Source organism: Paenibacillus sp. JJ-223, assembly GCF_927798175.1.
Lineage (GTDB): Bacteria > Bacillota > Bacilli > Paenibacillales > Paenibacillaceae > Paenibacillus > Paenibacillus hubeiensis.
On sequence record NZ_CAKMMP010000002.1, the window covers coordinates 1 to 115343 of the forward strand.

A 115343-nucleotide genomic window follows, 5' to 3' on the forward strand; every position below is an offset into this window, starting at 1 on the left:
GCTTTTAGACCGCTTCGCTTCTCCAGATTCTTTCTGCCCTCTCCGTTATCGTGTAAATGTCTAGTTCAACCTATATACTATAAATATCCCAGTTTATTCAGCACACGTTTCAGCATCACTGCTGCCTGTGCCCGGGTCGCATTGCCTTGCGGTTGGAAGGTCGTCGAAGTCATGCCCTGAATGATGCCCTCCTGTACGGCTTTGGCGACCGAATCCTTGGACTGAATCTTTTTGTTGTCTTTGAATTTGGCCAGCGTTGCGGTCGTGGAAGACTGCAATCTTACCGTGTTTCCGCCATATTCAAGGGCACGCACCATCATGATCGCCATCTGCTCCCGCGTGATCAGGCTGTCCGGCTTAAACGTGCCGTCCGTATTCCCGGTAATGATTCCGGCATCCGCAGCTGCGCCAATGTAGGCGCTGGCGGCATTTCCTCCGCGAATATCACGGAAACGCATCGCTCCCGTATCATTGCCTTTCAACCCTAATCCTTTGGCAACCAATTCAGCAAACTCCGCACGGGTAATTTTCTGATCCGGTCCATAATAAGAACCGTTGGAAGTACCGATGATCCACTTGGAAGCCAGCTCCTTGATGACTGCACTTGCCCAATGATAGTTGATGTCCTGGTACACGACCTCATGCGTCACGGGCACGATCATTTGATTTCCATTCAATTGGCCCTTTATGATCATTCCACCATTGTAGGTCGTAAACGTACTCGGAACGTAAGACAGCAGAAATGTCATCGGATCGATCGTAGTGAATGTCGATGCATTGGTTAGCGTATTTCCGGACAACTGCTCCGCTAACTGGCTCGTGTTGTTTTGCTCCACTCTTTGATTGCTTACACTGTTATAAGCATATTGATACACGTCCGTTACATTCGCAAGCTTTTGCGCACCCGCGCTTGCCAGCATGCTATCCATGATCCCCGTACCCGACACCGGGACAGGTTCGATCTGCACGTAGTAGTAAGGACCGGTTGAACCGGATGTGGTGCTCGCCCCAGTTCCTACGCTTTGCAGCATGGAAGTCAAATTCAGATCGGATAAAGACACCATCCATAGACGTTCACCATATTTGATGCCGATCTTGCCTGTTCGATGGCTTGACGCGATCTGGACCAGCGTATTTATCGGAAAACCGACATAAGCGGAAGATTCGGTCGCCGGAACTTCGAATACAACAGGTTGTGCCGACTTTCCGACTGCTGCCGCGTATTCAAACGCCTGAATCAATTTGGCCGCATCTACGTTGAACTGACGTGTATTGCGATTATTTCTTGTCATGGCCGACACCGAAGTCGCCGTATCGCTGCTCATCGCAAGCAAAGCCTGGCCGAAGCCCGAATCGGCAGCCCCTGCTTCTGTAAGCCAACTTGGACGGCTGTTCGTTGGCGTCGATGTATTGCTTCCGCCTTGTTGCAGCGTCAATGGGCCGAAGGCCGCTACGGTTGTATTGAGCGAATCCCTTAATGGAACAGCTCCCGGTGTATAGCTGACTGTTCCGGTCTGTCCTGCAGAAGCGGCATTGGACAGCTTCAAGGTCACTACCGAACCAGATGCCGATGCCGAAAGAACACTCGCCGTAGCACCGGCAATCTGCACGTTGAACTGTGTTACCGTTAACGCCGACTGCGCTTGAAGCGGATTGCGGAAGTTGATCTGCACCGTATCTCCTTGCAGCGTCGCGGACAGAATTGTTCCGTTACCATAAGTATAAGTGACAGGTGTAAGGTTAAGGTATCCTGCGGGATTGCCGTTCAGGTCCGTCAACCGCAGCGCACCCGGTACATACGACAATGTCACATTCTGTGTACTTGAGACGGAAGAAGCCAGTGTCAGGGTGACCACGTCGTCTTCGATTTCGCTATCGTTAACAAATATGGCTTTGCCGTCTACCAATACGGAATACTGGCTCTTAAGCGGTTTGTTCGTGCGGCTCAGCGGCTCGTTGTAACGTATCCATAATTTGTTCCCGCTAACCTCAGCGCTTTGGAATTCAGGGGCTTTATTATCGACGCTGTTGCGAACGTAGAAGCTACTGAACCCTGCCAACGCCTGACCTCGACTGTCTTTCACGGGCCAGCTTCCGGGTTGATAGGATACGCGAACCACTTCGCCATTCTGGATGGAACGGCTCAGATTAAGCGTAACGAGAGAATTGCTGCCGGTTGAAATACTGCTAATGCCGACGTCCGATCCATCTGCTGTAACACTGAATTGTCTAGATGTGTCACTCGATGAAATATACACAGTCTCAGGATAATAGAGGCTGATCGTATTATAGTAAGCTGTACCTTCTCTCGGCTTCGACATAATAGAGTCCAGACCGTTTTCCACATCTCTGGCACTGAAGGCTGCCGCTGGATTGGACGATAGATCCTGAATCTTGCGCGCACTTGTTCCAGGAGCATATGAAATGCGGACGACTTGTCCTACAGCAACGCCGGTATCCAGAACAACATACACGCTATCGCCAGATACATATGAAGTGCTCACATTTCGTGTCTCTCCGTTAACCGTTACGGTGAAACTGGACCCATACGGATCTGTGCTGGACAGGAATTTGTCATACGTCAGACGGATGATCGTATTGCTGTACATTTTGGCTGTTTTGAGAACCGGAGCCGTCGTATCCGGGCTGAGCGTTCTGAATGTCCATGATGCTGCGCCATTTAATCCTGCGAACAAGTTCCCCGATTTATCGCGCAGCACCCCGCCGGGAATATCTACGGTGTAAGCCGTATTGCTTGTAAGGCTGCTTAACGGAATAATGCGCAGCTGTCGTGGATTGGAGCTGTTGATTTCAACCTTTGTCGAAACGACGCTTCCGCTGGAGTTTTTCAGCGTGACCGAACCTGAGTAGCTTGGGTCCAGCTCTTTGCTGAAGGTCACGATCAGTTCCGGATTCAATGCAATGCCGGTCGCTCCATTTGCCGGTGATACGGAGGACATCGTCAGTGCTGTGGGATCGGACTGAAACGCTGTAAACATCCACTCATTGGCATTGATGCCGGCAATGTCGTTGTCCGAGGCATCCCGTAATGCCCCCGTCGGAATCACAACGTTGTATGTAGCATTATTGGCAAATTTGCTAGAAGGCGTTACCGTAAGCGTACTACCGCTCACACTGACGCGAGAGGAAGTTGAAACGTCGAATTCTTCAACGGTATTTGCTCCCTGCATAATCTGAATTTTTCCCGTTCCTTTACGGATTGCATCATTATAAATAATTTGTAGTTGCGAATTGACAGGTACATTCGTCGCCATTTTAGCCGGTAAAAAAGTTGCTGGCTTGATCGCACTCATCCCAATGGTCTTGAATACCCATGTCGTATTCCCAGTAATGGCTTGCACTTTCTGCGGAGATGTACCTTCTGGCTCCACGGTTTCAAATGAATCCGCATCGACCTCAATGTAATACGAAGTATCTTTCTCCAGCGTGTTATGCATGATTCGCAACACATTTCCCGTTGCGGAGCCACTGCCCGCAGCTGTGAGATCAGAATGAAGCGTAACTTTCTGATTATCCGAAATATTGATTTTCTCCGCTAATGTCCCGTTGCCGGACAAACGCATAATTCGAATTTCCCCCTGCGTTCCCTCAATCTTGCGAATTTCTTTCGAAAATTGAATATATAGCGGTGCTGAACGATCTACGTTGGTATCGTTCGTTTTAGGCAAGAATGTTAAGTCAAGTGCACTCGTGTCACCATCGGCAGCATGCGCCGTATTTAAGGGACTGAGCGGAATGCCTGACCAACCTGCAGCGGTTATTATAAGTACAAGCAAAACGATCATGCCCTTTTGAGCCCATTTTTTTACGCTCACGTTCTTTCCTCCTCCTTAACTAGATATCAACCGTCTGATACACAGACTTCATGATGTATATCGGTTTCGGTGGAAAATTTAATTAGCCATATGTAAATGATTAGGAATGAAACTCTGTGAAAATGTGGATACGAAAATAGCCCCGATTCCTCGTTAAAGGATCGGGGCTTCAACACATTCGAACGGTGCAGCCGAGCTTACAGGCCCGCTTGGGATTTCAACGTATCCGCTTTGTCCACGCGTTCCCAAGGTACATCCAGGTCTGTACGGCCGAAGTGGCCGTATGCAGCCGTTTGTTTGTAGATCGGGCGACGCAGGTCCAGCATGCGGATGATGCCTGCAGGACGAAGGTCAAAGTTGTTGCGAACGAGTTCAACCAGCTTCTCTTCGCTGACTTTGCCTGTGCCGTATGTATCGACGTTGATCGATACCGGGTTGGCTACGCCGATCGCATAAGCAAGCTGAATTTCCACCTTGTCCGCCAGACCGGCAGCCACAAGGTTTTTAGCCACATAACGAGCTGCATACGCTGCGGAACGGTCTACTTTCGTCGGATCTTTACCGGAGAAGGCACCGCCGCCATGACGGGCATAACCGCCATACGTATCAACGATGATTTTGCGTCCGGTCAAACCGGCATCGCCTTGAGGTCCGCCAATCACGAAACGGCCGGTCGGGTTGATGAAATATTTGGTCTGCTCGTCCAGCAATTCAGCCGGAACGACAGGAAGGATCACATGCTCCTTGATATCTTTCTGGATTTGCTCCAGGGTTATTTCTTCGGCATGCTGCGTGGACACGACGATGGTATCGACGCGTACAGGCTTGTCGCCATCGTATTCAATGGTGACTTGCGTTTTGCCGTCCGGACGAAGGTACTCCAACGTACCGTTTTTGCGGACTTCAGCAAGACGACGCGCGATCCGGTGGGACAAAGCAATTGGCAATGGCATAAGTTCAGGTGTTTCGTTTGTGGCAAAACCAAACATCAAACCTTGGTCGCCTGCACCGATATTTTCGGTTTCACGAGCCATTTGCTCTGGATCACGATTCTCCAGCGCAGCGTTTACGCCTTGGGCAATATCCGCAGACTGCTCATTCAGGGAAGTCAGGACTGCGCAAGTGTTGTAATCGAAACCGTATTTGGCACGAGTATATCCGATCTCCTTCACCGTGTTGCGTACGATGGACGGAATGTCCACGTATTCCGATGCAGAGCTGATTTCACCGATAACAAGCACAAGGCCTGTAGCCACCGAAACCTCGCACGCCACGCGCGCATTGGGGTCATTCGCCAGGAATGCGTCCAATACGGCGTCAGAGATCTGGTCACAGATTTTATCCGGATGTCCTTCGGTCACAGACTCCGATGTGAATAAATGCCGGCCTTTCACAGACATTGAAGCTCAACCTCCCATAACTTGTAGTATGGCTATTGCCCGAATAAAACATTTACGGTAATTTCGTTAGTTGTACGCGCATTCTGGTTTTCACGAGAAACCAAAGAATGACCTACGTTGGCGAAAATGAAATTGTTCAGGTAATTGCCTCGAGATTCCAATAAAAAATCAACCTTTTCCGCTCGGGAAAAGGTTGCATACCTCAAATGCCATCTTATCGCATTTGTCAAACGGTGTCAATTATAGCAGTAGGGAATAAAACCTTGGAAAATGCCTATAAAGACTGCTCTGCCTGACGGATGAGCCGCTTGGTGATCTCCCCGCCAACCGATCCGTTTTCACGCGAGGTGAGATGCCCCCACCCTTTGTATTGACCGTAAGAATGATTGCCGATTTCCCCCAGCTCGGAACCGAATTCCGTATCTGCCCCAGCCGATCCTCTGCTGCCATACCCAACGTTCAAACCGAATTCAGCCGCGATTTCGTACTTCATTTGATCCAACATCTGCCGGCTCTCCGGCACGACCTTACGATTGCTTCTCGCCACGATAAACTGCACCTCCGAATGATGGTTTAGTACAGTTATAGGGTAAACCGCCTGGTCATGGGTTAGCCGTATTAATGTTTGTTAGAACTGGTTAATCTGGACAAGGCATGATTTTCATGAATGTATAATTACCGTCAACACTGCACAACTTATTTCAGAGTATAACCGCCGCGAACCATGACAGTCAGGCTGTATTTGTTGCCTTCCACGACCTGAATGCCCCGTCCTTCCTTCGGAATCGTAAGCAAATGGTTCATTGGCGCCGCTTGACCATTGATCAAATCAACGCCATCCGTCAGGTCGGCCACGCCGTTGGTGCCTTCGCTGATGATGACCGCTTTCCCGCTGCGAACGACGAATTCCGTTCCTGTTGATCCGATCAACTGTTGTCCAGGCTTCACAGTGACGATCTCCAAAGCCTCGGAAGCGCCGGAAGCAAGAGGAGGAAGCTCGGTTGCACTACCGGCACTACCCGCATTTGCAGAAGAGGACGCATTGTTGCCAGTACTGGCTGCATTTCCTGCATTCCCGGTATTTCCGGCATTCCCCGTTCCTGAACTAATACCGCCCCCAAGCGCCTTCTGAATCTGCTGATCCACATAGCTTTTCGTAACGACAGGATCATCCGCCGTTCCCGGCTGAATGGTTCCCGCGCCCGTAGCCGTATTGCTGTATACGGACCCGATCCACACACCTGCGCCTATGGTCAGTGCAGCCAGGGACACTTTCATATAAGATTTCATTAAACTACCTTCCTTTCTAATTCCATATAGACTTTCTATCACTCTATCATAGCTTAGTAGGAAGATTCTACATTTTCTCGCAACTTACTCCCCGCCTGGTAGGTTGCCTACTGCCGGGGCAAATCCCATCGCTTGCGTGGCCAACTTAATCCGTTGCCCTTGAAACTCATCATAGACAGCGATCGTGTAAGCACCGCTTCGTCTATCATCAAAAACAACGTCCTGGATGGTCCAATTAATGAACTGGTTATTGCCTTCTTTTAAATCCTTGTCCAATATAATTTCTTTATCAAAAGATTTTCCTGTCGGCTCGATGATTTGCAATATTAACTTATGCTCATTTTCAGGCAGGTTTAAATCGTTAATTCGGGATGCATCATAATTCCAAGAAAGATTAACCGTTGTTCCGCCACTTAACGTAGCTTTGAAATCCTTGGTTTCTAATGTATATGGATAAATATTTATATGTTTGATCGTCTCTTGCGCCGATTCCTGGTCAGGTTTGAGCGCAAAAGATACTGCATCGACATAACCTTTTCCCGACGTTCCTTGGGTTCCTTGAGTTCCTGTCGTGCTTTCACCTGCCACGGTTTGGCCAACCAGCAGTTTCATGTCTGACACAATCGTTTTTCGCGGAATTTTTGCCCATACGGTTACTAATGCAGAGTTGCCCGGCCCGGCAGGATAATCAATCTGCTTCACGGTTGTTTTATAATACTCGCCATTTTTGGATTCATAGTACCCCGTTAACTTAGCCAAATCAACTTGACGGTCTTCTACGTTTTTAACCTCCAGCTCGGTATACACGATATCGGAAGATGTTCCCGGATAGATCAAAGTTCGTTTCACTTTCATTTCGGCTTTCTTCCCGGAGGCGTTAATCGCATAGTTATTCCCTACGTCAATTGTCGGAATCGCAGGCAGCTGTCCAATATGCGTAAGCCGGATCAACTCGGAGGAGTTTTCACCAGTAACTTCTGATAATGCTACCTGCAGTTGAGTTACGTCCAGATTGGTAGGGAGTGTAGTCAACAAATGGATATCAACGGACATCCCTGGTCCCAGAAGAGCAGAGCTCTGGCTCGTTAACAATTGCGTATCCGGAATATCGGCAGAATCAATAGACAACATTCCCTTTAGCTCAGGAAGTTTAAGCGTGTTGGTTGAGATGTTGCGTAAAGTAACTCTCGCAGACAAAACATCAGCATTTTCCCATGGCAGACGCTGAATCGAATTCCATGTAACCCCTAATGTCCCATTCTGTAATTGGAGGGTATTTTCAGCACCGATTGATTTTTGCAAAGAAGTAGCTTCTGGCAGAATATAAACTCCCGCAGGGTAGGAGAATTTAATTTCCTTGCTTTCAGCATTTTCAGCTTTAGGTGTGTTCATAACCAGCCTTAATGTTCCACTGGCCTCCTCATACGGAAGCTTAAAGGTCAAACGAATTAAACGCTCCTCATCGGGCTTCAATTTCATATCGTCCAGCGCTTTCGTTGTTAAAGGATAATCATTTCCCTTGGCGTTCTGCACCGAAAATTCGTACTTGGGTACGGCAACTTCACGGGAGCCGATATTTTTAAGCCTGAAGCTGACCGTATAATAGTTATTCCAGTGAACCTGACTATAGCTAACGTCCTTGACCTGTGTCTCGATCTTTCCTTTGTTATCTTCAAGCGTAATGACATTCTTTTTACCCACTGCGATCTCAGAATTTTTGATCGTAGAAGCTTTGGGCATCTGCATGGTCGCTAGCGGAATAACCGATTTTTCGGCTTCATTCTCCTGCACCATAATGAGCTCTGCTCCATCCAATTTAACCTTTTTGGGAATGGTAGTAATGTAGTTAATGCTTTTGGACTCCTGAGGCTGGAGACTATACGTCGCTTCATTGGCATTTATGTTCAATGGATAACTACTGCCGCCAGCTGTCCTCAGTATCCATTTCACTCCCGGATTCTCTAAACCTTTATAACCGACGTTGTGCAAATTGATTTTGACGCTTGCATAATTGTTGGTGTCAGAAGCAGCGAACGTTTGCAGGCTTTGGACTTTGATTTTTACAGGTACATCATTGATACGAACCTTTTTGGACGTGTTCATTGGAGTTGCCACCACATAGGATGATGGAATATTAATTTTGCCGAGCACATTCTCATAATTCGGTTTGCTGAAATCCCATTTCACGATTTCGAAATTCAGATTGCTCAACTGGACGTTTTTACCGACAGTAGTCACATATGTAACGGATAACGTCGATCCAGCCGCAACACTTTTTTTCTCTGCATCCTGAGCCAACAATTTGGAAGTATAACTTGTTCCACCCTTACTGCGAACCTTTGTCCAATAATCAACCAGCTGCAAGCTTTTTTTCTCATTGTTCGTATATGTGAGGGTATATGTAACAAGCTTGCCTTCATCCTGTGTCAGTACATTCACATCCGAAATTTTAACACTGCTTTTGTTCGATAGCTTGACACCCGGAACATTGGCCAGCGTTTTTAAGGTTGTTTTCGTTTGGGATATGGATTTCGAAGCATTTGCAGCTTGTACAGCTGGCAGATCATGTACCCAAACGGTTTGAGTGATTCCCAGCACGACACTTGCGATCATGACTTTCCTCAGGTTATTTTTCACTTGAAACCTCCATTTGATTTGATTCCAGAATCTATCTTCATTATAGACGTTTTACAGGAAGAGGAAGTTTCAAAGAAATTACTATATAAACCAAAAGGCCTTGCAAATGAATGCAAGGCCTTTTGTGTACTACATATAAACTTTTGAATTAGAACGTTTCACCGTATGTGAGGTTAGCAAGTGCATTTCCATTCTCATCGGCAATAGCTTTAACAGCTTTATTTTTGTCAGCATCCAAAGTTACTTGCACGAGCTTGCCGGCAGTAGCTTTGTCATAGCTAGCAGTAATTACGATTACATTGTTGTTATCAAGCTCAACTTTGTTAATTGTCGCTTTATCAGTTCCTACATCAAGAGTAAACAATCCATTAAGGATTCCCGCAAAAGCAGGATCAACTTTCAACGCTTCGCTTGCAGTTGCTCTTACAACAAAGCCAGTTCCAGTCTTAGTGATGGAAGTAGCAGTGATAGTTGGAGCAATACCATCTTTCACATTTTTAACATCAGCACCAGTAAGAGGTTTAATTTTGTTACCAAATGCATCTTGGGAATTAGTGGAAACTGTCTCAAGAGTTACATTAAGTACTTCTTGAGGGATAACATCATCCGAGAATTTCAGGATAAGTGTTTTGTTACCATCCTCTTGGCTGTAGCTAGTTGGAGCATAAGATGTTCCGTTTACTTTCACACGGAAGTCATTAACAGATACATTTGTCAATGCATTGTTGAATTTCACTTTAACTTCTTTTTTGCTTGTAGCGTAAACATCACCAGTAACGGAGATTACGGAAGCTCCAAGATCTTCTCCAAGAGTGTAAGTTCCGTTATTGAAGTATTTACCTTCGGAATCTTTGATATAGCTTGCAGTTACTTTAGCAGTACTCCAGTCAAAGTTAGATGGAACGTTACCAGTAACGGCAAGACGTACAGTGTTGGTAGAGATCAAGTTGATATCATTGTTCTCTTTGGAAATTTGGAAAGTGCGATATGCAGCATCAGTCACTGTATATTTCGCTGCTTCCAATGCATTTCCTTCACCAGTTGTTGCCAAAGTTTTGTTGAATTGAACGTAGATGTAGTTCGGTTTACCGTTTGTTACATCAGACCATACACGTGTAATTTTACCGTTTTGAGCTGTGTTAGCGTTCAGGGTAGCAGTGTAAGGCAACAATACGTTACCAACATAAGCTGTATCAACTACACCAGATACTGTAAGAGTGTAAGTTGCATCTGGATTCAAGCTGCTTCCAAGGTTAACCTCTACAGTTTTGTTAGTGTCGTTATATTTAGGTGCGATAACTGGATGTCCATCTTTATCAATACCTGCTACAGAAGGCACTTTACCTTCAGAGTTTTTCAGAACATAGTTATCACGGTTTTCTGCAGATGCAATTTTCAGCGATTTACTGAATTGCAGTTTAGCATAGTAGTTACCGTTTTCCATGTAGAATTCTGTGCTTACAACAGTAGGACGAACAGTGTCCAGAGTTGGAGTCACTTTAGCGTCTACAGAAGCAGAGTTGTTGCTGTAGTCACTTACGTTTGTCAAATGAATTGTGTTTTCGCTGTAGTTCAATGGGCTATCGAACTTCAGTGTCACTTTGTTATCATTGATTTCGATCGATTTCGCAGCGTTACCTGTTACGTTTGCATATGCACTTGCAACGCTTTTGATTGTTTCGTCGAATTCAACAGTTACTTCTTTCAAGTCATTGGACTTAGTAGAAACAACTTGTGGTGCAGCCGTATCTACAGCTGCAGTGAATTTGCTTTCTACTGGAACGATTGTCAGACCAGAGAAGTCTTTAACATCGCTCACACGCAGAGTGTGTTCACCAGCAGTCAGTTCTGTAGTAACGATTGCCGTGTTAGGGTAAACGTATTTTACAGAAGCTGCAATTACGTTGTTATCTACACGGAACGAAGTTGCGTTCACAGAATCGGATCTAACTGGCTCGCTGAATACCACTTTGAATGCTTTTGTTCCCAAAGCTTTAACTTCTTTCACTTCTGGAACTGCAACATCAAGTGGAGTGAACTCTACTTTTTGTGTGAATGTTTTTGTACCATCAGCATTTTTAACGTTGTTGATTTGCAGGCTTGTTGCTCTTTGGTTAGTCAGAGCAGAAGATCCTTCAGCAATCAACAAAGTTACAGTTGTTTTATCGTCGGACAGTGTAGCACTTTTGAAAGAAACACCGCTAACAACGTAGTTATTAGTGCTTTCAGCAGTAGAAGGATCTACAGTACCGTCGAATTTAACTGTGATTTCTTTCAAGTTAGTCGCGGATACGGAAGATACCGCTTGAGCTACTGTAGTTACATAAGTAACTTTTTCAGTGAACTCTTTATCTTTGTAAGTAAATTTCACTTCAGTTTCTTTGTTAGCTTCGAGAGCTTTATCCAAAGTCACTTTTACAGTTTCGCCGTCGCTGATTGTGAAAGTAACGACTTTACCTGCTTCACTTACTTCATATTTTGTAACTTTCAGGTTTTGCGCTTGGTCAATTGCGTAAGCAGCGCCTACGAGCAATTCACGGGAAGCGTTTTTGGTGAAGTCCAAACCGGAATCAAGCAAACCAGCGTTGATTGCCGCTTGAACATAACCTTTAGCCCAAGCTGGAGCACTGTTGTTAGTTTCAGTTGGAACTTCCAGATCCAGTGCACGAGTCAGGATTGTAGCCATTTCAGCAATGGTTACTTTACCGTTGAAGTCGAAGATTTTTTTCTCAGTGTTTTTACCTTCCATGATACCAGCAGCTGTTACTGCTTCGATGTAAGGTACAGCCCAGTTTTTAGCTGTGTAGTTTGGATCGTTGTAGGAAAGAGTTCCAGTAACTTCTTTCAGACCCAGCAATTTAGTGATGACTTTTGCGAACTCAGCGCGAGTCATGTCTTTGTCCAGACCTGCTGTACCATTTGGATAGCCGTTGAAGATGCCTTTAGCTTTCAAAGCATCGAATTGTTGTTGAGGTGTTACTGCTGTATCACCGAATGCTACAGATGCAAACATCGAGAATGCCATTGCTGTAGACAAAGCGACGGATAAAATTTTCTTCATAACCTTTTTTTCTCCTCCTTGGGCGTTCATAACATGGGAATTTTCTTTAATAAGTTCGCTCGTGTTCCTCATATATTGTTGCACCCCCTTTCCAGAGTCCTGAGCAAGTTAATATAAATGATGTCTGTGAGCATATCACAGAAACTTGTAAACCAAATCAATCACACAAAAATAGAGTAGTTTCCTAATCCTACCTACGTATTATACAATGGGTCCCGCGTGGCGTAAAGCAATTTTTTCTAATAAATAGACAAGATTCTTCACGAGGTCATTCTTGGCAAGAGGCCCAATGTTTTTGACTCTACATCTTAAACGCAGCAAGTTTCAAAAAGTTGCGGGTTACTCAAAAAAAGTTTTAGATTTTTTTTTCGTTTAGCTGCCAAACAAAGAATCGTTTGGTTTAAAACCGTATGCAAAAGCCTGCTGCATCAGCATTTCCGCTCAACTTTAACCATGATTCACTTTAAACATTTCCCCCGCATTAACCCGGATTAAACAACATTTTCTTCAAAATAAAAATAAAAAAACACCCCATTATTGGGGTGTTCATAATTCCTGAGCCATCAATGAATCAACGGATTTTCATCGCCAAGTCGATAATTTGCGCCCGCATTTTGGGATCACTGTTCAATCTCAGGTACATATCGTCGATGGGTTGTCTGTTCTCGCGATAGGTTTTCTCATGCTTCATCGTTGTGTGGGACCAGTCGATCAGTTCGTTTTCGGCAAGAACCAGGTTGTTGTATGCATCATGGAAACCGGTCGCTTGTACAAGGCCTTCCATAACCTCCTGGCTGATTTCCTGCGTTTTGCGTGTATCTTCAATCTTTTTCTCCAGAATGACGGCTTGCTTCTCAAACTGTGTCTTCGCCTTCATGTAGCTCAACTGAGCTTTCGAATAAATCGGTTTCATTAGCTAACTTCACCCTCTAGATCATTGTGTATTTACCGATATTGTATCTTAAACTCTAGCAAATTACAAAAATAGTTATTGGTAAAATTTATTTTCCTACTATTATAAATGTGTCTTTTACCAAACGACTTTTGGCCATAAAAGGACCCGTCCCTCTGTCCAAGAGACGGGCCTTTATCATTCCATCTTGTTCCCCAGTGGTGCTTAGCTCAAGTTTTTAGGAAAGACTTTGGTACTTTTCTTGAGCAGCTCCACGGCAATCTTACCCGCTTCAGCGCGCGTCAGGTTGCCTTTCGGATTAAATGCATATTGAGGTTTGGTTTGTCCAGCAACCGTTACAGGCGAACCTTCCATGATTTTCGCCTTGGACACGGCCTGAATTGCCGGTCTTGCATACGTCTCCATGCTGCCGGAGTCAATGAATGATTTAGCTAAAGCCGTCTGCAGTTTACTGTCATTCGCAGCAACCTTCAGTTCAAGCGCCCTTGTGATCATTACGGCTGCCTGTTCGCGTGTAAGCGGCTGGTCCGGACCAAATACGCCATCAGTCAATCCGGTAATGATCCCCGCTCTTGCCGCCGTTTCGATACTGTCATAATCCCACGTAATGGAGCGTGTGCCCACGCCTACATCTGTAAAGGTCGGATTATTGTCTGTTGTCGTCGGCAGATTAAGACCCTTAACGAGCAGAGTAGCGAACTCACCTCGGGTTGTCCGATCATCCGTACCAAATTGTTCGAAGCGGAGTGGTGTCATGAACCCTTTGGCATACAGGGCATTAAGAATGTTTCTTGCCCATCCATGGTTGGTGATGTCGTTATAGCTTCTTTTCAATTTCATGACTTTGTAATAGCCGAAATTGTCAAATGGTACAGTCACCGTATGTTTCTTGGAATCCACTTCCCCACCAATACGCTTCCACTCCCGATTTGGTGTGTAGTAGAACACAGAAATCGTAGAACCAGCGTCATCAACGACGTTTGAATCATAGGTCAACGTGAGTGTACCACGCTGCGAAGGCTGGATCTTTCGTTCAGGAAGCATCTGAGGGTCGCCATACAGCGCCTCCGTTGTGTACGGACCAATACCATTCGTTGCAGCTTTGTAATTGGAGCTGCCTTTTGTTCCCGATTCGCCCAGACCACCACTGATCCAGTAAATCTCCGAAATCGGGCTAAAGTTCACGGAGTCTCCCTCAATGGCGGAAAATCTTCTGTAATACAGTTCAGGCACGACTAGAGGAGAAGGATCTTCTTCTGCCGTTCTGAAACCGACAAGGCTGCCATAGTCGTTACGACGTTCTACAATTCCTGTCGTTGGATCAGCAATTCCGAATAACAGTTTGTTATTCGGATAAAATGTTTTGATCCCGTTCGTGTCCGTGCTTTCCATTACAGTCCCTTTCGGGAAACTCAATGTCAGCTGTTTATTAAACGCAGAATATTTGGTATTCACTTTAGGTGCCATATACTGTGAGTCCACTCCTGTGGCACTCGTGTAGTATATCTCGATAGTGTCTGTTGTTTTCACGCCATTCCGGTCAACCGTAATTTTAATCTTATTGGACTTGTCTTGTTTCAAACCTACGTAATCCAGTGCAAAACGATCTGTTTCCGTGCCTTGCATCTTCGTGGCGTTCTCCTTGTCGATCACGACAGAAGTTGCACCTTCAGCCTCGATATCAAAATGCACGAAGTTTTTGTTAACGACAATTTGCTTGCCGGACGTCGGTTGTGGGGACAAAATGCGGTACCCCGCCGCTTCTCGTACAAGTTCTACCTTCTGGCTTGTTTTTGCACCTGTCTTGTTGTACAAGTCGAGCGTATAGATATATGTCCCTGGTGTGTCGGCCTTAAGATTCCGCAGACGGATCAAGAAATCCTGCTGACGGCCGATCCGGTCAACAATCACTGAATCATTGTCCAGCCCATATTGCGTGTCAATGATCGGTTCTTTCCATGCCGTACTATCCGCATCAGGAATTTCCAAGTCAAAAATCTTTTGCGTTCCCATACTCAGACTCATCCGCGTTGCACCCGCTCCACGAATAGCAAGATCGAAAGTTTTCAGAGTGGTCGTATACTTTTGATCTTTGTACGTAAATTCTGGAGAGAGCGTAAGCAGGTTCTTCACCCACAGGTCATCCGGATTAAACGGTTCAACGAAATTCGGACGCTCTTTGGTTGGCGTCGGCAGGAAACTCTGGATTGTAGATACGTTATTGTCATTAACATAGATTCGGAGTTCTTTAGAAACCTGGTTCAGCTGACCCTGGTCTCCTTTTCCGATCCCTGTAAACACAATCCGGTTTTCCCCGAAAAACAATGGTCCCTTATCGCCATCGATATCAATAACAACATCCTTAAACTTACCACTAGAGTCCAGAGTCAGCGGCTTTTGGTCACCAACCGATTGAGTAGAATACACTTTCACCCCGTTGGCAAAAATCTCTGCGACAAAGTAGTTGCTATCCAGCGTCGCAAAATCAATGTACTGTCCGTTAAGCTTGAGTTGTCGGTTACCATTACTAGCATCATACGTTTGCCCATCAGTCAGGTTTTCTACAAAGATATAGCTTTTTGACGCAAACGAGATTGTTGCATTTTTGCTTGATGTGGAATTGTCAAATTTGAATTGAACAGTCTGGGTCCCGTTCTTGAACCCTTTGATTTGATAAATGAACTTATTCGCTTGGCCTGAAACAAATGGTCCGTTGAGCGTAATTCCGCTTGTGCTGATCGGAAGATACTGCGCCAACAGCTGTGCGCTTCCCGGGTCTCTGCTCGTTTCTACCATAATATAGAAATCTGCAGAATTCACGCTGGCACCGTTCAGAGGCACACCTTGCGGAATCGTTCCAGTACCGTCATAATCCTTAAGGTATGTCAGGTTAGTGATAACCGTCTCGTTCTCGGCATAAATGAAATTCATATCCGTTCTGGCCGCAACCCCGCCATATTTGACTGACAAGGTATGTTCTTGCGATCGCAAAGGAACGCCTGGAGCCGATTCTTTTAGAGCGAGAGAGGGAATTTCAAAAGAAATGTTCACATAAGATGGCGTATTCCCTCCAACCGAAGGAATCTTTGTTACATTCGGAACAATGGTTGTATTTACTGCGCCATCTACCGTAATTTCAGTTACCCCTGTTGTTTTATCATCAGGAAGCAACAGCTGCACATCAACATTGGCCTGACCCGGGTTGCCACCATAAGTTGGAACAGTGGACAACATGCTTTGGGCAATACCGGCCGCCCCTTCTCTCAAATCGAGTTTGGAGAATGGATTTTCCTCATCATAGTACAATATTGAATAGTTAAGCACATTTTTGTCCACGCCGCCTTCAATCGTAACCTGGATATCATTGACGCCCGCCTTCAAGTTGAGTACGGACGAGTAGAATGTCCCGCCTTGGAGCAGCGAAGTTGGCAATGCAGCACTGCCGTTCAGGGATACTGTAACCTTTGTCGCATTGTTGGCGATCCCTTCCAGTGTTACCTGCCCGTTATCCACAACGATCTGTGCGCCTTCATTCAGATTCTGTGGTTCTGCTCCGCCATGTACCTGCAGTTTTTCGATATACGGTACGGAATCATACAGGATGTAGAAGCTTTCGGATCGTTCGCTCGGTCCTTGCGACCCTGTGAAGGTCACTTTGTTCATTCCCGGGAACAAGGTTAGATTCGCTTTAAAGCGGTTATCCGGACGGTCCGGGTCGACGGTGATGACCCCTGGCGCAACACGCGTGCTGTCAGGAACCCACGTACCGTCTTTCAAATTCAACAACTGTACATTCACGCCAAGCGTAGAGCCCGTTACATTCGTAAATGTACCCGTTACCTCTTGTTGACTGGTCGTTACTTGAAACGCATTGGAACGGGACAAAAAGTCTGCCGTACCTGTCAGTTTCAAACCAACTGTATCTTTCAATTGTACATTAGCCGCATTGTCAGGAGTAAAATAACTCGTTTGTCCTGCCGCCGATGCGACTGGTGCAAGGCCTGCTGGTATCAACGTAACCACCAGCGCCAACATCATCAGCCAAATCATCGGCTTTTTCATACGCTGCATGCCATCATCTCTCCTTCTTTTAAGTCAGTTACCCTTATATATCGGTCATCAGGTTCCATTTTTTTAGTAAAAAAAGCAAATAAAACAAAAAAACCTTGTCCACGCGGGACAAGGCTTGAGGTTATTTATAATTCATATAATGGCTGAAATCAATAAGTTTCGACCCTAGGACTTGGAACGTGTTTCCGGGTTCAGTTTCATGCGCATGCGCATCAGGAAATTAATAACCGGTTTTCTGGTTTTGCTGACAAGCCCGATAACTTCCGCCCCTACCTGCAGGAAGAACATCATGATACAGATCACGACGAAAGTGACCCAGTTCGCTTCGAACATGGCTGCCGATGATTGAATGATCGCCAGTACGCCGAAGAATGCGGCAATGCCGTAGATGATCAGTACCGTCTGACGATGACTGAAGCCGAGCTCACGCAAGCAGTGATGCAGGTGACCTTTGTCCGGCGAAAAAATCGGTTTCCGCTGCACCGCGCGGCGAATGATCGCGAACAGCGTATCGGAGAGCGGCACGCCGATAATAATCAGCGGGGTAATGAAGGACACGACGGCAATCTGCTTGAAGCCGAGCATGGACAGCATCGCCAGCGAGAAACCAAGGAACAACGAGCCTGAATCGCCCATGAATATTTTGGCCGGGTGGAAGTTGAAGAACAGGAACCCGATAATGCTGCCCAGCAGCACCAGACACATCAAGGCAATCATCATGTTGCCCATGAGGAACGACATGACGGCAATCGTACCGATCGCAATGCCGGATACGCCGGCAGCCAGACCATCCAGACCGTCAATCAAGTTAATGGCGTTCGTTACCCCGACGATCCACAGAATGGTCAATGGAATGGATACCCATGCTTCCAAGGAGGAGTACGCGTCCTGGAAAGGAATATTGACGAAATCCACCCGAATGTTGAATCCGAACACGACGACTGCAGCGGCAACGATCTGTGCAAGCAGCTTTACTTTTGCCGACAATTCGAAGCGGTCATCCAGCGCACCCGTCAATACGATAATCGTTCCGCCGACCAGGAATGCGCTGACAAAGCTCATGTCCCTTGTCGTAAACCACGCCGACACAAAAGGAAGCAATGCGGCTACTGTCACCATGAATGCGAGAAAGATGCCCAATCCGCCGAGACGCGGCATGACCCGCGTATGCACTTTGCGCGCATTTGGCTGGTCCATGGCCCCAACCTTAACCGCAAACTTCTTGACGAGCGGTGTCAGTGCAAGAGCCAGTCCCATCGACACAAGAAATCCAATGATAAAAATAGCTACCATTTGAGTATTCGACCCCCAATGATCTTACCTGTACGAATTATAAATCCCCTAATCTTCTATTTCTATATAAAGTTGATACTGACATACATTAAATAACGAACCTATATAGGTTGAACTAAATATTTACACAAAAACGGAAGGGTCAGAAAGAATCTGGAGAAGCGTAGCGTTCGCGTTTATCACCGGATTTTCCCTTTGAAAAGGGATCAAAAAATCTGGGGATAATGGCGATCGGAAGATGGTGCTGACCCTGTAGTGCCTCCGTGTAAAACCCTTTGGTTTCAACTTATAAGCAACCGGTGTGATAACGGTATTGAGACGTATCAACGCCCCTGCATAATCCGTTCTGAATTATACGCTGAACATGGGCGAAAAGCCATCCTCAATTTTTAGCAAAAACACGTGATTTCCTCCATATTCGCCTATATTTATCGGGATTTTATCACGTTTTCTTTATCGCGCATCACTTTCAAGGCGAATTTCGGAAGCGCAAGCATCCGGCCGGCACGGCTCGGTTCCCGCAGCAACCGATAGAACCACTCAAGTCTCAGCTTCTGGAACAGCTTCGGTGCGCGTTTGCTCTTACCCGAAATCACGTCAAAACTGCCTCCGACGCCCATCATGACAGGCACTTGAAGCTTGTTCTTATACTTGTGAATCCACGGTTCCTGAGTATCGGCTCCCCGGGCAACGAACAGCAGATCCGGCGCAGCTGCGCGAATCGACTCAACCACCTGCTCATCTTCATCCGGACCGAAGTACCCGTCGCGATACCCTACAATGCGCACCGCAGGATATTGCTGTTGTAACCGTTCCGCCGTCGCTTGAATCACTTCCGGCGTGGAACCGAGCAAATATACGCCCCAGCGATAGTGTTCACCGACGCGCAGCAATTCATGTAAAAGCTCAAACCCCGGCACGCGCTCCGCCACCGGTTCACCGCAATAGTTCGCGGCCCACACGACGCCGGTGCCGTCAGGAACGATCAGCTCGGCCGACTGCATGACTTTCATCATCGCCGGATTCTCCAATGCGGCCATGACCATGATCGGATTAGCTGTAATCACCTGATGCGGCTGTTTGGACAATACCGCTTCCCGGAGAACCTCCACCGTTTCTTTCATGTCCAGCTTCGAGAACGGGATGCCATAGATCGGAACCGTAGGAACAGAACTGGTCTGATTCATCTTCATTTCACCCTTTGCGGCCCAAATAGTTAATAATTTGCTGTGCAGGCACTTTGGCTTCCTGCTTCAGCTCTGTAATGCCTTCTTCGCGCTCCTTCAACCACTGCGAGCGCTGATCCAGCAATTTGGCCACCGTTTTGGCCAGTTTGTCGGCATCCAGCGCCTTTGTATCTCCCACCGGCTCACTGTCCAGGCGAAGCAGGAACTGGTCGATCTTGGGGTCGTACGAGATGCCGACAGGCGGCACGTACTGCGAAGCCGCGTAGATCAGGCTGTGCAGGCGCATGCCGATCATGACATCGCACTTGCTGACTTCCTGCAGCATAAGCTGCGGGTCGGTCAAATCCTGCGTGATGCTGATTTCGCTGCCTTTGCCGGACACGTCTCCGATCATTTCCATCACGAAACGCGAAGCCTGCTCATCGCCTGGCAGGTGAAAGGGCATGAAACGCAGATGCACGTTTTTGTGCGTGCACAGCTTCTTTAACCCGGCCGCGATGGCATGAAGCTCTTTGCGATCCGATTCCCAGAAACGGACCGAGACGCCGATCACCGGGAGCTTGCCGTCCTTGGCCTTGGAAGACGATACAGATGCATTGCGATTTTGCGTTTCGTCAGGCAGCGGAAGCCCCATCACAGGGTCCGGCACCACATTGATCTTGTTCCACTGCAATCCGAGCTGGCGCAAATATTCGGCCGATTGCTCGTCCCGCACGGAAATGTATTTACAGCTTTTGAAAACCGAACGAATCATCGGATTAAAAATCTTTCGATTCACCGGCCCTATGCCTTGCGCATAGATAAAGGTCGGTTTCTTCATCCACTGGGCCAGCTTGATCACGCCAAGGTAATACGGAATGGACTTCAACCCGGTCGCGTCCTGCAAAAGGCTTCCGCCGCCACTGATCAGTCCGTCGCTTTCCTTGATAGCTTCGCGAACCTCTTTGAACTTCATCCGGTGCACGGACCGCACTCCATACATAGAGGCGGTCGACTCCGGGTCAATGGAGAGCACGATCGGCTCGATCGTTATGCCCGAGCGTCGGCTCTCCTCTTCCAGCGATGTCAGGATAGATTTCAGTACCGCTTCGTCTCCGCTGTTGCGAAAACCGTAATATCCCGAGATGACTAACTTTTGAGAAGTGGTGACCATTTTTTCCAACATCCTTCCGCTACTTGCCATACACCGATGGCGATGAGTCCGAAGATCAGGCCGATGCCCAGCCCCATCACGCCGCGAATAAGCGACAGTACGGCCGGTGTATGGATATGCGCAAACGTATCAACCATGGACAGCTGTCCGATGGCTGCAATAAACAGTACAAACACGACATTCCGATATTTTAATGCAGCGAACACACCAACGATAAACAGCGGATGTCCCAGCACGAATTCCTTAAATCTTGGACGAACGCCGAACGTATCCTCCAGCGCCGTACGCAGGAACATTTCAAACGGCGTCACCGAACCGGCATTGCCCGTGCGGGTCAAATAATAATACCCTGCGCCTGCGGCAATCACGGCGAGTACTACCATCAAAATGTTAATACGAGTCAACAGCAAACCTCTGATCTGCTGAACAGAGATGGTGCCCTTACCCCGATAAAACAGGATATAAATGGCAACCAGGCCCATTGGAGCAAAATGCAGCAAACTAACGCCGCGGAACTGGTTAATAACCAGGCTATACGTAATATTGTTCAACAGCGCAATCATAAAGGGAACGGCGAGCAATGACAAAATTGAAGTTCTGACATATAAAATCAATGATTGTTTCAGTCTGCGACCTGCCGGCGCATCCGGATTGCGTCTCTGTTGTTCATTCACGGAGCGAACGGCAAGAATGACCGCTATGGTCGGCGCGCTAATGGCTACCAACAACGCTACGCCCTGCTCCAGCAATGTTGGTTTCAAGAGGAAGAGACCTGCGCTTCCCACCAAACCAAGCGCAAATACGAGCAGCGTAATCATAGGCACGAAATAGGAAACCATCAATGAAATCATGGCAAGCGCACCAATCAAGGCAACAAGCTTGGCAGGACGCTGGATCGAAGATTCCTTCACGGTGAAGGCTTCGGCTTGTCCAAGTTCAAAACCATGCTTCGCCATGCGTTCAACGGCATGTCCCGGTTCGCCCAGACTGTTGATCAGGTTGTCGATCGGGTCGGTGATCATCGCTTTGGCCGTATTCCGGCTAGGTGCTGCATTCATATAAAGCATGCGAATGTTGCGATCCTTCGTCGCCAAGACGAAGCGGTCGGCAATGACATTCACGTCCAGGTTGGCATCCGCATCGCTAAGCGAGTACAGCCGGGTTACGTTGTAATCCGTTTTGTACGCGAGTGTCGCAAACCCGGACTGCGGTTTTTTCAAATTTTCGATGGCAGCCAGGCCGATATGATGTTCGTTCAGCAGCTGTGCGAACTGGTCCAGGCTTTTCGTCTCCGCATTATCATTGTATCCTTTTACGGCATCGCCATCAAACAGGATGCGGGTTACCCCATTCTCTTCGAAATAGGTAAGCAGTCGTTCCATCGATTCCTGGTTGTACGGAACGCTGTCCGAAATCCGGGGCAAAATGTGGAATCCGTATCCCCGCAGCATTTCGATCGCGCCCGGATCAGGCATGAGCGGCTGCATGTTGGCATTTTCCGGAGGTGTCTGCAAAATCAAACCGCTGCGACCTTCATACTGCCATGGAACAACCGGAATTTCACGGTCCGTAAAGGTTTGCTCGATAATCGGCGCATAGGTCTGCGCATTCTCTTCGCTCGTGAACACCACATACGTATAGTTGTCATTGGATGACACGACTTCTTTATTCGCCGTGGCGATATCCGCACCGTTATATACCATCAACTTCCGTGATTTTCGCAGCTCGTCGAGCGAGCTCTCGAACACGGCCATCGTCGTAATTCCGGCCTCTTTCAGGCGCGGCAGCTGTTCTTTCAGAAAATCCTGGGGATGAGCCTGATAGGTCGAGATGTCCAGGAGTCCCCGGTAGTTAAAGACCAGCTCCACCTTGTCGGCCGAATTCTCGGTCTGCACCCGATCCGAAATGACGGGAATGGTCGCAATCAAACCGATGATCACGACGATCCACAACCATTTCCGGGAAGCATTATTCCATTTAAGCCATTTTTGACGCACTACATGTACCTCCTCAAGTGTTGGAACCAAATTGCACCTTTCGCTCAACATCAATTCCATTCATCATTGCTGCCAGAATCCGGATATCAACAGCTTGCGTCAACAAGCCTTCTTATATCCAGACGATTGCACCGGCAAACGGTTCATTGCTTGACTTCCGTTCACATTCCAAAGAAAAAGCCTCTCCGCCAATCAACCTTTCGGTGCGGAGAGGCTTTCTCGCTTGCATGCGTGTATCGCAAATTCAAATTATTGGGCGTCTACCCGTGCCATGACTTCGGCAGCGAGGCGATCGATGCGGCTCTCCGCATCTTCCAGACTCTCTCCACGAACGGCAAAATACACTTTAATCTTCGGTTCCGTACCCGAAGGACGCAGGCAGAACCAGGAGCCGTCTGCCAATATGAATTTAAGGACGTTTTCCTTCGGCAGGCCGTCCAAGCCAAGAGAGTAGTCCAGCACGTCCTGTACGGCCACGCCTGCAACTTCTGTCGGCGGATTGCTGCGCCAGTCGCTCATTTTGCCTTGAATCTGTGCAACACCGTCCTTGCCTTTCAATGTGCGGGACTCCAGTCTTTCCAGGAATGTGCCGAACTGGCTGTAAAGGTCCTGCAGCACATCGTAGAGCGTTTTGCCTTGATTTTTGTAATAAGCGGCCGCTTCCGCGATCAGCATCGAAGCCAGGATGGCATCTTTGTCGCGTGCATAATTGCCTGCAAGGTAGCCGTAGCTTTCTTCGTAACCGAACAGGAACGTATGACTACCCGTTGCTGCGAACTGGTCCATCTTTTCGCCGATATATTTGAAGCCCGTCAGGGTGTTCATCACTTCGGCGCCGTAGTGCTTCGCAATGACCGCACCCATCTCGCTGGTAACAATCGTTTTAATGACAGCGCCGTTGGCCGGCATTTTGCCGGTTTCCTGCAAACGGCTCAGCAAGTAGTGCACCATGATGGCACCTGACTGGTTGCCAGACAGCACGAAATATTTGCCGTTGTTGTCCTTGACGACCGCACCCATGCGGTCCGCATCCGGGTCCGTTCCGATCAGAATGTCCGCGCCGACAGACTCGCCCAGCTTCATCGCCAGCGTAAACGCTTCGCGCTCTTCCGGGTTAGGGGATTTCACGGTCGAAAACTCGGCATCCGGCTGCTCTTGCTCAGGAACGATGTACACCTGCTCGAAACCGATCTGCTCCAATACGCGGCGTACCGGGATGTTTCCGGTTCCGTGCAGCGGCGTGAAAACAATTTTGAAATCGCGGCCGATGCCGGATTGGATCAGTTCACGGCTCAGGCTAACGCTGGCCACCGTTTCCGCGAATGCGCGATCTTCATCGTCTCCTAGCCATACGAGCAGTCCTTGCGCTTCGGCTTCTTCCTGCGTCAGCTTTTTCACGTCAGCCAGGGAAGGAACCTCCTGAATGTATTGGATCACTTGCTCCGCCTCATGCGGAACAAGCTGACCGCCTTCATGGTTGTACACTTTGTATCCGTTATATTCCGGCGGATTATGGCTCGCCGTGACCACGATGCCTCCGGTGGCTTGCAGATGCCGCACGCTGAATGACAGTTGGGGCGTAGGACGGAGCGACGTAAACAGCTTGGCCACGATGCCGTTGCCTGCAAGCACCAGTGCTGCGTCAAGCGCGAACTCCGGCGAGAAGTGACGGGAATCATGCGCAATGACAACGGAAGGCCGGCCTTCCTTGTCTCCGTGCTGCTCCAACAAATACCGCGCAAAGCCTTGTGTCGCACGCCCCACGGTATAACGGTTCATGCGGTTGCTTCCCGCACCGATCACGCCGCGCAATCCGCCGGTACCGAACTCCAGATTTCTGTAAAAGCGATCTTCGAGTTCCTTCGGTTGATCCTGCAAATCGCGGAGTTCCTGTTTCGTCGCTTCATCGATCGAAGCATCCTCCAACCACTGCTGTAATGTCTGTGCTGCTGTCGAACTTAACTGTTCCATTGCTGCAAACCCCTTCCCACGATATCAATTCATTGATAATGACTTGCTAAAGCGACGCAGAGTAATGTACTCCGTCCGTATGCGCTGCTTATGAAATCAGCTTGGGTCAGACAAGGCAAACATAATTTCGCCTTCGGCGACAACCTTGTCTCCGACTCTTGCCGTAGCTTGGCCTTTTCCGATGGAGCCTTTGAGACGCGTAATTTCGACTTCCAGCATCAACGTATCGCCAGGTACGACCTGACCACGGAAACGGAAGTTATCGAGTCCTGCCAAAAATCCGATTTTCCCCTTGTTGCTCTCCACGTTAAGAATGGCTGCGGCGCCAACCTGCGCCAATGCTTCGGTGATCAATACGCCTGGCATGACCGGATATTCCGGAAAATGGCCGATGAAGAACGGTTCGTTGATGGTTACGTTTTTCAATCCGACGGCGCGTTTGCCGTCCTCCATTTCCACGATCTTGTCCACCAACAGGAATGGGGGACGGTGTGGAATGATGGCTTGAATCTGTTTGCTATCGAGCACGGTATTTTCTCCTCCCGGGGCTATTGATAGGATGCTTTTCCGTTACGGCTGACATTTTAACACCAACGACTTAGCCGTTCCGGTTACGGATCGTTCTTCCGATCGCTGTTGTCTCCGAATTTTCCGAATGGTTTGAAAGGAGGTTGAAATTCGGAGCCAAAGGCGAACGCTTCGCTTCTCCAGAATCGATTCCGTCCCCCGCCACTAGGTCGTCAAAAAGAATCATCCCTAAAACAAAGCACCTATCAAGTTCATTTTTTATTTTTCTTTTGCATAAAAAACTCATTTCGCGTCCACACTAGTATTACCCTTCATGACTGCAGTAGTGAAGGTTAAGATAAGGGGTCTCTCTTCGCGACGACAATCGTCTTTCGCAGGGGAGGCCTCTTTTGACGTCAAAACGTCAAACGTCACCCACCATTATACTGTTTTCAACGCCAAAAAGAAAACTCCTGCCTGCGCAGGAGTTTTCGATCCATTTCACCGCTTTATGGGGCGAACACCAAATCATATACATGCTTCCAGGTATCCAGCTCGAACACGGAGCCGAAATCCTGTTTGCCCAGTACCACATAGCCGGCCACCATGCCGCCGCCGAGGGCCAGAACAAGCAGGAATGGAACCAGAAACCATCTCAGGACCCGCCATCCGCTTTTCTTTTTCTTAACCTTCGTCTTATCCGGCTTCTCATTCTGCCGCTGTGTATCTGTCATTGCATTCACCTAGGCTCTCAAATTGTTGGCAAGGCCCGCCATGGAATCACTGGATGTCAATGCTCGAGCTGCCAACTGATATGTTCGTTGCCCTTGCAGTAACAAAGCCATTTCCTGCGTCAGATCGACGTTGGATTGCTCCAGATAGCCTGGACGAATGTTTGCCGTTGAAGGGCGAGTTGCCGCATTCGCTCCAAAGACGTCATCTTCGGTCAGCCCGGCACCCAATCCGAACAAATTGTCCGAATACTGTACCAGTCCTTCAGGACGTTCAATGTCAACGACTTGCAGCTGCGCCGCAATGGTTGCGTTGGCTGCATTGCCTCGACGAACCAGCAGATTCCCGTTTTCGTCGAAAGCGACTTTGCTGTTGTTCGGAGCTGTGATCCGTTCACCGTTGCGTCCCAGCACAAAATATCCTTCGCCGTTCACGAGCACCATCCGGTCCGGATCGTTCGGATTCGCCTTAGGTCTCGTGTCTTCCACGAAATGGAATGCGCCTTGACGCGTCCACATTTTTTGCCCGTCTACCTCAACGGCAAACATCGCGTTTCCTTCAATGGCCAAATCTGTAGGATTTCCCGTTTGGTTGAGCGATCCTTGGCCCATGTCCTTGGTCAAGTTTGCCAAACGTACGCCAAAACCAAGATTGTAGCCCATCGGGGATGAGCGTCCATCCAGCTTGTACTTGTCCGGTTGTTGCTGCACTCGGGTAAGAACGTCCTCAAACGCAGCTTGTTTGCTTTTATAGCCTGCCGTATTTACGTTGGCAATATTATCGGCAATAACATCCAGCCGCTGCTGAATGCCCGTCATGGAAACCATGGCGCTAATCATGGAATTGTTCATCCGCGGGTTAACCTCCCTGCTCTGCTCGCCAAGCACATTCCGCTCTCGGCGCTGCAGCAATAATCATATGGTAGATGCCGGCGTCGTTATACGCGCCCTACTTCGTTCACGGCCTTGTCCAAACTGCGATCATAAAATTGCACCATCTTCTGGTTCGCTTCGTATGCGCGATAAGCGGCGTTCATGTCAACGGTGGCACGCGAGGCATCCACGTTGGAGCCTTCCAAATATCCTTGACGGATCTGCACGTTGTCTCCGGCGGCCATCATTCTAACCGTAGCTCCCCCTTGACCGTTCAGGCTAAAGTTGCCGTCACCTTCACGCACCAGCTGGTTAGGCTGGTCAATCACGCTGATTCCCAAAGTGACTCCCGTCGGATCACCTGTATTGACATCGACCAAGCGTCCTTGCCCATCCACTTTAAATTGCTCGACCGAGCCTGTCAATACAACCGGCTGACCATTATTGTCCAGCACTTCTGCTCCCGTGGAGCTCAGCAGCGATCCATCCCCTGTAATCTGGAAATGCCCGTCGCGCGTATATCTCGTATTTCCGTTCTGGTCTCTAACCGTAAAATAAGCCTGCGGCTGATAAAGAACCGTTCCGTCCTCACGCACGAATTTGCCGGATTCATTAAAGGCAACCGGTTGTCCTGTCTGCGGATCGTTAAGGGTCAGGTCGGAGGAAATGGCGAAATCGTTCTTCTGCCCGCTTTCCATCAGGGTTCCCTGCACGTTCATGGACAAGCTTTCTTCCGCAAATACCCCCGTGTTCAGCCGGCCAAGGCGCTTCGTCGGCACATTGGCATCTCCGCCCACCAGGCCGATCAGCATTTCCGGAAAAGAACGGCTTACGCTGTTGACCTGTTTATATCCTGTTGTGTTCATGTTCACGATGTTCTGGGTGGCGGTGTCATGGCGGCGCTGCTGCGTAATCATGCCGGCAGCGGCGGTATACAGCCCTCTTAACATGGAGTAATCCCCTTTCTATCCTATGCTTGTCCTACGTAAAAGGAAGAAAATATGCCCGTTCCATTCTTCCTTCCGGACAACTCTTTGATGTTTATATCGGCAGATCAGAACTTTTTCTTAACGACTTGATCCAAATTGTTCAGCATGATTCCCGTTCCCTTGACGACGCAATGCATCGGGTCCTCTGCTACCCATACCGGTACGTGAAGCTCGTTGGTTAACAGTTCGTCCAATCCATTGAGCAGCGCTCCTCCGCCCGTCAACACAACGCCCCGGTCGATAATGTCCGCCGACAATTCCGGCGGTGTCCGCTCCAATACCGATTTGGCAGCCGCGATGATCGACTGCACCGAATCCCAGAGCGCTTCCTGTACCTCACTCCCCGAGATGGTGACTGTAACCGGTAAACCCGATACCATGTCACGCCCGCGAATATCCATTTCTTTTTTCACTCCGTCCGGATGGACGGAACCGATGGCGATTTTGATATCTTCCGCCGTACGCTCGCCGATCATGAGTTTGTATTTGGCCTTAATGAATTTAATAATAGCTTCGTCAAACTTGTCCCCTGCTACTTTAATGGAAGAGGCGGTGACAATATCGCCCATGGAAAGCACGGCAATATCCGTCGTTCCGCCGCCGATGTCCACAACCATATTACCGCTCGGCTGAAAAATGTCCATGCCTGCGCCGATCGCCGCCGCCTTTGGCTCTTCTTCCAAAAATACTTCTTTGGCACCGCTGCGTTCGGCCGCCTCACGGATCGCTTTCTGTTCCACGGAGGTAATGTTCGTCGGCGCGCAGATCAAAATACGCGGACGGCTGTACCAGTTGCGCGCCCCCACACGATTGATGAAATGCCGCAGCATGGCTTCCGTGATTTCGAAGTCCGCGATAACGCCGTCGCGCAGCGGTCTGATGGCAACAATGTTGCCGGGCGTGCGTCCCACCATGCGACGCGCTTCTTCTCCCACCGCAAGGACACGCTTCGTATCGCTTTCAATGGTCACGACAGAAGGTTCGTCGAGAACGACCCCGCTTCCTTTCACGTGAATGAGCACGTTCGCCGTGCCAAGATCAATACCGATATCCTTGCTTAACATAAAAGAGCCCCCAAAGTGATATTATTTTGGTCAGCGTATCCTGTGAAAAAGAGTCCCTTATCACGTCACCGCTCGTTCGACAAAGTGCAGCATTTATATGTAAAAATCGGGCTGATAAGATGTCATAATTCGATCCTGTACCAGCTTTTAACATATCATACTTCAGGGGAGGGATTCAATCCGTTTGTGAGCTTTTTGGCCTATGTCTTTTCCCGCTCCTTCATGATTTGGCAGAAGCCAATACTTCGCGTTTTTTTCCGCTTGTTTTTTTGTATTTGATTTTGGTTGCTTCCCCGCCCCGCAAATGGCGGATCGACTTGTGGTACTCCAGAATATGCTTCACCTGGTCAGCAAGATCCGGGTTGATTTCAGGCAGACGCTCCGTCAGATCCTTATGCACCGTGCTTTTGGATACGCCGAATTCTTTAGCAATGGTTCGGACCGTATTTCTCGTCTCAACAATGCAGCGACCGATTTTAATGGTCCGTTCCTTGATGTAATCGTGCACGCTCCCGCCTCCCTACTGTGTGGATAGTTTGGTACATTATATGAGGGGCAGGTCTAGATATTCTCGGTTTGGAGCGTGACATGCTTCAAAGGTCCCATTATTTTAACAAAAGCACAGAAAAGAGCAGAGGGACAAACCCTCTGCTCCTTCATGCGGATCAGGCATAAACCATTTTACTTTTCCGGAAGGTATCCTTGCGGATTAACCGGCTGTCCGTCTTCGTACACTTCGAAGTGAAGGTGATTACCCAACGTTTTGCCGAGTTCGCTCACGCCGGCGGAAGCAATGGTGTCTCCCAATTTCACTTCATCGTTTTGTTTCACTTTGACGTCGGCCAAGCTTTGGTAAACCGTTTTGAGATTTCCATCGTGCGTAATTTCCACGACTTGACCCGTCAACGGGTTTTGTTCAACTCGGGTAACTTTGCCGCCGAGCGCTGCTTTGACTTCGAAGGTTTCATTATCCCCACGAGCCAGATCCACGCCTGTATTCGGAATGAATGTGTCGTTGTACTGAACCATCGCCGCCTCATGCTCTTCGGCAGATCCTTCATTGTCATAGAATGGTCTCACGACCGAGATTTCCGAAGGGTTGCTTACAGGCCATGCAAAATTCTCCGACTTCGCGACCACTTCCACACTTTCCTGACCCTCTTCCGCTGCTGTTTCTCCCGTAGCTACGGAGCCGTTTTCTACTACACCCGTGGGTTTGGATTCAAGCGTCTTTTGGCTTGTTCCCTGATAGACCCAAACTAAGGTTAGTATAATACCTGCTGCCGCGATGTAAGCTGCCGGGAACACCCAGCGTTTGGACATTGCTCTTTTCCATGAAGAAGGCTGGCTTGCCGGTACTCCTTGAGTTGTTTTAGGAGTCTCTTCCTGGATGGTTTTTTTGTTTTGTTCATTCATCTTGATCACCTCAGTAACAAGTGTTACCGGGTGCAACTCTTTTATACACGGGCGACTCTAATTATTTTCACAAAGCTTTCAGAGAGTGCTATACATGCCGAATTTGCCGGATTACACTGTGCCACTACGCTGTCAGAACAATCTTCCGATTGCTGTTATCCCTGGATTTCTATTATTCCTTTATATAAACCATCCTAATCAATCACACAAGGCCACTACGAGTGCAGTACCATCTTCCGATCGCTGTTATCCCCGGATTTTTTTGATTCCCCTTCTCTAAGGGGGAAAATCCGGGGATAAACGCGACCGCTTCGCTTCTCCAGATTGGTTCTGCCTCTCCGTTAACGTGTGTTATCTTTTTTGCGGTTTATATAGATGGTTGAAATCCAGGGATAAAGGCGAGCGCTTCGCTTCTTCAGATTTATTCTGCCTGCTCCGTTCTCGTGTAATCTCAATCCGATAGAGTATAGCCAAGTCTTGAAAGCTTTGTGATTGGGCTGGGTATGGTAGGTGGCTTGGTTCTAGCTTACCTCGCCATTAAAGGCCTAGTTGATCTATAAGGCTGAAGTACAGCTCACGTCACCTGCCGGGCATGCAGCCTATCCCATTAATGAGAATCTGGTATGTTTAAAGATCAGATAGAGATTGGGGGCTTATCGGGAAACAAGTTCTTTTTTGTGGAGATCCTCATCCGATCTCTCTGGGGTTATTGCTTTGCCAGCATCTTGGATGCATGTCCAAAGGAGATACCCGTATAGTAGTGCTTCAGGATCTGCGTTGCGGTATACCCCTCCTGCGCCATGCCGTTGGCTCCCCATTGGCTCATACCGACGCCATGACCGTAGCCGTATGTCGTAATCCGCACCTCATCCCCTTCTGCCGCCCAGGTGAACTGGCTGGACCGCAGACCGAGCAGGTTTCGGACTTCCGGTCCGCCGAACACCTTGCTTCCGATCCGCACTTGCTTGATTCGATGTCCTGCGGTCGTGGACAGCACTTCCATCCAGGATCCGCCGTTCTGGGCCGTTGCGGGAATCGCGTCATCGCCAAGCTGCAGTTTTCGAAGGATTTCGGACCGGCTCATCGTCACGGTCTCTTCGAATCCCGGAGCTACCTTTTTGTCCCAGGGGCTGTCCACGCTTTTCAGATAGGGTACCGCATTTCCCCACACATCTTCTGCATTTTCCGTATAACCGTTGCTTGTCGAAAAAAAGGATGCCGTAATCGGCTTGCCTTGGTATGTCATCACGGTGTCCTCGCTCTCACGAACGGCCTGCTGCAGCTTCTCCCAGTCCTTCGTTTTTCCGAGCTTTGTCCACTCGGTCTTCACTTGATCCGGCGGAAGAAAAACCTGATGGCTTACGGTATCGGTCACGTCAGCGACCCCACCCGGCACGCCGCTTGTATCGTTGGCCTCCAGACGTCGAACGATAAATGTGCGCGCTGCGATCGCCTGGGCTTTTAACGCCTCTAGCTGGAAGTCCGAGGGCATTTCCGCCGCGATTACCCCCGCTACATACTCTTCCAGAGGCAGGTTCATCGTAGTTCCTTTACCCGATAGGTACACCCGCACCTCCGGCTCAGGATACGCGACAGGTACGACGGGGGAAGGTTTGGAAGTTGAAGTTTGTTCCTGCACCGCCGAAGCCGGAGAAGGTGGAACCTTGATGTCATTCGGCCAGACCAGGATCGCCGGTATAATTAATGCCACCCCCACCAACGCGGATACGGCTGCCACAGGTTGCCACCTCCTAGGATTACGCTGACCCCATCCCCGATTCTGTCCAAACACCTTCATTCGCCGCCTCTTAACGACGCGATAATGATCCAGTTCTATAATAGGCGCATGAGCCTGCTCCTCGCGCATCCTTGTTGGAAATGGCTTGTCTTTTTTCTCAACCGGCTGCAGGGCAGCCTCGGCTTCTGCCTCGTTCTCTACTGCTTCTCCAACCGTTGGAGCGTTGAGGGGCAATTTGACCTGTATACGCGCTTCCTTCATTTTCGTTAGCCCTCCATTGTCGTAATCAGCCTATGAACTCATCTTTCGTTTTCATTCCATAGTTAAGAGTATGAGCGTTCACGATCTGGTAGAACCCGATTTGAGAGAAACGCCTGCTAGCCCGGTGCCTAAAAAGAAAAAGATGGAACTTTAGGAGCAGCTATTCATAGAATCAGCTCCTAAAAAGGAGTATCTCTCATTTGGCATCGTAAACTTGCCCTATCTACCCATTAAAGAGGCAAAAAAAAAGAGCCAAGCTCTAAGGCTTAGCTCTTTCATGTATTCCATTTTAATCATCTTTTGTTCATTAAGCCCAGGTTGGTTGCACCTTGAACATCGGCACTTCGTCCTCCGGTTTCTCGTTCGGGGTTTTGACCGATTCCAGCTTCGGCTCATCGACGGAAATCCGATAGATGTCGGCACCCAGTCCATTCAGCTTTTCCGCCAAATGTACATAACCGCGATCGATGTGATGCACGCCGCCAACTTCCGTCGTACCTTCAGCAACCAAGCCGGCAATGATCAGGGCTGCCCCTGCTCTCAGGTCCGTTGCGGTTACCTTGGCACCCTTCAGTTTCGCATTGCCCGTGACGATCGCCGAACGGCCTTCCACCTTGATCTCCGCATTCATCAATTGGAATTCATCCACATGCATGAAGCGATTCTCAAACACGGTTTCCGTCACAACGCTTGTTCCTTCGGAAGCAAGCAACAAAGCCATCATCTGGGACTGCATATCCGTCGGGAAACCAGGGTACGGCAATGTCTTCACGTCTACCGCTTTGAGTGGACGGTCTGCAACAACTCGTACGCCATTTTCGTCAGGAATAATCGTGACGCCCATTTCTTCCATCTTGGCAATGACTGAGCCCATGTGATCCGAGATGGCACCTTCGATGTATACGTCTCCGCCAGAAATGGCTGCAGCAGCCATATACGTGCCCGCTTCGATCCGATCCGGGATGACGGTATGCCGAACACCGGTCAGCTTCTCCACGCCTTCAATGCGAATAATGCCTGTTCCCGCTCCGCGAACCTTGGCCCCCATACCGTTCAGGTAGTTGGCTAGATCCACGATCTCGGGTTCTTTTGCCGCATTCTCCAGAATGGTTACCCCATCTGCAAGAGTAGCAGCCATCATAATATTTTGAGTAGCTCCAACGGAAGCTACATCCAGATAAATTTTAGCGCCGCGCAGCCTTCCTTGGCTACGTGCTTCGATGTACCCTTGGCCGAGGCTGATCTCTGCCCCCATAGCTTCAAACCCTTTAAGATGTTGGTCAATCGGCCGCGTGCCGATCGCGCATCCGCCAGGGAGAGAAATCCTTGTGTGCCCCATACGCGTCAATAAAGGCCCCATGACCAGAAAGGACGCCCGCATTTTGCTTACCCATTCATACGGTGCTTCACAGGAAGTCAAATTCTCCGCATTCACGGTAATCACTTCGTCCCGGTATGTAACCTTGGCTCCCAGCGATTCCAACACTTTATTAATCGTCATCACATCGTCTAGAGGAGGCGCGTCTACAATGACGCTTTGGCCTTTTTCCCCTAAGAGAGAGGCAGCGATGATCGGAAGAACGGAATTTTTAGCGCCGCTAACTTTGACACTTCCGGTCAATCTTTTGCCACCGCGGACGATAAATTTGCTCATCATGGTTCCCTCCGCGCTTTTATTCCCTTTTCTTCATTCCGAAATGCATAAGCCCCTCCAAAAAACGAAAGGACCATGACTGTATATGGAATTTCGACATTGTCTGGTAAGAAAACACCTTGATGTCTGATCAGAAAAGATTGGTTTATGATCCAAATAGATGATACCACATGTCGTGACGAATGCCTCTGGACGTTTGAAATAAATCATGAATGCCCAACCGGCCTGCGACCTTGTTTTTCGGGATGATTTTTAGCCGGATTGAACCGGGTATCCCTTTATAGCCTTCAAATTTAAAATAAAAAATGTGAATTCCCTAACTTCCATCATAACACCGTTGAATTGTTGGTTACAAGCATTTTTAGAGAAAATGAATCAAAACCATCCAATTTTGTGTCACATTTTTTTCCCAATCGGCAATTGTCCTTCAATCTTATTCTAATTGTTAACACAATCAATCGATGTTATTCGACAACGACGCTGCATGAGAGCCTAACAGATGATTAACCAACCATATCTTCTTCAAAACAAATAGCGAAGCATCTGGGTCCAGGACATATAGTCAATGACGAAACCGGATACCGCATGACCAACGATAATCGCCAACAACAAATGCAGCAATCTGCCTTGAGGTCCTTTCGGCTGCCTAATGATGAGTTCCAGCTTTAGATTTTGCAAGGTCCACCACGCCACCGCGATACACAACAGCGATACACAGATCGAAATCAAGCCGTTTGCGCTTAATGTCTGGTTTACCTGATTCGTCAGATCATTATCCATATATTCATTACCTCCGCATTTGTTACAGCAATCCGAACAATTCAAATTGTCCTTCACTACCTAAGCATGATATGGCCTTCTTCCAAAGTTATCCCACACATTTTTTTGCATCATCTGACTCTATGGAATATAGGCTCTTTCATCATACCTTGTCAATTACATTGATTTCCACTTTACTAAACTATTCTAAAATCAAACGGTCAGGATTAGGTAACCAAAACGACATAAAAGAGCGTTTTTTCGATATCGAATTTGTCATTTCCTCGGAAATAATTCCGGTTTTCGCGGCCAAAAAATGGTTCTCTAAGTGGTAAAGATACCTATTACTTTAGTCCTATATCATAATCAATTATGTAGGTTTGCTAATCAAAAACTAGAAAAAAAACCGCAGAACTATCCCCTAATCTCCCTTTTTAAGGAGGTTATACGGATCATAGAAGACGTTTTCGTGAAAGAAACTACGCCTATTCTAACCAACGAAAAGGTACATATTCCCACGATTCGCTCGATCCTCTCGATCCATCACAACGCATTTAAACAAAATCATCACCGTTACGATGTTCAAGCACGCATCACAAGAAGGACTGCAACCTTAAAAAGAAGCCCGGCAGTTAGACTGCCAGGCCCCTCATAATTGTTTATTTGCCGTAAACGTTGATCCGGTTAATCGCTTTTTGCAGTGCGATTTCTGCACGACGATGATCGAAATGATCCTGATTGCTCTGGCTGCTAAGCCGGCGCTCCGCCCGCTCTTTTGCCGCACGAGCACGGTCCACATCGATGTCCTCCGGAAACTCGGCGCTCTCTGCAAGTACAACAACCTTATCCTTACGGATTTCAATAAAGCCGCCACCTACGGCAACCAGCTTTTCTTGCTTTCCGTTTTTGATCGTGATTGGTGCGATTTGCAAAGGAGTTACCAACGGAATATGCCCTGGCAGAATGCCAAGCTCCCCTTCAACACCACGAGCGATAAGGCTATTCACTTGTTCGGAATATACAAGTCGCTCTGGGGTAACGATTTCCAACAATAAGGTGCTCAATTCCATCCCTCCTGAAAACTATCCGAAGGATAGCTCACTTCATTAAGGACAATCCCGGATCGGATTATACCAAAGTTTTGGCTTTCTCCACTGCCTCTTCAATGGTGCCCACGAAGAGGAAAGCTGCTTCCGGAAGATCGTCATGCTTGCCTTCGAGAATTTCTTTAAAGCTGCGCACCGTTTCTTTAACCGGAACGTATTTACCCGGAATACCGTTGAACGCTTCGGCAACGTGGAATGGTTGGGACAAGAAACGCTGGATTTTACGAGCGCGGTAAACGAGCGCACGGTCTTCCTCGCTGAGCTCGTCCATACCCAGGATTGCGATAATGTCCTGCAACTCATTGTAACGAGCCAAGATGCGTTTAACGCCTTGAGCAACGTTGTAATGCTCTTCCCCTACAACCTCAGGGCTGAGGATACGAGAGCTCGATGCCAATGGATCTACCGCAGGGTAGATACCCATCTCGGAAATTTTACGCTCCAAGTTCGTCGTTGCATCCAAGTGAGCAAACGTTGTCGCTGGAGCCGGATCCGTATAGTCATCCGCAGGAACATAGATCGCTTGGATCGATGTTACGGAACCTTTTTTCGTCGATGTGATCCGCTCTTGCAATTGACCCATTTCCGTAGCCAACGTAGGTTGGTAACCTACCGCAGAAGGCATACGTCCAAGCAAGGCCGATACTTCGGAACCCGCTTGGGTGAAACGGAAGATGTTATCGATAAAGAGCAGCACGTCACGGCCTTCTTCATCACGGAAATATTCCGCCATGGTCAGACCCGTGAGGGCTACGCGAAGACGCGCGCCCGGCGGCTCGTTCATTTGTCCGAAGACCATTGCCGTTTTGTTGATAACGCCGGAATCGCTCATTTCGTGATAAAGGTCATTACCTTCACGCGTACGCTCACCAACACCCGCAAATACGGAGATCCCGCCGTGCTCTTGGGCGATGTTGTTGATCAGTTCCTGAATCGTTACGGTTTTACCTACACCGGCACCACCGAAGAGGCCGATTTTACCACCTTTAGCGTAAGGGGCCAGCAAGTCGATAACTTTGATTCCCGTTTCCAGCATTTCTGCTTGGGTCGTCAGTTCGTCGAATGCAGGAGCCGCTCGGTGAATCGGATTTTTCACTTCTGCTTTGACTTCGCCATTCGTATCAATCGCTTCGCCAAGCACGTTAAATACGCGACCCAGAGTTGCTTCCCCTACCGGTACGGAAATTGGAGCACCTGTGTCTACAGCTTCAACGCCGCGTACAAGTCCATCCGTGGAAGACATCGCAATACAACGCACGCGGTTGTCACCCAGATGTTTGGAAGCTTCCAGCGTAAGGTCGATTGCAACGCCGCTTTCATTCTGCGTTTTGATCGTAATGGCATTGAGGATTTCCGGCAGGCCGCCGCGTTCAAACTCGACGTCAACGACCGGACCCATGATGCTCACAACGCGTCCTTTGTTCATCTTAACGTTCCCCTCCTACAAGCCTGCTACTTTTGCAAAAATAAGTTCCGTTCATTCATCCTTGCATTGCAAGCTTTCATATATAAACACGCCCATTTTCAACGAGCCGAACCTTGCTCCCACTTCTTTGAAAGAAATGAGAATGCATCTTTAACTTTGTGCGTTGGCACCTGCCACGATTTCCGTGATTTCCTGCGTGATTGCTGCCTGACGGGCACGGTTATAGGTCAATGACAGATCATTGATAAGTTTGGATGCATTTTTGGTTGCATTACCCATGGCTGTCATCTTCGCACCCAACTCACTTGCTTTACCGTCCAGGAGCGCGCCGTAGATGAGCGTTTCCGCGTAACGCGGGAGCAGCACCTCGAGCACAGCTTCAGGAGATGGCTCATATTCGCAGCTAGCTACCGGGCCTCCTGCCGTGGATACCTCTGGTGTTTCCATCGGAAGAAGACGGTCCACCGTAGGGATCTGGGTCAATGCATTCACAAAGCGGTTATAGCAAATGAACAACTCATCGAATTCAGCCAGTTCAAATCCATGAACCGCTTCATGTGCGATCGATTTGATATCCGCAAATGCAGGTGAATCAGATAAGTCGGTTGTAGTTGCAGCCATTGCGATATCACGTCGTCTGAAGTAGTCCCGCCCTTTGCGGCCGATGACGAACAGAGCATACTCATCCTTGGATTTATGCTTCTCCTTAAGCGTTTGATTGACCAAACGCAAAATATTCGCATTGTATCCTCCCGCAAGACCGCGATCTGATGTGATGACCAGATAAGCCGTCTTTTTCACCGGACGACTGTCAAGCATCGGATGTTTGATCCCCTTGGTGCTCGTAGCAATGCTTGCCACAACTTCTTTCAACTTCTCAGAGTAAGGGCGTGCTGCTTCAGCTCGTTCCTGCGCTTTGCGCAGCTTGGCTGCCGCAACCATTTCCATCGCCTTGGTGATCTGCTTTGTACTTTGCACACTCTTAATTTGCCGCTTGATTTCGCGCATGCCTTTTGCCATGATTTCACCACCTTAAAACTTTGGCAGAGCCAAAGTTACTTCGAAAGCATAAACTCAAGTTTTGACAGAGTCAAAACTACTTCGTAAGCATAAGCCTAACTTTGGCAGAGCCAAAGTTACTTCGAAAGCTTCAACATCAAGTTTTCACAGCGTCAAAACTTCTCATATGGACTACATACTGAAGTCGGTACACGCAGACATGCGGAATCGTAATATCAACTCCGCAGCTGCATTTCTATATTAGTGCGAGGCAGCGAAGCTTTTTCTGAATTGCTCGATCGCAGCTTTCAGAGCCGTTTCGTTGTCTGCAGTCAAATCTTTGTTGTCCACGATGGATTGGAGAATCTCAGGGTGCGAGCTCACCATAAACGCCAGGAATTCACGTTCGAAGCGAGTTACGTCGCCTGTAGGGATTTCATCCAGATATCCTTTGACCGCCGTATACAAGCTGACTACCTGTTGTTCTACAGGCAGAGGCTGGTTTACGCCTTGCTTCAGGATTTCCATCATGCGAGCACCACGATTCAGGCGCGCCTGCGTGGATTTATCCAGATCGGAGCCGAATTGGGAGAACGCCTGCAACTCGCGATATTGGGCGAGATCGAGACGCAGGGAACCTGCAACCTTTTTCATCGCCTTGATCTGAGCGGAACCGCCGACACGGGATACGGAAATACCCACGTTGATCGCCGGACGTTGTCCTGCGTTAAACAGATCGGACTCCAGGAAGATCTGACCGTCCGTAATCGAGATTACGTTGGTCGGGATATATGCGGATACGTCGGAAGCCTGTGTTTCAATGAATGGCAATGCGGTTAAAGAACCACCACCAAGCTCATCATTCAGCTTCGCAGCGCGCTCCAGCAAACGGGAGTGCAAGTAGAATACGTCACCCGGATAAGCCTCGCGGCCTGGAGGACGACGAAGCAGCAAGGACAACTCACGGTATGCTGCCGCTTGTTTGGTCAGGTCATCATATACAACGAGAACGTGCTCACCTTTGTACATGAAGTATTCACCCATGGAACAACCGGAGTAAGGAGCGATGTACAGGAGCGGTGACGGATCGGAAGCCGATGCCGTTACAACGATCGTGTATTCCATTGCGCCTCTGCGACGCAGCGTTTCAACAACCTGCGCAACCGTAGATTGTTTTTGACCGATAGCAACGTAGATACATTTCATGCCGCTGCCTTTTTGGTTCAGGATCGCGTCGATCGCGATGGATGTTTTACCTGTTTGACGGTCACCGATGATCAACTCACGTTGACCGCGACCGATTGGAACCATAGCGTCAATCGCTTTGATCCCCGTTTGCATCGGCTCATGAACCGATTTACGATCCATTACGCCTGGTGCACGGCCTTCCACTGGACGGAATTCCGTCGTTGCGATTGGGCCTTTGCCATCCACCGGAATACCGAGCGGATTCACAACGCGTCCAATCAATGCCTCACCAACAGGCACTTGCATGATTTGACCTGTACGCTTAACTTGGTCACCTTCACGAATGTCGGAGTAAGGTCCCAGGATAACGACACCGACGTTGCTCTCTTCAACGTTCATGGCGAGACCCATTACGCCGCTTGGGAACTCAACCAACTCGTTGGACATGACGTTCTCAAGTCCGTATACACGGGCAATACCATCGCCGACCTCAATAACCGTACCTACTTCAACGACATCGATGTCGTTTTTGTATTGTTCGATCTGGCTTTTAATCAATGTACTGATTTCTTCTGGTTTGATACTCAAGTGTCCTCACCCCAATCTACTGTACTCGTCTATTAAAAGACTGCTCAAGACGTTCGAGCTTGCCAGACAAGCTGCCGTCATAGATCGTATCGCCAATGGCGACTTTCAATCCGCCCAAGAGGCTCGGATCAACGATATTTTCAATACGTACCTGTTTATTGACACGGCCGCCGAATTCGCGAGCAACCGCTTGTTTTTCTTCCTCATTCAGCGCATAAGTCGAGTATACGAGCGCATCGGCAATGCCCAGCGACTCTCCCTCGATCTTCACGTAATCACTCAGCAGAGCATCCAGCAAATCAACGCGTCCGCGCTCGATCAGGAGCAGGACAGTTCGCAGGACGGACTCAGACACTTTACCGTCAAGGCTGGCGTGCAGCGCATTCCGTTTTGCCTCATCCGAAATGTTAGGAGAAGAGATAAACTTGCCGATCTCCTTATCCCCGGTCAGTGCAACAACAACCGCCCGCAGCTCTTGCTCCGTTTCCAGCACGCGTTGTTGCTGCTGCGCCACTTCAAACAATGCTTTTGCATAACGTTTGGCAACAATCGTATCGCGGCTCATTTTCTGCCCCCTACCTCATTGAGGTATTGGTTCACAAGCTCTTCTTGTGCAGGACCGTTCTCAACTTCTTTTTTGATAAGTTTGGAAGCGATCTGTACCGAAGCAGAGCCCAGCTCGCTGCGCAATGCCGCAACCGCTTTGTTTTTCTCGCTTTCGATTTCACGCACTGCATCGTCTTTCAGGCGATTCGCTTCGGATTTGGCATCGGCCAAAATCGTTTCGGCTTGCTTGTTTCCTGTTTGTTTGGACTGCTCGATAATATCGTAAGCTTCTTTGCGCGCTTGTTCCAAAGCTTTCTTTTGTTCCTCAACATAGGCAAGAGCTTGATCACGAGTCTGCGCAGCCTCATTCATCTGCGTCATTACGAGTTCGCGACGTTTCTCCATGATGGAGAAAAGCGGGCCAAATGCATAACGGCTAAGCAGCCAATATAAAATAACAAAAGCGATGATCGCCAGAACTGTATTTTCCCATACGAAACTCAATCTGTTCACTCCTTCCTGGAGATATCCTCAGGCTGCATTTCCGGGTTTACGGACGCTACCTAAAAAGAAGGCGCGGATGGCTGTGGCCTTCCCCGCCAAACCTGCATTGATTTTATTAAGCCGCGCCGTAGAAAATGAACGCCAGAACCACACCGATGATCGGCAATACCTCGATCAAACCTACCCCGATAAACATTGTTGTTTGCAGCGTGGATTTCGCTTCTGGTTGACGAGCGATCCCTTCAACTGTTTTGCTGATTACCAAACCGTTACCGATACCTGCGCCAAGTGCGCCCAATCCTGCAACAATTGCTGCTGCCAATAATGCCATTGCTCCCATTTGTATATCCTCCTTAGAATAATCGTTAAATTTTATAGTTCAGTCCTGCAGGGCTAATCCGTTTGGACTTGAATCTTAATGTTCGTCGTGAGACTCGACGGTCTGTGAAATATAAACCATCATCAGTACTACGAAGACAAATGCCTGAATGGCACCGATAAAGATACTGAATCCTTGCCATGCAGCCAACAGCGGGATCGCCGCAATTGCACCAATCCATTTGAAAGCCGTCAGTTTCATGATGGTTGAGATGAGAACCTCGCCCGCAAAGATGTTTGCGAACAAACGCATTCCGTGTGTCAACAGTTTGGATGCCGTCTCGATAATGTTAATCGGGAAGAACAACCAATGCGGCTGGAAGTAGTGTTTGAGATACGCTCTAGTATTTTTGAACAATCCCAGACCGTGAGCGATCACAAACGCAATAAGTGCCAGTCCCATCGTCACAGAAAGGTCTGCGGTCGGTGATTTCCACCAAGCAATCTCAATGTGAGGGTGAGCATTCGGATCTTTCTCATGCGCTTCGTTGAATGCTTCGACAGCACTTACGATCGGTTGACCCGCAATCTGTGCCTGACTTACATCAGTCATGCCAGTGACTACCCCAAAAGGAAGCCCAAGCATGTTACCCACAAAAATAAACATAATCATGGTTGTTGCCAGAGTAAGGAAATGCTGGCCCTTCTTCATGTCCATCGTACTCGAGATCAGGTTGCGAACAAACTCGATGGCCCATTCCAAAAAGTTCTGCATTTTACCTGGGTTGTCTACAGACAAGTTTCTTGTCGCCAGTTTACAAATGATAAAGACGATTAAGCTAGTCACCACCAGCATCAGTACAACCGACAAGTCCAGTCTGAATCCACCCAGATCAATAATGGGAGCTTCATGCATATTTTTCTCACCCCTTTCTCGCGTTCAATTCGGTTCAGTTCTATGATTCTGTGTTGCGGGATAAGATGATCCCTATAAATAGGAGGGAAAATTGCGCAAAGACGAGGCCACCCACGACCGCGTATGTATTGAAGTACTGCGGATACCGCATCGCCAGAAAAACACCGAGCACCGCAAGTGCCGCCCTTGTCAAAAATCCCAGATTTACCCTCTTCAAATTACCCCCAGCCGCATCTTCCGACATAATCCTCACTTTACGTCCGAGATAGGAAGCATTGATCCAGCTGATGCCTACGCCCAAAGCCAGTCCGACTGCGATCGTCTGGATGTCGGGAAACAATGCGGCAATCAGGAAACAGATCATGAGGATGGTCATAACGCACACTGTCATCCATTTGCGAAGTCTGGTTAGTTCACTCATCACTTTCCCCCATGAATTTTTTCGCGATAAAGTAGATGCTCACGCCGCCTGCCGCCAGAAAAAAGAGAACGCTTACGGCGGTCCATATTCCGGTAGTTCCAAAGGTCTTGTCTACCCAGGAGCCGACGAAATATCCGGCAACGGCGAGGACGGCAATCTCGATCCCAAAAGCTGTCACGAGCCCCATCGCTTTCCACACGTTATCGTCATGGTTACGGGATGAATTTGGTTTGTTCGAATCGGCCATTTTCCACGCCACCCTTGCAATCCCAGTTAATTTTACTGAATGATGAGAGCCTTTGTCAATTGAATGATTTTAGCGTTTTAAAGGGTAAAACGACGGATTTATAAGCCCACAAAAGCCCATAAACCCGCGTAAACCGTACAGTTTAACTGTATGCTGTACCCTTCGTGAATCGAACAAAAAAAGTAAATTATTTTTTGAATTTTCTGTGAAATGATTCCGGTCTTTCGTCTTTCCTGCCAAAATGGTGCAAAATCGCATTGACAATTCTTTCCGAAGCCTGTCCGTCACCGTACGGATTAGCAGCCTGACTCATGCTTTCATAGAGTGTATCGTCCGTTAGCAAAGCCCGTGTCCGTTCATAAACGCGTTCCTCACTCGTCCCGACAAGCTCCAGGGTGCCAGCTTCGATGCCCTCGGGACGCTCCGTCGTATCCCGAAGAACAAGGACAGGCACGCCAAACGAAGGCGCTTCTTCCTGCAAACCGCCTGAATCGGTCAAAATCAAGTGAGTATGCGGGTAAAAGTTATGCAAATCCACTACGTCTAGCGGATCAATAAGTTTAATTCGGGGATGATCTCCCAAAATTTCGTGAGCCGGCTCCTTCACAGCAGGACTTGGATGCACCGGGTACACGATGGCAATATCTTCGAACTCGTCGGCAATCCGTTTGACGGCCCGGAAAATGTTGCGGTGAGGCTCGCCTTGGGATTCACGGCGGTGAGCTGTCATCAGCACAAGGCGTTTGCCTTGCGCCCAATCAAGTACCGGATGTGTATAACCCTGCCGTACTGTATATTGAAACACATCCGTGATCGTATTGCCTGTGACGTAGGTACTAGACTCCGGTTTATTTTCTTTGGCGAGGTTCGAGGCAGACCAGTCCGTCGGCGCAAAATGCATATCTGCCAATACGCCCGTAAGCTGACGGTTCATCTCTTCGGGATATGGAGAAAGCTTGTTCCATGTCCGAAGCCCAGCTTCCACGTGCCCCACTTGAATCTGCTGCATGAAAGCGGCATAACTGGCCAGGAACGTCGTCAGCGTATCCCCATGAACCAATACGATATCCGGTTTCGCTTCGCGAAGTACAGGTTCGAGCCCTTGCAATACGCGGATGCTGATTTCGTTCAACGTCTGACGTTCTTTCATGACATCCAGATCGTAGTCCGGTTTAATGTTGAACACCTCGAGAACCTGATCCAGCATCTGGCGATGCTGTGCCGTTACGCACACGATCGACTCGATCGATTCAGGATACTTCTGCAGTTCCAAAATGAGCGGAGCCATTTTGATCGCTTCCGGCCGCACGCCGAAAATCGTCATTACTTTGATTTTGTTGGACATTCGAGCAAAGCCCCTTTTCTACTACCGCACAGAGACGTGCGCTTATTTTGTGCCGTACAGGCGGTCTCCTGCATCTCCCAGTCCGGGAACGATGTATCCATGGTCATTCAGGCACTCGTCCAATGCAGCCACGTAAATGTCCACATCCGGGTGAGCATCATGAACAGCCTTTACGCCTTCCGGTGCTGCTACAAGGTTCATCATTTTGATTTGGGTGCAGCCGCGCTTTTTGAGCACGTCAATCGCCGCGATGGCCGATCCGCCGGTGGCCAGCATCGGGTCGATCACGATCAACTCGCGTTCCGTCACATCCGTAGGCAGTTTGGTGTAGTATTCGACAGGCTGCAGCGTTTCCGGGTCACGGAACAAGCCGACATGGCCAACCTTCGCTGCAGGCAGCAATTTCACGACGCCATCCAGCATACCCAGGCCTGCGCGAAGGATCGGCACCAGTCCGAGCATGCGGCCCGAAATCACTTTTCCTTTCGTTTGGGCAACAGGAGTCTGAACGTCGATCGATTCCAGCGGAATCTCTCTCGTAATCTCGTAGGCCATCAATGTGGCTACCTCGTCCACGAGTTCGCGGAAATCTTTCGTATTTGTACGCATGTCGCGAATAAACGTCAGTTTGTGTTGAATCAAAGGATGATCACATATTACCAATTTTCGCATCTTAATTTGTCCCTCCGGTAAGTTCTTCAATGTACAGCTTATCCAATATCGCCTGACGATCATTCATCCGGCCCGATAAATCCTGTATATTATATCATCACCCACACCGAATTACACCCTCCAAGGACATCGAATCATTACAGAAAAACGAATCCTACAAAAACAGGACCGGAAACATAGTGTCCGGTCCTTGAAGAAGTAAATTCTAGTATTTCAGGTCAGTGTACAGCGGGAATTTGTCGGTCAGCTTCGTTACTTCGCTGCGCGCTTCATCCAGAATCGCTGTATCTTTCGGGTTTTTCAACGTTTTGGCAATGATTTTACCGATCGCAACCATCGCTTCCTCATCCATGCCGCGCGACGTTGCCGCAGGCGTACCGATCCGGATGCCGCTTGTGATGAACGGGCTGGTCGGATCGAAAGGAATGGCGTTTTTGTTGACGGTGATACCAATGGAATCGAGCACATGCTCCGCTTCTTTACCCGTGATGTTCACGCTGCGAGTATCGATGAGCATCAAGTGGTTGTCCGTACCGCCGGACACGATGTTCAAGCCTTCGCTGATGAGCGTTTCAGCCAGAACTTGCGCATTTTTCACGACGTTTTGAGCATATGTTTTGAAAGAAGGCTGCAATGCTTCGCCAAGGGCTACCGCTTTGGATGCGATGACGTGCATCAGCGGCCCGCCTTGGGAACCAGGGAATACGGCTTTGTCGATCGCCGCTGCCCACGATTTGCGGCACAGAATCATACCGCCGCGAGGTCCGCGCAGCGTTTTGTGCGTCGTTGTCGTTACGAAATGAGCATGCGGAACCGGGCTTGGATGCAATCCGGCAGCCACAAGGCCTGCGATGTGAGCCATGTCGACCATGAACAACGCGCCTACATCATTGGCGATGGCGGCAAGTTTTTCGAAATCGATCGTGCGCGGATATGCACTTGCACCGGCAACGATCAGGCGGGGACGATGTTTGAATGCCGCTTTGCGAACTTCGTCGTAATCAATCATGAACGTGTCTTCCTGTACGCCGTAAGCCACGAAATTGTACAACAAACCGGATGCATTGACCGGGCTGCCGTGCGTCAAGTGTCCGCCATGGGCCAGGTTCATGCCGAGCACGGTGTCGCCTGGTTTCAGCGCTGCCAAATATACCGCCATGTTCGCTTGCGCACCGGAATGGGGCTGTACGTTAACATGCTCCGCACCAAACAGCTCTTTTGCGCGATCGCGCGCGATATCCTCAACGATATCCACGTGTTCGCATCCGCCATAGTAGCGTTTGCCCGGATATCCTTCGGCATATTTGTTCGTAAGTACAGAACCCATCGCTTCAATTACCGCTTCGCTGACGATGTTCTCGGATGCGATCAGCTCGATGTTGTTGCGTTGGCGTTTCAATTCGAGATTCATCGCTTCCAGTACTGCCGGGTCACTCTTGCGCAATTGTTCCATGATTAAATTCCTCCCGTTTATAAATGAAGTTAGTCAGTCACAAAATGTTGAATCAAGCTCTTCGTCCAAACGATACACCGCGCGTTCCCCGCCGATGAGTTTGGGCCGGGTCAACGCGGCCGTTACCCGCGCTTCGCCGATATAGCGAAGAGTCGTGCGAAAAGGTACTGCAACATGGCGCAAATGCATGCCAATCATCGTTTCTCCGATGTCCACCCCCGCATGGGCCTGCACATGTTCAGCCAGACATGGTTTCGCCAGCGAGCGATAGGCCGCGGCTGCCATGGAGCCGCCTGCCTTTGGCACCGGAACGGCTCCCACCTCGGTCAATCCAAGGCGCGTCAACACCGAACGTTCCATGACCAGAGCACGATTCAAATGCTCGCAGCACTGAAACGCCGTGTCGAAACCGAATTCCTGTTGTACCTCGCGAATACCGTCAAGCAGCTGCTGGGCAACTTCAAAGGCACCGCCCGTACCAATCCGTTTGCCTGCAACCTCGCTTGTGCTGGTACCGATCACCACGATCTGCCCAGGCCCAAGCTTGCCCGCAATCGCCAGTTCACGCAACACCGCTGCGGTCTGCTCCTGCAATCCGGGTTGATGCGAATCCAACTCCGTTGTCATCCTATCGCCTCCCGATTAAATCATGCCCTGCTTCCTCTGGATTGTCTCGCATGCATGCGTGGCATTTCAGGTACCATTATAGCGAATAAACGGACGAAATACGAAAAAAGAGCAGTCTGCGGGTATCGCAGAATTGCTCTTTTGCCCAGGCGACCGGCCGTTTGTTCTGGTGCTCCACCGTGGTTAAACCCACTTTTGTCGCCAGTTACACCAGATCCCTGTTTTCCATTTCATCATAAATCAACCCGCGCTTAAAATCAACGGGAAATTTACACTTGATGTCCTGTTTGACAATGTCATCCCATCTTGACGAACAACAGCCTTAGGCTCCGCAGACGCTATTCCAGTTTGTCCAGCAGTCGGTCCAGCGCGGTGCGGATTTCAGCTGCGGCCACATTGTAATCATCCCGGCTCCCGCCGAACGGGTCGGAGATGTCAAAGCTCGGGATACGTTGACGAATCTCGATGGCACGCTCGCGCTCGTCTGCTGAAATTTCCTGGCCGAGCGCTCGTTTCATCTCCAGCGTGGCGAACAGGCTGTCCAGTTCCTGCAAGTCGTTCATAACCTGTTCATCGTCTTCCACGTACTCTTTCAGCGTATACGTTTTGTGGACCGAGTCTGGAAACACTTGAATAACATGCTGCTTGTGCCCTCTGGTCAGCGTAAGCACAAGATCCGCCCATTCGATCAGATCGGCATTCAGCTGCGTGGAGTGTTCGGGGCCGCGGACGTCATGATCCCGCAAAACCGCTTCCGCATGATGGGAAATCGGCATACCCGTCGTCGCCGCAACCCCGGCGGAACGCACCTCCACCTCGATCCCCCGGTCGGCTGCCAGCTTGCGCATCAGTCCTTCAGCCATGGGGCTGCGGCATGTATTTCCGGTGCATACAAACAAAATATGTTTCATCGTGCAAGCCTCCCCATTCAAAATGATGTCCATATATGAATAACGCCATAAATTCCGTAAAAAACGCTAACGAAGCGTTTTTTTGCACAGGCGAACTACGATTAACCGTTTGTTGCTTGAAATATCGGCTTTCACATGCAGTACTCGGATGCTTTATGAAACTATGGACCAAGCATCCATCGATATATTTTCATATTCGAATAAACCGGACCCATTCTATCGATGCTTTCTTGCTATTATAGGATATGTTAAGCCCTGTTGAAAACATGTACACCGCACAACGTTCAGAAAATAAAAAGCAGCCCGAAAGCTAACAAGATCGCTCCCCCGACAGCCTCGCCGTAATCGCCAAGATTTTGACTGACACGCCGTCCGAGCAAAAGGCCCATGATGGACATCACGCCGCCGCAAATCCCGAATGCCAGCACGGTGAGCAACAAATTGCTGCTAAACATGCCCAGCGATACGCCAACCGAGAACGAGTCTATGCTTACGCTGAACGAGAATAACGTGACCCCCAGCATGGTACGGTGATCAACCAGCTTGGTATCTCCTTCCCGAAAAGCGTTCCAGATCATATGCCCACCCAGCAAAATAAGCAAGCCACCCGCCGCATATGTCGTGATGTCTCCCAACAGGGCACTGACGTATTTGCCCGTCACCATGCCGATCAATGGCATGATGACGTGAAACAAGGCCGTCACCGTGCTGATCTTCAGCACATCCCGCAACCGTATGCCTTTCATGCCGATGCCGATCCCCAGAGAAAAGGCATCCAGCCCAAGAGCCACAGCCATGATCAAAATGGTTACCAGCTGCCCCACATGGGCAGATACATCCCACATCCCCATTCCCCCATGTCCCGTAAAAGATTCTTGTACACGATATGCGGACAAGGCCATAAACATGACCAGGGATAATTAAAGAGGCTGCCGGAAACCCGGCAGCGTCGGGCCAAACGATTCGCTTTATCGCCGTTCGGGAAGGAATGGGCGGATGGAGGATGTAATCAGGCTGACGAACATCAGCAGTCTTATTTCACCAAAATGATGACCGTTCCAATTCTAACGAGCTTCAGTAACGTTATTTCGCTGAAAGTGGCCTTTACACGCCATTTCATATCCCATAGCGTGCTTCAGGTTCGCTGCACAATCACGCGCGCTATTCGCGCCAAATAACGTGACCAGGGTTCGTTAGAGCTGGACGGGACGTAACGGGGTGCGGCAGACCGACCGGGCAGGCGCAGAACAAAGCGTGGTGCATGCCCTGTAAGCACGGGCGAGGTCGAGGCGACTGGAGGTGATGCGTCTGACCGGGCATGCTGCGGTGGAGCCGCGAAAGCGCGGTGCAACGCACCTGAGCATAGCGCCGCGGGCCGCTCCCGGCGGGTCATCCGACCTGAATCAGTCGGTGGCCCGCCGCCTTGAGCAGCCGATTCATGACGGCTGCGCCAAGCCCTTCGCGCGAGCAGGCTTCCGCCACGATATACGTGGCGCCCTGCTCATCGCAGCTGCGCAGCGCGGCGTACAGCCTGCGCGCAGCTTCTTCCAGCTCGCTGGCTTCGCCCAGCGAGAACACTGCGTCGGCGCGGTACTGCTCCGCGTGCTCGGCGAACGCCAGCACTGCGGTGCGCTCCCCGCGCTGCGCCGCCTCCGCGAGGGCGGCGCCGATCCAGGCCGCCACCGCATCAGGCGGCCCCTCCACCACGCACAGCGCGCCAACGGGCGCATAGTGCGTGTACTTCACGCCCGGCGAGCGCGGCACCGGGCGATCGTCGCCTTCGGGCCCTTCGGCCAGCAGGCCCGGGTCCGTGGCGACGCGGGCGGCCACGGCGGACAGCTGCTCCGCCGTGATGCCGCCAGGGCGCAGGATGGTGACGGTACCGTCGTCACCGGCCTGCACCACTGTGGACTCGACGCCCACCCCTGTGGGGCCGCCGTCCACAATGCCGCCGATGCGGCCAGCCAGGTCCTCGCGCACATGTGACGCGAGCGTAGGGCTTGGCCGCCCCGAGCGGTTGGCGCTTGGCGCGGCGACCGGGCAATCCGCCGCCGCGATCAGCTGCAGCGCAACCGGATGGTCCGGCATGCGCACGCCCACTGTATCCAATCCGGCGGTGACGCGAGGCGATACCGCGCCTTCTCTAACAGGCAGCACCAGCGTAAGCGGTCCAGGCCAAAACGCATCCATCAGCGCTTCCGCAGTGGCATTGACCTCCGTCACCAGCGGATCCAGCTGGTCGCGGCGGGCAATATGCACGATCAGCGGGTTGTCGGAAGGCCGCCCCTTGGCGGCGAATACGGCTTCCACCGCTGCCGTGCTGCGCGCATCCGCACCGAGGCCGTACACCGTTTCGGTCGGGAAGGCAACGGTTTCCCCTTGACGTAGGCAGGCTGCGGCAGCCTGCAAGTCGGCGAGCGCCTGCTGCCTTGCAGAAGCGCTCTCCCTTTTTCCATCCCCATCTTCCGGGTTGATCAGCACCTTCACGTCCCAAATGACCGTATCCTTCATCGGCTGGCCTTGTTGAAAACCAACGCCCGCCTCTCCTGCATTTCCATTCGTGTTGCTTAACGGCTGCATCGCTTCTTGTTCTCTGTTCATCTATTCATCATTCCCAAACGTTCATAGTAGGTTATGTTCGCTCGCACGGATACTATATAAACCGCACTATCAATCACACAAGGCCACTGCGAATGCAGTACGAACTTCCGATCGCTCTTATCCCCAGATTTTTTTCGAATCCTCTTTCTTTAAGGGAAAATCCGGTGATAAATACGCAAGCCCCGCTTCTTCAGATTGGTTCTGCCTCTCCGTTAGCGTGTGTATGTTTTTGTGGTTTATATAGTTATACGCCACCAGCGCTCGAACAAACATCAGTACATTAGTATTTATCCTTCTTCGTTGCAAACGCAAGATATTCGTCAGGTTCCTTCCTGCAACAAATATGGTAACAGCGTCGTTCCCCAATTATAACACATCCCTGCTGCTCCCGGACGGGCTCGCTGCCGCGCAGCATGCCGTAAAAAAAGGACAGTGCCCACTTTGGAGACCGTCCCGGTTGAATCGATATGAACATCAAGCAAACCATCCGGTTACCCAGCTCCAGACATTGACCGCCAAATCCCACAAGAAGAAGCGCGCTTCCGGAGCAGCGTCCTGAACAGACGCGGCGGTTTTAGCAGCTCCAGGCTCGGCAGCAGCGGCGGCAGACGCCGTCGTCGGCTTGGCCAACGCATCGCCCGTACCTGCATCGATGAAGCACAGCGGCGGAAAAAGAACGCACCACCAATTTTGCCCCTCGCCTTTACCCAGTGTTACGCGCACTGCTTCATAATCCCCGGCGGGATATACGGTACCCCCATACAGTTTGGTGGGAAAAGGAACCACCCCAAGCTCCACCTGATAATCGTAGTTCAGCCCGCGACTCTTAAGCTCCGCTCCCACCAACGCCTCCAGCTCGGGCAAATGGCGACGGATGACAGCACGCGCATCCTCGATGCTCTGCGGGTTGTCCAGCTCCGATACCCACTGATCCATCTGGGCAACGACAGCATCGCGAATCTCGCGTTTCACGAGCTGGTCTCCGGCGGAATCCGAGTTGGCCAAAATGCGCAAACGGATCGATTGCTCCGGAATGTTCGCGGCCGCTACGGCTGCATCCGTTTTATGTCCTTCCCACATCATAATTACCATCATAAGACAGGCTATAATAAGTCCAATTTGTTTCACGAATCGTCTGCTCATCCCGTTCTCCCCCTTGGCTCCCGTAGTCATGTTCCCTGCAACTCTCTCATGTCTATCAGTATGCCCGGGGGAGACGAAAGTAAACCTATTAAATTCACGAATCTAGCAATATTGCAAAATATATATTCCGGCGCTTCTCCCGTACGTTTGAACCAACCACGTCCGGATCATCCCGTCATCTTGCCTGTTCCCATCCTGCCTTTTAACCGGCCCCACAATCCGCTCCTCTGTTCCGCAAAACCAAAATCATCGTCCTCTTCATGCCCGTACAGCTTGATGCTCATCACAAATCCGATGCACGCCATATTGATCAGCAGCGACGTCCCGCCGTAACTGATGAAGGGCAGCGTAATTCCCGTTAAAGGCATCAGGCCGAGGAATGCGCCGATATTTTCATAAACCTGATACAGCAGCATGCCGATCACGCCCACAATGATGACAGGTCCGGTCCGATCCTTGCATTCAAGCGCGATCAGCACCATCCGGTGGATCAGGATAAAGTAGAGCAGAAGCAGCACCGAACCGCCAACGAAGCCGAACTCCTCGGCAATGACCACGAAAATGGAATCCGAATACGTATAGGGCACCCTTCCGCTTTGAACCGAAGTTCCTTGAAGGTACCCCTTCCCGGTAATGCCGCCCGATCCGATCGCAAGCCCGGCGTTTTTCGTATGCCAGGAAGCCTTCGCCGTCGCTTTCTCCGGTACGAGCCATGGATCGATCCGCTCTGCCCAATGCTCCCGATCCGCCGCTTCCAAAAACGTATAAATCTCATCATGGTATGTCGTATACGCCTGTACAAAGCCAAATATTGAACCCCCTATGATCGCCAAACCGATCAGAGCGTGAGACAGCTTGATATTCCCGATCCAAAGCACGGCCGCCAAAATAACAACGTAACCAAGCGCGTTGCCCAGATCGTTCTGAGCCATGACCAAAGCAAACGGCAGGAACGTCCACAATCCGATGGGAACGACATCCCGCCAGAAGCCAAGCGGCCGTTTCGTCCTGATCAGCAGGAGTTTGGCCAGAAACAAAATCAGCACCAGCTTAAACAGCTCCGCAGGTTGAAGGGAGAACGATCCGATCTGCAACCACCCATTGGCATTGTTGATGGCATTCCCGACAAAATGAACGAGGATCAGCAACAGAATACCGACCCAGTAAATCCAGAACGCATACTTAATGAACAGCTTATAGTTAACCAGACCAATACCGAACACGGCTGCGAAACCAGCGACATAAAATAACAGTGTCTTTATATGATGGCGTCCCAGTTCCGGACTTGCCTGCACAGCGCTGTATACCGTAACCACGCTAAATATCATCAACAGGAACAGCACGAACAGAATAACGCCATCCATCTTCTTCAACAAGCTCCACATGCCGTTGTTCCCCCTCGACCTTTACGCGATACAAACGGAATAGGCATCAAGAAATTTTTCCCAGATGCAACACTATTATATCCAATACAATGAACAAATGGAAATAACCCCGAAAGAACGAGCGGATGACTCCACTTCTTCTTTCGGGGTTATTTTGTGATGCATATTCCGTGAAGTTAGGGCGATCCCACGGTGGCTTGCCGTTCAGAGGATCACCTCAGCCTATCGTTCAGGCAAGATCCCCTTGTTCTTCCTCAGATTGCGGCCGCTTCCGCTTGAACAGCTTCACAAACAGTTCGCTGATGGTTGGCTGCTCCGTCGTGCCGAGAATGTCTTCATTCTCCTCGGTATGCACCTTGATGCTCATAGCGATCCCCATACTAAGCATATTCAACATAAGCGAAGTACCCCCAGAACTGATAAACGGCAGCGTGATGCCTGTCAGCGGCATCAGACCAATAAACGGACCGATGTTAACGAAGATCTGGTAGAGCAGCATGGCAATAATGCCCACAATGAGATAAGGTCCGGCTCGATCCTTACACTCCAGTGCAATCAGTACAAGACGGTGAATGAGAATAAAGTATAACAAGAGCAGTACGGACGCTCCGACAAAACCGAATTCCTCGCCGATCTGTACAAAGATGGAATCCGCATAAGCCAGAGGCACGCGATTCGATTGAATGGTCGTGCCTTGCATATATCCTTTACCAGTAATGCCGCCCGAGCCGATAGCCAGCTTGGCATTATACGTTTGCCACAAGACGTCCCGTGACGTCTGGTCCGGCACAAGCCAAGGATCGAAGCGGTCTGCCCAGTGCGATCGGCCGATATCCTTCAGAAACTTGACGATTTCGTCGTGGTAATGGATATAAGCCTGGGTCCCGCCGATAAAAGCAGCAACCGCAATGACGAATCCGATCAACGCATGCGTAAACTTAATGTTGCCGATCCAGAGCAATCCGATCAGGATGACCACGTAGCTGAGTGCATTCCCCAAGTCATTTTGCAGCAAGACCAGCAGCAACGGCGGTAATACGCACAAGGATACCGGAATGACATCCCTGCCGAAATACAGCCGCCGATTCGGCTTTCGCGCCAGCAGCGCTGACAGAAACACGATCAGGCAGAGCTTGAACAGCTCGGCAGGCTGCAAACTGACACCAAATACAGACAACCAACCTTTGGCACCATAGTACTCCTTACCGAAGAAAGTAACGATGACCAGCAAAGCCATGCCGGCACCGTAAATGTACAAGTAATTTTTGATAATGAAGTTGTAGTTAATCATCGAGATGCCAAAAAAGACGACAAAACCCAAAATGTAAAACATCACGGCACCCTTGGTGAGTGATTCAAGTTTAGGCCGGCCAAACGTTGTACTGTAGATGGATAAGATACTTATCGCCATCAGAACCAGCAATATAAAGACGATCGTGTAATCAATTTTTTTAAATTTATCGAGCATGCGTTACGTTCCCCCAAATATCGACAATCTTCGGTATATCCATTGTAGAGGATTTCGCGGCAAAAAGAAAACCCGCCGAATCTTACACTTCTGTCACCGGTTCCGAAGCGCGAATTCCGAGGACGTGACGTTCGATGCCGGCAAGGTCCGGCACGATGACGATTTCCGGCCAGTGTCCGGCAGCCTCCAGCATGGCTGCAATGTCGCGCGCCTGCCCTTGGCCAAGCTCAAAGCCGATCACCTGCGGCGGCGCGGGCAGCAGCGCGAGCTGCCGCAGCATGATCCGGTACGGCGCGAGCCCGTCCGGCCCGCCGTCCAGCGCGGTGCGCGGCTCATGGTCGCGCACCTCCGGCTGCAGCCCGGCGATATCCTCCGCCGGGATGTAAGGCGGGTTGGACACCAGGATGTCCAGCCGCTCCCCCGCGAACGGGGCCAGCAGATCGCCTTCACGGAAGTCGATCCGCACGCCGTTCGCCGCCGCGTTCCGCGCGGCCACTTGCAGCGCCGCCGCCGAGATGTCCCCGGCGGCTACCTGCCAGCGCGGGCGCTGCGCGGCCATCGTCACCGCGATGGCCCCGCTGCCCGTGCCGACGTCGACGGCGCGCACCGCGTCGCCGGCGGCAAACACGCGGTCGGCCGCGCGCAGCACGGCTTCGACCAGCAGCTCGGTCTCCGGCCGCGGAATCAGCACGGCCGGCGTGACCTCGAACGGCAGCCCGTAAAACTCCTGGCTGCCGATGATGTATTGCGCAGGCTCGCCCGCGGCCTTGCGCGTCACGGCCGTTTCCCAGCGGCTGCGCAGCTCGCCGGGGAACGGCTCCGGCAGCTTCATGTAGTACGCGGCCCCTTCGAGGCCGAGTACATGCTCCAGCAGCAGCCGGGCGTTATTGTGCGGCTCTGTCACGCCGCACTTCTCCAAAAAAGAGGAAGCCTCCACGAAGGCTTCCCGGCAGCTCTGCTCCGGCGTCATCACGAATTTCGCCTGAGTCACAGATTATTCTCCTCTTTCCATCATCTCGGTCTGCTCGGCAATCGTGAGCGCAGACACGATCTCTTCGATCTCGCCGTTCATGATCTGATCCAGCTTGTGCATGGTCAGGCCGATACGGTGATCCGTTACGCGGCTTTGCGGGAAGTTGTACGTACGAATCCGCTCGCTTCGGTCGCCCGTTCCCACTTTACTTTTCCGTTCGCCCGCGTACTTCGCTTCTTCTTCCTGGCGCATCATGTCATAGATCCGGGTGCGAAGCACCTGCAGCGCTTTCTCCTTGTTGGAGTTCTGCGATTTGCCGTCCTGACAAGTTGCTACGATGCCGGTCGGAACGTGGGTTACGCGAACCGCCGATTTCGTCGTGTTGACGGACTGTCCGCCCGCGCCGCTGGAACAGAACGTATCTACGCGAATGTCCTTGTCATGGATTTCGATGTCGATTTCTTCGGCCTCGGGCAATACCGCCACCGTCGAAGTGGACGTATGGATCCGTCCGCCGGATTCGGTGGAAGGGATGCGCTGCACACGATGCGCGCCGCTCTCGTATTTCATTTTGCTGTACGCGCCGCGTCCGTTGATCAGGAAGATGACCTCTTTGAAGCCGCCCAGGTCGTTCGTATTGGCGTCCATCAGTTCCACGCGCCAGCCTTGCGTATCCGCATAACGCGTATACATCCGGTACAGATCGGCCGCAAACAACGCCGCTTCGTCCCCGCCGGCCGCGCCGCGAATCTCCACGATGACGTTTTTATCGTCGTTAGGGTCCTTCGGCAGCATAAGCACGCGAATTCGCTCTTCCAGCTCCTTCAAGCGGGCCGTGAGCTCCTCGATTTCCATTTTGACCATTTCGCGCATCTCGTCGTCCAGCTTCTCGCCCTGCATTTCTTTGGCAGCTTCGAGATCTTCGCTGGCCTGCTTGTATTCGTTATACGCTTCATACGTCGGCTGCAAATCCGACTGTTCTTTGGAATACTCCCGCAATTTCTTGTTGTCGCTGGCTACATCCGGGTCACACAGCAGCTCGCTGAGTTTCTCGTAACGATCAGCCAATGCTTGCAATTTATCCAACATTTTCGTCACCTCGCGCTTTATTTTGTTCCGCTTTCGTCTATCGCAACATCATTCATGCATTTCCATGTTTCGAATCTATAGTTCACAATGCCTTGGGCCTTGCTTGTAAGCCCTGCCGCAACATTTCATTCAATGACTGACGCACACTCTCGCTACAACGTCATCAAATCCTTTGCTTGTGATGGTTAGGTTAAAAAAGAATCCTGTACGCTGCATGTTTGCCCGCTTTCATTGCTGAAACAGCGCACACAAGTAAATACAGGTACACGACTCTTAATTATAGCATATTACATCCATCCTGAATAGATACTTTTCAGGTTTTGCACAGGGCGTTCATTGGCTATACGAACCAGCGCCGCTATACTTATATTACAATCATATGGCCGTGCCCGTTCCGGCATCCATTGCCAACCAGCCCGGCCCATTTATTTTGCACAGGAGCTGAGTCGCCATGTTTAGCGAACAAGAAAGAGAAGCGCTGTATAAAGTCATTTATACAAGGCGGGATATTCGAACTTTTATGGATACACCCATTCCGAAAGATACCATTGACCGGATACTGCATGCGGCCCATCACGGTCCATCGGTCGGCTTCATGCAGCCATGGAGCTTTATTTTGGTGACGGAGGAACATACGAAATCCCGCCTCGCCTGGGCGGCCGACAAAGAGCGGAGAGCGCTCGCCATCCACTATGAGGACGAAAAGAAAGAACGCTTCCTCGGCATCAAAATCGAAGGTCTCATGCAGGCCCCGCTCACGATCTGCGTCACGTCCGATCCGACCCGCGGCGGGTCCCATGTCCTTGGGAGAAATTCCATTCCCGAAACCGACCTGATGTCCACCGCCTGCGCCATTCAGAATATGTGGCTTGCCGCTTGCGCCGAAGGGCTTGGTATGGGCTGGGTCAGCTTTTACAAGAAAAACGACGTTAGAGACATCCTGAACATTCCTCCGCATATCGAACCTGTCGCTTTACTGTCCATTGGATATACGGAGCATTATCCGACGAAACCGATTCTGGAAACGGCCAACTGGGAAAAAAGAAGAGATTTGCAGTCGGTCATTTATCATGGACGATGGGGCAACGCCGAGGAAATGTAGCTCATAAGGCTGGCAGCCTACAGCAAATGATCTTCCAACTGTTCCAGCACCACGCTCCACCAGGCATCTTCACTGGCTAAGCTGGCGGGATCCTTTTCGATATAATATGCTCGAAGTTCCTGAACGGCTTTCTCTCGCGCGGCGATTGAGGTGCTCTCGTTTCCGGGTTTGATCTCCCCGCGCCGAAAGGCTTCCAGCTTCAGTCTAGCCTGCTCCGCCGTGAGGATCGTCGGTTCTTCCCGGGTGGAAAATTGCTGCATAACATCTGCATAACGCTTCAGAAATTCGACGAATGCGGCCAAGGAAGCGTTGATTCGGCCAAGCTCGCCCGTCTCTGCATCCATGATGCAGACTCGGCCCGTTCCCGTTTCCACGCAAAGCCAGGCAGCAGTTTCTTCCCACTCGTATCCGATCGGAAACAGTTTCAGCTTTCCTTCTTTGTCCGTGATGAAATCTCGGTCCGTACGAGGTTGAAAATGCACGCCAAGCACGTCTTCATCGTTATGGCGCAGCTGCGGTAGGCCCTGTTCCAACAAAAGCCGACGCGTTTCCTCCGGCAAACATGCGGCCTCGACCAACGTCTGATCGTAACGAATATACGGTATTGCTTCGTCCATTCCCCCACCTCCGTTTGATATTGCTAATATTATAATCACCCACGGTGATGCCAGCAATCCGGCGTAGAACCTAAAAGAAAAACCATCTATATAGGTTGAACTAGACATTATACGATAAACGGAGAGGGCAGAAAGAATCTGGAGAAGCGGAGCGTTCGCCTTTATCACCGAATTTTCCCGTTACATAAGGGAATTAAAAAAATCTGGGGATAACAGCGATCGGAAGATGGTTCTGACCACGTAGTGAATCCGTGTAAAAATCATTGGTTCAGCTTATATATCGATGAATTTTCGGAGAAGGCAGACTGCGTTTTGGCAGCCGTTTTTGCCCCTACAGTCTGCATGTATTGAAAAACCCTGCGATCTTCATGCGAAGACCCAGGGTTTTTGAACCATTCTATATTTGTTGTCCAGCTTGATCCGTGCCGGGCGAATTATACGTTGAAACGGAAATGCATGACGTCGCCATCCTGCACTACATACTCTTTGCCTTCGAGGCGAAGCTGCCCGCGCTCTTTGGCGCCATTCATGGAACCTGCAGCAACCAAATCCTCGTAGGATACCACCTCTGCACGGATAAATCCACGCTCGAAGTCACTGTGGATGACGCCCGCCGCGCCAGGAGCCTTCGTTCCTTTGCGGATGGTCCATGCGCGTACTTCTTGCACGCCGGCAGTGAAATACGTGTACAGGCCGAGCAATTTGTAAGCCGCCTTAATCAGGAGGTTCAGGCCGGAATCCTGAATGCCGAGCTCTTCGAGGAACATTTGCTTGTCCTCGCCTTCCAGCTCGGAAATCTCTTCTTCCACCTTCGCGCTGATCGGCACGACTTCCGCGTTCTCGGCAGCAGCGAACTCTTTTACTTTTTGTACATATGCATTGTTGGCCACATCGCCGATTTCATTCTCGGACACGTTGGCTGCATACAGCACAGGCTTCAGGGTCAACAAGTGCAGATCGCGGATGATCAGGCGCTCATCGTCGGTCAGGTCCATGCTGCGCGCCGGTTTGTCTTCATACAAAACAGCCTTCATGCGCTCAAGCAATTCCACTTCCTGCGCGTATTGTTTGTTGCCGCCCTTCATGTTTTTCTTGGAACGTTCGATACGCTTCTCCACGCTCTCGATATCGGCCAGGATCAGCTCCAGATTGATCGTCTGAATGTCGCTGATCGGATCGATCTTGCCGTCCACGTGCGTGATGTTCTCGTCCTCGAAGCAGCGAACGACATGCACGATCGCGTCCACTTCGCGGATATGAGCCAAGAACTTGTTTCCAAGCCCTTCGCCTTTGCTCGCGCCGCGCACCAGACCCGCGATATCCACGAATTCGAATGCCGTAGGTACCGTTTTCTTCGGTTCTACCAGTTCGGTCAGTTTGTCCAGGCGCTCATCCGGCACTTCCACGATGCCCACATTAGGATCGATCGTGCAGAACGGATAGTTGGCCGATTCGGCACCAGCTTGCGTGATTGCGTTAAACAGCGTGGATTTCCCAACGTTCGGAAGACCCACGATACCAGCTTTCAAAGCCATGTATATGACAACTCCTCATTCATTACTTGTTCGGTTCGAATAATCCTACTCATTATATATGACAAGCACCGGTGCATCAAGGAAGTTTGCCAATTCCATGCGCACCGGAGCAGGAAGATCATCCACAATCTTCTATGACCTTGGGTCAAATTACGTTGCTGAGATCTGTTAGCGTTGGATCACGCTTCATATCGGCCACGTAAGGTGGCTGATGTTCGTTAGCTCCACAAGGTATTGTAGCGCTCAGGAACACCTCAATATATAAAACGATCCGAGCACTCGTGTACCACAATTACAACAAAGGCTGCGGACGATCACTGAACCGCACAGCTCTAACGAACCGTACACACCTTATTTGGCACTAAATCGCGCTCGCTGATGAGCAACGAACCTGAGACACGCTATTTGGGGTGAAAAGGCCCGGTAGCCTGTGTTTTCGTTCAAATAACGCCGCTTATGTTCGTTAGCGTTGGATCACGCTTCATATCGGCCACATAAGGTGGCTGATGTTCGTTAGCGCCCGAGCTCCTTGTACATGGTCATGTCCGTAATGGCATACCCCATCTTGCGGTATAACTCGCTCGCCCGCACATTATGCCCGAATACATGCAGCCCGATGCAATTCACGCCAAGACCCGCAGCCGCTTGCTCCAAGGCGGCCATCGCTTCTTTTCCATATCCTTTACCGCGATGCTCCTCTTCAACGACGATGTCGAGCAGAAACGCCTCTTTCCCGCGCAGATGCTCCGTCACGTTAAACCAGATATAGCCCACATTTCCGTCCACTTCATGCATAAGGTTATATATGTACGCTCCCTTCGTCTGCAGGCCCTCCGGCAAAAATCGGCGATAGGACTCACGGGATAACTGCTCCGCCTCTTCTTCCGCCCATGTGCCCGCTTCCACTTTATCCAGAGCAAAGTCCTTAATGCCCCGGTCCAGAAAACGCGCAAACTCTTGATCATTCATTTGTACCAATTGCATCTGATGTCCCCCCATTTCAGATAAACCAACGAAAATATAATGGTGAAAGAAGAATGTATGTAATCATAATACTTCGCGCCATAACTATGTTAAAATATATAGGCGAGCGACCCGCCAAAAGTTTCTCGCCCAAAGTCGATTGGATTATTCCATCGGCTTTTCTATTTTAACATGATTGTATTGATTAATCAGATCATCCAGGACCATAGATTGCTGTATAACAAGGGGATGTAGAAGATCTCCATATTCCAACTTTAATTGATAGAGCTTCTGTCTCGCTGCTTCGATCTGCAACTTAAGTTTGCTATAATCCATATTCACCCCTCCATACTGTGACATTTTAGAACACTCTGCGAATCAGAGGGAAATGATATATACCCCAACATTTACTGTCTTCACCCTTCCCCTTTCATGTATCCCTCTTTTTTGAACAGCAAAAAAGCGTTCCTTTACTGAATTAGCCCCATCTCAACGTGAACAGGTTAAACATAAACTCTGTTCCGATAAGGTGAGCTTCCAGATGAGAGAACACTTTGTTTTGATATGGTTACATACTTGTACTAATCATTCCATGAACCTTCGTTGTCAGCATCACAGGAGAACAATTGGATCTTTAATTTAGACAGTTATATCAGGGGATGGTTTAGGGATTCAGTCTGCGAAGGTTATGTATGTAGTTACGTGCGAAGACGATTTTTTTACTTTTGAGTTTTAATTTATTATACTTCTCTATCGTGGTGGCAGTTGCAAACGTCGAATACTGTTCAAATAAATCAACACATTTCACCATACATAGCCCACTACTAATTTCAATCGCAATGGATAAACTATCCAACAGGAACAGGAAGCCTTTATCCAAATTATTTTTTTGGAAGTAATATATACTTATCCCCATCAATAAATTAGCATAGCGGTCCCCCGTAAGTTGACTACTAATCGCCCCAATTCGACTAATTTGTTCACGATAGATAATAGAAGATTCATATTTTTCAAGTACGGCATCGATATCCAATCCAAACTTATTGGCTGCAACAACGATCTCGCATAAAGCCGGAAAAACTTCATTCTCTCTTTCTGAGATATAATTCAAATAATCGTGAAGGACATCTGTCTTCCCGGACATCAATTCATACTGGTAACGATTACCTTCTGCCCATTCCTTGAACTGTTGAATAACAGTTATTTCCTTCTCGGTCGGATCAATTACCCAGCTAGAATCGGTATATAAAGATACGTAATGGAGTGCTTTTTCATATTCTTCAAAATAGAAATAAGTCTCTCCGAGTACCAAATATGCGTACAAAATATAAAATATAATCTCTTTTTTGACTTCTTTCGGCTTAATATTACCGTACAATTCATAATGTACAGATGCTTTCAATTTCAATTTCTCTCCAAGTTCCAACAGCTTATCCCACCGTCGCACCGAAGCATAAGCATTAATCAGTTCATTCAGTCCATCAAGCTCGTAAGGCTCACCAAGACGATCCACAAATAACTCAAATCGAGTTGCAACTGAGAGATTGTTAGTCTGATCTTTGGAAAGTCCAATAGTAAATAACCGATACTGACTTAGAGCCAAACGTTCGGAATGTTGCATCTTCTCACTCTCGGCCACCCAGTAATAGAGAGGCTTCGCTGCCTCGAACATCCCCTCATGAAATAACTGTTCAGCCAACCCGAACAACAGGGGAGCGTATGCAAGATTATCCATCATTAGCTTAATTATTGTTTCCATGCACTCGATCTTATCAAGTTCGGCACAGCGGTATAGAAATGGCCTAAGCCGCCGCCAATCGGGGCTTGTATGCACAAAACATTCATTGATGTATAAATCGTAGAAGTAACCTTCAGGTAATCCCATTCCGATAGTGATCCGATCCAACTGTTGCATGCTGATGGGACGCAGCCCATTCAACATACCGCTCAACGTACCTGAATTAATGCCCGATATTTCAGAAAAATGAATGAGCGTCATATTATTTTTCTTCAAGTAATCTTCCAGATGATCACGTATCGTTGTTAACGATCTCACGGGAACACCAACTTTCCACGTAAAAATAAAATGGTTAGCCAAAATATACTATACTCTTACATTTAATATCAATATTTTACTTGTAAATAATTTACTTTTGTTGTAAAGATACTTTATCAGCATTGCTCAATGGTCCAAAGGACTGTAGAGGAACTTCATCATTGAAAGCGATCAAGCTTCAAATTCATATCGACACGGTCTGGAGTCCACAATAAGACATCTGTAAGAAACGTCAATGCATCCATTTCACTGAATTTATCCACGATTGACTCTAACATCTCCTTTGCATCTCCTGTGATATGTTCAGCCAGGATTAACCCTCCGGTATCTCCATCAATATAAAAATGATCTATATTTGCGACCTTCTGTACATGCCGAAGCCATAACGTTCCTTCTTCCACAAAAAAGATATAGCGTTCATTCATGACATATCCCTGGTAAATATACAACTCTGCTTCTTGATCAAAGGGGCCGAGCACTAATAAACCAAGTTCAAATTGGGTTAGGATTCTCATGACACTATTACCTGCATACTCATGAAAAAAACCATAAGCAATTCATAATCTCTTGAAAAATAATGAATTTCTAATCCTTCGCTAACTAAAATCACTACTATTTCCCCTCCCTCAAAAAACTAAGACTCAATCGTTATGGCGAAATAACCATTAGATAATTTCAAAATATTTTTGATTCATTGATTTAAAACCACAAAAACATAACGTTTTACGTTTAACGCCTGTTGATAATACCACTAGAATTTTATATCGTCTATTGATAAACGTCAAGTGATTATTTAAAACCATTTAACGTTAGGTTATGATAAAAGTGAAAGGTGGGATTGGCTATGTCTATAAAAATAAGATTGGGCTACACTTTAGACGCAGCCGGCGTCACTAAAAATGCACTAGCAAGGGAAGCAAAAGTTCGACCTAACCTTATATATGATTTGTGCGAAGGAAAAACAAAAAGGCTAGATTTAGAAACCTTAAATAATATCGTGAACACTCTGCGGGCAATGACAGGAAATGACTATACTCTTTCAGATGTGATAGCGTACATACCGGATGATAAGGAGTAAAAAACAAACTGGGCTAAACATTGTCAACCGAGCGTAACGCTTTCTCACTTTTAAAGAGAAACATAAAAAATCCATCCATTTTTACTTTGGACGGATTTTTTTGTGTTTCATATGGTTTTGTTAACGTACTCAGCAATAATTAACATAGCTATTAGCTTTGATCATATTTGGCACTTCATACGGAGTGCGACCGTGATGTGCTGTACATTCAGACCAAGACCGGGGAATTTCAATCCACGCACTCATATAGAGTGCGACTGTGCTTCCGTTTGAGAGACTTTGGCCCGAATACATTTCAATCCACGCACTCATATAGAGTGCGACCGCCTTGCATGATCCGACGATAGTACGATATGGAAATTTCAATCCACGCACTCATATAGAGTGCGACCTGCAGCAGCCACATGATGCCATTCAGCAGCTTCGTATTTCAATCCACGCACTCATATAGAGTGCGACCCTTATTTACAAGAGGTTACGCATTTGGCTGAGGTTATTTCAATCCACGCACTCATATAGAGTGCGACTTTGCTCGGTCTCGCTGCCGCTGTTCCTTGTAGATTTCAATCCACGCACTCATATAGAGTGCGACAGCGAAAATACACGTAATAAAGTCACATAACGTAGACATAATTACGTATTACCTCTAATTATAACAAATACTATCCACATTTGTGGCAAAAGAAGCCTAAATTCAAAAATCAATGTTGCCAAAAGGTCACAAAAATGAGGTTTTCGACAAAATTCGAGGTGCGAATCCCCCGGAAAAATCATGTGAGCTTGAGGTTCGCACCGAACAACATAGGTAGTCTTCCTGTGAAGGAGAGCAAAAAAATATCACTTCATCGTTTCAGCGCCGCTCCACCAAACGGTTCGTCATCCGCAATTCCTCGATTCGACCCGCGCCGATGCCGAACATGACGGTGCGCAGCTCGAATTCGACCTGCTCCAGCCGCTGATCCAGCGCCTCGTCCGAGGCTACGGCCGACTCCAGCAGCGAGCGTCCGAAGCCCGCGAGATCAGCCCCCAATGCAATTGCTTTGGCTGCATCCACCCCGTTATACAGGCCGCCGCTGCCAATCAGCGCACTTTCGGGATTCATGGCGCGTACGTCGCGGATGCAGTCTGCCGTCGGAATGCCCCAGTCCGCAAAGGCTTCTGCCGCCGCACGCCGAACCGGCTGCTTGTTTCGGAATTTCTCCACCTGCACCCAGTTGGTGCCGCCAGCTCCGGCCACATCGACAAAAGCTGCCCCGGCTTCATACAACTGACGTGCCGTTGAACCATCGATGCCCCAGCCCACTTCCTTCACGCCAACCGGAACGTCCAGCACCCGGCACAAACCTTCGATCTGCTTCAGCAGCCCGCCGAAATTGGTATTGCCTTCAGGCTGGAAAATTTCCTGCAGTCCGTTCAGGTGCAGCACCAGCATGTCCGCCCCGGCAATATCGATGGCGCGCCGGAACTCGTCCGGTCCAAAGCCGTAATTCAACTGCACCGCTCCCAGATTGGCAATCACCGGAATATCGGGGGCCCAGCGCCGCACATCGAACGTATGCGCAAGGTCCGGCTGCTCCACGGCAGCCCGGATCGAACCTACGCCGAGCGTCCAGCCCCGCGCATTCGCCACGCGCGCGAGCCGTTCGTTAATCGCGCCGGTCGTATCGCTCCCTCCAGTCATCGAACTGATGAGCAGAGGTGTGCGCAGTTTTTTGCCGATAAATGACGTTTCCAGACTCAACGCGTCGAAATCCAGCTCCGGCAGCGGGTTATGCCGGAACGCATACCGTTCCATGCCGGTGGTGATCCCTTCTCCCGCAACCTGTTCCTGCAGGCATAGACGGACATGCTCCAGCTTCCGTTCGCTCGTCGGGACTTCGGGAAGCAGCCGTCTGGCCGCTCTTTCTTGTTCGTTCATGATGCAACCCCCTTATGTGAAATGCCCGCATACAACTCTACCCAGTATAACGTTCCCAAAAGTCGATGGAAAGGGAGCCCGGCACGCTTATCCAAGCAAAACCGCTCCGACCCGCTCACCGGCAAGCTGCCCTTACAGCGTGACGATCAGCGCGCCATCGACGGATGCATAGCACCCCAAAGAATCACAGCCCATCTACATCCCTGTTTCGATTACCTGGGCGGGGCAAAAGGCCAATACCTTGGACAGATGCGGATAGATCGGGAATAGGTGGAAAAACTGATAGAAGCGCCGCGAGATCCATCGGTCAGCGCAATCCTGACTGTTTTTCCGTGTACAACCGATATTCAGCGCTCCTGAATCTGTCGATTGCAAGGCACGCATCATTGATTTGCCGGATGCCGTCCCCGCTGCATTCCGTTTTTTTGCGTCAGCCGCTGCAAACCTGTGGTAATGGTAGACAACATGCAGCCGGGCTTTGGCCCGTAAGCCAGTCTGTTTCCGTACATACATTCCGATCCTGCCGGATCAAGGGAGGCATCATATGATTTTTTCTCATCGTCATCGCGATCGGTCAGACCCGCGCAGAGCCGTCAGACGTTTTCCGTACATAAGGACATTATTGGGTTTGCTCGCCTTATGGCTCGTCGCCGTTATGGCGTACCAGACATACAAACCTCTGCCGCCCGGCATCTCTTATGCAAGCCCGGAGTATAGGGTGAAGGATGTGAAGTTTTTGTACGATCTGACCTTTCCTTCCGGAGACGGGCAGGTCGAGCATGAACAGCAGATTTTCCAGCGGATGCTTCAGGTCGTCGAACATGCAGAACAATTCGTCGTCGTCGACATGTTTCTTTTTAACGACTATCAGCATAAAGGGCAGCATTTTCCGCCCGTCAGCAGGCAGTTCGCGGATGCACTCATCGCCAAAAAAAAGCAGCATCCCGACATGCCCATCCTGTTTATCACGGATGAAATCAATACCAATTACAATTCCGCGCCCAACCCTCTGCTCGAAAGAATGAAGCACGCCGGCATCGAGGTCGTGATTACGAATGATGACCCGTTAAGGGACTCTACCCCGATCTACTCTGCCGTTTGGCGGACGTTCTTTCAGTGGTTCGGGCAGGCCGGGGAAGGCTGGATTCCCAATCAGATGGCGAGCGATGGCCCGAAGATGACCTTGCGTTCCTATTTAAAGCTTTTGAACATCAAAGCGAATCACCGCAAGGTGGTCACCAGCGAAAAGTCGGCCGTCATTTCATCCGGCAATATCCACGATGCCAGCGTTTACCATTCCAACATCGCCTTTGAAGTAAGCGGTCCCGTCATCGCCGACATTCTGGCAACCGAGCAAGCCGTGCTGGACATGTCCGGCGGCGGACAGGTTCCCGTATACGATCCGCCCGCTCAAAAAAACGACGGAGAGGCGCGCATCCGCTACTTGACCGAGGGAAAAGTGAACGATGCCGTCCTTCAGGAGATCGGCGCGACCGAACAAGGAGACGTGCTCTGGATGGGCATGTTTTACATCGCTTCGCCGATGGTGCTGGATGCCCTGCTGGACGCCTCGAAAAGAGGCGTGGATATCCGCCTGGTGCTTGATCCGAACGAAAATGCCTTCGGGCGATCGAAGCTTGGGATTCCAAACCGCCCTGTCGCCGAAGAGCTGCATGACAAATCGGGAGGGAACATCCATATCCGGTGGTACAACACCACGAAGGAACAGTATCATACCAAGCTGATGTACATCGACAAGTCGAGTGGGGATGACATCCTGCTCGGCGGATCATCCAATCTCACTCCCCGCAACCTCAATGATTACAATTTGGAAAACGACCTGTGGGTCGCGGCTCCGTCGGATCATCCTTCCATGCATAAGGCAGCCGATTATTTTGAAAGAATATGGTACAACAACGATGCCGTATTCACCCTGAGCTTGAAAGCATTTCAGGAAAAAACGACGTTTCTGAAGCGAATCGCCTATAAACTGCAGCTTGTGTTGGGCTTTACGACCTTTTGAAAGAATGGCCCTTTCCATCCGTCTGTCCCCTTTGCGGGCAGGCGGATTTCATATGACACTTGACACGGGATGTGAAATATGAAAATATAATCACCTAACGACCGTTAGGAAGGTGAATGAATATGACTGCAACATCCATTCGGGATGCCGCCCTGATCCATTTTGCGAGAGACGGGTATGAAGGTGCCTCCCTCCGTGCCATCGCGGATGAAGTCGGCATCAAAAAGCCGTCCATATATGCGCATTTCAGCAACAAGGATGACCTGTTTTTGCACACGTTGTCCCATGCCTTTAAAGAAGTACAGCGGCATACGCTGGAATATTTCAGGGACCATGCCCACCTTTCGCTGGAGGAGCGTTTGAAGGGTTTGCTGACTTGGGTGGAGCACGAATACAACACGCAGGCGTCGGCCCGCTTTATGCTTCGCATGTGTTATTTCCCGCCGCTTGCGCTGTACAACGACGTCATGGGTATCGTATATCCGTTTCTGGACGGATTGGAGCGTTCCCTAAAGCGGTTGCTTCAACGTGCCATACGGGAGGGGGAGCTTCCGTCCATTGCGTCCGAACAGGTTGCCGTGGCGTTCATGACCTTGCTGGACGGCGTAACGGTGGAGCTCATATACGGCAATTCGAGGCGATACAAGATACGGCTCGAAGCGGCCTGGCCTATATTTTGGAGCGGCATTCATCATCTGAGCAACTGACACCAAGGATTGACGAAAGGAGAACTTACGCAGCATGAACCGCAATTGGTTGTATGTTTTTATTGGAGGATTAATCGAAATCGTATGGGTGAGCGGTCTGAAGCATGCCGGCAACGTCTGGGAATGGGCGCTCACCGCCTTGGCCATCATCATTAGCTTTGCTTTGATCATCGCGGCTTCCAAACGGCTGCCTGTAGGCACCGTTTATGCCGTTTTCACGGGAATCGGCACGGCAGGCACCGTGCTGGCCGAAATGATTCTTTTCGGAGAGCCGTTCAAACTGGCCAAAATACTGCTGATCGGCCTGCTGCTTGCAGGCGTCATCGGACTGAAGCTGGTCACCGACCAGCAATCTGCACAAGGGGGTGAGGCATAATGGCATGGCTCGCTCTGGTTGGCGCAGGCATTTGCGAAATTTTCGGGGTCATCGGCATTAACGGCGCCTCTTCGAGAAAAGGCTGGCGCTACGTTGCAATTATGCTCGTATCGTTTGTATGCAGCTTCTCTCTCCTCTCTTATGCCATGACCTCCATTCCCATGGGCACCGCCTATGCCGTATGGACGGGAATCGGGACGGTAGGCAGCACGTTGACCGGCATGTTGTTGTTCGGCGAACGTAAAGAAGCGAAGCGGCTGCTGTTCATCGCCATGATTCTGGTGGCCGCCATCGGCCTGAAACTGATTACTTAATCATCTTCATAAGCTATGGGTGACTTCAAATTAGAAGTCGCCTTTTTTTATCCCCATTTACCAATTCCCTTCCATTTGAAATCGGCTTTTCATTTCGTTTATACTTGTTTTGACCACAAAGTCAATTCAAGAACTCAAAAGTTCGGAGCTGAGGTGGATGTATCGTTAATGAACCCGATTCATGAAATGAACGAGAAAAAAAGGATGGTCATCACGACAGCGCTCCGGTTGTTCTCCGCCAAAGGCAGCACCGGAACGTCCATGCAGGAAATTGCGGAAGTATGCGGCATGTCCAAGGGCAGCCTCTATCTGCTGTTTAAATCCAAGGAAGAGCTTGAAGCCAGCACGATGGAATACTGCGTGTACACGCTGGTCGACGAGATGACCCAGATTGAACAGAGTGCCGGCTACACGGCAAGGGAACGCCTGCTGAAACAGATCGAGACACTGCTCATTCACGTATCTGAACTGAAGGAATTTTTGAGGGTGCAAATGCGCAGCATGATGATCAATGACGAGCAGCCCGGCCGGGATAAATGCAATCCCAAGAACCGTGACCTCGAAATTCGCATCGTGCATTGGTTTAAGGAGAAGCTCGAGGATCTATACGGTCCGGAAATTGGACCTTACACCGTAGACCTCAGCCTGCTTACGCATGGACTGTTTCTTTCCTACGTCAAAATCTGGTTTACGGAAATGCCTTCCCTGACCGTATCCAAAATGGCAACCAATTTGCTGCAAACGATCGATTATGCGGCACATGGGCTGCTGGAGCAGCGCCCTGCCCCATTCGTTCGTTTGGAAGACTGGCCGGCCTGGGCCAGCAACCCTAACACGGACTCTACAATGATGCGTCATCCCATTCACATTATTCGAGAAATGCAGGATGTCGTCACATCGTCCCTTACCGAAGGGCAGATCAAAAACGATGCGCTTGAGGCCATCGCCATCCTGAAGCAGGAAATGATGGAGTTCACGCCAAGGCGCGCAATCATCCTCGGCATGATGCACAATCTGGAGGGTATTTCCGCCATTGAAGCCTTGCATTCCGAGCTTCAGCACATTATGGATGCCATGTACAGCCGGTTCATCCAAGCTGACTCGTAACACCAATATAAAGAGAAGCAGAGAGGAGAAGAAACCATCGCATGAAAGGAATCATTAACTTTTCACTGAACAACAAATTTGCAATCTGGATTCTGACGATTATCGTTACCTTTGCAGGTTTGTACAGCGGGTTGACGATGAAACAGGAAACGATCCCGAACATCAACGTTCCGTTTCTGAGCATCACCGCCATCGATCCCGGAGGTGCTCCGGAGAGCATCGTGGAGGACGTCACCAAACCGCTCGAGCAAACGCTGAGGAATGTGGAGGGCATCAAAACGTTAACCTCGACGTCCATGGAAAACGCCGCTTCCATCATGCTGGAATTCGACTACGGCACGGACCTGGACAACGCGACCGCCGCCGTGCGGGAAGCATTGAACGATGTTCAGCTGCCGGATGGCGTGCAGAAGCCGACCATTTCCAAATTCAGCATCAACTCCTTCCCGGTCGTCTCGCTCAGCTTGTCCGACAAGGAAGGCGGGGATCTGGAACAGCTGACACGTTTGGCCGAATCCGATCTGAAGCCTGCGCTTGAGGACATTGACGGCGTAGCCCAAGTTCAGGTATCGGGCCAATACGTCAAAGAAGTCCAACTGAAATTCGACCAGGCCAAAATGAAAGAACTCGGCTTGACCGAAGATACCGTGAAAGGCATCGTGCAGGGCTCCTCGGTTCGCGTTCCGCTCGGATTGTTCGAACTGGACAAAGCCCAAAAATCCGTCGTGGTGGATGGCAACATCATCAGCCTTGACGACCTGAAAAACCTCGCCATTCCGGTCGTGCCAAGCGGTGCGGGTGCAGCCTCGGGCAGCGGTTCCGCAGCAGCCGCACAAGGCATGGACGCGCAGGCTGGCGCTGCTGCCGGACAAGGCGCCGCAGCCCAAAGCCAAAGCGCTGCACAAGGCGCTGCGGCGCAAGCCACGAACCCTGCGGCAAGTGCCCCTGGCATCCCGACCGTAAAATTGAGCGAGATTGCCAAGATTGAAGTCATTGGCCAAGCAGAGTCCATCTCCCGGACGGACGGCAAGGAATCCATCGGGATTTCCATCGTGAAGTCCAATGACGCCAATACCGTCGATGTGGTCAATGCGGTCAAAGACAAGGCGGAAGAACTGCAAAAGCAATTCAAAAACGCCGAATTGACCGTGTTGCTTGACCAAGGCAAACCGATTCAGGATTCCGTCAACACGATGCTCGGCAAAGCCGCCTTTGGCGCCCTGTTCGCGGTCCTGATCATTCTGATCTTCCTGCGCAACTTCCGTTCCACCCTGATTTCGGTCATCTCCATCCCGCTGTCCCTGCTCATCGCTTTGACGGCGCTGAACTTGATGGACATTACGCTGAATATGATGACGCTGGGTGCCATGACCGTTGCGATCGGCCGGGTCGTGGATGACTCGATCGTCGTTATCGAGAACATTTACCGCAGGCTGTCGCTGAAAGGCGAGAAACTGAAAGGCCGTGAACTGATTCGCGAAGCGACGCGCGAAATGTTCATCCCGATCATGTCGTCCACCATCGTTACGATCGCGGTATTCCTGCCGCTCGCCCTCGTAAGCGGTATGGTCGGCGAACTGTTCATGCCGTTTGCGCTGACCATGGTTTTTGCGCTTCTTGCATCCTTGCTCGTGGCGATCACCATCGTTCCGATGCTGGCACACTCCCTGTTCCGCAAAGGGCTGAAAAACACGCACAACCACGAAGAGAAACCGGGCAAAATGGCGGAAGGCTACAAACGCCTGCTGAACTGGACACTGTCCCACAAATGGATCACGTCCATTGTCGCCGTCCTGCTGCTGGTCGGAAGCCTCTTCCTTTATCCGTTCATCGGTGCAAGCTTCTTGCCGGAGCAGCAGGATAAATACGTAACCATTACGTATTCTCCGGAGACGGGTTCGCTGCGCGAAGACGTGGAGAAAGAAGCACTTGTTGCGGAGAAATGGCTCTTGAAACAACCAGGCATCGAAAAAATGCAATATTCCATTGGCGGAAGCAATCCGCTGAGCAGCATGGGCGGCGGAAGCTCCAACTCGGCCCTGTTCTACATCGAATACAACAAAGACACCAAAAACTTCTCGCAAGTGAAGGAAGACCTTGTCGAAGGTCTGAAAAAGGAAGTTTCCGTCGGCGAGTGGAACGAGCTGGACATGTCTGGCGGACTCGGCGGCAGCAGCCTGAGCGTTTCGATCTATGGCGACAATCTGGAACAGATCAAGCCGGTATCGGATGAAGTGCTCAAGCTGGTTGAAGCAGACACCGATTCTTTTGAAAAAGCCGAAACCACACTCTCCGATACGTATGGTCAATATACACTCGTTGCCGATCAGGAGAAACTGAGCTCGCTCGGACTGACTGCCGGCCAACTGGCCATGGCGCTCGCCCCGGCTCAGGAACGCCCGGTGCTGACCGAAGTGGACATCGAGAACAAAACGTATAAAGTTTACGTGGAGACCGATGCCAAACAATTCAAGAGCATCAAAGATATCGAAAATGAAACCGTAACTTCGCCTCTCGGCGTGCAAGTGCCGATCAAAGACGTGGCTGCGGTGGAAGAAGGCACTTCGCCGAACTCGATCATGCGCATCGACGGTAAAATGGTCGCGCAAGTGACGGCCAACATTCTGGCTTCCGACGTGCAAAAGGCTTCGCAAAACCTGCAAGCCGGTATCGATAAACTGGATCTGCCGGACGGCGTCGAAGTGAAATTCGGCGGTACGACCGAACAGATCAATGATACATTTACACAGCTCGGACTCGCCATGGTGGCAGCCATCGCCATCGTATACTTCGTGCTTGTCGTTACCTTCGGCGGCGGTTTGGCTCCATTCGCCATCCTGTTCTCGCTGCCGTTTACCGTGATCGGTATCATGGTAGGTCTGTTTGTATCCGGCGGAACGCTTGATGTCTCCGCCATGATGGGTGCGTTGATGCTCGTCGGCATCGTGGTCACCAACGCCATCGTTCTGATCGACCGCGTTATCCATAAGGAGAACGAAGGCCTGTCTACGCGTGAAGCCTTGCTGGAAGCAGGTGCAACCCGTCTGCGTCCGATCCTGATGACCGCCCTTGCCACGATTGGCGCATTGCTGCCGCTCGTAACCGGTCTTGAGGAAAGCGCAGGTATCATTTCGAAAGGGCTCGGCATTACCGTCATCGGCGGTCTCGTCAGCTCGACCCTGCTTACGCTCGTGATTGTGCCGATCGTGTACGAAATGCTCGCAAGATTCAGAAAGAAAAAAATCGTCGATTAAGCCGGTTAGTCCATGAACTGAAATTAAACGCATTCCATTAAACCATTCCATATCCACAATTTTTAAGCACCGATTGGATAAGATTCCAGTCGGTGTTTTTTCTGCACCTTACGCCTGCGGAGAAATGCTCCATAGCATGAACGCTATAGGACCATCCATCCTGTACTTTTCGAGCAAGTTAAGTCCCTTGTCCCACTTCTCGGAAAGCAATGTTCAAATACGTATATTTATTTGCATTTTTTGTATGATTATTCGGAAAATATGACATATACCCTCGTATTTTGCTGTATTTTTTTGTATAAAGGTTCTAATAGCATATAGATAAACCGCAAAAAAGATACACGTTAACGAAGAGGCAGAACCAATCTGGAGAAGCGAAGCGGTCGCTTAAAAGCTTTCTGAAAGAAAGCTGCTTCGGAAGCATAGGCTGATCACCGGATTTTCCCTTTGAAAAAGGGAAATTTGAAAAAATCTGGGGATAACAGCGATCGGAAGATGGTACTGCACTCGCAGTGCCTTGTGTGATTGTTTAGTGCGGTTTATATAGATACACACATATAAACCGTTTATCAACGCTTTCAAATCCAATTACCGGGGTGATCAGCATGTTTGGATGGCTGGGATGGAAAAAGGGATGGCCTTTGTGGCGTTCCTATCGGTTGAATGCTCACATTCAGGAGGACGTCGAACAAATCTTCGAAGGCATTGCCGAAACGAGGCGGCAGCTTCTCATGGACTGGGCGGAGGAACAATGGAATCATCTGGAGCGATTGTTCCATCAGCTCCAAGGGACCCATCTGCAGCATGTATCGGAAGACTCGCCTGCCCTTCACAAGCTTGAAGCATGGTTTAAAGCAAGTTATGTCCGCTCGGCAGACAGCACGGAACTCTTCATGCTGGATGCGCAGAATCAGGTTGTATTTTCTACATATCAGAAGCACGTTGGAGAAATTTATACCGAAACAAGCGACGGATTCGGGCCTGGATTGCAATACGCCAAATCGGATGGCACCCATGTCCGCAAATGTCTGTACGGCCCGTATTCCGATCGGCTGACATTGGAGATCGGCCCCCGCTCTTCCTCATTTCACGACAGCATCACAATCCTGTTCATTTGGCCCATCGTGCAGCAAGGGCGTTACGTTGGTTCCCTCTGCAGCAGGGTGCCGGGCGATGTCATCGGCGATCTGATCCAGCGGGAGTCGGGGCATGTCTACCCGGATTCCGGGGATAATTACATCTTTATGGCGAACTCCGTGCTCCGTCCGAACCTGCCGCCCGGAACTGCCCTGTCCCGCAGCCGCTTTGAAGACCGGACGTTTACCCATGGGGAAAACCTGAAAGATGGCGTAACCACCGATTGGGGCATCGTATCCGTGAAAGAACATACCGAGCTTGAATTGATGTTCACCGATCCATCGACGGGCGAGCTGCACCCGGGCGTGGCGAATACCATTCGCAACGGTTCGAACCTGTTCGCGGCCTTTCCGGGGTACTCGGACTACCGGCATATTCCCGTCATCGGCAAAGGCATTACCTTCCAGCTTCCGCATTGTCCGGACCTGTGGGGCATGATGTGCGAAGGTGATCTTGAGGAAGTGTACCGGGTTCGCAGCATCGGTTGGCGTCAATCCAACACGCACAGGCTGCATGCCGTTCTCTCCGGCTTCATCGGCTCCGTGCTCGTATATGCTCTTACTTCGAATGTGTGGGCAGCGCTCTCCATTGCGGCCTTCAACCTCGTTTTCGGGGTGTTCACTGCCCGCAGGCTGCAGCGTAAGCATTATCGCAGGGTCCATGAGGATCTGAGGCGCATCACCCGCTTTATCCGCATCAATGCCGAGGGCCGGGGAGATTTGACGCAGCGTTTGGACACGTCCGCTTTTGCGCAGGACGAATCGGGGGAACTCGCCAAATGGATCAACAACATGATCGACTCGCTGGAGGGCATCATGCTGAAGGTCCGTCTCGCTACCATCGACGTCATGGACAACCAGCTCCAGATGCGGTCGTCTACCGAAACGACGCAAGGCACGACCGAACGCGTAAACCGCAAGCTCGGCTCCATGATTCGCGGCATCCGCAAGCAGCTTGAGGACCTGGATCAGGCGAAGGCGGCCGCAGACCACATGCGCCTTACGCTGCAGCAGTTGGAGACCTCCGCCACTGAGCAAATTCTGGTTGCCCGTCAGGAGGTCGAACGCATCGGCGGCAAAATGTCCGAAATATCCGGTACCGTGTCCGATACCAATCGCACGATTTTGTCCTTCATGGAGACGATGCAGGAAATATACCAAGCGCTGGCCGTCATCGATGAAATCTCGGCCCAGACCAACCTGCTGGCGCTAAATGCTTCCATCGAAGCGGCCCACGTAGGTGAACACGGGCGCGGATTCGCCGTCGTTGCGGGAGAAATCCGCAAGCTGGCTGAGTTGTCCCGCACGTCTACGGAGAACATTCACCGCATCCTGGACAACATTTCCGCCGCAGCCGGAACGGCCTCCCATTCCATCCATGAAGGGGATCGGGTTCTGGCGGAAGGCTCGGCTCTCGTGCAGGAAGCTTCACGTCTATTGCACCAAGCCACGGCCGAAGAAACGCAGCGTACCCAGGTGGTGGATCAGGTCGTGACGCTGATGGAGAGCATTGCCGCCATCAGCCACAAAAACCGCTCCACCTCTGCCGAGGTGGAGACCGAAATGCAGGATCTCGTACTGGACATGCAGCAGGTACAGCATTCTTCGCATGACGTCGAAGCGATCACCGTCTTTTTGCAGCAGCTCGTCGGACAGTTCCAACTCACTCCATCCAAGAAGGATGCTGCCATCTGACGTGATATTGACGCGCTTTGGATAAATGGCTAAAATTTGATGCAACTGTTCCTAACTGAATAGATGCATCATTTTCAAATAGAAATAATCCAATCCGAGTCAATGAAAGGGTGGTCTGCATGGAAATGCTTCAGGACTCGTTTGGCAGGATACATGACTACATCCGTATTTCGGTTACGGACCGCTGCAATCTGCGCTGCGTGTACTGCATGCCTGCCGAAGGCATGGAGTTTGCGCCGCATGACCAGATCATGAGCTATGAAGAAATCGCCCAGGTGCTGAAGGTGCTCGCTCCGATGGGTATGCGCAAAGTGCGTCTGACCGGGGGAGAACCGCTTGTCCGCAAAGACCTGCATAAGCTGGTTGCCATGATCTCAGCGATCGAAGGCATTGAGGATATCGCGCTCACCACCAATGCGCTGCTTCTGGAGAAGCAGGCCCAGTCGCTCAAAGACGCCGGGCTGAACCGGATCAACATCAGCCTCGACTCCCTGCACGCGGACCGTTTTTCGATGATTACCCGGGGCGGGGACGTGAACAAGGTGCTGAAAGGCATCGAAGCCGCGACGGCAGTCGGTTTGGCTCCCATCAAGCTGAACGTGGTGCTGATGAAAGGCATCAATGATGACGAAATCAAGGATTTCATCGCCATGACGCTGGAACAGCCGCTGCATGTGCGGTTCATCGAATATATGCCGATCGGTCATGCCACCGAGGCGTGGCGCAAGTCATATCTGCCGCTGGAAACGGTGACGAATGTGTGCGCCGAAGCCGGCTGGGAAGTGGAAAACACGGCGGGTCCTGCCGGGAACGGTCCTTCGCGCAACATGAAGGTGGTTGGGTCAAAAGGAACCTTTGGACTGATTCACCCGGTGAGCGATCACTTTTGCGATAACTGCAACCGGCTCCGCCTCACGGCAGACGGTCATATCAAAGCATGTCTGTATTGGTCCGACGAATACAACGTCCGGCGTTACGTGGACGACCCGGACGCGATGGCCGCGCTCTTCCTCAAGGCATTGGGCAGCAAACCGAAGAACCATGAAATGGCGCTTGCCCTGGAGAAAAAAATGCAAAGCCATACGCCGACCGTACGGCGCATGTCCCAGATCGGCGGGTAACGATTGGTTGATCGTCCCCTGCTCCCGTCCATTGCCGCCATGAAACCATATCGACGACTGCATGAAAGCCGCCCGGAATTCCGGGCGGCTTTCATATCGTGGATTTGGCAAGGAGATTATGCTCCACTTGCCCATCGATCCGCTATATAATAGTAAAATCCGGAGCAGAATTCAGCCGCAGCATCTTTTTAGCGTCATTCTGTCTTCTGGCGAGGCCTACTTGCATCATTTGTATACATCACTCATGTATAGGAGCTGAATAGATTGAATATCATTGATGCCCTTGTTGCCGCAAGCCCTTATTTCAAAATCATGCTAAGGGAACACAACCTCATGATCGCCGTCACAGACATGGAGAAATTCAGATATTACGTGCCCAGCGAAGACCTCGACCTCGGAATCAAGGCAGGCGATGCGATCTCGCTGGATGACCCTACGCTGCGGCGAGCGCTTGTGGACGGCGAAACGTCGGCCAACCGCATTGCCGAGCATTTTTACGGAACCGCCATCAATTCTGCCGCAACACCGATTCGTGATGAGGGAGGGCATATCGTCGGTGCGCTCGCGATCGGCTTTTCGCTGCGGAACGAACAAAAACTGGAGCAATTCACCGAATTGATCAGCAGCATTGGCGGGCAATTGACCGACATGGTGCAGACCGTGGCTGCCCATTCCGAAGAGCTGACCGCTTCTTCGACTCAAATTCTGGACAACTCCCGGCAGGCCGTCCAGAATTCGGCCGAAATTAACAAAGTTGCTTCTTTCATTCGCGAAATTTCCGAGCAGACGAACCTCCTTGGCCTAAATGCAGCCATCGAGGCTGCGCGGGCAGGCGAAGCCGGTGCCGGCTTCGGCGTGGTCGCTTCCGAAGTCCGCAAGCTCTCGAGCGGAACCAAAGAGGCCACCGTGAACATTGAACGTTCCCTGAAACAAGTGCAGGATTCCATTCGCCAGATGGAATCGGAGATTACCTCCATCACCCAGTCCAGCAATCAACAGGCTGAACTGGTGACGGAGTTCAGCAATGTCATCGAACATCTGAACAGCGTCAGCCAAGAGCTGAAAACGTTCATAGAGTCCATGCTGCTTCGAGCCGACTGACGGATTATGCGGAGGAAAGCCTGCGCGCAATGCGGCATATCTTATGAGGCTTATTTCTCCCCCAAAGAGCATTCATTTCTGAGCATTCTGCATCAATGACTTCCTTGAAATCCAGAAAGCTTCCTGCGATCAATGGCAGGAAGCTTTTTCAGTTCATGCAGGTTGTGAGGACCCTATCCCAGTCGTGGGACCTTTAACAAGAACGTGTTTCAAACCGCCATCCATTTCCAAAGCATCATGATCCCCATGGCAAACATCACTGCCGCCGACAAACGGTTGAACCACCATCCGACCCAGCCGGAACGATCGCTTCCGCCAACCCACCTGCCCGCGCCTGCCAATCCGAAGAACCAGATCCACGAAACTGCTGCGGCCACGATCGCGAACAGCAGGCGTTCTTTGCCATCGTACTGCAACGAGCTTGTCCCGATTACTGCTACCGTATCCAGCAATGCGTGCGGATTGAGCAAAGATACCGAAGCAGCAAATAGGATTTGCCTTCCCGGCGCAATGAGCTTCGGTGCTGCATTGGATGCCCCGGTCGATCGCCAGACGCTCCATGCCATATATAACAGGAACAAGCCGCCGCAGGCATACAATACGCCTGCCAATAACGGCCACTGCAGCAGGACAAGCGAAATGCCCCCGACCGCGGCTCCGATCAGCAATGTATCGCAGAGACCCGCCGTAATCACGGCTGGCAGTGCCCGAATCAGGTTGGGCTGCATCATGCCCTGGTTGAAAACAAATACGTTCTGCACGCCAAGCGGCAAAATCAGACCAAACGCCAGCATGGCGGCATGCATAATGACCTCCATTTATGCATCCTCCTTTTGTGCTCTACTGTCATGGTAGCGGAGAGGATGCAATATGTATCCAGCCAATTGGATGGCATCGCAGCCAACCAAATGGTATAGTTACTGCATATTGAGCCACGCTCAGGAAGCGCCCGAGTATTGACGATGAGTGCCGAGTTTAGACATTAGTTTCTCAAATATCAAGTTGCGCTTCACGCTGACCAGCCGTGCGGCCATTCCCCACAACCCGCTTGTTTTCCCATTCCGTTTACTGGAGGTGATGACCGGCATGAAACATGCCGACAATGGCCAAACAGCTGCAGGCTGGAAGCCCAACCCCGCATCCCCCTTGCCGCTGTACCGTCAGATCGAGCTCCATATCCGCGATAAAATCATGGCAGGCGAGTGGACGGCCGGTTACCGTCTGCCTGCGCAGCGCGCCATGGCGGAGGCCATGGGGGTCAATCGCAGCACCTTGATCACCGCGCTGGACAATCTCGCTGCCGCAGGCATGATTGAAGGACGTCATGGCGGGGGCACGTATGTCTGCGGAGCTGGCTGGCATGCGATCGCCCATGAGGCAGCAGCCTTTCCGAATTGGAACGAAGCCGTCGAGGAAGGATCGCATTACCCCAACCTGCCTGAGGTCCAGCATATTAACGAGGCGGAATTCCAGCCAGGCATCATCCGGCTGGGAACGGGCGAGCTTGCTCCCGAGCTGATGCCGCATGATGCCTTTCAGGCCATTTTGCGCTCCTTGCCAGAACGAAGCCGCACCCTGAACTACATGGAACCGCAGGGCAGCATGGAGCTGCGCACCGCCATATCGGCCCATTTGCAGGCACATGGCGTGCAAGCTTCTCCGGCATCCATCCTGATCGTGTCCGGCTCGATTCAGGCCTTGCACCTCATATCGGTTGGTTTGCTTCCGCGCGGATCGGCGGTGATGCTGGAGCGTCCGTCCTATCTGTATTCGATCCATGCTTTTCAGTCCGCCGGGCTGAAATTGAACGGCATCGCCATGGATGGCGAAGGACCGCTGCTCCCTGCTCTGGCAGAAGCTGCCCGGCGCGGAGGGGTCGGCAAAAGCAACATCTCGCTGCTCTATACGATCCCGAGCTTCCACAACCCCACCGGCGCGCTGATGAGCGAAGAGCGCCGCCAAGAGCTGCTGGCCGCAGCCCACGCCTCCGGCATCGCCATCCTGGAGGATGCCGCTTACGCGGATCTGTGGCTGGAGGCCCCGCCGCCGCCATCGCTCAAGGCGCGCGACCGGGACGGCAGGGTGCTCTACATGGGCACCCTGTCCAAAGCCGTCAGCCCCGGACTGCGTCTGGGCTGGCTGGTCGGGCCCGAGCAGGTCATACGCCGGCTCGCCGACATCAAAATGCAAACCGACTACGGAACCAGCTCCCTTGCTCAGGAAGCTGCCGCACTCTGGTTTGCCGAAGGGCATCACGAGCAGCATCTGGAACGCCTGCGCCCCGAGCTGCGCAGGCGGCGGGACTACATGCTGGAGCTGCTCGAACGGCATTTCCGCGGCCTGGCCGAATGGAACAGGCCTGCCGGCGGCTTCTACGTCTGGCTCCGGTTTACGGCCGGCCAGCCTTCGATCCGCAAACTGTTCCACGCCTGCCTGGAACAGGGCGTGTTAATCCATCCCGGCTACCTGTACGACCGCCTGGATGCCGAACATTTGCGGCTGTCCTATGCTTACGCATCGCCGGAGGAAATGGAACGCGGCCTGCGTATCCTTGCCCAGACGGCAAAGCGCATGCTGGATTAAATTCCGCATGTAACGCCCCCTTGCACAGCACACTCACAAGCACTCACGCAGTTTTGACCGCGTCACTAACGAATCCTACGCACGTTATGTGCTGAACATCAGCCGCGTTATTCGAGGCAAAACGAGCGCAGCAGTCCTATTTTCCCCGATATAAAGACGCTGATGTTCGTTAGCATTCAAATCGGGCCAAAAAGTACCCCATAGCGTGTCTCAGGTTCGTTACAGCTCGGACAAGATCAAATCACGAATAAAAGGGCATTCCCCGTCATGGTTATGACGCCCGGAATGCCCTTATGATTTGCTCCATTTGCTCCAAACGAAAGATTGGCGACCTCACAGATTGCTTCACGGATCGCTTCGTCACCCACTTTATCGCTCACTCCATCCCCGCTTTGAGCTACCTTGCAGTTCGAAAGTTCCCATCCCATCCAATCCAATCCAACCAAATCAGCCTTTTACCGCTCCCTCCGCGATTCCCTCCATGATGAATTTCTGGAAAAACGCATAGATCAGGACGACCGGAACGGCGGTCAGCACGAGGGACGACAGGATCAGCGGCCATTCCTTGTTGTACTCGCCAAACAGCATATTCGTTGACAGAATCAACGTATAGCGGTTAACGTCCGTCAGCATGAGCAGCGGCAGCAGAAAGTCGTTCCAGATCCACAGGAAGTCCAGAATCGCAATCGTTACCGTAATCGGCAGCAGCAGCGGGAAAATGATGCGGAAGAACGTCTGGAATTCATTACAGCCGTCCATCTGTGCCGATTCTTCCAGCTCGCGCGGAATGGACTTCACAAACCCGTGATAGAGGAAGATGGCCATGTTGACGCCAAGTCCGACATAAATGAGGGCCAGCCCGTAGGTGCTTCCTTGTACCGCAAGCCCTTTCGCCACTCGCGTCAGCGGAATCATGATCGAGTGGAACGGCACCAGCATCGATGCCACGAACAGGAAAAAGATCAGGTTGCTTAGCCGTCCGGCTGTACGCGACAATTTATATCCGGCCAGGGAAGCGCAGAATACGATACCGCCGATGCCGAGGAACGAGACGATTGCCGAGTTCATCGAACTGCGCAGCAGGTTGATTTTGTTGAACGCATCCGTATAGTTTTCCCAGTGCAGCGTCGTTGGCAGCGCGATGAATGATTGAAACATTTCTCCCTGCGTTTTGAACGAATTGACGACGGCCATATAGATCGGCAGCATGGCGAAGAGAGCACCTGCGATGAGCAGCAAGCGGATCAGGTAGCTGTTGACTTTTTGCATCCTCATGCTTCCACCTCTTTCTTCTTCATGACCGTAATCTGAATGAGCGTAAAGATCAGCACGATAACGAACAGCACGACCGACTTGGCGCTGGCGTATCCATAACGAAAATTGTTCGAGAACGCTTCTTCATAGATGTTCATCGTGATCACCTGCGTAGCCCGTCCCGGTCCTCCACCTGTCAGACCATACACAACTTCAAATACCTTGAACGCGCCGTTCAGCGTAAGAAAGAAACAGATCGTGATCGCATGGGTAATCATCGGCATGACCACGTTGCGCAGCACTTGAAACGCGTTCGCTCCGTCAATGACGGCGGCCTCCTTCAAACTTTTCGGTACGCCCTGCAAGGCCGCCAGGTAAATGATCATCATGTACCCCACGCCATTCCAGAGCGATACGGTCAGAATCGAGTAGAACGAAAACTGGGGATCCCCCAGCCACTGTTGGTCAAGGAACGTTATCGCCAGCTTTTCGGCCAGCTGCGGCAGCACTTGGGAAAAGATGAACGTCCACATGAAGGCGCTGATAATTGTACTGATCATGTTCGGCATGAAGAACAGCGTCCGGAACAATCCTTTGCTGCGCGTACGCGTCTCGATGAACACGGCGAGCAGCAGTGCAATTCCGTTTTGCAGAATCAGCATAAATACGACGTACTTCATCGTGAACCACAGCGAATTCAGGAAATCGGGATCTTCCTTGAACAGCTCCACGAAGTTGCCCAAACCGATGAAGCTGTAGTCCTTATTTAGCCCGTTCCAGTCCGTCAAGCTGTAGAACATGCCGCCGAATGTCGGAATGAGCAGAAATATGGCATAAATGATAAAGGCCGGTGCCGTAAACGCCAGCAAGGATAAATACTTTTTGAAAACATTCGTAGCCATAGGCCGGGTCCTCCCCCTATTTGCGATGAGCATATAAGCAGAAACGGGGGATGGAAGGCGATGTCTGCCACCCCATTTCTTCAGCTTAGCGACTGTGATGAATAAATGGCCGCTAATGGGTTGACAAAGCTCCAACTGCTGTGGAGCTTTGTCAACAAAAGCGCGTACTCATTGATTCACAGTTTCCTACTTGTTGACTTTGTTGTACGATTTCCACGCCTTGTCGAGCGCATCGATCACCTGTTGTTGGTTCAACTGTCCGGAGTAGTAGCCCTGCAGCGCCTTGCCTGACTCATCCTTCACTGCCTGCGGTACCGACGGATCCTGATAGGCTTTGCCTTCATTGACGTATTTCATGGCATCGTCCACCCAAGGGAAACTTTCAAAGTTGTGGACTTTCGCTACCGGATTGAATTTGAGCGCTTCATAGAACGCACTGGAGTCTTTGTCGTCGAGAATGTAGTTCACGAAATCGAGCGCCACTTCCTTGTTTTTGCTGCTGGAAGAAACGGCGAGCGACGTGGACGTGCTCAGATTGATTTTGGTATCGTCCGGATTGTCGTTGATCGGCATCGGCGCAACGCCGAAATGGATGTCCGGGTTAGACTTCAGAATGGTCTCCGCATACCACGGACCCTGTACCCACATCGCCGCTTTGCCTGTTGCAAATGCAGCCGCTCCGTCGTCCGCGCCGACTTCCAGCGCCTTCTCCGTGCCGTTTGCCGTCACCAGGTCAAAGGCATCAAACATCGCTTTCATGTCGGAAAACGAACCCTGATCCTGATTCATTTTGTCCAGGAAATCCTTGTGCTCGGATTGGGTGAGCGCGCCTACCGTCAGCGGCAGGAAGAGCTGTGGTACCCAAGCTTCCTTGTAGGCCAGCTCGAACGGCGTAATGCCGGCTGCTTTCAGCTTGTCGACGACCGCCTTCATTTCAGTCAGCGTTGCTGGCGGTTCAAGCCCTTGTTCCTTGAAGATATCCTTGTTGTAGAGGTATCCCCATGACAGCGTTTCCAAAGGAACGGCAACGATTTTACCATTGGCATCTGTCACGGAAGGTTTCACCGAATCAAGCAATTTGTCGACGAATGGCTGATCTGACAGGTCTTCCAGATAACCTGCCTTGCTGAACGGCGGAATTTCGTTGACCGCGTGCACCGCGAATACGTCAGGCGCGTCGTTCGAGGCCAAGCGTGTCTTCAGAATCTGCGCAGCATTGTCCGCCGGCGGCATCTCCAGCTGCACGTTTACTTCAATGTTTTTCTCCGCCTTCTCCTTGGCCTTGAACTGTTCTATATATTTATCGTAATGTTCCTTCAGCCGAGGTTGCGCAACGAATATTTTCAAATTGACCGTACTGCCGGATGCAGAGCCTCCCTGCGATTCGTCCGTTCCCGTACTCTGACCGCACCCTGCGAGCAGTACGCTGACCAGTACCGCACTTGCGACGCTTTTCCATACCTTCATCTCTCATGACCTCCCGGTGTGACTGGTTTGTCTTGCATAAGCCCATTATATGCTTGTAATGAAAGCGCTTCATTGGACAATACGGAGCTCTTGCATTGGATTATTTTAAACTTTGTCCCTTGCGCATCTCTCCGGGAGACAAGCCGAAATGTTTCTTGAACACCCGATAAAAATAGGACACATCCTCATACCCGACCATTTCGGCGATATGTTTGAATGGAATGCTGTCGTCCATCACCCATTCCTTTGCCTTGGCCATCCGCAGCTGCACGATGTAGTCGACAACCGTGATGCCGTATTCCTTTTTGAACGCCTTGCTCAGATATTCCTTGCTGACAAAAAAGACTTGTGCCAGCTGCTCCAGCGTGATCGCTTCCATGCAATGCTGCTCCATGTGATGCCTGACCTCTTCAAGGTTCAGCTTATTCTTGAACTTCCGCTGCGCGATCACGCCTTCCAGCGCCTGACTGTAGAGGTCAAACGTCCAGGCCAGCGCCGCTGACGCCGTTGTCAATGCGGATGGAGGAGCAGGCTTTGCTGCCGAAGATTGCTCACCCGCTCCATTGGAACTGCACAGTTCCCCGAGCAGGGTCTGCAAATCATGGACGACCCTGCCCAATTGCTGCGGTTTCCGCATGTCCTCTTTTTCCAGTTTCTCCTCCAGTTGGTTGAAAAGATCTCGCAGCTCCGGCATGTTCAGTTCGTTGAATCGAATGCGGACCTGCTGCTGAAAACGCGAAAATTCCCCAGCAAACATCCGGGAATAAGGCTCCCACCCTTCCGGGCTGTAACGGACCTTCTCCAGATCACGCTTGCACTTTGCAAGCACGGCGTTCAGCTCATCCGGATTAACCGGCTTGAGCAAATAATCCGCTGCCCGGTGCCGAATGGCATGTTTCGCATAATTGAAGTCATCATAGCCGCTCACCACGATCACTTTGATTTGCGGGAACTGCGCGCTCAATGTTTCCAGCAAGGCAACCCCGTCGGTGCCCGGCATGCGCATATCGGTAATGATGATATGGGGATTCTGCTGCTGCAGCTGCTGCAAAGCCTGATCCCCATCCTCCGCTTCGCCAGCAACGACCATATCGAGTTCCTCCCACTCCCCCAAATTGCGCAAAATATCCCTGTTCCACGGTTCGTCGTCGACCAATAACACTCGATAAGGCTGCACGCTCATACGACTTCTCCTCCCTCGTCAAACGGAATGCGTACCGTCACTGTCGTTCCCTCTCCTACTTCGCTGTCGACGCTCATTCCATAACCAGGGCCAAAATGCATGGTGATGCGCGATGCCGCATTTACAAGGCCGATGCTTGTCCCGGCACTCCATACCCGGTCTCCCTCTATGGCTACACGCTCCAGTCTGGCTTGCAGTTCGCTCCGTTTCCCGGCATCCATGCCCAGCCCGTTGTCATGAACGCGAATGATGATCTTCTTCCCTTCCCGAGCAACTTCAATATTTAATTTCCATTGCGCCTTTTTGTTTTCCAGGCCGTGCACGAACGCATTCTCCACAATAGGCTGAAGTGTAAGCTTCGGAATGGCACATCCCTTCAGATCAGCTTCAATCTGCAGATGGTATTCGAGCCTGCCTGCAAATCGCTGCTGCTGGATCAGCATGTAATGTTCAAGCTGGTCCAGCTCGCTCTGGAGCGAAACCAGCCCGTCCGGAGCCCGCACGATGTAGCGGAACATCTCGCTCAGCGCACGAATCACTTTGTACGTGTCGGCAGGCTTTTGCGAATACACCATGCCGCCGATCATTTGCAGCGTATTTTGCAAGAAATGCGGGTGGATCTGGGACTGCAAAGCCTTCAGCTCTGCCGTACGTTTATCCAGATTCATTTGGTAGTTTTCGCGGATATGCTCGCGGATGCGGCCAGCCATGCCATGCAGGTTTTTTTCCAGCAGCCCGATCTCGTCCACGCGTCCGGTGCGAACCACCTCCCTGTCCTTGATGAGCCGAATGCCTTTCATGGCATTGGCCAGACTGACGATCGGCTTGGCCGTGCGCCAGGCAACGAGCGCTGCCAGTCCCACCGAAATCAGCGTAGCCAAGCCGCCTACGACAAGTCCGTATTTCATCGTTTCCAACGCGCTCTCATTAATGACATGGGCAGGCACGATCTTGACGAGACGCAGTCCCGAAGGGTCGATGGAATGGTAAAAGACATACTCCCGCTCGGTACGGATCAAACCCGCATCGTCTTGGGTATCCGCCAGTTTGTCCAATGCTTCTGCCGAAGGCTGGAATTCGGAATGGGGCTGATACACCGGATGGCCCGACGGGTCAGAGATGTACACGGTGTAATCGCCCCGGCCATCCAGCAGCTCCAGCGTCTGGTTGAACACGGTCCATTTGATTTCCAGGCTGATCGCCCCGATCTGGGCCTGGTCCTCAAAGCGGTTCATGCTGCGGGTCATATGGAATTTTTCCGGGTCGTTCGGATCATTGATAATCGTAAAATCTTTGTGCTCGGCAAAAAGCTCATGATACTCGGCCGGAATGCCCGAAACCGATTTAATCCGGTTTTCCATGGAGTTGAACGTAAACAACGTATCCAATTCCTTCAGGTACAGCTCCACGCCGAACACATAATTGCCGGCAGAGTAGTACACGCTGTTGAGCATGTTGAACACGGCCTTCTGCTCGTCGAAACGGCTCGAGGCCGACGCATCCCGGTTCAGCGCCAAATACTGGTGCACCTCATCGCTGATCTGGATCGAGTAAATCAGGTTGTTCATGCGGGCGAACTGCTCTCCCAAGTAAGCCGAAGCCCACTTCATGTTGGCCCGGTTGGTCTCCATAATCTCTTCCTCCATCGAAGAGCGGGCATTTTCGGCCGCCATCGCGGTCATAACCAGCACGGGCAATACCGCGACCAGCGTCATCGTCAGGATCAGTTTGTTGCGGATGCTGCGTTTGAACGGATCAGCCAGCTTGCGATACATTTCGGTAATCATAGGCGCATTCCCCCGATCGCGCTTGAATATAAAACGGTGCATCCTCATTTCTTCCGAGGCAGACATTCGCGTTCAGCGGGAGTCCACCATGAAACCTACGGGAAGCAAATGTGTCGATATGTTTATAATTTCCGATAGGACAATGAAACGCCCCAGCATAAACAGCAAGGGCGCCTCCATCTCTATATTTTCACTTAACAAGCCAATGTAAACCATCATGGACCAACCACGTTAACGGTCGTTTATATTTCTTCAATAATTTGCATTCCCCATCGTTCCAGCTTCAGCTCCTGACCGGTTTCAACCGGTTCATCCGCATGAAGCTCTCTCCCGCTGCCGTGCGGATATATGAACGAAACCGGATTGTCGGAATAATTAAAGTAATAACGAATCGTTTTTCCCTGTCCGTTGACGCCCGATTTTACGATGAATGGGAATGCCAGCTCCTGATCGGCCCCCCACACGCCGGATTCCTTTAGAACCCGCTTAAGCACTTCGCGGATTACCGCTGAACTCGTGAAGCACCCGACATAAGTTGCTTTTCCGCTCCCATACGCGTTTTGCGTGATGGCGGCATATGTGCCCCAATGCGGATGATCATACCAAGCGAGCACTTCGGCCGTCGTCGGCGTTATCAGTTCCATCCAGGTGTGCACTTGGTTTTGCCCTTCACCGACTTGGAAAGGGTCGCCTTGAAGCGATACATGCTTTGGCTCCACGAACATGCTGTACTTGATGCCGCAAGCTTCGCTGATGATGCCCGGCTGGCGCGTGGAGCGAACCTTGATATGTTCGTTGGCAAATCCGCTTTTGAAAGAATACACGACATGGCCGCCGTCCCTCACGAAAGCATTAAGCCTTTCCAGCAGTTCGTCCGGAGCCGCGTACAGCGCGGGCACCACAATGACATCATAACCTTCTAAGCTCTTCACGGACGGGTCGATGAAATCGCAGCCCACGTTCATTTTGTATAACTCGTCGTACATCCAGCGCACCACGTCATTGTAGGTTTTATCGCTTTGGGCTTGAAAGCCGAACCACTTGATCGACGTGAGCGCTTCGTTGCTGGCAAGGATAGCTACGCGGTTCGTTTTTTTCAAATTGACCAATTGCGGGCTCCATCTTGCAAAATCGCGTCCAATCGTCTTCGCTTCCTCATACACCGGATTCGGTTCGAAGTCATGGCTGAGCAGTCCCTTCCAATACGTTTCGAATGAATTGTGCAGCGAATGCCAATGCCAGTAGGCGACCATGTTCGCTCCGGAAGCGAGATGGCTGAATGCTTGCAATCGCAGCTGCCCCGGATAAGGGACCCAGTTCAGAAACGCCTGGGCTTCGGTCTCCATGACAAGATAGTTTGCCTGTTTGGTTGACCGGGCGACGTCGCCGCCAAACGAGATTTCGATCCCGGTCAGGTCATCTTGGGAAGGATGATAGATATCCACGCTCGTGATGTCGAATGGCTGTGATGCAGCAAAATGGTTCACATCTCCCTGGATGCCGTAGGAATAACCTCTCCAGTCAAAGTCGAAGTTCTGCGTCACGAACTGGCCTTCCTGCTTGTATTCGTTCACGATGCCGACCTGCCATGCCAAAAAGTCCGTGACCAGCTGACGCTGGAATTTGGCAAACTCGGCACCCAAACTGCCATTGATCGTGCCTACCACGGAAGGGAAGTCCTCCCAGCTATTGATGCGGTTGCTCCAGTAATCGAGTCCAAACTCCTTGTTCAGCTCGTCCAGGGAAGCAAATTTGCCACGCATATATTTGACGAATTGCAGCTGCACATTATCCCCTGCCGTATTGTAATGCTTCGTTTCATTGTCGGTCTGATAGCCGATCACCGCCGGGTGTTTGCATACGCGCGAGATCAGTTTGCGAATAATGCGCTCGGCATAGAACAGGTAGGTCGGGTTCGTGATGTCCATAATCTGGCGCGCTCCGTATTTGCCGGGTCCTTTAGCCGTCGTGGCCAGCACGTCCGGATGTTCCTTGACCATCCATGTCGGTACGGCATACGTAGGCGTTCCGACAATGACCTGAATGCCGGCCGCATGCATGGCGTCCAACACCCGATCCACGGACGAGAAATCGAATACGCCGTTCTGGGGTTCGTGCGTGCTCCAGGTCGATTCCGCAATGCGAACGACGTTAATGCCCGCTTCCTTCATCATTCGTATGTCTTCGCTCAATCTTTCGTAAGGCATATATTCATCATAATAAGCAACGCCGTACATCAATCGGTTCATCATCAGCACTCTCCTTTGGGTCATCAAGGCATCGGTTTTTGCACTGGCTCATGCAGTGAATTCATCCACAGATAAATGGTAGCGTTTCCATTATTATCGGAGAAAGACTCCCTTTTCGGGAGACCTTAGTCCGCTTCCCCAGACTTCATTGCCGCCTCTAAACTGATTATAATGAAGTATAATACGGGTGCCGATGGCACAAGGCAAGTTGTTTTTACCCTTTTCCGGGGTAAACCTCTGATTCAGGGTCAAAAAGGCTCTGTCCGCATCTGCCGATAATCCTCCGGCGTGTTCATGTTGGCCAGCTGCCGTTCTGCTGCATGAACGCCGGCGTGTTCCAACTCGTCAGCATCCGCATAACGACAGCCGATTTCATCCAGCCAGCGGGTCACCCGCAAACGGTCTTCCTGCAGCCGTTGTTCCAATCCGGGAAGCACGCTTCGGTGATATACGCCTGCAAGTGGATGAATGCGCCCGTTCACTCGCGGCACAATGACGGGCGATTGCATGTCCGATTCGGCAGCAATCCTTTTCAAGCCTGCAAAAAGGTTGGTTTGAACCCGCGGCATGTCACAGGCGCAGACCATATTCCAATCGGTCCTCGAGGCCTGAAGTGCGGCGTGGAGACCGGCCAGCGGTCCCTTTCCCGGATAATGATCAGGGACGCACGGATAACCGAATCGTTCATAATCGCGAGTATGCTCCCCGGCCGAGATGAGAATCTGCGAGACCTCCGGGGCCAGCGCGGCTGCAGTCCGTTCAAGCACTGTGGCGTCATTCAGAACAAGCAGCGTTTTGTTCGTTCCCATGCGGCTGGACAACCCCCCGGCCAATATGATTCCCGTCCATGTTGTTGCATTCGTCATCGGTATCATCCCTTTATTTCAATCATGATAAACTTATTCTATACATTGAATCCCCTTTCAACAAATGATACATTTGAACAATATGACCCGGAAAGGATGGCCCTCTTTGGATAGAACCGTGCCTGAAAGAGGAAACGCCTCTTTAACCTCACTCAAACTGTATAACTTTTTCATTTACGGCGCCATCTCCATCTTTGCCGGCTTCCTGCAGCTGTACCTTCAGGAAATCGGCATGACGAAGCTCGAGATCGGCAGCCTGATGGCCATCGGCCCGTTTGTATCATTGTTTGCCAACCCGTTCTGGGGGTACTGGAGCGACAAGTCCCGCAACATCCGCGTTGTGCTGATGTTGATGATGGCGGGTACCTTCGTGTTGGCCCAAGCGGTTTTCTATGCACCGACGTATTCCTGGATTTATGCATCCATGATCGTTTTTTATTTTTTTCAAAGTCCCTTGTTCGCTCAAACCAACAGCCTCATCCTGGGATATATCGACGGAACGTCACAGAAGTTCGGCACATTCCGGTTATGGGGTTCACTGGGCTGGGCGTTGACGGCGGCGGCAGCCGGTCCGCTGATCGATCGTCTGGGCATACGGAGCGTCTCCATCGTGTTTGCCGTCATGATCGTCATTGCGTTTGGTTTCTCGCTGCTGCTGCCGAGACAGCCCATCGCTTCGGACACGCCTGTCATCACGTTCCGGCGGTTCGGCAGGGTCATGTTCAACCCGTATTTCATGACGTTCATCGGCCTCGGCGTGCTGGTGTCGGTGCCCAATGCCATGAACAGTACCTTCATGTCCCTGTACATCACGGAAATGGGCGGAAGCAAACAGATGGTCGGTTATGCCATTTTCACGTCTTCCATCCTTGAGGCAGTCGTCTTCCTGCTGCTGGATCGTCTGCTCAAACGCAGAATGAGCATGCTGCTGGCTTATCTCGTTCTCATCTGCCTGCTGTTTGCTCTCCGTTGGCAGCTCATGGCCGGAGCAACCAGCCCGCTGGAAATCGTGTTCATTCAGCTGACGCATTCCGTGACGTTTGGCGGTTATTTCTACGTCGGCACCCAGCTCACGATGCTGTTCATCCCCAAACCGTACCGATCCTCCGGCCAGGCGGTATACACGATGGCTTGGGGCGGATTGTCCGGCGTTATCGCGGGCCTGTTCGGGGGCTGGCTCTTCCAAAATTTCGGTGCCGAGATCATGTACAATATCGGCGTATTCTTCTCGCTGATCGGCGCAGCGGGGTTTGCCGTCATGTGGCTGATGAACCGCCGAAACGGCTACCAGCCTGCGGTACTGACCGAACTGGGCAATATGGACGAAGAGGATCGATAGATGTTGTCCAGGCCTCTTGGATTGCTTAGCGAATCCCCCAAACTCAAAAAAAGAGCGTCATTCCACGGCCATGGCCATGGATGACGCCCTTTTTGCATATAAGTTATGCCGCTTATTTTACTTTTTCGGGAGCTGGAACGAGCTTTTCAGCGAAACTACCCGGTTGAACACGGGACGGCCCGGTACCGAATATTTCGGATCGACGCTGAAATAGCCGTGACGGAAAAATTGGAATTTGTCATATGCTTTTGCTTCCTGCATTTCCTGCTCCACGAACCCGTGAACCACTTCAAGCGAATTCGGGTTCAATTGATCCAGGAACGTTTTTTCCGGCTGCCCTTCCAGTTCTGACGCTTCCTCTTCTTCGGCGGATTCGGCTGCGATCAGCGGCTCATACAAACGGAACTCGGCAGGGACGGCCTGCGTTGCTTCCACCCAATGGATCGTTCCCTTCACTTTACGGCCGGTGAACCCGCTGCCGCTCTTCGTTTCCGGATCGTAAGTGCAATGGATCTCGGTCACGTTGCCTTCTGCATCTTTAATCACGTCGTTGCACTTGATGAAGTAGGCATGCTTCAAGCGCACTTCGTTGCCAGGGAACAGACGGAAATATTTGTTTGGCGGATCTTCCATGAAGTCGTCCTGCTCGATGTAAATCTCGCGGGAGAACGGAATTTGGCGGCTGCCCATTTCCGGGTTCTCCACGTTGTTTTCCGCTTCAAGCCACTCCACTTGGCCTTCCGGATAGTTGGTGATGACCACTTTCAGCGGCTGCAGGACAGCCATCGTACGCGGAGCTTTCAGCTTCAGGTCTTCACGGACGAAATGCTCCAGCGTTTGCAGGTCGATGACGCCTTGGCTTTTGGAGATGCCCGTCTCGAACACAAAATCGCGAATCGCTTCCGGCGTATATCCGCGGCGGCGCAATCCGGAGATCGTCGGCATGCGCGGATCGTCCCATCCGTCGACGTGGCCTTCGTCCACGAGCAGCTTCAGCTTGCGTTTGCTCGTCACCATTTGGGAAAGGTTCAGCCGACCGAATTCGTACTGATGCGGCTGGCTTTCCATCTCGCATTCGGCAATAACCCAGTCATAGAATGGGCGTTGATCCTCGAACTCCAGGGAGCAGAGAGAATGCGTTACGCCTTCGATGGCATCTTCAATCGGATGCGCGAACGCATACATCGGGTAGATGCACCATTGGTCGCCCGTATTATGATGATGGGCATGAGAAATCCGGTAGATCACCGGATCACGCAAGTTGATGTTCGGCGATGCCATGTCGATTTTGGCGCGAAGCACCTTTTCGCCGTTCTGGAATTCGCCTGCCCGCATGCGCGTGAACAGATCCAAGTTCTCTTCCACGCTGCGATCGCGATAAGGGCTGTTTTTGCCCGGCTCGGTCAGCGTACCGCGCATTTCGCGGATCTCCTCGGCCGTTTGATCGTCGACGTATGCTTTCCCTTTTTGGATCAGCAATACGGCACGCTTGTACATCTCGTCGAAATAATCGGAAGCGTAACGTTTCTCGTTCCACTCGTATCCAAGCCATTTCACGTCCTCTTGGATGGAGTTTACGTATTCCACGTCTTCCTTGACCGGGTTCGTATCATCGAAACGCAGGTTCGTTTTGCCGCCGAATTCGGCACCCAGCGTAAAGTTGATCCAAATGGCCTTGGCATGGCCGATATGCAGATATCCGTTAGGCTCCGGCGGAAAGCGGGTAACCACTTCCTGGACTTTTCCGGACCGGAGGTCTTCGGCAATGATATTTTTGATAAAATTGGGAGGGGTAGTACGGTTCTCCATCGGTATCAACCTTTCGTGTGTATGGATTGAAGCATTCAGGAACGGCAACCATTCCCGCAGTATTTCCTTCATGGTACGAAGCCAAATTCCGTGCGTTTTCTTTTCTTTGGAAAAGTTTCGTACTGCTTTCATTTAAATATACCTTTAACGCGGAACGAGTTCAATAAATAACGGCACCAAATTGGGATTTTGCGCACTGGAAGATAGGCCTAAAACCATTTTGACTGGTTCCCGCGAATCATGTAGCATGATATTAGGAAAAACGCAGACCAACGCATGCCACTGAACATTCGGAGCGCGTTTTTCAGCCATTATGTCTCGCGAAATCAGAGGGGCATTTCACGGGGAATTTGACCTTTCTGACGCGCGAAAACATCATCATTCAGGGGAGGGATTCCCGTTCTGAACACACTAAAACTGACCAAAGAACAGCAGGATGAAGCCATACGGTCCATACAGACCTATTTCGCGGACGAACGCGGGGAAGAGCTTGGCGACCTGGCGGCTTGGGGCGTGCTGGACTTATTCATGACCCAGTTGGCACCCTACATATATAATCAGGCATTAAGCGACGCCCGCACGACCGTCAATCAGCGCATCGCTTCCATCGAAGAGGACTTGTTCGCCCTGGAGCGCAAACCGCCGCGTTCCCGCTGATCACCCATTTTACGAAGAAAGAAGGTTGCACTCATGTTTACCTATGCATTGGATGAATATACGGAGCTTCGCCCCCTGGCCCTGGAGCATGCCAAAACGTTATTCGAGCTGACGGACCGCTCCCGTGACCAACTGAGACATTGGCTCCCTTGGGTTGACCAGGTTACGGAGCTCGATCACACGACCCATTTCATAAGCAATGCGTTAAAACAGGGCGCAGAGAACGGCGGATTCACCGCCGGCGTCTGGCAAAAAGGAGAGCTGGCCGGCGTCATCGGATTTCATGAAATCAACTGGACCCATCGTTCCGTCAGCATCGGCTACTGGCTTGGCAAAGGCTTCGAGGGCCAGGGCCTGATGACAAGCGCCTGCCGCGTCCTCGTGGATTACGCGCTCGTAACGCTCGATCTGAACCGCGTCGAAATCCGCTGCGCCACCAACAACAAACGCAGCCGGGCCATCCCTGAGCGGCTTGGATTCGTGCTTGAAGGCGTGATTCGCCAAGCGGAGAAGCTGCCGATCAAAGGTTACGTCAACCATGCCGTATACGGCATGCTGCAGCATGAATGGGAGCTTTTGCGTTAAAGGACTACATAATTTCGGCTTCATCGGCCCTGCATGCGATATATCATCGCCGCTTTTAAAAGCACGGGCTTTGAGTGCCCCTCGCCTCTTGGGAATGCCCATTCCAGGCGAGGGGCTTCTTTAACGTTTGAGATCACGTTTTTACTGTAAAACAAGGTCGCTTCCAGCCGGTCGAGCTGCCCATCCATCTTAGCGCGTAATCGCCCTTGTTGACGGTGCTCGCCCGCAGAGCCGTGCTGGGCAGGGAACAAAGCCATGGACGCAAACGGACCATAAACACGCCATTTCACCAGAAATAGTGTGTCTGTGGTCCATTTGCTTCTGCGAGAACGCATTTCCGATCAAATAAAGCACTCACAGGTTCACTCAATTCTCGAACTTCTACTCTGAAGCATCCTCTTTGCGCTTACGTCCCCAATCGTTATTCGAACGCAGCGTTACAGCGCCCGCATCATACCGCCATCCACCACCAGCGATGCCCCGGTAATGTAGGTGTTTGCCCCGGACACCAGAAACAGCACAGCCTTTGCAAACTCCTCGGGTTCGCCGTAACGGCCTAGCGGAATTTCGGTCAGGAACTGCTCCGCCACTTCCTCCTGTGTGATGCCAGACTGTTCTGCACGCGCGGCATCCAATTCGCGAATACGGTCCGTCCCGATCCGACCTGGAGCAATCGTATTGATCAAAATGCCGTATGGCCCAAGCTCCTGGGATAACGTCTTGGCCATGCCGAACACCCCGGTACGGAACGTATTGGACAAAATAAGGCCGGAAATCGGCTGTTTGATCGATGATGACGCGATATTCGCGATATGTCCGCCATGCTGCTTCATCAAAGGCAGCGCTCCCCGGATAAGACGTACGTAGCTGAGCACGTTCAGTTCAAACGCGCGCTCCCAGTCTTCATCCGTCAACGACTCGAAGGTGCCGGAGGGCGGCCCGCCCGAATTGTTGACCAAAATGTCGATTCTGCCGCCGGACCAATCCCCGGTTTTGCTCATAAGGGCATCGATATCTTGTTTGCGGGTAACATCGGTCACGCAGTACTCGACTCGCCCGCCACCGCCCAGCCCCAGCAGTTCCTGCTGCACGGCCTTCAGCTTATCCTCATTCCGGCTGGCAAGCATCACGTCGGCGCCTTCCGCAGCCAACTGCTTCGCCACCGCCTTGCCCAGTCCCTGACTGGATGCAAGCACAAGCGCCTTTTTTCCCCGCAGTCCCATATCCATCGTTCATGCCTCCTAAGTTTGGTATATCGTTACATTCAAAGCGTCAATCGCTGAGGAGAGTTCACGGATGCATTCTATCCTTCCACAAAAAAGCCCATCAAAATATCGTCCACATATTGGCCGTGAATATAAAATTCCGCCACCAAGCGGCCTTCCATTTTGAATCCGCACCGTTCATAGAAAGCTACCGCCCCCGCGTTGCTCGACAACACCCGCAAACGCAATTTTCGGATTCCTTGCTCCGACGCATGCCGTTTCATGGCATCCATTAATGACGTTGCAATGCCATTTCTGCGGTATTCGGGATGCACGGCAATATGAATTTCATAGACATGGCTGTTGCTGTGCATTCCCGTGGCAGGCCGAAACCCTACCAGCCCGCATACCCGATCCCCCATGGTTGCCACCAACTGGCTGCCTGGAGGACAGTGCTGCAAATACTGCTGGCGGGAGCGCCATTGCATCGGCGCGGGTGAGGTCTGGTCCGTCCATACGAGCGCATCCAGTTCCATCAGTTGGTCCGCATCTTTCATTTCGGATAGACGTATATGGCATGTGTCCTGTGTGAGCATGTTTTTTTCAACCTTTCCTGCATTCATTCTTCCCTTGTCCATGTATTGTAGCATAGCTCAGACCTGCAGCTAAAATCCCTTCCTTAACTCTTAACCTTGACGTAACGTAATCGTTTATACTTAGGCTCAACGGAGATCACAGCAGGAGGTAAGGGCGATGAATATTAAGGAAGCTGCCGACCGGCTTGGCATTTCGGCCAGGGCCATTCGTTTCTATGAGGAAAAAGGACTCCTTCGGCCTGCCAAACAACCGGAGAACGGTTACCGCATCTATACGGAGAACGATATTTGGCGTTTACAAACCATATCCGCCCTGCGCGAGATCGGCATGTCCATTCAAGACATCGCCCAGGCACTGGCCGAAATTGATCGCGGCAACCCGCAGAAGCTTGAGGAATACCTCGAGCTTCAGCAAGCCGTTATGTACGCCCAGTGGGTCGAATTGAAACGCATGCTGGATACAACCCAGCGCATGATCGAAATCAACCGCTCGGACGGGCCTCTGAACGTCAGCCATCTCCATGATCTGGCTCAAAGTGCGCGCCGCCTTAGGGAAGCGCGGCAGAACTGGCACGACCGCTGGAATTACGACAAACAAGCCGCCATTCATGACCAGCGTGTCCGTAGCGCAGGCAGAAGAACCACAGAGGAGCAGCTCCCATCGAATACAGAGCATCAAACATCTGCTTCGGCTGCCTCGGAAGCTGAGGACAGATCCGCTTGCGGATGCATCCCGGAAGAGGTAACCGCAAGCATCGGGCACGCCGATGCCGGGGAAGATTCCTCCTTTTCTCTCTATGACAACTATAACGAGGCGCTGGAACAAACGGCTAACTGGATCAGCCCGGCTCAGGGCGAAAGGGGCCTGGATATCGGCACAGGCACGGGCAATCTGGCCGGAAAGCTGCTGGAACGCGGTGCCATCATAACTGGCATCGACCAGTCTCGAGAAATGCTTCGCGCCTGCCGCACCAAATATCCGGAGATGCAGGTGAGACTGGGCAATTTTCTGGCGCTGCCCTTTGCCGATCGGTCGTTTGATTTTCTCGTCTCCAGCTTTGCCTTCCATCACCTGAGTCCGGATCAGCAGCAGCTGGGGCTTCAAGAAATGCAGCGTGTCCTCACCGCACGGGGACGCATCGGCCTGACCGATCTCATGTATGTCGACGCGGCATACCGGGATCGATACGTCCGTGCGGCGGAAGCAGCAGGCGATGAAGCAATGCTCCGCGCCGTAAGGGAGCGCCATTTCCCTTTGCTGGACGAGCTGTGCCGCTGGCTGGAACAGCACGGCTACGTTACGAAGGCGTTTCGGCATAATGACCTGCTGCACACCTTGCTCGCCGTACCTTTGCGATAAAAAAAGATTGATTCTCCTTATGCCCACAGGAGGATCAATCCTTTTACCACTCGTCTTTTGGCTATCCAATCGTCACTTTATAGTATTGCAGCACATTATCTGTATAAAAGCCGGCACATCGGTATAACCCCGCCGCAGCTGCATTGAATTCATCCACACAAATAGATACCTCATGGATCGAATCTTTGAAAAACAGGTCATTGAGCGCGGCATAAAGCAAATTTTTTCCGATTCCCTTCCCTCGGTACTGTTCATCTACGGCTATATACTCAATGTTGCCTTCCTGAAAATCCGGCTCAGCTTCAGTATAACAATACCCTGCAAAATCCCCTTCGACGATGGCAACATATAATCTGTTGTCTTCTTTATTGGCAAGCTGCAGCACATTTTCCGCATTATAATACGTATTCGGAAACGCTCTGGCATGCAAACGAATAAAGTCTTCATGCCACTCAGGAGAAATCTTCTGAACAGCGTGGTCCAAGCTCCAGGAGCATCCAGGCTTTTTCAATTTCATGATCATGTGCCCGCCCATTTTTTGGGCCTGTAAATATTCCATGAACTCGTGACTTCGAACATTCTCCTTATTGTAAAATCCATGGTATTCCCTAACCACATTTCCAACTTTAGCGATGCCACGGTTCCACAAATCAGCAGCAACGGTTATGTAATCTTGATCTGTACCGTCAACATAGGGCCCCCACATCTCCGCATTCCCGGTCTCTTCATCGATGTTCAGCCCCAGCACTCCGATGATTCGATCATTTTCCAATACCTGCGTGAAATAACGCTCCCACCTTCCTTCCCCATTAAATTCCTCATGAAGGGTTTTAAGGATTTCGTCTTCCTGTTCACCTACGTAACCGATATGGTGTCTCTTTTGCACATTAAGTTCGGCAATGAATTTGGAGATCCGCGCTAATTGGTCCAACCCCAAACTTCCATTCATGCCATCCACCTCCCTGCCCCAAGAACACTTACCAACGGGACATAAGTATTGGGAAAATCGATACCAAGTTCAGATTCTTGATGATACAAAATCATACATTTAAATACATAATTTCACAACACATCTTCTCTTTCAAATGAATTCAGTTCTTATGTCTTTCAATCTACAAAACTACGAAAAAATGCCTTAGTCCCACAGATTGTGGAACCAAGGCATTCGCCACTTTGTTAACTTTACATGTAGATATCAACAACTGCACGCTCAGTGCTGCTGCTTGCCTGTCTGAACTTGTCCAGCGAAATGCAGAGGCCGCCCTGACGGTAACGGTTATTCGTTTGCTCACCGGATACGTCTTTGCCGTCCACGGCTACGCGCTGCACACCCGTGCTGCCGTTCAGGTGGTACACAAAGGTTACGGGGGTACCGGCGTACTCGAATTCGAACTGCATGCCGTCCAATTCGGGAGGAAGCACCGGGTCGATTACGAGATCGCCGCCGTCCTGCCGAATGCCCAGCGCATTGGAGATCAGCTGGTTCATGTAGATCCCCGGGCCGCTGGAGTAGATTCTCCATCCGCCTTTGACCGGAACGGCTCCCGTGCGGAGCTGTTCGAAATGCTCCTGCGCCTCGTAACGCGTGTTGAACTTGCCGTCCGAGCTGCTGAAGTACGCATTCGCTTGGCGAATCTCCGCGTTCGGCACCACTTCGCCGATGCCGACCGGGTTGATGATCGCAAGGCCGTTCCACACTTGATCGGTTTTGCCCAGCTTCGCCATCGCTTCCACGTAACGGATGTGGGCATGCACGTACTGCAGGCCGATTTCCCGTCCGAAGTTGGACGCCTGCTCCGCACGTTTGAAATGCGAGCTAACGCCGCCGGCATACTGTGCCGGGCGGTTCATCAGGCGAACGCCGTCCGGGCACAGGAACTGCTCGCGAATCAAAGCATAGTGCGCTTCGGCTTGCTCCGGCGTCAACAGTTCGCCGATCATGCTGCGCGTCATCGGCAGCAGGCGGTACTGAATGCCTGTTTCTTCGTCGGTTGGATGCAGCATCAATTTCGGTTGGTCGGCGTGCTCCATGTATACGAAGCCAGGAATCACGTCCGTGCCGAGCATATAGCGGTTGAAGTCGCCGCGAATGCCTTCAGCCAAAGCGCCCAGCTCTTTGGCAAAGGCCGCGTCTTTCTGTTGCAGCGCCCCGGACAGCACCTTCATCGCTTGGTACGTCAAGGCCACGGTCCAGCTGCTGACCATATATTGCTTCAGCTGTGCATTGGCCGGCTGGAGTGTATCGTCCCAGTCGCCGTCGCCGTACGAGGACAGGAACGTGTCGTGCAGGAAATGGGTACGAATGTACTCGATCTCTTTTTTCGCATGCTCCAGCACCGTGAACGTTTCGTCCGTAAAGCCAAACTCATGTTTAACCGTATAAGGAACCTTCTCGTCCAAAATCGCATAATCGCGGGTCGACGTCAGATAGTCTGCCAGCACTTTCAATGGCCAAACGATAATGTCGCCATGGCTCTCTTCCTGCTGGATCGCATAATAGTTGTCGAACATGAACCATTGCGGCCAGCTGCCGTCGTCTTCGTATTGATGCGTGTACACCATTTTGATGATGTCCCGGACTTGCTCGTATTTCTGGGTAGCCATGAAATATTCCACCGGTCCCTGACATACGTCGCGCGTTCCCCATGCGGCACCGCCGTATTGCTCCAGTCCGTGAGGTACGGAGTAGTGAACAAGCATGTTGTGGGTATACCACCAAGCCAGTGCGTTGACTTTAAAGAGATCCTCCGCGCTTTGTCCTTCTCCGCGGGACAGGCGGAACCCGTTCATCACCCCTGCGAAAAATTCGCGGTATGCCTGCACTTCTTCCTCAAAGGACAGCGCCTTCGCCTCGGCTGTGCCGTTCGCGCCCTGCTCCAAAACGCCTTCAATCGTCATCGTCCATTCGCTGGAGCTATCCAGGCTTAACACGACGAGAGACGCGCTTCCGCTTCCTACGCCGCTCGCCAGTAAGGTCTCGTCCCCTGCGGCAATGGATGCACCTTCCACGGATAACCGGTATTGCAGCCCTGGATACGCCGAGGAACTGATCGCTTTCGGATCGGCCTTAAACACGAGCACTTGGCCTTCCTGCACCATATGCAGCGGATATTCGTACTCGTTTACGTTCATCGTGATCTGGTTGGTCACTAGGTAACGGTATGCCTTGCCGCTGGCAGAACTTACGTTGAGGCGCACTTCTGTTGCAGCAGTTGTGGTATAGTTCGTCACCACGATCATATCGGATGCGGTTTTGTACATCCAGCGCACGTAGTTGAAGCCGATTTCGAACAGGGATGGCATCGTCAGCAGGCGGTATTTCCCGTCCATTTCCACGTAGATGCGCTGTCCTGCCGTTTTTGGCACGTTCAACGCGTTCCGCGCATTGCTCATCATTTTGTTGAAATTGGTGTTGCCGATGACCAGTTGGGAATTGAAAATGCCGTAAATATACGAGGTCGTCGTAATGACCGGCGTTCCGAGCTTCACGTTGCGCCCGCTCATCAGAATATGACCGTGCGGACGCTCCACCAGCAATTCCTTCGCTTTCAGCACAACATGCTCATAGTTCTCCGTAAAGAAGGACAGCAGCTTGCCCTCGCCGCGCTCTTCCTGATGGCGCTGCGGGAATAAGGCTTGCACCTCTTCTTCGGACATGTCGAGCGCAGCCAGAGGTTCGCCGATCATGGAGGAGCGTTTCACTTGCTCCAACGTTTCGCCGCTTTTCAGGCTGCGGTTTTGCACGGATTCCCAAGCAGCTTCGATCTCTTCTCCATATTCCAATGCAGTGATGGCGGCAGCATGATCCGGTTTGGCCAATCCGTAAAATACCACTCGTGCTTCGCCGTCCAGCTTCAGCAGTTCGGATTGCAGGGCCGTGTAAGCAAACTCATATTGATACGTTTCATTGGCCAATTTGGCATGCTTCAAGCTTTCCGGTTCATTCGTTTCCTTATAAGACAATCCGAAGAACTGAAAACCGTCCGTGGAGTATCCAACCGCCCTCGTGAGCGAGCCTTGCTGCATGTACGGAAATGCACCGCCTTGCGGTTGGTTTTGACGCGAGCATACGACGAATCCTTTGGCTCCATCCTCGAATACCGCATGATCGATATACTGCGACAGATACGCTTCATTGCTGCGCACGGCTCCCGGATCGGCCAAACCGATATCCTGCCCGTAAACGACGTCTACGCCGTCATGTTGTCCATTCAGCGTTACGTCCCAGAACCACACGCCTTGCGAGGTTGCCGTAAATACGACCCGATAACCGATCGCTTGCCCGACCCCTTCCGGCTGTACGCTGCCTTCCCAGATCAGTTGATCGCCAGCTTCCCCACCATGGGACAGCTTGCTGCCGGAATGAACGCCCAGCAGCGGATACGCGCTAATGGATTCTCCTTCATACACCCGCAAGTACAGATTGTTCAAAGAACCGTCGAGCGGATTGCCGAGCAGTTGATTCAGCATCGTGCTGCCCAAAGAAGCCTGGTACAGGTCGCCGCTGTTCATGAAAGTAAAAGTCAGGTCCCCGGCCTTCAGACGGATGGATTCATGTGTTTTCGTTGTCAATTGGCTCACTCCTTAATGAAATGTACTACAAAGAACGATGAATCGAAACGTTTCGATTTTATTGGAAAACAATAGAGGTCCCTCTGGAAATTTACCTGAGCAGGCAAACTTCCATCGATGAACCTATATTACCTATGCATTGTCATGAGGCCGTTTCCCATGAACCGGGAGTTATGCCTCACTCCATGGGCCATTTGGCCAAGCTTGCCAAGCGCTGCCCAATGATTGGGGCAGCATACATATATACACTCAGCTGCTCCAGCACTCAGCCAATGACACCTCTTTACGCGCTGCCTTCCAGGCCCATTATGGGGTGGCCTGCAGGCAGCAGCTACGCAGGCGATACACCCGATTCGGCTTGCACAGCACGAACAGAGCGGCGCTCTACCATGTCGATCGTCAGCGTATAGGAGGGGTTGACCGCTTCGCCATTCAACATCTGGAACAGCAAATGCCCTGCGAGCGATCCGGCTTCGTGCTTGGGCTGGCGTACCGTCGTCAGCGGCGGGTGCACGTACTCCGACAGCTGAATATCGTCGAAGCCGATCACCGAGATATCTTCCGGCACCCGAATGCCGCTCTCCTCCAGCGCTTTCAATCCGCCGATCGCCATCTCGTCATTCCCGTAAAAAACCGCCGACGGAAGATCCTTTTGCATGATCATCATCTTGGTTGCGCTATACCCGCCCTCGCGTACGAAATTCCCGCTCAGGCGCCATTTCGAGCGCTCTTCCAGGCCAGCCTCCTGCATCGCCCGGATATAACCTTGATATCTCAAAGCGTTATCGTACGAATTGGACGGCCCGCTGATATAAGCAATCGTCCGGTGGCCGCCTTGGATCAGATGACGCGTAGCCAAATATCCGCCCTGCTCCCCGTCCACAAGTACATTGACCAGATGGTCTCCGGACAAATGGCGGTCCATCACGATGATCGGAAAACGCTCCCCGGCCGACTCCACCAAAATATCGTCATGGATGTTATGCGCCAAAACGATGGCTCCATCCACCCTCTTCTCACGCAAAAACCGCACGGCCGTCGAATCGCGGCCCCCCATGGAGCTGCACGCGATCAGATCGTATCCGTTAGCCAACGCCACGTCCTGCACGCTGCGGATCAGTTCGGAATAATACGGACCCGACAAGTCGGTCAGGATCAGCGCAATCGTATTGGTCCGGCTCCGCTTCAGGTCCATGGCAAAGCCGTTTTTGCGGTAATTCAGTTCCCGTGCTGCCTCGAGCACTTTAGCCCTGGTCTTGGCACTCACCTTGCTGTCCCCGTTCAATGCATAGGATGCCGTCGATAATGCCACACCTGCCAGCTTGGCCACATCCTTAATCGTTGCCATTCCACGTTCGCCCCTTCTTACAAGAACAAAATCTCATTTTAACTACATTTTATACTGTAAATGGTTATAACAACCACTTAATTCTATACAAAAACATGATATTGATTTCCCTCATTTGATTCGAAACGTTTCGAGGTGTTTCCAAAAAAAATGGACCTGCTTGCGCCGGCTTGAATTCCAGTATACACACCCATCTACGTGGGTGCTCGTTCATCAAAACAACTTCAAAAAATGAAGAAGATGGAATAACGCCCATGTTGCTTTAAAAAAACAGCTTATAAAACCATGCATTGAAACGTTTCGACACTATCATTATAGACGGAGTTGACAGCGATTTCAACCATTTTATCCATTTTCGCAGAATTAAGTATGCCCGCTGACTCGTTTTCGTCGTCATACACCCCATAATTACGCAAAGGAAGGGCAGCCCGGACCCCCCCTTCTTTTGGTATTGCGTTAAGGAACGGTCCCCCTGCCCAAAATGGCGTCGGCCTGTTCCCGAAATTGCTGTGCCGCCTCTTCCGGCGTAATCCGGCCAAATAAAAGCTGGTCATATAAATCGCGCAGCACCAGGGTCACTTCCGGCGTCTCTACAGGGTCGGGAGGATCGATGGGACTGCTGTTGTTTTCCACCCAATCGATATACTCGAATACCCGCGCCAATTCAGGCTCAACCAGCTGCTTCATCTGCTCTTTCACAGTGGAAGATACGGGCACGCCCCGCTCTCCCTTGAGCAGCATATTGGCTTCCAAATCATTGACGAAAAAGCTGATGAATCGTGCAGCCTCCTCCTTGTGCCTGGAATTGCCCGCGATGGAGAAAAACATGCCCGGCTTCAGAAACAATCCTTTGTCATTGTCTGGTCCCGGCATCGGCGCGATGGATAAAAGCTTGCCATAACGCTGGACGGTGCTGATGTACTGATTCGAATATCCCCAGCTGAATAACGCCTCGCCTCTGTAGAACGGATCACTATCCGGCTTGCCGATGTCCGAGGTCCAAATGTCTGGCGCAAAAATCAGCTTGCTCTTCGCCAAGCGCTGCATCCGGCCGAAGTAATCGACGAACAACGCATCATCCTCGTACCCGAGCCGTTTGCCGTCCTCGTCATATAACTTGTAGCCATGCTGCCTCAGATAATACGCAAAGAACTGTTCCGGGGTGAAATAGGTGCCCACGTAGACGTCTTTGCCGATCAGCTCTTCCCCCATCCGTTCAAAATCTTCCCATGTCCATTTCTCGGTTGGCTCCTCGATCCCTTGCGTCTTCAGGACTTCCGGATCGTACATGCTTAACATGGCATTGACGCCGAGGCTAAGGCCATAGACCTTGCCGTCAATGCTTCCGCCTTGCACCTGCTGAGGATCCATGTCTTTCGTGTCGATTAGCCCTTTATCGATATACGGCGTCAAATCCTCCAAAAGCTGCAGCGAGCTGTACTGGGACAAGTAGGAAATGTCCATCTGAATGATATCGGGCAAGGCATTGCCCGCTGCGTGGGGGGCCATCCTTTTCCAATATTCGTTGAAGCTGCTGTACTCGTATTCGATGCGTACGTGCGGGTTCATCTCCTCATACAGCTTGATAACGGCAATGGTCGCATCGTTGCGAAATTCGCCGCCCCACCAGGCTATGCGCAGCGTAACCGGTTCTTCCTCCACGATCATGCCGGGCCGATGGGCAAGCTGGGGTACACATCCCGCAAGGGCGATCATCATGCCGATGATCCCGATCATTCGCAGCCATCTTCCCACAGCTCTTCCTCCTTTGGCAGCGGCAGCATGACCGTAACCCGGGTTCCGTATCCCGGCCTGCTCTCCAATGCAATATCGTACTCTTCCCCAAAAGACAAACGCAATCGCTCCCTGATATTCAGCAGCCCGATGCCGGTGCCTCGCGTTTCCACTTCGCCGCGCAGCACGCGTTCCACATATTCCGGGGCCATGCCTGGACCATGGTCCTCAACGATGACCATGAGATTCTCAGCCTGCACCTCAGACCACACCCTGATCAGACATGGCCCGACTTGGGGCTCCAATCCGTATTGAATCGCATTTTCAATCAGCGGCTGCAGTGTCATCTTGGGTATGGAGCACCCAAGGTACGCAGCGGGTACGTCCAATCGGAAATCGAGCCGCTGCTGAAAACGATATTTCTGAATCGTAATGTAGTGATTGACGATTTCTAATTCTTCGGCCAGCGTGATGACGTTTTTTTTGAAGCTGATGGACGCGCGCAGCAGGTACCCCAGCGATAGCACCATGCGGGATATTTGCTCCTGCCGGTTTTTTTTGGCCAGCCAGTGCACCGAATCGAGCGCGTTGTACAAAAAGTGGGGGTTGATCTGGGCCTGCAGCGCCTTGAACTCGGTTTCCTTAATGACCAACCGGCTCGCATAATTTTCTTTAATCAGCGTATTGATGCGCGTGATCATTAGCCGATAGGTGCGCTGCAGCAGCCCCAGCTCATCCATCTGTTGGGACGCCGGCATGGAGATGCTGGCATCCATGCTTCCAAGGTCACCGTGCTGCACTTCCTTCATTTGCAAAGTCAACTGTCGGATCGGCTTGGTGAGGCTGCGTGCAAACGCCATTCCCAGTCCCAGCATAAACACGATGGCAATCAGATACACGACGACGAGCGCGTTTTTCAGCCAGATGATGCTCTGGAACACGTCTTCGTAAGAAACCATGTTGTAATAGCTCCAGCCTGTATGTCCCGATTTCTTCTGGGCCAGGAACACAGCCTTTCCGTTCAAATTTTTGATCTCATATCCACCGCTTCCGGGAAGCGGTTTCAAACCGGAGGATACTGACTCTGGAAGCTTGCGGTAGGGGTACACGACTTCGTCTCCCGCCTTCAGTACGATGTCGCTGTCCTCGCTGTCGATCCCGGCATAGTCCTCGACGAGCCGTTCGATATGGATACGCAGAAACAGAATACCGACCGGCTCCAGCGTCATGGGTTCATAAGCCCGAACTTGGCGTACCAGGACCAGCATCGGATCGTCGTCATCGGGGTACAACCAGCGCACCGCGCCATCTGCCCGTTCGGCGGCCTGAATCATTCGATCGTATTTTTCCTGCGGCACGGTCAGCGTCTCGCCATATTTGTTCACCATGCCTTGCGCATCAATCAGATGAACGGACTGCACGTATCGTGCAGTCCCGCTAATGTGCTCCCAGAGCCGATCCGTCATCTTCTTGCGTTCGATGAAGCTTGAGTAATCCGTCTCGTCCTGCAGCAGTGATTTGAGCGCCTTCTGAATGACGTTATCCGAAATGATATCGAGGGACAGTGCCTCCAATTTTTTAAGCTCCACATCCACCGTGGAGGATGAAAGGTTCAGCAGCCTCGATGATTTGTCATACAGCTGTCGGTCGTAAACGGAGTACGTGTAATACAGGGAAGTGAACGCCAGCGTGATGACCAGGGCCATCATGAGCATAATCATGAGAAACATTTTCATTTTGATGCTTAATCTGCGGTAGGCTGTCATGGCAAGTGCGCTCCTTTGCACCACGTGTTAACACTACTTATATCACATGGAGGGGAGACTTTCTGTCGAATTGGGACAGGACGGCCAAAGTATGACCATGAATGCATATTGCCCATCCGATGAAGCCGTTTCCCGCATATCGCCTGCGATCACCATCTAATATGAAAACGGTTATTTGGCTTGATAACGGTCGTAAGCAGCCTGATGCACCTCGATGGCCCGATCGATGCCCATGCTTTTGATCGTTTCCACCATGGCGTCGAATTCGGTGATCGGTTTCTGCCCACTGATGATGGCCGTCATCGTTTCATTCAAATACGTGTTGACCTGGCTCATGATGGATGTGCTTGTGCTCGCTTCTTCCGTCGACAGGCGAATCGGGGGCAGCGTGAGTGCCGAGCTGGATTTCATCCATGCCTCGTTGGCGGCTCGCTGTCCATCATCGAAGAGCAAAGCGTCCAAATAACGGCTGTCCTGGTTGATCGGGCCGTCCATGATGGACAACGCATAAGCAGCCAATGCCTGGTCATACGTCAGCCCTTGGGGATTGTTCGTAATGGTTTCGGTGAATTTCACACCGTCTCCATCCTTTACGTAACTCTCGTTCTCGATTCCGAAGTTGAACAGATCGCTGCCTTCCTCACTGTAATTGTAATCCATCCACTGCACGATATATTTCAATTTGTCCTCATCGGCAGAGGAAGTGATGGCTTCGCCGTAACTCAACACTTTGGTTTCCATATTAAAAGCGGCATAAGGCGTTCCGTCAGGCGATATCGGCGAAGCTACGCCGGTTACATTGAAATCCGGATTGGTATCCCGCATCAGGTTGAAATATTTGCCCATGCCGCTGAACACACCGCCTTGATAGGCTCCTGCCAGATTGTTGGTGACTTTGTAGTCAAATGCTTTGCCGTCATTGGTCATGATTTCGGGGTCGACCAGCCCTTCCTTGTACCACTGAGCCATCGTTTCCAGGAAATCACGGTATCCGGGCTGGATCGGTCCGAATTCAACCTTGTCGCCATTCATCTGAAAACCGCCGATCACGCCGAAGCCTGGAGCGAAATCGTGCAGCTTCGTCAGGTTGCCGGGACCCCAGTTGCCGGTGAACGGGAGTTCATCCGCCTTACCGTTGCCGTTCGGGTCCTGCTCCTTGAACGCTTTGAGCACCGTATGCCACTCGTCGATGGTTGTAGGCGCTTTCAGATTCAGCTTATCCAACCAATCCTGACGAATGATCAGACCGGAGGTGGCATTCAGCTTGAGCGCGTCCAGCTTGAGCAGCGGGAACATGTAAATCGTTCCGTCGTCGAGCGCAATCTGTTTCTTGACGTCCGGGTCGGATTCGATAATCCGCTTCAGGTTTGGAGCGTACTGGTCGATCAGTTCGTTCAGTCGAATGATACGCCCGTCTTTGATCATCTTTTCCGGCCCGCCCACGGCATCGGCCCAGTTGTAATAGATGACGTCAGGCAGCTCCTTGGTGGAAATCAGCAAATTGAATTGGTCGCGCTGCTGTCCGAGCGGCGGATGCGTGAAATTGACCTTGATGCCGGTCAGCTCCTCCTTCTTTTTGTAAGCGGCAATTTCACCGAAATTACCGAGGGAAGCCGTCAGCTTGGCATCATTTGCCCGCCAGTAATCAATGGTGAACGGCTCGCTTGTAATCGGCAGCGGAATTTCGGTCAGTGCCTCGGCCTTAGGCTCCGTGCTCTCCGCAGGCTTGGCAGCTTCCTCTTCCGCACCTCCCGAACAGCCTGCCAGCAATGTCATCGTCAGCAGGGAAGACAGCAGGATGGACCCCATTCTTTTTTTCACGTTGTTCGCCTCCAATTAAGTCATTTTATAAACATCGGAAGCCGTGCATCATGCGCAGTCAGCTTCCTGATATTGCAACGAAAATATCATTTATTGTTTCACGGCACCGATCAGGGCGCCTTGGACAAAGTAACGCTGGATGAACGGATACACCAGCATGATCGGCAGCGTCGAGATGATAATCGTGGCATACTTGATGTTTTCCCCGATGGCAAAGCCCGTATCGGCTCCCGCCCCCATGGCCTCCGTGCTGCTGCTGATCAAGATATCCCTCATAATAATTTGGATCGGATACAAGTCCTGGCTGCGCAGATATAACATCGGGCCGACATAATCGTTCCAATGATCGACCGCGTAATACAGCATCATGACGGCCAGAATCGGCTTCGACAGCGGCAGCACGATGCGGAACAGGATCCGGAAGTCATTCGCCCCGTCCAGCTTCGCCGATTCGATCAGGCTGATGGGAATGCCTTCAAAATTGGTTTTCATGATAAGGAAATAAAACGTGCTGATGGCACCTGGAATGATCATCGCCAGACGTGTATCGACCAGCCCCAGGTTTTGAATGAGCAGGAAGGTCGGAATCATGCCCCCGCCGAAAAACATCGTGAACGTGATCATGCGCATCAGCATTTTTCTGCCCATCAGATCGCTGCGCGACAGCCCGTACGCCGCGAGCGAAGTCATCAACAGGTTAATGGCCGTACCGACGACCACATAGAACAGCGTGTTCATGTACCCGGTGTAAATGCGCGTATCCTTAAACACGGACTTGTATGCCTCGAGCTGAAAACCCTCGGGCAGCAGCATCAGAGACCTGGAGCGCAGCATCTGGTCCGGGTCGCTGATCGAAGAATTAAAGACATAGAGCATCGGGTAAAAGCAGATCACTATGATCATGAGCAGCACCAGTGCATTGATCGCATCAAAGACGCGTTCCCCTATAGACCGTTTCATCGCTTCACCTTCCGATCACCAGAGACTGGTTGAATTGAGCTTTCTGCTGATCGCATTGGCGATAATAAGCAGAGAGAAATTGATGACGCCGTTGAATAACCCGATGGCGGTGGAATAGGTATAGTTCCCCTCCAATATGCCTGACCGGTATACAAAAGTGGATATGACGTCCGATGTTTCATAGGTAGGGGCGGTCTGCATCAACAGGATTTTCTGGAAGTCGGAGTTCATGACCGCCCCCAGACGCAAAATCAGCATGATGACGATGGTCGGCAGAATGCCCGGCAGCGTAATGTGCAGCAGTTGTCTCCAGCGGCCCGCGCCATCCATTTTGGCAGCCTCATACAGCTGCGGATCGATGCCGCTAAGCGCGGCCAAAAAGATAATCGACGCCCAGCCTGCGCCCTGCCAGATGTTGGACAGGATGTACATCGGCCGGAACATGTCTTTTTCCGCCAGGAACATGATTGGCTGCATGTCGAAAAATTCGCGAATGACGTTAAACAGTCCGCCGTCCAAAGATGAGAACGTTTTCAACATTCCGACCACGACGACGACGGAAATGAAGTGTGGCATGTAGCTGATCGTTTGCACGGTGCTTCTGAACCATTTTTTGCGCACTTCGTTCAGCAGCAGCGCCAGAATGATCGGAGCCGGGAACCCGAACACGATGCTGTAAAAGCTCAAAATGAGCGTGTTCTTGATCAGCCGCCAGAAGTAATAGCTTTCAAAAAACATCGTGAAGTTGTCAAACCCGATCCATGTCCCGGACAAGATGCCCTTGACCGGACTGTAAGACTCTTGAAACGCCATCAGCAACCCGTACATCGGCCCATAGCTGAAGATCAAATAATAGGCAACGACGGGAATGAGCATCATGTACACGTACCTGTTGCGGATCAATTCTTTTTTGACGACGCCCCATCTGCCGGATGGTTTCAAACGCCCGGATGGCATGACCGGACTTCGTTTCAATTCCATTCTCCTTGCCCCCATTCCTGATGTTCATTCACCTTCATATGGATAATGATAAAATCCGGAAGCGGTTCTTCCCATGTCCATTTCCGATATGTTAATGCTCAAAACCGAGTTCTGTCCGACAAAAAAACACCCTGTCGCCATAACGGGCATACAGGGTGCGACTATATAAATTGTACGGTACACTTCCATAAGAACGGAGCCGGCTGAACGAATCGGGTTACGGCGCTTTTTTGAATTCCGAAGGAGAGAAGCCCGTGAGTTTCTTGAATACTTTGCTGAAATAGGGCCAGTTCGCCCCAAAACCCGTTTGCTCCGCAAGCGAGGAAACCGTGCATTCCCCGTCCTGCTCCAGCAGTTCCATCGCTTTGCCGATCCGGTAACGCATGACGTAGTTCGTGAATTTCTCGTCGGTCTCCTTTTTGAACATTTTGCCGATATAGTCCGGGTTCATATAGATCTCTGCCGCAATCGCCTGAAGCGTAAGCGACTCATCTCCGTACCGCTTTTCCACCAGCTGTTTGACGCTTCGCACCATTTGCGACTGCCTTGATCGCTGCTGTCTGTAGCGCTGCATGGCAATGTCCTTGGCCGTGCCGAGCAGAAATTGCTGGAACGAAAGAAGCGTGCTCGTCTCGATCATGCCGGGCAGGCGCTCCATATGCCTCTTCATCTCGTCCGGGCCGGTTAAGCGGATGATCTCCATGAACATCTGGATGAGATAGGACTTCGTCTGGGAAATGTCGTAACGCAGATCGGTCAGCAAACGGAAGCTGCGATCCAGCTCGTTCTCGGCCTCCTGCCAGTGCCCTGATTTAATGGCGGTAACGAGGCGTTCCTGATCAAATTCGAATTCGGGCAGCCCTCGCTCCTCGGGAGGAAGGAGGTCCCTTTCCATGATAAGGCTGCCCTCCCCAAGGTAGAAACGATGATTCAGGTAAACCAGCGTCTGCATGTACAGCTGCCGTGCCTGTGACAATTCCCCTGGCTCGCTCAGCGCGATCGTCAGGTCGTAATGGTAATATCGGGCAAACGTATCACGGATTTCGTCAATGCTGCGAAAGAGCTGATCTTCCGTGAGTTTATTCTCGATCATGAGCAATACGTGCCGTCCGACGGTTGTGCTGAGCATCGGATTACGGACGATATCCTCGGCAATGTTCTGAATGGCAAACAAATGCATGAATTCGTGCTCTCCCTCAATTTCGACCAGCAACAGCCGTACCTGCTGGCTTCGGAACTGCACGCCGAACAGCTCGCCAAAATGCTTCCACTCCTTAGCGCCATACGTCTTGTTTGTGACGAGCTCCTTCAGGAAATATTTCTGCGCATGCGGCAGCACCCGTTCCAAATTAGCTTGGATCGATTGCACAAACCGCTCCTGATCGGTCCATTCGTCCTTTTCGCCCACCAATTCGCCGATGGCTTCCACGAGGCTTTCTTCGCTGCACGGTTTGAGCAAATAATGCTTCACCCCGTACTGCATCGCCTTCTTGGCATATTCGAATTCCGTAAATCCGGTCAGCATAATAAACGAGATGTCCCGGTATTTCGAAGCTACTTTCTCGACGAGCTGCAGCCCGTCCATGCCGGGCATGCGAATGTCCGAAATGATGATGTCCGGCCGTTCGCGCTCAATAAAAGCAAGCGCTTCCAATCCGTCTTGCGCGGTGCCGACCAATTCCGTGCCGAGCTGCTTCCAATTCATGACGCTGGCGATTCCATCCACGATCAAAAATTCGTCATCGACCAGCAGAACCTTATACATGTCTGTTTCCCCCTGCTCTATATGCGGATCACTTCTCTATTATATGGGTATTTTGCACAATTCCGGTCATAAAAGTTTCCAATACCGGCTTTTGCGCAATGTAAGGGAAACAGCTTCTACACAATAACGGAGAGGGCAGGAAGAATCTGGAGAAGCGAAGCGGTCTAAAAGCTTTCTGAAAGAAAGCTGCATCGGAAGCATAAGCTTCACCGGATTTCCCTTTGAAAAAAGGGGATCAAAAAAATCCGGGGATAACAGGGATCGGAAGATGGTTCTGACCACGTAGTGACTCCGTGTAAAAATCATCGGTTCAACTTATATAATGTCAAAAAAGCCGCGTGCGGACCGAGGCATTTGCCTCATCCGAACGCGGCTGAACGCCGAAATAATAAACCTATTTGATCCTATCGTGCTTTCACGGCATGAATGAAATGTATCGTCTCAAACGCGGCCAGCCGGTCGCTTCGACCCTCGAAATAACGCCGCTGAATGTCTTCGGGCGACAAATGCTCATACACAAGCAGCCCGGCATCGGCCAGCAGGGACTCTATTTCTGCATAGGTATAGCAGGACTGCATCGGTTCGCCGCCCATCGCTGCCATTTGCACCATTTTTTCTACTCTTCCCGAAAGACCTTGCGTGCTGAATGTTCGTTCATCGGCATAATCGAACACGATAGAGCTTCCGGCAGGCAAATCGGCAAACAGCTCCCGCAACAAGCGTGCATTCACTTCTTTACTCAAGTAATACGATACGCCCAGCAGGCTGAAAAATGTTTTCAGCTGTCCGAATCCGGCATCGGTTAGTTTCCGGATTGCCGGTTCATGGATAAAGTCCATCGGAACCGGATGCAGGTGAGAGGGAACGTCCAGGCCAGCCCGGCCCAGCCGGTCCAGTTTGGATTGCTGCGTGGCCGGATGATCCGCTTCATAGATGTGAAGAAGTCCTTGGAGTTCCGGGTGCCTGAACGCAAACGTATCCAGCCCTGCGCCAAGAATGACGTATTGCCGGGTCCCCAGCCGCACCTCATTCATCAGACACTGCTCGCAATAGGCTGCGCGTGACAACGTAATCGGAGCAAGCTGCACATGGACGATCCATTTCAGTGTTTCGTCCAGGTCGTCGGCGTAACGCTCCGCGATCTCTTTGTTGAAAAATGTGATGCCCTGCGTCATGTTTGCGCGAATCATGGCATGTTCTTCGGGCGCAATCAGCTGCTTGGCTAGGAAATCGTCAAAAATAAGCGGGGTATCATGCTCGCTGTGGTAGGCGCGGGCAAAAGCCGAAATTAGGGATGTGATGCTGGACTCATTCTTCTTCATCGTCGAATCCTCCGTATATACAAAAATAGAGTTCCCCTGGCCAGGAGAACCCTATTATATACGCGATCATTTAATATGTAAATTATAGCATAAATAAACTTTTTTGTCAAGTAAAAATTCCGCTATTGGCGAAAAAGCGACCTTCTCCTTGCCGGACGAAGCCGGACAAGGAGTCAGGCATCCAGCCCGTACTCCTTGGCTTCCCTGCCGCGGTTCATTGCCCCATGGACCAGGAAGCCGATGACCGCCACGCCCGCCATGGCCGTGGCCAGCCAGGCTACGGGAATCAGTCCCTGGTGGTCGTACATGACCCCCATCGCATACGGCCCGATGACCCGGCCCACCGCACCGATGCCGCCGGACAACCCGATATAGAACGGGGCAGCCCTGCCCGCATGCTCT

The 115343-nt window shown here is 51.0% G+C and carries 92 protein-coding genes, 1 CRISPR repeat array and 1 riboswitch (1 of these 94 running past the window's edge); of the genes, 16 read left to right on the plus strand and 76 right to left on the minus strand.

Annotation, left to right across the window (positions count from 1 at the left end):
- Positions 1-77: 77 nt before the first annotated feature.
- The 45 genes from L6H98_RS03675 to prfA all read right to left on the minus strand — a co-directional run bounded on the left by L6H98_RS03675 (position 78) and on the right by prfA (position 56727).
- Entirely contained in the window at positions 78-3836 is a 3759-nt protein-coding gene (locus L6H98_RS03675; RefSeq protein ID WP_236412983.1) for a SwmB domain-containing protein, read from the minus strand.
- 197 nt (positions 3837-4033) lie between these two features.
- A complete protein-coding gene (metK, locus tag L6H98_RS03680) occupies positions 4034-5236 on the minus strand; it encodes a methionine adenosyltransferase (protein ID WP_236412985.1) in 1203 nt (400 codons plus the stop codon).
- 274 nt (positions 5237-5510) lie between these two features.
- A complete protein-coding gene (locus L6H98_RS03685) occupies positions 5511-5783 on the minus strand; it encodes an alpha/beta-type small acid-soluble spore protein (protein ID WP_290371414.1) in 273 nt (90 codons plus the stop codon).
- A 149-nt stretch (positions 5784-5932) separates the two neighbouring features.
- Positions 5933-6526: a hypothetical protein gene (locus L6H98_RS03690; RefSeq protein ID WP_236412987.1), complete on the minus strand. Its 594-nt coding sequence runs from the start codon at positions 6524-6526 to the stop codon at positions 5933-5935.
- Positions 6527-6610: 84 nt separating this feature from the next.
- On the minus strand, positions 6611-9163 hold the full coding sequence (locus L6H98_RS03695) for a hypothetical protein (RefSeq protein WP_236412989.1): 2553 nt from the start codon (positions 9161-9163) through the stop codon (positions 6611-6613).
- 148 nt (positions 9164-9311) lie between these two features.
- Positions 9312-12296: an S-layer homology domain-containing protein gene (locus tag L6H98_RS03700; RefSeq protein WP_236412991.1), complete on the minus strand. Its 2985-nt coding sequence runs from the start codon at positions 12294-12296 to the stop codon at positions 9312-9314.
- 499 nt (positions 12297-12795) lie between these two features.
- Positions 12796-13137 (minus strand): hypothetical protein, encoded by a 342-nt coding sequence (locus tag L6H98_RS03705; protein WP_236412993.1) that lies wholly within the window; start codon positions 13135-13137, stop codon positions 12796-12798.
- Between the two features lie 204 nt (positions 13138-13341).
- Positions 13342-17208: an S-layer homology domain-containing protein gene (locus L6H98_RS03710; protein WP_236412994.1), complete on the minus strand. Its 3867-nt coding sequence runs from the start codon at positions 17206-17208 to the stop codon at positions 13342-13344.
- 165 nt (positions 17209-17373) lie between these two features.
- A complete protein-coding gene (locus L6H98_RS03715; protein WP_236412995.1) occupies positions 17374-18501 on the minus strand; it encodes an MraY family glycosyltransferase in 1128 nt (375 codons plus the stop codon).
- A gap of 428 nt (positions 18502-18929) precedes the next feature.
- The gene (locus tag L6H98_RS03720; protein WP_236412996.1) at positions 18930-19694 is read right to left on the minus strand and encodes a WecB/TagA/CpsF family glycosyltransferase; all 765 of its coding nucleotides are present in this window, start codon (positions 19692-19694) and stop codon (positions 18930-18932) included.
- A 1-nt stretch (position 19695) separates the two neighbouring features.
- Positions 19696-20841 (minus strand): polysaccharide pyruvyl transferase CsaB, encoded by a 1146-nt coding sequence (csaB, locus tag L6H98_RS03725; protein WP_236412997.1) that lies wholly within the window; start codon positions 20839-20841, stop codon positions 19696-19698.
- The gene (locus tag L6H98_RS03730; RefSeq protein WP_236412998.1) at positions 20817-22838 is read right to left on the minus strand and encodes a DUF5693 family protein; all 2022 of its coding nucleotides are present in this window, start codon (positions 22836-22838) and stop codon (positions 20817-20819) included. The genes csaB and L6H98_RS03730 overlap by 25 nt, the downstream gene beginning before the upstream one ends.
- 249 nt (positions 22839-23087) lie before the next feature.
- Complete coding sequence (locus L6H98_RS03735; protein WP_236412999.1) at positions 23088-24809, minus strand: phospho-sugar mutase; 1722 nt, start codon at positions 24807-24809, stop codon at positions 23088-23090.
- Between the two features lie 96 nt (positions 24810-24905).
- Positions 24906-25337, minus strand: coding sequence for a 3-hydroxyacyl-ACP dehydratase FabZ (gene fabZ / locus L6H98_RS03740; protein ID WP_236413000.1), 432 nt, complete (start codon positions 25335-25337; stop codon positions 24906-24908).
- Positions 25338-25825: 488 nt separating this feature from the next.
- Complete coding sequence (locus tag L6H98_RS03745) at positions 25826-26050, minus strand: DNA-directed RNA polymerase subunit beta (RefSeq protein ID WP_236413001.1); 225 nt, start codon at positions 26048-26050, stop codon at positions 25826-25828.
- A gap of 9 nt (positions 26051-26059) precedes the next feature.
- Positions 26060-26899: a flagellar hook-basal body protein gene (locus L6H98_RS03750; RefSeq protein WP_236413003.1), complete on the minus strand. Its 840-nt coding sequence runs from the start codon at positions 26897-26899 to the stop codon at positions 26060-26062.
- A gap of 86 nt (positions 26900-26985) precedes the next feature.
- Complete coding sequence (locus tag L6H98_RS03755; RefSeq protein WP_236413004.1) at positions 26986-27870, minus strand: flagellar hook-basal body protein; 885 nt, start codon at positions 27868-27870, stop codon at positions 26986-26988.
- A 104-nt stretch (positions 27871-27974) separates the two neighbouring features.
- On the minus strand, positions 27975-28973 hold the full coding sequence (locus L6H98_RS03760) for a rod shape-determining protein (RefSeq protein ID WP_236413006.1): 999 nt from the start codon (positions 28971-28973) through the stop codon (positions 27975-27977).
- A gap of 220 nt (positions 28974-29193) precedes the next feature.
- Positions 29194-29481 (minus strand): sporulation transcriptional regulator SpoIIID, encoded by a 288-nt coding sequence (spoIIID, locus tag L6H98_RS03765; RefSeq protein ID WP_024632710.1) that lies wholly within the window; start codon positions 29479-29481, stop codon positions 29194-29196.
- A 173-nt stretch (positions 29482-29654) separates the two neighbouring features.
- Entirely contained in the window at positions 29655-30389 is a 735-nt protein-coding gene (locus tag L6H98_RS03770; RefSeq protein ID WP_236413008.1) for a M23 family metallopeptidase, read from the minus strand.
- 706 nt (positions 30390-31095) lie between these two features.
- The gene (spoIID, locus tag L6H98_RS03775) at positions 31096-32388 is read right to left on the minus strand and encodes a stage II sporulation protein D (protein ID WP_236413010.1); all 1293 of its coding nucleotides are present in this window, start codon (positions 32386-32388) and stop codon (positions 31096-31098) included.
- A gap of 307 nt (positions 32389-32695) precedes the next feature.
- Complete coding sequence (murA, locus tag L6H98_RS03780) at positions 32696-34042, minus strand: UDP-N-acetylglucosamine 1-carboxyvinyltransferase (protein WP_236413706.1); 1347 nt, start codon at positions 34040-34042, stop codon at positions 32696-32698.
- Positions 34043-34564: 522 nt separating this feature from the next.
- Positions 34565-34822 (minus strand): DUF1146 family protein, encoded by a 258-nt coding sequence (locus tag L6H98_RS03785; RefSeq protein ID WP_236413011.1) that lies wholly within the window; start codon positions 34820-34822, stop codon positions 34565-34567.
- Positions 34823-35460: 638 nt separating this feature from the next.
- The gene (locus L6H98_RS03790) at positions 35461-35865 is read right to left on the minus strand and encodes a F0F1 ATP synthase subunit epsilon (RefSeq protein ID WP_236413013.1); all 405 of its coding nucleotides are present in this window, start codon (positions 35863-35865) and stop codon (positions 35461-35463) included.
- Positions 35866-35929: 64 nt separating this feature from the next.
- Positions 35930-37333 (minus strand): F0F1 ATP synthase subunit beta, encoded by a 1404-nt coding sequence (atpD, locus tag L6H98_RS03795; protein ID WP_236413015.1) that lies wholly within the window; start codon positions 37331-37333, stop codon positions 35930-35932.
- Between the two features lie 150 nt (positions 37334-37483).
- Positions 37484-38353, minus strand: a complete 870-nt coding sequence (atpG, locus tag L6H98_RS03800; RefSeq protein ID WP_236413017.1) for an ATP synthase F1 subunit gamma — start codon at positions 38351-38353, stop codon at positions 37484-37486.
- 240 nt (positions 38354-38593) lie between these two features.
- On the minus strand, positions 38594-40108 hold the full coding sequence (gene atpA / locus L6H98_RS03805; protein ID WP_236413019.1) for a F0F1 ATP synthase subunit alpha: 1515 nt from the start codon (positions 40106-40108) through the stop codon (positions 38594-38596).
- A gap of 16 nt (positions 40109-40124) precedes the next feature.
- Positions 40125-40673 carry a F0F1 ATP synthase subunit delta gene (locus L6H98_RS03810; RefSeq protein ID WP_236413021.1) on the minus strand — a complete coding sequence of 183 codons (549 nt, stop codon included), beginning with the start codon at positions 40671-40673 and terminating at the stop codon, positions 40125-40127.
- On the minus strand, positions 40670-41158 hold the full coding sequence (gene atpF, locus L6H98_RS03815; protein ID WP_236413022.1) for a F0F1 ATP synthase subunit B: 489 nt from the start codon (positions 41156-41158) through the stop codon (positions 40670-40672). The genes L6H98_RS03810 and atpF overlap by 4 nt, the downstream gene beginning before the upstream one ends.
- A 115-nt stretch (positions 41159-41273) precedes the next feature.
- Positions 41274-41498, minus strand: a complete 225-nt coding sequence (atpE, locus tag L6H98_RS03820; protein WP_090903513.1) for a F0F1 ATP synthase subunit C — start codon at positions 41496-41498, stop codon at positions 41274-41276.
- 75 nt (positions 41499-41573) lie between these two features.
- Positions 41574-42392, minus strand: coding sequence for a F0F1 ATP synthase subunit A (gene atpB, locus L6H98_RS03825; RefSeq protein ID WP_236413023.1), 819 nt, complete (start codon positions 42390-42392; stop codon positions 41574-41576).
- Positions 42393-42432: 40 nt separating this feature from the next.
- Positions 42433-42813, minus strand: a complete 381-nt coding sequence (locus L6H98_RS03830) for an ATP synthase subunit I (RefSeq protein WP_236413024.1) — start codon at positions 42811-42813, stop codon at positions 42433-42435.
- Positions 42806-43060 (minus strand): AtpZ/AtpI family protein, encoded by a 255-nt coding sequence (locus L6H98_RS03835; protein WP_236413025.1) that lies wholly within the window; start codon positions 43058-43060, stop codon positions 42806-42808. The genes L6H98_RS03830 and L6H98_RS03835 overlap by 8 nt, the downstream gene beginning before the upstream one ends.
- Positions 43061-43247: 187 nt before the next feature.
- Entirely contained in the window at positions 43248-44405 is a 1158-nt protein-coding gene (gene wecB, locus L6H98_RS03840; RefSeq protein WP_236413026.1) for a UDP-N-acetylglucosamine 2-epimerase (non-hydrolyzing), read from the minus strand.
- Between the two features lie 42 nt (positions 44406-44447).
- Complete coding sequence (gene upp / locus L6H98_RS03845; RefSeq protein WP_236413027.1) at positions 44448-45077, minus strand: uracil phosphoribosyltransferase; 630 nt, start codon at positions 45075-45077, stop codon at positions 44448-44450.
- A gap of 205 nt (positions 45078-45282) precedes the next feature.
- Entirely contained in the window at positions 45283-46533 is a 1251-nt protein-coding gene (gene glyA, locus L6H98_RS03850; protein ID WP_290371422.1) for a serine hydroxymethyltransferase, read from the minus strand.
- 30 nt (positions 46534-46563) lie between these two features.
- Positions 46564-47157, minus strand: coding sequence for a TIGR01440 family protein (locus L6H98_RS03855; RefSeq protein WP_236413031.1), 594 nt, complete (start codon positions 47155-47157; stop codon positions 46564-46566).
- Positions 47158-47293: 136 nt separating this feature from the next.
- Positions 47294-47376, minus strand: a riboswitch (ZMP/ZTP riboswitch).
- Between the two features lie 119 nt (positions 47377-47495).
- Positions 47496-48068 (minus strand): low molecular weight protein arginine phosphatase, encoded by a 573-nt coding sequence (locus tag L6H98_RS03860; RefSeq protein WP_236413032.1) that lies wholly within the window; start codon positions 48066-48068, stop codon positions 47496-47498.
- Between the two features lie 284 nt (positions 48069-48352).
- On the minus strand, positions 48353-48913 hold the full coding sequence (locus L6H98_RS03865) for a manganese efflux pump MntP family protein (RefSeq protein WP_236413035.1): 561 nt from the start codon (positions 48911-48913) through the stop codon (positions 48353-48355).
- Between the two features lie 544 nt (positions 48914-49457).
- Positions 49458-50579: an L-threonylcarbamoyladenylate synthase gene (locus L6H98_RS03870; protein WP_236413708.1), complete on the minus strand. Its 1122-nt coding sequence runs from the start codon at positions 50577-50579 to the stop codon at positions 49458-49460.
- A gap of 564 nt (positions 50580-51143) precedes the next feature.
- A complete protein-coding gene (gene spoIIR / locus L6H98_RS03875; protein WP_236413037.1) occupies positions 51144-51812 on the minus strand; it encodes a stage II sporulation protein R in 669 nt (222 codons plus the stop codon).
- A gap of 167 nt (positions 51813-51979) precedes the next feature.
- Complete coding sequence (locus tag L6H98_RS03880; protein WP_236413039.1) at positions 51980-53197, minus strand: FtsW/RodA/SpoVE family cell cycle protein; 1218 nt, start codon at positions 53195-53197, stop codon at positions 51980-51982.
- 229 nt (positions 53198-53426) lie between these two features.
- The gene (locus L6H98_RS03885) at positions 53427-54665 is read right to left on the minus strand and encodes an FtsW/RodA/SpoVE family cell cycle protein (protein ID WP_236413041.1); all 1239 of its coding nucleotides are present in this window, start codon (positions 54663-54665) and stop codon (positions 53427-53429) included.
- 82 nt (positions 54666-54747) lie between these two features.
- Positions 54748-55635, minus strand: a complete 888-nt coding sequence (gene prmC / locus L6H98_RS03890; RefSeq protein ID WP_236413710.1) for a peptide chain release factor N(5)-glutamine methyltransferase — start codon at positions 55633-55635, stop codon at positions 54748-54750.
- Positions 55636-55659: 24 nt separating this feature from the next.
- Complete coding sequence (gene prfA / locus L6H98_RS03895; protein ID WP_236413043.1) at positions 55660-56727, minus strand: peptide chain release factor 1; 1068 nt, start codon at positions 56725-56727, stop codon at positions 55660-55662.
- A gap of 451 nt (positions 56728-57178) precedes the next feature.
- Here prfA and bluB point away from each other — a divergent pair, with 451 nt between their 5' ends.
- Positions 57179-57829: a 5,6-dimethylbenzimidazole synthase gene (gene bluB / locus L6H98_RS03900; protein WP_236413045.1), complete on the plus strand. Its 651-nt coding sequence runs from the start codon at positions 57179-57181 to the stop codon at positions 57827-57829.
- Positions 57830-57846: 17 nt separating this feature from the next.
- Here bluB and L6H98_RS03905 read toward each other — a convergent pair whose 3' ends face one another.
- The 6 genes from L6H98_RS03905 to L6H98_RS03930 form a co-directional block, all read right to left on the minus strand.
- Positions 57847-58446: an SUKH-4 family immunity protein gene (locus L6H98_RS03905; protein ID WP_236413048.1), complete on the minus strand. Its 600-nt coding sequence runs from the start codon at positions 58444-58446 to the stop codon at positions 57847-57849.
- 434 nt (positions 58447-58880) lie between these two features.
- On the minus strand, positions 58881-59981 hold the full coding sequence (ychF, locus tag L6H98_RS03910) for a redox-regulated ATPase YchF (RefSeq protein WP_236413049.1): 1101 nt from the start codon (positions 59979-59981) through the stop codon (positions 58881-58883).
- Between the two features lie 513 nt (positions 59982-60494).
- Positions 60495-60965 carry a GNAT family N-acetyltransferase gene (locus tag L6H98_RS03915; protein WP_236413050.1) on the minus strand — a complete coding sequence of 157 codons (471 nt, stop codon included), beginning with the start codon at positions 60963-60965 and terminating at the stop codon, positions 60495-60497.
- A 144-nt stretch (positions 60966-61109) separates the two neighbouring features.
- Positions 61110-61280 (minus strand): aspartyl-phosphate phosphatase Spo0E family protein, encoded by a 171-nt coding sequence (locus L6H98_RS03920; RefSeq protein ID WP_236413051.1) that lies wholly within the window; start codon positions 61278-61280, stop codon positions 61110-61112.
- A 328-nt stretch (positions 61281-61608) separates the two neighbouring features.
- Positions 61609-63042 carry a helix-turn-helix transcriptional regulator gene (locus L6H98_RS03925; protein WP_236413052.1) on the minus strand — a complete coding sequence of 478 codons (1434 nt, stop codon included), beginning with the start codon at positions 63040-63042 and terminating at the stop codon, positions 61609-61611.
- Positions 63043-63158: 116 nt separating this feature from the next.
- Positions 63159-63515, minus strand: a complete 357-nt coding sequence (locus L6H98_RS03930) for a hypothetical protein (RefSeq protein ID WP_236413053.1) — start codon at positions 63513-63515, stop codon at positions 63159-63161.
- Between the two features lie 329 nt (positions 63516-63844).
- Here L6H98_RS03930 and L6H98_RS03935 point away from each other — a divergent pair, with 329 nt between their 5' ends.
- Positions 63845-64078: a helix-turn-helix transcriptional regulator gene (locus tag L6H98_RS03935; protein WP_236413054.1), complete on the plus strand. Its 234-nt coding sequence runs from the start codon at positions 63845-63847 to the stop codon at positions 64076-64078.
- 159 nt (positions 64079-64237) lie between these two features.
- A CRISPR array of direct repeats spans positions 64238-64670; the repeat unit is 32 nt; unit sequence ATTTCAATCCACGCACTCATATAGAGTGCGAC.
- Between the two features lie 258 nt (positions 64671-64928).
- On the opposite strand, the gene fni is transcribed toward L6H98_RS03935, so the two are convergent.
- Positions 64929-65996, minus strand: coding sequence for a type 2 isopentenyl-diphosphate Delta-isomerase (gene fni / locus L6H98_RS03940; protein ID WP_236413055.1), 1068 nt, complete (start codon positions 65994-65996; stop codon positions 64929-64931).
- A gap of 195 nt (positions 65997-66191) precedes the next feature.
- Positions 66192-66509 (minus strand): hypothetical protein, encoded by a 318-nt coding sequence (locus L6H98_RS03945; RefSeq protein WP_236413057.1) that lies wholly within the window; start codon positions 66507-66509, stop codon positions 66192-66194.
- A 31-nt stretch (positions 66510-66540) separates the two neighbouring features.
- Here L6H98_RS03945 and L6H98_RS03950 point away from each other — a divergent pair, with 31 nt between their 5' ends.
- The 9 genes from L6H98_RS03950 (at position 66541) to L6H98_RS03990 (ending at position 78830) form a co-directional block, all read left to right on the plus strand.
- Positions 66541-68019, plus strand: coding sequence for a phospholipase D family protein (locus L6H98_RS03950; RefSeq protein WP_236413059.1), 1479 nt, complete (start codon positions 66541-66543; stop codon positions 68017-68019).
- Positions 68020-68141: 122 nt separating this feature from the next.
- Positions 68142-68726: a TetR/AcrR family transcriptional regulator gene (locus tag L6H98_RS03955; RefSeq protein ID WP_236413062.1), complete on the plus strand. Its 585-nt coding sequence runs from the start codon at positions 68142-68144 to the stop codon at positions 68724-68726.
- Between the two features lie 34 nt (positions 68727-68760).
- Positions 68761-69102 (plus strand): multidrug efflux SMR transporter, encoded by a 342-nt coding sequence (locus L6H98_RS03960; RefSeq protein WP_236413064.1) that lies wholly within the window; start codon positions 68761-68763, stop codon positions 69100-69102.
- Entirely contained in the window at positions 69102-69416 is a 315-nt protein-coding gene (locus tag L6H98_RS03965; RefSeq protein WP_236413066.1) for a multidrug efflux SMR transporter, read from the plus strand. Before L6H98_RS03960 ends, L6H98_RS03965 begins: the two co-directional genes overlap by 1 nt.
- 168 nt (positions 69417-69584) lie before the next feature.
- Entirely contained in the window at positions 69585-70523 is a 939-nt protein-coding gene (locus L6H98_RS03970; RefSeq protein ID WP_236413068.1) for a TetR/AcrR family transcriptional regulator, read from the plus strand.
- A 41-nt stretch (positions 70524-70564) separates the two neighbouring features.
- Complete coding sequence (locus tag L6H98_RS03975; protein WP_236413070.1) at positions 70565-73777, plus strand: efflux RND transporter permease subunit; 3213 nt, start codon at positions 70565-70567, stop codon at positions 73775-73777.
- A 605-nt stretch (positions 73778-74382) separates the two neighbouring features.
- Positions 74383-76608 (plus strand): methyl-accepting chemotaxis protein, encoded by a 2226-nt coding sequence (locus tag L6H98_RS03980; RefSeq protein WP_236413072.1) that lies wholly within the window; start codon positions 74383-74385, stop codon positions 76606-76608.
- Between the two features lie 119 nt (positions 76609-76727).
- Entirely contained in the window at positions 76728-77729 is a 1002-nt protein-coding gene (gene moaA, locus L6H98_RS03985; protein ID WP_236413074.1) for a GTP 3',8-cyclase MoaA, read from the plus strand.
- A gap of 264 nt (positions 77730-77993) precedes the next feature.
- Positions 77994-78830 (plus strand): methyl-accepting chemotaxis protein, encoded by an 837-nt coding sequence (locus L6H98_RS03990; protein WP_236413076.1) that lies wholly within the window; start codon positions 77994-77996, stop codon positions 78828-78830.
- Positions 78831-79039: 209 nt separating this feature from the next.
- Here the strand turns inward: L6H98_RS03990 and L6H98_RS03995 are convergent, their stop codons facing one another.
- Positions 79040-79648: a LysE family transporter gene (locus L6H98_RS03995; protein WP_236413078.1), complete on the minus strand. Its 609-nt coding sequence runs from the start codon at positions 79646-79648 to the stop codon at positions 79040-79042.
- Between the two features lie 268 nt (positions 79649-79916).
- Here L6H98_RS03995 and L6H98_RS04000 point away from each other — a divergent pair, with 268 nt between their 5' ends.
- Positions 79917-81413, plus strand: coding sequence for a PLP-dependent aminotransferase family protein (locus L6H98_RS04000; RefSeq protein ID WP_236413080.1), 1497 nt, complete (start codon positions 79917-79919; stop codon positions 81411-81413).
- Positions 81414-81649: 236 nt separating this feature from the next.
- Here L6H98_RS04000 and L6H98_RS04005 read toward each other — a convergent pair whose 3' ends face one another.
- The 8 genes from L6H98_RS04005 to L6H98_RS04040 all read right to left on the minus strand — a co-directional run bounded on the left by L6H98_RS04005 (position 81650) and on the right by L6H98_RS04040 (position 91121).
- A complete protein-coding gene (locus tag L6H98_RS04005) occupies positions 81650-81841 on the minus strand; it encodes a hypothetical protein (protein WP_236413082.1) in 192 nt (63 codons plus the stop codon).
- 19 nt (positions 81842-81860) lie between these two features.
- Complete coding sequence (locus L6H98_RS04010; protein WP_236413084.1) at positions 81861-82688, minus strand: carbohydrate ABC transporter permease; 828 nt, start codon at positions 82686-82688, stop codon at positions 81861-81863.
- The gene (locus L6H98_RS04015; RefSeq protein WP_236413086.1) at positions 82685-83569 is read right to left on the minus strand and encodes a sugar ABC transporter permease; all 885 of its coding nucleotides are present in this window, start codon (positions 83567-83569) and stop codon (positions 82685-82687) included. Before L6H98_RS04015 ends, L6H98_RS04010 begins: the two co-directional genes overlap by 4 nt.
- Positions 83570-83755: 186 nt before the next feature.
- A complete protein-coding gene (locus L6H98_RS04020; RefSeq protein ID WP_236413088.1) occupies positions 83756-85036 on the minus strand; it encodes an extracellular solute-binding protein in 1281 nt (426 codons plus the stop codon).
- A 100-nt stretch (positions 85037-85136) separates the two neighbouring features.
- The gene (locus L6H98_RS04025) at positions 85137-86219 is read right to left on the minus strand and encodes a response regulator (RefSeq protein WP_236413091.1); all 1083 of its coding nucleotides are present in this window, start codon (positions 86217-86219) and stop codon (positions 85137-85139) included.
- The gene (locus tag L6H98_RS04030) at positions 86216-88006 is read right to left on the minus strand and encodes a sensor histidine kinase (protein WP_236413093.1); all 1791 of its coding nucleotides are present in this window, start codon (positions 88004-88006) and stop codon (positions 86216-86218) included. The genes L6H98_RS04025 and L6H98_RS04030 overlap by 4 nt, the downstream gene beginning before the upstream one ends.
- A gap of 242 nt (positions 88007-88248) precedes the next feature.
- Positions 88249-90255 (minus strand): beta-galactosidase, encoded by a 2007-nt coding sequence (locus L6H98_RS04035; RefSeq protein WP_236413711.1) that lies wholly within the window; start codon positions 90253-90255, stop codon positions 88249-88251.
- 248 nt (positions 90256-90503) lie between these two features.
- Entirely contained in the window at positions 90504-91121 is a 618-nt protein-coding gene (locus L6H98_RS04040; protein ID WP_236413095.1) for a molybdenum cofactor guanylyltransferase, read from the minus strand.
- A gap of 106 nt (positions 91122-91227) precedes the next feature.
- On the opposite strand from L6H98_RS04040, the gene L6H98_RS04045 reads away from it, so the two are divergent.
- Complete coding sequence (locus L6H98_RS04045; protein WP_236413097.1) at positions 91228-92460, plus strand: MFS transporter; 1233 nt, start codon at positions 91228-91230, stop codon at positions 92458-92460.
- A gap of 117 nt (positions 92461-92577) precedes the next feature.
- Here the strand turns inward: L6H98_RS04045 and L6H98_RS04050 are convergent, their stop codons facing one another.
- Positions 92578-94269 carry a glutamine--tRNA ligase/YqeY domain fusion protein gene (locus L6H98_RS04050; RefSeq protein WP_236413099.1) on the minus strand — a complete coding sequence of 564 codons (1692 nt, stop codon included), beginning with the start codon at positions 94267-94269 and terminating at the stop codon, positions 92578-92580.
- A 417-nt stretch (positions 94270-94686) separates the two neighbouring features.
- Here L6H98_RS04050 and L6H98_RS04055 point away from each other — a divergent pair, with 417 nt between their 5' ends.
- Positions 94687-94926: a DUF2164 domain-containing protein gene (locus tag L6H98_RS04055; protein WP_290371423.1), complete on the plus strand. Its 240-nt coding sequence runs from the start codon at positions 94687-94689 to the stop codon at positions 94924-94926.
- A 33-nt stretch (positions 94927-94959) separates the two neighbouring features.
- The gene (locus L6H98_RS04060; RefSeq protein WP_236413100.1) at positions 94960-95511 is read left to right on the plus strand and encodes a GNAT family protein; all 552 of its coding nucleotides are present in this window, start codon (positions 94960-94962) and stop codon (positions 95509-95511) included.
- A 437-nt stretch (positions 95512-95948) separates the two neighbouring features.
- Here the strand turns inward: L6H98_RS04060 and L6H98_RS04065 are convergent, their stop codons facing one another.
- Both L6H98_RS04065 and L6H98_RS04070 read right to left on the minus strand, forming a co-directional pair.
- Positions 95949-96740: an SDR family oxidoreductase gene (locus L6H98_RS04065; protein ID WP_236413102.1), complete on the minus strand. Its 792-nt coding sequence runs from the start codon at positions 96738-96740 to the stop codon at positions 95949-95951.
- 74 nt (positions 96741-96814) lie between these two features.
- The gene (locus tag L6H98_RS04070; protein WP_236413104.1) at positions 96815-97312 is read right to left on the minus strand and encodes a GNAT family N-acetyltransferase; all 498 of its coding nucleotides are present in this window, start codon (positions 97310-97312) and stop codon (positions 96815-96817) included.
- Between the two features lie 157 nt (positions 97313-97469).
- Between L6H98_RS04070 and L6H98_RS04075 the strand changes: the two genes are divergently transcribed.
- Complete coding sequence (locus L6H98_RS04075) at positions 97470-98672, plus strand: MerR family transcriptional regulator (RefSeq protein ID WP_236413106.1); 1203 nt, start codon at positions 97470-97472, stop codon at positions 98670-98672.
- A 61-nt stretch (positions 98673-98733) separates the two neighbouring features.
- Here L6H98_RS04075 and L6H98_RS04080 read toward each other — a convergent pair whose 3' ends face one another.
- The 11 genes from L6H98_RS04080 to L6H98_RS04130 all read right to left on the minus strand — a co-directional run.
- Positions 98734-99621, minus strand: coding sequence for a GNAT family N-acetyltransferase (locus L6H98_RS04080; protein ID WP_236413108.1), 888 nt, complete (start codon positions 99619-99621; stop codon positions 98734-98736).
- Positions 99622-99854: 233 nt separating this feature from the next.
- Positions 99855-103244 carry a cellobiose phosphorylase gene (locus tag L6H98_RS04085; RefSeq protein WP_236413110.1) on the minus strand — a complete coding sequence of 1130 codons (3390 nt, stop codon included), beginning with the start codon at positions 103242-103244 and terminating at the stop codon, positions 99855-99857.
- A 331-nt stretch (positions 103245-103575) separates the two neighbouring features.
- Positions 103576-104592, minus strand: a complete 1017-nt coding sequence (locus L6H98_RS04090; protein ID WP_236413112.1) for a LacI family DNA-binding transcriptional regulator — start codon at positions 104590-104592, stop codon at positions 103576-103578.
- 456 nt (positions 104593-105048) lie between these two features.
- Positions 105049-106347, minus strand: a complete 1299-nt coding sequence (locus L6H98_RS04095; protein WP_236413113.1) for an ABC transporter substrate-binding protein — start codon at positions 106345-106347, stop codon at positions 105049-105051.
- Entirely contained in the window at positions 106326-108092 is a 1767-nt protein-coding gene (locus L6H98_RS04100; RefSeq protein WP_236413114.1) for a sensor histidine kinase, read from the minus strand. Before L6H98_RS04100 ends, L6H98_RS04095 begins: the two co-directional genes overlap by 22 nt.
- 171 nt (positions 108093-108263) lie before the next feature.
- Positions 108264-109913, minus strand: a complete 1650-nt coding sequence (locus tag L6H98_RS04105; protein ID WP_236413115.1) for an extracellular solute-binding protein — start codon at positions 109911-109913, stop codon at positions 108264-108266.
- Between the two features lie 90 nt (positions 109914-110003).
- Complete coding sequence (locus L6H98_RS04110; protein ID WP_236413116.1) at positions 110004-110873, minus strand: carbohydrate ABC transporter permease; 870 nt, start codon at positions 110871-110873, stop codon at positions 110004-110006.
- 15 nt (positions 110874-110888) lie between these two features.
- Complete coding sequence (locus L6H98_RS04115) at positions 110889-111830, minus strand: ABC transporter permease subunit (protein WP_236413715.1); 942 nt, start codon at positions 111828-111830, stop codon at positions 110889-110891.
- 241 nt (positions 111831-112071) lie between these two features.
- Complete coding sequence (locus L6H98_RS04120; RefSeq protein ID WP_236413117.1) at positions 112072-113619, minus strand: response regulator; 1548 nt, start codon at positions 113617-113619, stop codon at positions 112072-112074.
- 404 nt (positions 113620-114023) lie between these two features.
- Positions 114024-114941, minus strand: a complete 918-nt coding sequence (locus tag L6H98_RS04125; RefSeq protein ID WP_236413118.1) for a class I SAM-dependent methyltransferase — start codon at positions 114939-114941, stop codon at positions 114024-114026.
- A 173-nt stretch (positions 114942-115114) separates the two neighbouring features.
- On the minus strand, positions 115115-115343 hold the 3' portion of the coding sequence (locus L6H98_RS04130) for an MFS transporter (RefSeq protein WP_236413718.1). It continues 998 nt past the right edge of the window; 229 of the gene's 1227 nt are visible here — the last part of the coding sequence; the start codon falls outside the window, past its right edge; its stop codon occupies positions 115115-115117.

Coding starts and splice junctions, on each gene's coding strand:
- metK (WP_236412985.1), bottom strand. CDS start 5,236: ATGTCTGTGAAAGGCCGGCATTTATTCACATCGGAGTCTGTGACCGAA.
- L6H98_RS03690 (WP_236412987.1), bottom strand. CDS start 6,526: ATGAAATCTTATATGAAAGTGTCCCTGGCTGCACTGACCATAGGCGCA.
- L6H98_RS03700 (WP_236412991.1), bottom strand. CDS start 12,296: ATGAGGAACACGAGCGAACTTATTAAAGAAAATTCCCATGTTATGAAC.
- L6H98_RS03705 (WP_236412993.1), bottom strand. CDS start 13,137: ATGAAACCGATTTATTCGAAAGCTCAGTTGAGCTACATGAAGGCGAAG.
- L6H98_RS03710 (WP_236412994.1), bottom strand. CDS start 17,208: ATGCAGCGTATGAAAAAGCCGATGATTTGGCTGATGATGTTGGCGCTG.
- L6H98_RS03715 (WP_236412995.1), bottom strand. CDS start 18,501: ATGGTAGCTATTTTTATCATTGGATTTCTTGTGTCGATGGGACTGGCT.
- L6H98_RS03720 (WP_236412996.1), bottom strand. CDS start 19,694: ATGAAGATGAATCAGACCAGTTCTGTTCCTACGGTTCCGATCTATGGC.
- csaB (WP_236412997.1), bottom strand. CDS start 20,841: ATGGTCACCACTTCTCAAAAGTTAGTCATCTCGGGATATTACGGTTTT.
- L6H98_RS03735 (WP_236412999.1), bottom strand. CDS start 24,809: ATGGAACAGTTAAGTTCGACAGCAGCACAGACATTACAGCAGTGGTTG.
- L6H98_RS03745 (WP_236413001.1), bottom strand. CDS start 26,050: ATGACAGATACACAGCGGCAGAATGAGAAGCCGGATAAGACGAAGGTT.
- L6H98_RS03750 (WP_236413003.1), bottom strand. CDS start 26,899: ATGAACAATTCCATGATTAGCGCCATGGTTTCCATGACGGGCATTCAG.
- L6H98_RS03755 (WP_236413004.1), bottom strand. CDS start 27,870: ATGTTAAGAGGGCTGTATACCGCCGCTGCCGGCATGATTACGCAGCAG.
- L6H98_RS03760 (WP_236413006.1), bottom strand. CDS start 28,973: ATGTTAAGCAAGGATATCGGTATTGATCTTGGCACGGCGAACGTGCTC.
- L6H98_RS03770 (WP_236413008.1), bottom strand. CDS start 30,389: ATGAATGAACAAAACAAAAAAACCATCCAGGAAGAGACTCCTAAAACA.
- spoIID (WP_236413010.1), bottom strand. CDS start 32,388: ATGAAGGAAGCGCGTATACAGGTCAAATTGCCCCTCAACGCTCCAACG.
- murA (WP_236413706.1), bottom strand. CDS start 34,042: ATGAGCAAATTTATCGTCCGCGGTGGCAAAAGATTGACCGGAAGTGTC.
- L6H98_RS03785 (WP_236413011.1), bottom strand. CDS start 34,822: ATGGATAATGATCTGACGAATCAGGTAAACCAGACATTAAGCGCAAAC.
- atpD (WP_236413015.1), bottom strand. CDS start 37,333: ATGAACAAAGGACGCGTTGTGAGCATCATGGGTCCGGTCGTTGACGTC.
- atpG (WP_236413017.1), bottom strand. CDS start 38,353: ATGGCAAAAGGCATGCGCGAAATCAAGCGGCAAATTAAGAGTGTGCAA.
- L6H98_RS03810 (WP_236413021.1), bottom strand. CDS start 40,673: ATGAGCCGCGATACGATTGTTGCCAAACGTTATGCAAAAGCATTGTTT.
- atpE (WP_090903513.1), bottom strand. CDS start 41,498: ATGGGAGCAATGGCATTATTGGCAGCAGCAATTGTTGCAGGATTGGGC.
- atpB (WP_236413023.1), bottom strand. CDS start 42,392: ATGCATGAAGCTCCCATTATTGATCTGGGTGGATTCAGACTGGACTTG.
- L6H98_RS03830 (WP_236413024.1), bottom strand. CDS start 42,813: ATGAGTGAACTAACCAGACTTCGCAAATGGATGACAGTGTGCGTTATG.
- L6H98_RS03835 (WP_236413025.1), bottom strand. CDS start 43,060: ATGGCCGATTCGAACAAACCAAATTCATCCCGTAACCATGACGATAAC.
- wecB (WP_236413026.1), bottom strand. CDS start 44,405: ATGTCCAACAAAATCAAAGTAATGACGATTTTCGGCGTGCGGCCGGAA.
- upp (WP_236413027.1), bottom strand. CDS start 45,077: ATGCGAAAATTGGTAATATGTGATCATCCTTTGATTCAACACAAACTG.
- L6H98_RS03855 (WP_236413031.1), bottom strand. CDS start 47,157: ATGACAACGGAGTTGGATTCGCATCAACCCGGATTGCAGGAGCAGACC.
- L6H98_RS03860 (WP_236413032.1), bottom strand. CDS start 48,068: ATGAAACATATTTTGTTTGTATGCACCGGAAATACATGCCGCAGCCCC.
- L6H98_RS03865 (WP_236413035.1), bottom strand. CDS start 48,913: ATGTGGGATGTATCTGCCCATGTGGGGCAGCTGGTAACCATTTTGATC.
- L6H98_RS03870 (WP_236413708.1), bottom strand. CDS start 50,579: ATGAAGGATACGGTCATTTGGGACGTGAAGGTGCTGATCAACCCGGAA.
- spoIIR (WP_236413037.1), bottom strand. CDS start 51,812: ATGAGCAGACGATTCGTGAAACAAATTGGACTTATTATAGCCTGTCTT.
- L6H98_RS03880 (WP_236413039.1), bottom strand. CDS start 53,197: ATGTGGAGCTTGTTGAAGAAGATGGATGGCGTTATTCTGTTCGTGCTG.
- L6H98_RS03885 (WP_236413041.1), bottom strand. CDS start 54,665: ATGCTCGATAAATTTAAAAAAATTGATTACACGATCGTCTTTATATTG.
- prmC (WP_236413710.1), bottom strand. CDS start 55,635: ATGACGCCGGAGCAGAGCTGCCGGGAAGCCTTCGTGGAGGCTTCCTCT.
- prfA (WP_236413043.1), bottom strand. CDS start 56,727: ATGTTGGATAAATTGCAAGCATTGGCTGATCGTTACGAGAAACTCAGC.
- bluB (WP_236413045.1), top strand. CDS start 57,179: ATGTTTAGCGAACAAGAAAGAGAAGCGCTGTATAAAGTCATTTATACA.
- L6H98_RS03905 (WP_236413048.1), bottom strand. CDS start 58,446: ATGGACGAAGCAATACCGTATATTCGTTACGATCAGACGTTGGTCGAG.
- ychF (WP_236413049.1), bottom strand. CDS start 59,981: ATGGCTTTGAAAGCTGGTATCGTGGGTCTTCCGAACGTTGGGAAATCC.
- L6H98_RS03915 (WP_236413050.1), bottom strand. CDS start 60,965: ATGCAATTGGTACAAATGAATGATCAAGAGTTTGCGCGTTTTCTGGAC.
- L6H98_RS03920 (WP_236413051.1), bottom strand. CDS start 61,280: ATGGATTATAGCAAACTTAAGTTGCAGATCGAAGCAGCGAGACAGAAG.
- L6H98_RS03930 (WP_236413053.1), bottom strand. CDS start 63,515: ATGAGAATCCTAACCCAATTTGAACTTGGTTTATTAGTGCTCGGCCCC.
- L6H98_RS03935 (WP_236413054.1), top strand. CDS start 63,845: ATGTCTATAAAAATAAGATTGGGCTACACTTTAGACGCAGCCGGCGTC.
- fni (WP_236413055.1), bottom strand. CDS start 65,996: ATGAACGAACAAGAAAGAGCGGCCAGACGGCTGCTTCCCGAAGTCCCG.
- L6H98_RS03945 (WP_236413057.1), bottom strand. CDS start 66,509: ATGTATGTACGGAAACAGACTGGCTTACGGGCCAAAGCCCGGCTGCAT.
- L6H98_RS03950 (WP_236413059.1), top strand. CDS start 66,541: ATGATTTTTTCTCATCGTCATCGCGATCGGTCAGACCCGCGCAGAGCC.
- L6H98_RS03955 (WP_236413062.1), top strand. CDS start 68,142: ATGACTGCAACATCCATTCGGGATGCCGCCCTGATCCATTTTGCGAGA.
- L6H98_RS03960 (WP_236413064.1), top strand. CDS start 68,761: ATGAACCGCAATTGGTTGTATGTTTTTATTGGAGGATTAATCGAAATC.
- L6H98_RS03965 (WP_236413066.1), top strand. CDS start 69,102: ATGGCATGGCTCGCTCTGGTTGGCGCAGGCATTTGCGAAATTTTCGGG.
- L6H98_RS03970 (WP_236413068.1), top strand. CDS start 69,585: ATGAACCCGATTCATGAAATGAACGAGAAAAAAAGGATGGTCATCACG.
- L6H98_RS03975 (WP_236413070.1), top strand. CDS start 70,565: ATGAAAGGAATCATTAACTTTTCACTGAACAACAAATTTGCAATCTGG.
- L6H98_RS03980 (WP_236413072.1), top strand. CDS start 74,383: ATGTTTGGATGGCTGGGATGGAAAAAGGGATGGCCTTTGTGGCGTTCC.
- moaA (WP_236413074.1), top strand. CDS start 76,728: ATGGAAATGCTTCAGGACTCGTTTGGCAGGATACATGACTACATCCGT.
- L6H98_RS03995 (WP_236413078.1), bottom strand. CDS start 79,648: ATGGAGGTCATTATGCATGCCGCCATGCTGGCGTTTGGTCTGATTTTG.
- L6H98_RS04000 (WP_236413080.1), top strand. CDS start 79,917: ATGAAACATGCCGACAATGGCCAAACAGCTGCAGGCTGGAAGCCCAAC.
- L6H98_RS04005 (WP_236413082.1), bottom strand. CDS start 81,841: ATGGGATGGGAACTTTCGAACTGCAAGGTAGCTCAAAGCGGGGATGGA.
- L6H98_RS04010 (WP_236413084.1), bottom strand. CDS start 82,688: ATGAGGATGCAAAAAGTCAACAGCTACCTGATCCGCTTGCTGCTCATC.
- L6H98_RS04015 (WP_236413086.1), bottom strand. CDS start 83,569: ATGGCTACGAATGTTTTCAAAAAGTATTTATCCTTGCTGGCGTTTACG.
- L6H98_RS04020 (WP_236413088.1), bottom strand. CDS start 85,036: ATGAAGGTATGGAAAAGCGTCGCAAGTGCGGTACTGGTCAGCGTACTG.
- L6H98_RS04025 (WP_236413091.1), bottom strand. CDS start 86,219: ATGAGCGTGCAGCCTTATCGAGTGTTATTGGTCGACGACGAACCGTGG.
- L6H98_RS04030 (WP_236413093.1), bottom strand. CDS start 88,006: ATGATTACCGAAATGTATCGCAAGCTGGCTGATCCGTTCAAACGCAGC.
- L6H98_RS04035 (WP_236413711.1), bottom strand. CDS start 90,255: ATGAACCGATTGATGTACGGCGTTGCTTATTATGATGAATATATGCCT.
- L6H98_RS04040 (WP_236413095.1), bottom strand. CDS start 91,121: ATGACGAATGCAACAACATGGACGGGAATCATATTGGCCGGGGGGTTG.
- L6H98_RS04050 (WP_236413099.1), bottom strand. CDS start 94,269: ATGGAGAACCGTACTACCCCTCCCAATTTTATCAAAAATATCATTGCC.
- L6H98_RS04060 (WP_236413100.1), top strand. CDS start 94,960: ATGTTTACCTATGCATTGGATGAATATACGGAGCTTCGCCCCCTGGCC.
- L6H98_RS04065 (WP_236413102.1), bottom strand. CDS start 96,740: ATGGATATGGGACTGCGGGGAAAAAAGGCGCTTGTGCTTGCATCCAGT.
- L6H98_RS04070 (WP_236413104.1), bottom strand. CDS start 97,312: ATGCTCACACAGGACACATGCCATATACGTCTATCCGAAATGAAAGAT.
- L6H98_RS04075 (WP_236413106.1), top strand. CDS start 97,470: ATGAATATTAAGGAAGCTGCCGACCGGCTTGGCATTTCGGCCAGGGCC.
- L6H98_RS04080 (WP_236413108.1), bottom strand. CDS start 99,621: ATGAATGGAAGTTTGGGGTTGGACCAATTAGCGCGGATCTCCAAATTC.
- L6H98_RS04090 (WP_236413112.1), bottom strand. CDS start 104,592: ATGGCAACGATTAAGGATGTGGCCAAGCTGGCAGGTGTGGCATTATCG.
- L6H98_RS04100 (WP_236413114.1), bottom strand. CDS start 108,092: ATGACAGCCTACCGCAGATTAAGCATCAAAATGAAAATGTTTCTCATG.
- L6H98_RS04110 (WP_236413116.1), bottom strand. CDS start 110,873: ATGAAACGGTCTATAGGGGAACGCGTCTTTGATGCGATCAATGCACTG.
- L6H98_RS04115 (WP_236413715.1), bottom strand. CDS start 111,830: ATGCCATCCGGGCGTTTGAAACCATCCGGCAGATGGGGCGTCGTCAAA.
- L6H98_RS04120 (WP_236413117.1), bottom strand. CDS start 113,619: ATGTATAAGGTTCTGCTGGTCGATGACGAATTTTTGATCGTGGATGGA.
- L6H98_RS04125 (WP_236413118.1), bottom strand. CDS start 114,941: ATGAAGAAGAATGAGTCCAGCATCACATCCCTAATTTCGGCTTTTGCC.